At 51.3% G+C, this 115,343-nt stretch carries 104 protein-coding genes, 5 pseudogenes and 1 riboswitch (1 of these 110 cut by a window edge); of the genes and pseudogenes, 94 read left to right on the top strand and 15 right to left on the bottom strand.

All coding sequences use genetic code 11. The features are described 5' to 3' along the window. Positions 1-89: 89 nt before the first annotated feature. The 6 genes and pseudogenes from KE531_05540 (at position 90) to KE531_05515 (ending at position 6,530) form a co-directional block, all read left to right on the top strand. A complete protein-coding gene (locus KE531_05540) occupies positions 90-590 on the top strand; it encodes a PcfB family protein (GenBank protein ID MBR9953087.1) in 501 nt (166 codons plus the stop codon). A 2-nt stretch (positions 591-592) separates the two neighbouring features. Next, a pseudogene (locus tag KE531_05535) lies at positions 593-2,185 on the top strand (type IV secretory system conjugative DNA transfer family protein). Positions 2,186-2,286: 101 nt separating this feature from the next. Further along, positions 2,287-2,679 carry a TnpV protein gene (locus KE531_05530; GenBank protein MBR9953086.1) on the top strand — a complete coding sequence of 131 codons (393 nt, stop codon included), beginning with the start codon at positions 2,287-2,289 and terminating at the stop codon, positions 2,677-2,679. Position 2,680: 1 nt separating this feature from the next. Beyond that, entirely contained in the window at positions 2,681-2,965 is a 285-nt protein-coding gene (locus KE531_05525; protein MBR9953085.1) for a hypothetical protein, read from the top strand. 213 nt (positions 2,966-3,178) lie between these two features. Beyond that, positions 3,179-3,379 carry a helix-turn-helix domain-containing protein gene (locus tag KE531_05520; GenBank protein MBR9953084.1) on the top strand — a complete coding sequence of 67 codons (201 nt, stop codon included), beginning with the start codon at positions 3,179-3,181 and terminating at the stop codon, positions 3,377-3,379. Then, the gene (locus KE531_05515; GenBank protein ID MBR9953083.1) at positions 3,372-6,530 is read left to right on the top strand and encodes an N-6 DNA methylase; all 3,159 of its coding nucleotides are present in this window, start codon (positions 3,372-3,374) and stop codon (positions 6,528-6,530) included. The genes KE531_05520 and KE531_05515 overlap by 8 nt, the downstream gene beginning before the upstream one ends. Before the next feature lie 39 nt (positions 6,531-6,569). On the opposite strand, the gene KE531_05510 is transcribed toward KE531_05515, so the two are convergent. After that, positions 6,570-7,418 carry a helix-turn-helix transcriptional regulator gene (locus KE531_05510; protein MBR9953082.1) on the bottom strand — a complete coding sequence of 283 codons (849 nt, stop codon included), beginning with the start codon at positions 7,416-7,418 and terminating at the stop codon, positions 6,570-6,572. A gap of 331 nt (positions 7,419-7,749) precedes the next feature. On the opposite strand from KE531_05510, the gene KE531_05505 reads away from it, so the two are divergent. From KE531_05505 to KE531_05470, 8 genes and pseudogenes are all read left to right on the top strand, one after another. After that, a complete protein-coding gene (locus tag KE531_05505) occupies positions 7,750-8,043 on the top strand; it encodes a hypothetical protein (protein MBR9953081.1) in 294 nt (97 codons plus the stop codon). Next, a complete protein-coding gene (locus KE531_05500; GenBank protein MBR9953080.1) occupies positions 8,027-8,332 on the top strand; it encodes a molecular chaperone in 306 nt (101 codons plus the stop codon). Before KE531_05505 ends, KE531_05500 begins: the two co-directional genes overlap by 17 nt. Before the next feature lie 410 nt (positions 8,333-8,742). Continuing rightward, on the top strand, positions 8,743-9,969 hold the full coding sequence (locus KE531_05495; protein MBR9953079.1) for a serine/arginine repetitive matrix protein 2: 1,227 nt from the start codon (positions 8,743-8,745) through the stop codon (positions 9,967-9,969). A 112-nt stretch (positions 9,970-10,081) separates the two neighbouring features. After that, positions 10,082-11,411, top strand: a pseudogene (locus KE531_05490) (virulence-associated protein E). A gap of 266 nt (positions 11,412-11,677) precedes the next feature. After that, positions 11,678-11,842, top strand: coding sequence for a hypothetical protein (locus KE531_05485; protein MBR9953078.1), 165 nt, complete (start codon positions 11,678-11,680; stop codon positions 11,840-11,842). 75 nt (positions 11,843-11,917) lie between these two features. After that, a complete protein-coding gene (locus KE531_05480; GenBank protein MBR9953077.1) occupies positions 11,918-13,561 on the top strand; it encodes a recombinase family protein in 1,644 nt (547 codons plus the stop codon). Positions 13,562-13,575: 14 nt separating this feature from the next. Further along, on the top strand, positions 13,576-13,761 hold the full coding sequence (locus KE531_05475; GenBank protein ID MBR9953076.1) for a hypothetical protein: 186 nt from the start codon (positions 13,576-13,578) through the stop codon (positions 13,759-13,761). A 109-nt stretch (positions 13,762-13,870) separates the two neighbouring features. After that, positions 13,871-14,116 (top strand): annotated as a pseudogene (locus KE531_05470) (type IV secretory system conjugative DNA transfer family protein). Between the two features lie 146 nt (positions 14,117-14,262). Here KE531_05470 and KE531_05465 read toward each other — a convergent pair. Beyond that, entirely contained in the window at positions 14,263-15,471 is a 1,209-nt protein-coding gene (locus KE531_05465) for an IS110-like element ISEnfa110 family transposase (GenBank protein MBR9953075.1), read from the bottom strand. Positions 15,472-15,942: 471 nt separating this feature from the next. Between KE531_05465 and KE531_05460 the strand changes: the two genes are divergently transcribed. From KE531_05460 to KE531_05410, 11 genes are all read left to right on the top strand, one after another. After that, complete coding sequence (locus KE531_05460) at positions 15,943-16,083, top strand: hypothetical protein (protein MBR9953074.1); 141 nt, start codon at positions 15,943-15,945, stop codon at positions 16,081-16,083. A gap of 640 nt (positions 16,084-16,723) precedes the next feature. Further along, positions 16,724-18,643 carry a tetracycline resistance ribosomal protection protein Tet(W) gene (gene tet(W), locus KE531_05455; protein ID MBR9953073.1) on the top strand — a complete coding sequence of 640 codons (1,920 nt, stop codon included), beginning with the start codon at positions 16,724-16,726 and terminating at the stop codon, positions 18,641-18,643. Positions 18,644-18,693: 50 nt separating this feature from the next. Next, a complete protein-coding gene (locus KE531_05450) occupies positions 18,694-19,461 on the top strand; it encodes a class I SAM-dependent methyltransferase (protein ID MBR9953072.1) in 768 nt (255 codons plus the stop codon). 171 nt (positions 19,462-19,632) lie between these two features. Next, the gene (locus KE531_05445) at positions 19,633-20,055 is read left to right on the top strand and encodes a sigma-70 family RNA polymerase sigma factor (protein MBR9953071.1); all 423 of its coding nucleotides are present in this window, start codon (positions 19,633-19,635) and stop codon (positions 20,053-20,055) included. After that, complete coding sequence (locus KE531_05440; protein MBR9953070.1) at positions 20,048-20,260, top strand: helix-turn-helix domain-containing protein; 213 nt, start codon at positions 20,048-20,050, stop codon at positions 20,258-20,260. The genes KE531_05445 and KE531_05440 overlap by 8 nt, the downstream gene beginning before the upstream one ends. A 497-nt stretch (positions 20,261-20,757) precedes the next feature. Continuing rightward, the gene (gene mobC, locus KE531_05435; protein ID MBR9953069.1) at positions 20,758-21,156 is read left to right on the top strand and encodes a plasmid mobilization relaxosome protein MobC; all 399 of its coding nucleotides are present in this window, start codon (positions 20,758-20,760) and stop codon (positions 21,154-21,156) included. Then, on the top strand, positions 21,128-22,753 hold the full coding sequence (locus KE531_05430; protein MBR9953068.1) for a relaxase/mobilization nuclease domain-containing protein: 1,626 nt from the start codon (positions 21,128-21,130) through the stop codon (positions 22,751-22,753). The genes mobC (KE531_05435) and KE531_05430 overlap by 29 nt, the downstream gene beginning before the upstream one ends. Beyond that, a complete protein-coding gene (locus KE531_05425) occupies positions 22,743-23,129 on the top strand; it encodes a cysteine-rich VLP domain-containing protein (protein ID MBR9953067.1) in 387 nt (128 codons plus the stop codon). Before KE531_05430 ends, KE531_05425 begins: the two co-directional genes overlap by 11 nt. 72 nt (positions 23,130-23,201) lie before the next feature. Further along, on the top strand, positions 23,202-23,996 hold the full coding sequence (locus KE531_05420; GenBank protein MBR9953066.1) for a replication initiator protein A: 795 nt from the start codon (positions 23,202-23,204) through the stop codon (positions 23,994-23,996). Continuing rightward, complete coding sequence (locus KE531_05415; GenBank protein MBR9953065.1) at positions 23,993-24,835, top strand: ATP-binding protein; 843 nt, start codon at positions 23,993-23,995, stop codon at positions 24,833-24,835. Before KE531_05420 ends, KE531_05415 begins: the two co-directional genes overlap by 4 nt. A 14-nt stretch (positions 24,836-24,849) precedes the next feature. Next, positions 24,850-25,044, top strand: coding sequence for a transposon-encoded TnpW family protein (locus KE531_05410; GenBank protein MBR9953064.1), 195 nt, complete (start codon positions 24,850-24,852; stop codon positions 25,042-25,044). 64 nt (positions 25,045-25,108) lie between these two features. On the opposite strand, the gene KE531_05405 is transcribed toward KE531_05410, so the two are convergent. Beyond that, positions 25,109-25,309: a hypothetical protein gene (locus KE531_05405; protein ID MBR9953063.1), complete on the bottom strand. Its 201-nt coding sequence runs from the start codon at positions 25,307-25,309 to the stop codon at positions 25,109-25,111. A gap of 225 nt (positions 25,310-25,534) precedes the next feature. Between KE531_05405 and KE531_05400 the strand changes: the two genes are divergently transcribed. From KE531_05400 to KE531_05315, 18 genes and pseudogenes are all read left to right on the top strand, one after another. Next, a complete protein-coding gene (locus KE531_05400; protein MBR9953062.1) occupies positions 25,535-27,151 on the top strand; it encodes a recombinase family protein in 1,617 nt (538 codons plus the stop codon). Positions 27,152-27,172: 21 nt separating this feature from the next. Further along, positions 27,173-27,337, top strand: a pseudogene (locus KE531_05395) (hypothetical protein). 83 nt (positions 27,338-27,420) lie between these two features. Further along, positions 27,421-28,290 (top strand): hypothetical protein, encoded by an 870-nt coding sequence (locus KE531_05390; GenBank protein MBR9953061.1) that lies wholly within the window; start codon positions 27,421-27,423, stop codon positions 28,288-28,290. Positions 28,291-28,310: 20 nt separating this feature from the next. Continuing rightward, a complete protein-coding gene (locus tag KE531_05385; protein ID MBR9953060.1) occupies positions 28,311-28,733 on the top strand; it encodes a PrgI family protein in 423 nt (140 codons plus the stop codon). 10 nt (positions 28,734-28,743) lie between these two features. Then, entirely contained in the window at positions 28,744-31,125 is a 2,382-nt protein-coding gene (locus KE531_05380) for an ATP-binding protein (protein MBR9953059.1), read from the top strand. A 2-nt stretch (positions 31,126-31,127) separates the two neighbouring features. Continuing rightward, the gene (locus tag KE531_05375; GenBank protein MBR9953058.1) at positions 31,128-31,496 is read left to right on the top strand and encodes a DUF3851 family protein; all 369 of its coding nucleotides are present in this window, start codon (positions 31,128-31,130) and stop codon (positions 31,494-31,496) included. Continuing rightward, positions 31,489-33,225 carry a CHAP domain-containing protein gene (locus KE531_05370; GenBank protein ID MBR9953057.1) on the top strand — a complete coding sequence of 579 codons (1,737 nt, stop codon included), beginning with the start codon at positions 31,489-31,491 and terminating at the stop codon, positions 33,223-33,225. The genes KE531_05375 and KE531_05370 overlap by 8 nt, the downstream gene beginning before the upstream one ends. 30 nt (positions 33,226-33,255) lie before the next feature. Further along, positions 33,256-33,513 carry a DUF4315 family protein gene (locus tag KE531_05365; GenBank protein MBR9953056.1) on the top strand — a complete coding sequence of 86 codons (258 nt, stop codon included), beginning with the start codon at positions 33,256-33,258 and terminating at the stop codon, positions 33,511-33,513. Further along, positions 33,503-34,276: a DUF4366 domain-containing protein gene (locus KE531_05360; protein MBR9953055.1), complete on the top strand. Its 774-nt coding sequence runs from the start codon at positions 33,503-33,505 to the stop codon at positions 34,274-34,276. Before KE531_05365 ends, KE531_05360 begins: the two co-directional genes overlap by 11 nt. Before the next feature lie 195 nt (positions 34,277-34,471). Continuing rightward, the gene (locus KE531_05355; protein ID MBR9953054.1) at positions 34,472-36,571 is read left to right on the top strand and encodes a DNA topoisomerase 3; all 2,100 of its coding nucleotides are present in this window, start codon (positions 34,472-34,474) and stop codon (positions 36,569-36,571) included. Then, complete coding sequence (locus tag KE531_05350; GenBank protein MBR9953053.1) at positions 36,568-36,849, top strand: immunoglobulin; 282 nt, start codon at positions 36,568-36,570, stop codon at positions 36,847-36,849. Before KE531_05355 ends, KE531_05350 begins: the two co-directional genes overlap by 4 nt. Positions 36,850-36,851: 2 nt before the next feature. Then, positions 36,852-40,073, top strand: a complete 3,222-nt coding sequence (locus KE531_05345; protein ID MBR9953052.1) for a DUF4316 domain-containing protein — start codon at positions 36,852-36,854, stop codon at positions 40,071-40,073. Position 40,074: 1 nt separating this feature from the next. Then, entirely contained in the window at positions 40,075-40,290 is a 216-nt protein-coding gene (locus KE531_05340; protein ID MBR9953051.1) for a transposon-transfer assisting family protein, read from the top strand. 79 nt (positions 40,291-40,369) lie between these two features. Next, complete coding sequence (locus KE531_05335; protein MBR9953050.1) at positions 40,370-49,540, top strand: DEAD/DEAH box helicase family protein; 9,171 nt, start codon at positions 40,370-40,372, stop codon at positions 49,538-49,540. A gap of 1 nt (position 49,541) precedes the next feature. Then, the gene (locus tag KE531_05330) at positions 49,542-50,348 is read left to right on the top strand and encodes a DUF3849 domain-containing protein (GenBank protein ID MBR9953049.1); all 807 of its coding nucleotides are present in this window, start codon (positions 49,542-49,544) and stop codon (positions 50,346-50,348) included. Continuing rightward, positions 50,345-50,689, top strand: coding sequence for a plasmid mobilization relaxosome protein MobC (gene mobC, locus KE531_05325; protein MBR9953048.1), 345 nt, complete (start codon positions 50,345-50,347; stop codon positions 50,687-50,689). Before KE531_05330 ends, mobC (KE531_05325) begins: the two co-directional genes overlap by 4 nt. A 152-nt stretch (positions 50,690-50,841) precedes the next feature. Beyond that, positions 50,842-51,147, top strand: coding sequence for a hypothetical protein (locus tag KE531_05320; protein ID MBR9953047.1), 306 nt, complete (start codon positions 50,842-50,844; stop codon positions 51,145-51,147). After that, positions 51,144-51,455 carry a succinate dehydrogenase gene (locus KE531_05315; GenBank protein ID MBR9953046.1) on the top strand — a complete coding sequence of 104 codons (312 nt, stop codon included), beginning with the start codon at positions 51,144-51,146 and terminating at the stop codon, positions 51,453-51,455. The genes KE531_05320 and KE531_05315 overlap by 4 nt, the downstream gene beginning before the upstream one ends. Positions 51,456-51,488: 33 nt before the next feature. Here the strand turns inward: KE531_05315 and KE531_05310 are convergent, their stop codons facing one another. Beyond that, entirely contained in the window at positions 51,489-51,728 is a 240-nt protein-coding gene (locus tag KE531_05310; GenBank protein ID MBR9953045.1) for a helix-turn-helix transcriptional regulator, read from the bottom strand. Between the two features lie 120 nt (positions 51,729-51,848). Here KE531_05310 and KE531_05305 point away from each other — a divergent pair, with 120 nt between their 5' ends. From KE531_05305 to KE531_05280, 6 genes are all read left to right on the top strand, one after another. Continuing rightward, positions 51,849-52,286, top strand: a complete 438-nt coding sequence (locus tag KE531_05305; GenBank protein MBR9953044.1) for a hypothetical protein — start codon at positions 51,849-51,851, stop codon at positions 52,284-52,286. A 136-nt stretch (positions 52,287-52,422) separates the two neighbouring features. Further along, positions 52,423-53,016: a type IV toxin-antitoxin system AbiEi family antitoxin domain-containing protein gene (locus KE531_05300; GenBank protein ID MBR9953043.1), complete on the top strand. Its 594-nt coding sequence runs from the start codon at positions 52,423-52,425 to the stop codon at positions 53,014-53,016. Further along, positions 53,013-53,867 (top strand): nucleotidyl transferase AbiEii/AbiGii toxin family protein, encoded by an 855-nt coding sequence (locus KE531_05295; protein ID MBR9953042.1) that lies wholly within the window; start codon positions 53,013-53,015, stop codon positions 53,865-53,867. The genes KE531_05300 and KE531_05295 overlap by 4 nt, the downstream gene beginning before the upstream one ends. Beyond that, positions 53,864-54,196: a hypothetical protein gene (locus tag KE531_05290; GenBank protein ID MBR9953041.1), complete on the top strand. Its 333-nt coding sequence runs from the start codon at positions 53,864-53,866 to the stop codon at positions 54,194-54,196. The genes KE531_05295 and KE531_05290 overlap by 4 nt, the downstream gene beginning before the upstream one ends. Positions 54,197-54,251: 55 nt before the next feature. After that, positions 54,252-55,667 carry a relaxase/mobilization nuclease domain-containing protein gene (locus KE531_05285; protein ID MBR9953040.1) on the top strand — a complete coding sequence of 472 codons (1,416 nt, stop codon included), beginning with the start codon at positions 54,252-54,254 and terminating at the stop codon, positions 55,665-55,667. Between the two features lie 284 nt (positions 55,668-55,951). Beyond that, entirely contained in the window at positions 55,952-56,248 is a 297-nt protein-coding gene (locus tag KE531_05280) for a hypothetical protein (GenBank protein ID MBR9953039.1), read from the top strand. Between the two features lie 80 nt (positions 56,249-56,328). Here the strand turns inward: KE531_05280 and KE531_05275 are convergent, their stop codons facing one another. After that, the gene (locus tag KE531_05275; GenBank protein MBR9953038.1) at positions 56,329-56,682 is read right to left on the bottom strand and encodes a helix-turn-helix domain-containing protein; all 354 of its coding nucleotides are present in this window, start codon (positions 56,680-56,682) and stop codon (positions 56,329-56,331) included. 36 nt (positions 56,683-56,718) lie between these two features. Here KE531_05275 and KE531_05270 point away from each other — a divergent pair, with 36 nt between their 5' ends. The 16 genes and pseudogenes from KE531_05270 to KE531_05195 all read left to right on the top strand — a co-directional run bounded on the left by KE531_05270 (position 56,719) and on the right by KE531_05195 (position 74,150). Next, positions 56,719-57,045 (top strand): DNA-binding protein, encoded by a 327-nt coding sequence (locus tag KE531_05270; GenBank protein MBR9953037.1) that lies wholly within the window; start codon positions 56,719-56,721, stop codon positions 57,043-57,045. Continuing rightward, positions 57,035-57,649 (top strand): helix-turn-helix transcriptional regulator, encoded by a 615-nt coding sequence (locus KE531_05265; protein MBR9953036.1) that lies wholly within the window; start codon positions 57,035-57,037, stop codon positions 57,647-57,649. Before KE531_05270 ends, KE531_05265 begins: the two co-directional genes overlap by 11 nt. A gap of 180 nt (positions 57,650-57,829) precedes the next feature. Further along, positions 57,830-58,747 carry an ATP-binding cassette domain-containing protein gene (locus KE531_05260; protein MBR9953035.1) on the top strand — a complete coding sequence of 306 codons (918 nt, stop codon included), beginning with the start codon at positions 57,830-57,832 and terminating at the stop codon, positions 58,745-58,747. Continuing rightward, positions 58,740-59,489: an ABC transporter permease gene (locus KE531_05255; GenBank protein MBR9953034.1), complete on the top strand. Its 750-nt coding sequence runs from the start codon at positions 58,740-58,742 to the stop codon at positions 59,487-59,489. Before KE531_05260 ends, KE531_05255 begins: the two co-directional genes overlap by 8 nt. After that, positions 59,489-60,316: an undecaprenyl-diphosphate phosphatase gene (locus tag KE531_05250; protein ID MBR9953033.1), complete on the top strand. Its 828-nt coding sequence runs from the start codon at positions 59,489-59,491 to the stop codon at positions 60,314-60,316. The genes KE531_05255 and KE531_05250 overlap by 1 nt, the downstream gene beginning before the upstream one ends. A 167-nt stretch (positions 60,317-60,483) precedes the next feature. Then, on the top strand, positions 60,484-60,960 hold the full coding sequence (locus KE531_05245; protein MBR9953032.1) for an RNA polymerase subunit sigma-70: 477 nt from the start codon (positions 60,484-60,486) through the stop codon (positions 60,958-60,960). 57 nt (positions 60,961-61,017) lie between these two features. Beyond that, positions 61,018-62,055, top strand: a complete 1,038-nt coding sequence (locus tag KE531_05240) for an IS1595-like element ISSag10 family transposase (protein ID MBR9953031.1) — start codon at positions 61,018-61,020, stop codon at positions 62,053-62,055. Positions 62,056-62,078: 23 nt separating this feature from the next. Then, positions 62,079-62,573, top strand: a complete 495-nt coding sequence (gene lnu(C), locus KE531_05235) for a lincosamide nucleotidyltransferase Lnu(C) (protein ID MBR9953030.1) — start codon at positions 62,079-62,081, stop codon at positions 62,571-62,573. A gap of 590 nt (positions 62,574-63,163) precedes the next feature. Next, positions 63,164-63,394, top strand: a complete 231-nt coding sequence (locus KE531_05230) for a DNA-binding protein (protein MBR9953029.1) — start codon at positions 63,164-63,166, stop codon at positions 63,392-63,394. Between the two features lie 84 nt (positions 63,395-63,478). Then, a complete protein-coding gene (locus tag KE531_05225) occupies positions 63,479-64,690 on the top strand; it encodes a tyrosine-type recombinase/integrase (GenBank protein ID MBR9953028.1) in 1,212 nt (403 codons plus the stop codon). 145 nt (positions 64,691-64,835) lie between these two features. Then, positions 64,836-66,047, top strand: a complete 1,212-nt coding sequence (locus KE531_05220) for a site-specific integrase (GenBank protein ID MBR9953027.1) — start codon at positions 64,836-64,838, stop codon at positions 66,045-66,047. A gap of 348 nt (positions 66,048-66,395) precedes the next feature. Next, positions 66,396-67,384: pseudogene (locus KE531_05215) on the top strand (DUF1016 family protein). Between the two features lie 384 nt (positions 67,385-67,768). Next, complete coding sequence (locus KE531_05210) at positions 67,769-68,308, top strand: hypothetical protein (protein ID MBR9953026.1); 540 nt, start codon at positions 67,769-67,771, stop codon at positions 68,306-68,308. Then, positions 68,305-71,235 carry a hypothetical protein gene (locus tag KE531_05205; GenBank protein ID MBR9953025.1) on the top strand — a complete coding sequence of 977 codons (2,931 nt, stop codon included), beginning with the start codon at positions 68,305-68,307 and terminating at the stop codon, positions 71,233-71,235. Before KE531_05210 ends, KE531_05205 begins: the two co-directional genes overlap by 4 nt. Before the next feature lie 409 nt (positions 71,236-71,644). Further along, positions 71,645-72,868 carry a tyrosine--tRNA ligase gene (locus tag KE531_05200; GenBank protein MBR9953024.1) on the top strand — a complete coding sequence of 408 codons (1,224 nt, stop codon included), beginning with the start codon at positions 71,645-71,647 and terminating at the stop codon, positions 72,866-72,868. 25 nt (positions 72,869-72,893) lie between these two features. Next, complete coding sequence (locus KE531_05195) at positions 72,894-74,150, top strand: amidohydrolase (GenBank protein MBR9953023.1); 1,257 nt, start codon at positions 72,894-72,896, stop codon at positions 74,148-74,150. A gap of 59 nt (positions 74,151-74,209) precedes the next feature. Here the strand turns inward: KE531_05195 and KE531_05190 are convergent, their stop codons facing one another. Genes KE531_05190 through KE531_05180 form a run of 3 tightly spaced genes read right to left on the bottom strand, consistent with a single transcriptional unit; the run spans position 74,210 to position 78,128 of the window. Further along, the gene (locus KE531_05190; GenBank protein MBR9953022.1) at positions 74,210-75,949 is read right to left on the bottom strand and encodes an ABC transporter ATP-binding protein; all 1,740 of its coding nucleotides are present in this window, start codon (positions 75,947-75,949) and stop codon (positions 74,210-74,212) included. Continuing rightward, positions 75,946-77,679 carry an ABC transporter ATP-binding protein gene (locus KE531_05185; GenBank protein ID MBR9953021.1) on the bottom strand — a complete coding sequence of 578 codons (1,734 nt, stop codon included), beginning with the start codon at positions 77,677-77,679 and terminating at the stop codon, positions 75,946-75,948. The genes KE531_05190 and KE531_05185 overlap by 4 nt, the downstream gene beginning before the upstream one ends. After that, positions 77,676-78,128 carry a winged helix-turn-helix transcriptional regulator gene (locus KE531_05180; GenBank protein ID MBR9953020.1) on the bottom strand — a complete coding sequence of 151 codons (453 nt, stop codon included), beginning with the start codon at positions 78,126-78,128 and terminating at the stop codon, positions 77,676-77,678. The genes KE531_05185 and KE531_05180 overlap by 4 nt, the downstream gene beginning before the upstream one ends. A gap of 288 nt (positions 78,129-78,416) precedes the next feature. Between KE531_05180 and KE531_05175 the strand changes: the two genes are divergently transcribed. Next, positions 78,417-79,013 (top strand): TetR/AcrR family transcriptional regulator, encoded by a 597-nt coding sequence (locus KE531_05175; GenBank protein MBR9953019.1) that lies wholly within the window; start codon positions 78,417-78,419, stop codon positions 79,011-79,013. Further along, positions 79,010-80,380: an MATE family efflux transporter gene (locus KE531_05170; protein MBR9953018.1), complete on the top strand. Its 1,371-nt coding sequence runs from the start codon at positions 79,010-79,012 to the stop codon at positions 80,378-80,380. Before KE531_05175 ends, KE531_05170 begins: the two co-directional genes overlap by 4 nt. Before the next feature lie 45 nt (positions 80,381-80,425). Here KE531_05170 and KE531_05165 read toward each other — a convergent pair whose 3' ends face one another. The 3 genes from KE531_05165 to KE531_05155 all read right to left on the bottom strand — a co-directional run bounded on the left by KE531_05165 (position 80,426) and on the right by KE531_05155 (position 82,915). Continuing rightward, positions 80,426-81,115 (bottom strand): GntR family transcriptional regulator, encoded by a 690-nt coding sequence (locus KE531_05165; GenBank protein MBR9953017.1) that lies wholly within the window; start codon positions 81,113-81,115, stop codon positions 80,426-80,428. 135 nt (positions 81,116-81,250) lie between these two features. Beyond that, positions 81,251-82,087, bottom strand: a complete 837-nt coding sequence (locus KE531_05160; GenBank protein MBR9953016.1) for a carbon-nitrogen hydrolase family protein — start codon at positions 82,085-82,087, stop codon at positions 81,251-81,253. An 81-nt stretch (positions 82,088-82,168) separates the two neighbouring features. Next, entirely contained in the window at positions 82,169-82,915 is a 747-nt protein-coding gene (locus KE531_05155; GenBank protein MBR9953015.1) for a creatininase family protein, read from the bottom strand. 210 nt (positions 82,916-83,125) lie between these two features. Here KE531_05155 and KE531_05150 point away from each other — a divergent pair, with 210 nt between their 5' ends. From KE531_05150 to KE531_05110, 9 genes are all read left to right on the top strand, one after another. Then, positions 83,126-83,788 carry an RraA family protein gene (locus tag KE531_05150; GenBank protein ID MBR9953014.1) on the top strand — a complete coding sequence of 221 codons (663 nt, stop codon included), beginning with the start codon at positions 83,126-83,128 and terminating at the stop codon, positions 83,786-83,788. 35 nt (positions 83,789-83,823) lie between these two features. Continuing rightward, positions 83,824-85,377, top strand: coding sequence for an ABC transporter substrate-binding protein (locus tag KE531_05145; GenBank protein ID MBR9953013.1), 1,554 nt, complete (start codon positions 83,824-83,826; stop codon positions 85,375-85,377). 77 nt (positions 85,378-85,454) lie between these two features. Beyond that, positions 85,455-86,435: an ABC transporter permease gene (locus KE531_05140; protein ID MBR9953012.1), complete on the top strand. Its 981-nt coding sequence runs from the start codon at positions 85,455-85,457 to the stop codon at positions 86,433-86,435. Then, entirely contained in the window at positions 86,428-87,327 is a 900-nt protein-coding gene (locus KE531_05135) for an ABC transporter permease (protein ID MBR9953011.1), read from the top strand. Before KE531_05140 ends, KE531_05135 begins: the two co-directional genes overlap by 8 nt. A 14-nt stretch (positions 87,328-87,341) precedes the next feature. Beyond that, positions 87,342-88,310 (top strand): ABC transporter ATP-binding protein, encoded by a 969-nt coding sequence (locus KE531_05130; protein ID MBR9953010.1) that lies wholly within the window; start codon positions 87,342-87,344, stop codon positions 88,308-88,310. Between the two features lie 71 nt (positions 88,311-88,381). Continuing rightward, entirely contained in the window at positions 88,382-89,290 is a 909-nt protein-coding gene (locus tag KE531_05125) for an ATP-binding cassette domain-containing protein (protein MBR9953009.1), read from the top strand. A 12-nt stretch (positions 89,291-89,302) separates the two neighbouring features. Then, positions 89,303-90,718, top strand: coding sequence for an aminomethyl-transferring glycine dehydrogenase subunit GcvPA (gene gcvPA, locus KE531_05120; protein ID MBR9953008.1), 1,416 nt, complete (start codon positions 89,303-89,305; stop codon positions 90,716-90,718). Continuing rightward, complete coding sequence (gcvPB, locus tag KE531_05115) at positions 90,715-92,289, top strand: aminomethyl-transferring glycine dehydrogenase subunit GcvPB (GenBank protein ID MBR9953007.1); 1,575 nt, start codon at positions 90,715-90,717, stop codon at positions 92,287-92,289. The genes gcvPA and gcvPB overlap by 4 nt, the downstream gene beginning before the upstream one ends. A 99-nt stretch (positions 92,290-92,388) precedes the next feature. Next, positions 92,389-92,907, top strand: coding sequence for a flavodoxin family protein (locus KE531_05110; GenBank protein ID MBR9953006.1), 519 nt, complete (start codon positions 92,389-92,391; stop codon positions 92,905-92,907). A 35-nt stretch (positions 92,908-92,942) separates the two neighbouring features. Here the strand turns inward: KE531_05110 and KE531_05105 are convergent, their stop codons facing one another. Continuing rightward, positions 92,943-93,470, bottom strand: coding sequence for a hypothetical protein (locus tag KE531_05105; GenBank protein MBR9953005.1), 528 nt, complete (start codon positions 93,468-93,470; stop codon positions 92,943-92,945). Positions 93,471-93,803: 333 nt separating this feature from the next. On the opposite strand from KE531_05105, the gene KE531_05100 reads away from it, so the two are divergent. The 15 genes from KE531_05100 to KE531_05030 all read left to right on the top strand — a co-directional run bounded on the left by KE531_05100 (position 93,804) and on the right by KE531_05030 (position 108,990). Beyond that, a complete protein-coding gene (locus KE531_05100) occupies positions 93,804-95,009 on the top strand; it encodes a CoA transferase (GenBank protein MBR9953004.1) in 1,206 nt (401 codons plus the stop codon). Positions 95,010-95,027: 18 nt separating this feature from the next. Further along, positions 95,028-96,242, top strand: a complete 1,215-nt coding sequence (locus KE531_05095; GenBank protein ID MBR9953003.1) for a CoA transferase — start codon at positions 95,028-95,030, stop codon at positions 96,240-96,242. Between the two features lie 56 nt (positions 96,243-96,298). Next, a complete protein-coding gene (locus KE531_05090; GenBank protein MBR9953002.1) occupies positions 96,299-97,540 on the top strand; it encodes a MaoC family dehydratase N-terminal domain-containing protein in 1,242 nt (413 codons plus the stop codon). Between the two features lie 20 nt (positions 97,541-97,560). Then, the gene (locus KE531_05085; GenBank protein MBR9953001.1) at positions 97,561-98,778 is read left to right on the top strand and encodes a CoA transferase; all 1,218 of its coding nucleotides are present in this window, start codon (positions 97,561-97,563) and stop codon (positions 98,776-98,778) included. Positions 98,779-98,812: 34 nt separating this feature from the next. Further along, complete coding sequence (locus KE531_05080) at positions 98,813-99,742, top strand: FAD-dependent oxidoreductase (GenBank protein MBR9953000.1); 930 nt, start codon at positions 98,813-98,815, stop codon at positions 99,740-99,742. Positions 99,743-99,854: 112 nt separating this feature from the next. After that, a complete protein-coding gene (locus KE531_05075; GenBank protein ID MBR9952999.1) occupies positions 99,855-100,169 on the top strand; it encodes a hypothetical protein in 315 nt (104 codons plus the stop codon). Positions 100,170-100,187: 18 nt separating this feature from the next. Beyond that, positions 100,188-101,630, top strand: a complete 1,443-nt coding sequence (locus tag KE531_05070) for a hypothetical protein (GenBank protein MBR9952998.1) — start codon at positions 100,188-100,190, stop codon at positions 101,628-101,630. Positions 101,631-101,654: 24 nt separating this feature from the next. Continuing rightward, complete coding sequence (locus KE531_05065; GenBank protein ID MBR9952997.1) at positions 101,655-102,998, top strand: hypothetical protein; 1,344 nt, start codon at positions 101,655-101,657, stop codon at positions 102,996-102,998. Positions 102,999-103,281: 283 nt separating this feature from the next. Beyond that, on the top strand, positions 103,282-103,896 hold the full coding sequence (locus tag KE531_05060; GenBank protein ID MBR9952996.1) for a nitroreductase family protein: 615 nt from the start codon (positions 103,282-103,284) through the stop codon (positions 103,894-103,896). Beyond that, the gene (locus KE531_05055) at positions 103,887-105,257 is read left to right on the top strand and encodes an MmgE/PrpD family protein (protein ID MBR9952995.1); all 1,371 of its coding nucleotides are present in this window, start codon (positions 103,887-103,889) and stop codon (positions 105,255-105,257) included. The genes KE531_05060 and KE531_05055 overlap by 10 nt, the downstream gene beginning before the upstream one ends. A 159-nt stretch (positions 105,258-105,416) precedes the next feature. Then, on the top strand, positions 105,417-106,241 hold the full coding sequence (locus tag KE531_05050; protein MBR9952994.1) for an Rpn family recombination-promoting nuclease/putative transposase: 825 nt from the start codon (positions 105,417-105,419) through the stop codon (positions 106,239-106,241). Positions 106,242-106,308: 67 nt separating this feature from the next. After that, positions 106,309-106,521: a hypothetical protein gene (locus KE531_05045; GenBank protein ID MBR9952993.1), complete on the top strand. Its 213-nt coding sequence runs from the start codon at positions 106,309-106,311 to the stop codon at positions 106,519-106,521. Positions 106,522-106,837: 316 nt separating this feature from the next. Then, on the top strand, positions 106,838-107,656 hold the full coding sequence (locus KE531_05040; GenBank protein MBR9952992.1) for an Rpn family recombination-promoting nuclease/putative transposase: 819 nt from the start codon (positions 106,838-106,840) through the stop codon (positions 107,654-107,656). 68 nt (positions 107,657-107,724) lie between these two features. Beyond that, positions 107,725-107,901 carry a hypothetical protein gene (locus tag KE531_05035; GenBank protein MBR9952991.1) on the top strand — a complete coding sequence of 59 codons (177 nt, stop codon included), beginning with the start codon at positions 107,725-107,727 and terminating at the stop codon, positions 107,899-107,901. Between the two features lie 257 nt (positions 107,902-108,158). After that, positions 108,159-108,260: riboswitch (TPP riboswitch) on the top strand. A gap of 58 nt (positions 108,261-108,318) precedes the next feature. Next, positions 108,319-108,990 (top strand): energy-coupled thiamine transporter ThiT, encoded by a 672-nt coding sequence (locus KE531_05030; GenBank protein ID MBR9952990.1) that lies wholly within the window; start codon positions 108,319-108,321, stop codon positions 108,988-108,990. Between the two features lie 127 nt (positions 108,991-109,117). Here the strand turns inward: KE531_05030 and KE531_05025 are convergent, their stop codons facing one another. The 3 genes from KE531_05025 to KE531_05015 all read right to left on the bottom strand — a co-directional run bounded on the left by KE531_05025 (position 109,118) and on the right by KE531_05015 (position 111,960). After that, positions 109,118-109,378: a hypothetical protein gene (locus KE531_05025; GenBank protein ID MBR9952989.1), complete on the bottom strand. Its 261-nt coding sequence runs from the start codon at positions 109,376-109,378 to the stop codon at positions 109,118-109,120. Between the two features lie 21 nt (positions 109,379-109,399). Continuing rightward, the gene (locus KE531_05020; protein MBR9952988.1) at positions 109,400-110,374 is read right to left on the bottom strand and encodes a Gfo/Idh/MocA family oxidoreductase; all 975 of its coding nucleotides are present in this window, start codon (positions 110,372-110,374) and stop codon (positions 109,400-109,402) included. Positions 110,375-110,469: 95 nt separating this feature from the next. Continuing rightward, a complete protein-coding gene (locus KE531_05015) occupies positions 110,470-111,960 on the bottom strand; it encodes a M81 family metallopeptidase (GenBank protein MBR9952987.1) in 1,491 nt (496 codons plus the stop codon). A gap of 270 nt (positions 111,961-112,230) precedes the next feature. On the opposite strand from KE531_05015, the gene KE531_05010 reads away from it, so the two are divergent. From KE531_05010 to KE531_05000, 3 genes are all read left to right on the top strand, one after another. After that, on the top strand, positions 112,231-113,889 hold the full coding sequence (locus tag KE531_05010; protein MBR9952986.1) for a peptide ABC transporter substrate-binding protein: 1,659 nt from the start codon (positions 112,231-112,233) through the stop codon (positions 113,887-113,889). 75 nt (positions 113,890-113,964) lie between these two features. Then, positions 113,965-114,885 (top strand): ABC transporter permease, encoded by a 921-nt coding sequence (locus KE531_05005; GenBank protein ID MBR9952985.1) that lies wholly within the window; start codon positions 113,965-113,967, stop codon positions 114,883-114,885. Between the two features lie 18 nt (positions 114,886-114,903). Next, positions 114,904-115,343, top strand: the 5' portion of a protein-coding gene (locus KE531_05000; GenBank protein ID MBR9952984.1) for an ABC transporter permease subunit. 478 nt of this gene lie beyond the right edge of the window; 440 of the gene's 918 nt are visible here — the first part of the coding sequence; it begins with the start codon at positions 114,904-114,906; its stop codon lies beyond the right edge, outside the window.

Genomic DNA, 115,343 nt, shown 5'->3' with positions numbered 1-115,343 from the left:
ATGATGAAATACCTGCTGCGGCGGCTGGTGGTCCCGCCTTAGTATCAAGCGCCACCCCTGCAAAATCCGTGGAAAGGAGGCGATGACCTATGCAGGAGGAAGTGGAAAACAGGACTTTGACGCTGGTAGTCAGCGGAACAAAGTTTACCGGGCGGCTGTTTAAGGCCGCCATCACCAAGTACCTTGCCCACCGCAAGGAAAAGAAGCTGCAAAAGCAGAAAAGCCGGGATACCCCCGTGATTCCCCACGGCAAACAGACGGTGAAGCAGCTGATCGGCCAGAATCAGGGCGTTTCCAACATCGAGATCACCGACCCCTCCATCAAGGAGTTTGAAAAGATCGCCCGGAAATACGGCGTTGACTATGCGGTGAAGAAGGACCGCAGCAGCTCCCCGCCCAAGTACCTGATCTTTTTCAAAGGCCGCGATGCGGATGCCCTGACCGCTGCCTTTACCGAGTACACCGGCAAGAAGGTCAGAAAGGCGCAGAAAACAGAGCGTCCGTCCGTGCTGGCAAAGCTGAGCCAGTTCAAAGAGCTGGTGAAACACGCCGTTGTGGACCGGAACAAGCGGAAGGAGCTGGAACGATGAAGATGAAAAAGCAACTTGACATCAAAAAGCTCCTTTTGCTGAATATGCCCTATATCCTGATGGGGCTGTTCGCAACCAACTTCGGTGAAGGATGGCGGATGGCCGTGGGTGCGGACGCTTCGGCAAAAATGCTTTCGTTCTTCTCCACGCTGCCGGTGGCGCTGGCCAGCTGGTGGCCCAGCCTGCACCCTTTGGACCTGCTGGTGGGGCTGTGCTGCGGCGCTGGCCTGCGATTGGCCGTGTATCTCAAAAGCAAGAACGCCAAGAAGTACCGGCACGGTATGGAGTATGGCAGCGCCCGCTGGGGCACCCATGAGGACATCGCACCCTACATCGACCCGGTGTTCCAGAACAATGTGATTCTGACTAAAACCGAGAGCCTGACCATGAACAGCCGCCCCAAGGACCCCAAGACCGCCAGAAACAAAAATGTGCTGGTGATCGGTGGCTCCGGTTCCGGCAAGACCCGCTTCTGGCTGAAACCGAACCTGATGCAGATGCACAGCTCCTATGTGGTGACAGACCCAAAAGGCACCATCCTGGTGGAGTGCGGCAAAATGCTTCAGCGCGGCACACCCAAGCTGGGCAAGGACGGCAAGCCCATGAAGGATAAGCACGGCAAGGACATCTATGAGCCTTATCGGATCAAAGTCCTCAATACCATCAACTTCAAGAAGTCCATGCACTATAATCCCTTTGCCTACATCCACTCCGAAAAGGACATCTTGAAACTGGTCACGACGCTGATCGCCAACACCAAGGGCGAGGGCAAGGCCGGGGACGATTTTTGGGTTAAGGCCGAGACGCTTTTGTACTGCGCCCTCATTGGGTATATCCACTACGAGGCCCCGGTGGAGGAACAGAATTTCTCCACCCTCATCGAGTTCATCAACGCGATGGAGGTCCGGGAGGATGACGAGGAGTTCAAGAACCCCGTGGACCTGATGTTTGACGCGCTGGAGGCAGAGAAGCCCAACCACTTCGCCGTCCGTCAGTACAAAAAGTACAAGCTGGCTGCGGGCAAAACCGCAAAATCCATCCTGATTTCCTGCGGTGCGCGCCTTGCCGTGTTCGACATCGCGGAGCTGCGGGAGGTCACGGCCTACGACGAGCTGGAGCTGGATACCCTGGGAGACCGGAAAACCGCCTTGTTCTTGATTATGAGCGACACGGACGATAGCTTTAACTTCCTGATCTCCATGTGCTACACCCAGCTGTTCAATCTGCTCTGCGAAAAAGCGGACGATGTGTACGGCGGGCGGCTGCCGGTCCATGTGCGGTGCCTCATTGACGAGGCCGCCAATATTGGACAGATCCCTCGGCTGGAAAAGCTGGTTGCCACCATCCGAAGCCGTGAGATTTCCGCCTGCCTGGTGCTGCAAGCACAGTCCCAGCTCAAAGCTATCTACAAGGACAACGCCGATACCATCATCGGCAACATGGATACCTCCATCTTCCTGGGCGGCAAAGAGCCGACAACCCTCAAGGAGCTGGCCGCCGTGCTGGGCAAGGAGACCATCGACACCTACAACACCGGCGAGAGCCGGGGCCGCGAGACATCCCATTCTCTTAACTACCAAAAGCTCGGCAAAGATATGCCATACTTGTTGATGAAGAGTTCAGCTGCCTTGAATTTGACATGAACAGGGATACGATCAGCTGGATTCGGAGAAAAATCGAATACAGGAGGTCGCTTATGGAACACTTACCGAAGAAAACCAGTGAAAACGGCATCGGCTATACGCTGGTCGGTGATTATTACATCCCAGACTTACAGCTGCCGGAGGAAAACCGCCCCATTGGGATTTGGGGCCGTATGCACAAAGCCTATCTGGAGCAGTGCCATCCAGCCCAGTATAATGACCTGATCTTGACTGGCAAACTCTGGACATATCTGAGCGATTTGAACGAGCAGGCACAGAACCGGTTGGATTGTATCATTGCCCATATGAAAGAAGTTGAGGGAATCACAGAGGAATTGAAAGTCCAAGATCAGATGGCATGGGTCGGAGCCATGAACAGCATCCGAAACCGTGCGGAGGAAATTGTCAGTCACGAACTGATCTATAATACAAAAGAGGTGCTGTGAGATGGTGTTAGATGACTTATATTGTGGTAATATCTACCCCGCAGAACAGGTAGTTCCCCATGAAAAAGAATACCGCAAGCTACATAGGCACACTGGAGAGCTGCTTACCGAGTTAGAGGAAAAGCTTTCTAAAGAGCAGATGGAGCTGGTCAACCAGTTTCACACCCATGTGATCGATGTTCACTGTATGGAGTTGGAAGCACAATTTCAATACGGTTTTTCCTTAGGAATGATGCTTATGAAAGAAGTGTATGAGTTACTCAAACACCACCATAATAGTGATTAGTATTTTAACAATATACTCAAAATAAAAATGTCAATGGTTTATCCCGTCTATTAATCTTCAAAAATAAAGAATTTTTGGACAATCGAAAACATAGATTGTCCAATTAAATCCTTTATTGTCCATTTGAGTTTGATAAATTCGCAAAATTTCCCCCAAACATATTGCACCCCATAAAAAATAATGATATACTTGACAAAATGGGGTGAATGTGTTATGGCAGACGAACTATTTACAGTTGCTCAAGCGGCTGAATATTTGAAAGTATGCGATAAAACGGTACGGCGAATGATTGCCTCTAAGGAACTTGTTGCTTCCAAAGTTGGAAGTCGAAGCTGGCGCATCCGTAAAGATGACATAGATGCCTATCTAAACGCCACCAGTACGGGGCAGGAAGGAGCAGATACCATTGAGTGAAGAACTGATTCAGCGTAATTTGATAGAAGCTCCTGAAAAAATGGGCGATTGGAATTTCTACAATATTGGCGCTACTACATTAAAAGCTCTTAAAGGAGCGAAGATTATTCCCGATAAAGACTATGAGGCATATGAGGGAAAAAAGCCGGATGCCTTGATTGTTAAAAAGCCAATTATTATCGCAGCTATCGAGTATAAGACCCCTCAGGAGTTGCGAACCGAAAAGCAGATTGCTAAAGCTATTGCACAAGAAATTGGGACAGCTCAGATATTGCAGGCAAAAGTTTACATTGTTACTGACGGCAAGAAAACTTTTTGGATTAACCCCGCTACCGGTCAAGAAATTCTACAGGAAGATGGTAGCCGCATTACATTAAATTTTGACAAGAGTAGCACAGAGTGTATTACCCTCATCAATAAGATTCGAGCCTCTATTAATGCTACCAATAATCAAATCAAGGCTGCTGCGTCTGTTGATCCTCTGCCTCTGGCCGAAAAAGTATGGCAAGATTTATGGGCTGTTTCAGGAGCTACGCCTGAAAATTGTTTGTACACCTTTGTTGAGATTTTCATCTTCAAATACCTCAGCGATTTAGGTGTTTTGAAGGGAATGTATTCATTCTATGATTTGCTGGGAAAATACTCTGGCAATAATGAGAATGAGGTGCTTGAATATTATGCTTCCACGGTACGAGTAAAGATTAAAGCTCTTTTCCCTGGCAACCCGAAGGATAAAACTACCATTATCAATGGAACAATTTTTGTATCCAAAGATGACAAGGCTGTTTCTGGATATGCGACTGTTTTCCACAAAATTCTTAAGCGTTTTAATGATTTTGGGACTTTAGAGAACATAGACTATGACTTCAAAAGCAAGCTGTTTGAAACATTCTTGAAAGAATCAATCAGTAAGAAAAATTGGGGTCAATACTTTACACCCTTGAAGGTAGTTCGAGCTATTGTCAATATGATAGACATCGCTCCGGGTATGAAGATTTGCGATCCGGCGTGTGGCGTCGGAAAATTCTTGCTTGAACCGATTCTTCACGATTTGCACCGATTCTATAAAGTGGAGGATGGAGAGCTAAAGCCCCAAATTACGCTGAGTGGTTTTGACAAAGGATTTGATAAGGACGAACAAAAAACAATCATTCTTGCTAAAGCAAATATGCTGATTTATATGTCTGGTTTGCTCCGAGAGCATCCAGAAATGACAGATAAATTTGCTAAACTTTTTAACGACACATTTTTGCTTCAGACCAACTCGATTCTTGGAACCTTGGCAAAGCCTGTCCATGATCAGTATGATCTGATTTTAACGAATCCGCCTTATGTTATGAGCGGAAGTAGTAATTTGAAGGAAGAGATTTCCAAGGATGATACACTCAAGAAATACTTTTCTGTAAGCGCAATGGGTATCGAAGGTTTGTTCATGGAATGGATTATTCGTGCCCTCAAACCAAATGGAAAAGCGTTTATTGTCGTGCCTGATGGTATTATGAACCGCAGTAACGACAAAAAGCTCCGTGACTTTATATTGGAGCAGTGTGAAATTGATGCTGTCATCTCTCTTCCGTTAAACACTTTCTTCACAACTAACAAAAAAACTTACATTCTTGCTCTGACAAAAAAAGCACCTGTTATGGTGGATGGTGTGCCTACGCTTCAGCGCCAAACCTCCCCAGTATTTACCTATTTGTGTTCGGAAATCGGAGAAACTCGTGATGTGTACCGTTTTGACATCGATCAAAATGATTTGCAGGTTGCATCTGATCTTTTTAATATGTTCAAGGGTGCGAAAACGAGCTTTGCCAACACATTGAACATGATTGGTGATAAGAGATGCAAAATTTCGAGCATTGATGACTTTTACAACGGAACTCATTGGTGCGTGGAACGATGGTGGAATCACGAAGAACGGCAGGCTCTTGGTATCGAGGAAGAATCCAAGATAATCGGAGTAAATGACTTTAGAGTTTTACTTGCTGATACGATTAACACATTGTCTGAACTTGATGAACCATTGGCTGAAGTTGAAAAAAAAAACGATGAGGACCTTCAGTTTTTAGAAATTCCCATTACCCAGGTGTTTGATATTGTTCGTGGCGACGGAAAATATACTCGAAGCTATGTACATGAACACACTGGTGAGTATCCATTATATTCTGGCAACACATTTGGACCATTTGCGCAGATCGATTCCTATGATTATAATGTTCCGGCATTGACATGGGCAATAGATGGTTTAGCGGGCTACATGATGATTCACAGATCACCTTTTTCCGCAACCAACCACCGTGGAATACTCCTGCTGAAAGACACAAATATAGACCTGGAGTACGCAAAATATACCTTGGAACCTATTTTTAGAGAGCTTAAAAAAGGGCGGCAAGGCGATAATGGAGAGAATGAGTACACATCGCTACCACCATTTATGATTCAATCTGTAAAATTTGCTGTTCCGGTAGACCATAACGGAGAGCCTTGGCTTGAAAAGCAAAAAGAAATCGCCGCAGGTTATGTAACTTTGGAACAAACCAAAGAAACTGTTGTTGAACAAATTGCAAATCTCTCACAGGTTTCTATTGTGCCGAATTGTGACGAATATGCGATTGAATATTTGCCTTTGAGTGAGCTATTTGACACTATTAAAGGAAAGTCAAAGTACACCAAAAAGTACGGGAACCTACACTCAGGCCCCTATCCTGTCTACTCGGCATCAAGTCAAGGGACACTGACCCATTTAGATACCTACGATTATGATGGTCGTTATATGACATGGTCAACAAATGGATTTGCAGGTACGATTCTTATTCTGGATGGTAAATTTTCTATTAACGGAGATCGTGGAATCTTGGTTCCTAAAAACGGGCGTCAAGATTTGGACTTCGATTATATGAAATTTACATTGGAACCCATATTCCGGGAGCTGGCTAAAGGTCGAAAAGGCGATAACGGAGAAGATGAATTTACGAAACTATATCCTTCGATGTTAAACGACATTATGGTACCAATTCCCGTCGACGGTGAAGGAAATATTAGCCTTTCACTTCAAAAGGAGATTGCCCAGAAGTTTATATCAGTACAAAATAGTCAGAAGGAAATCATTGAAAAATTGGATGCACTAATATCCAAGAAAATTTCCATTTAATCAAAAGGAAGCGCTCATTTTATTTTGAGCGCTTCCTTTTTACTTGCGCTTTTTCTTCTTTGTCCCATGGTATGCCTGTGGCCGGGCCTTTCCCCTCATATTGTTGGGATTTTTAAGCAGTTTAGACAGGCTCAGTATCCGCATAAACGCTGAGAAATCCTCGGAAGCAATCTTGTCAAATGGAATTTGCATCTGGTCGCAAAACTCATGAATCACCCGTTCCTCATTACTGCCCAGCTGCATGGCACGGTCAAACTTTTCCTTGACCTCTGTGAAAGTCGGCTGCGAATCAGCGGTGGTACGGTCGGTGACATGAGCCTGACGAATATCCTGAACGATACTGTCCAGATCATCATGGATCGTGTGGCTGAAAAAATCACTCTCCTGTACCTGGCCGAGCTCCAGCGTGCGGACATAAAGGTCGTTATCCCCCGGCGCATGACTGCGGATCACTTCCTGCCGGGTGGCCTCCAGCACCAGATTCATCTGGGCAATTCGCATATCGGCGATCCGATCAACGAAAATCTCAATATCCGTCATCAGTCGCTGGAAGTTCTCATGTGTGGCAATCTCACACAGCAGCCGGTTGTTGATTTTTCCGCTGCTCAATAATGTAACCATATCATCACTCAAATGCAGGGCCTGAAGCTCTGTGTTTGGGTGATTTTTATTTTCCGACAACCCCATCAGGTAATCGGTGGACACCCCATAAAATTCCGCCAGCGTAGCGATGGCAAAGGGACTGATGTCCTTATAGTCGTCGCTCTCATATTTGCTGAGAGCAGATTTGGAAAGCCCTGTCTGCTCGGCCAGCTGCTCCAGGGTTAGGTGCTTATCCACCACCCGCAAATCCTTTAATCGTTCCGGGATAGACAGTTTTGTGTGCATCCACAATCCCCCTCTCATTAGGAAAATCCTTCCGTTTATCATCATTATACCATGATTCCATAAGCGTGGAAATATGCTGATTTCAAGCCATTTTCCATCGTTTTGGACATACGGGAGAGAGCCTGTTTTTTCGGTAAAATGAGTTTTGTCAGGAGACATAGAACCTTGAAAACTGAATGACCGGCTGCAAGGGGTATGACCTTTGGGGAAGTGACGCCATGACAGGAGCGCATCAAGAAGGACAATACGCCGGGGAAAATCCGGGCAGGAGCGATTGCAGGCAAACCGGCAACTAACACATGGAAAATAAACTTTTAGGAGGTTGATTTTTATGAAGTTGAGTATCCGGGAAAAGAAAGTACTGTACGACTTTGCCTGTCCCAACCACCACAACACGGTGACACGGCTGAAATGGCTGACCGCCTTAACCGTTGACCCTCAGGCCAAACATCGGATGCTGGAGCTGGCCCGGAAGATGGAAACGGAGATGGAAGAAAGCTGGTACACCGGCTTTTATCATCAGCTCCGTACGGAGATGGACGAGTATTACCGTGCCAAGCGCCGCCTGCGTTTGGCAAAGGAAAACACCGACTATGAGGAGGATCTGTATGACGAAGCTGTCTAAGTATGAGAAAGAAACCATCATCAACTGGAACGAGGCGGAGGACACCGCCAGTATCTACACCTTCAACGCCGATCTGAAGCGCAGGCTGGCCGAGTTCAGCCGCAAGTATCCCCAGCTGTGCCGGTTGGAGCGCAGCACCACTGAGGGCAGTGTGACCTATGTGATGGACAAGTCCCGCCTGTCCATCCGTCTGGTACCGCCGTACAGTGAGGAGAGGTTGGCGGCTGCCAGAGAATACGCCAAACAGCACGGATTTCAGGTCTTGCGGACGGACAAGAAGAGCGTCTGAAACCGGGTCAATTTACAGGAAAATAGCGGGTCTGCACCCGGTATTTTGCGGTGAATTGGTAACGGGATACCCCTGCATCACCCTGCCGGGAAATGCGACAAAAGGAGCATTCAGAGCCGGAGGAGCTGACAGAAACCGTACAAGTGTTGGAAGTCAAGGAGTACAGAGGGCGGCAAGCCCTTTGTGCTGGGTACAGGGGCGCAGCGCCCTGTTGGGGTCAAGGGGCAAAGCCCATTGGCGGGTTGAGGGCAGCCGCCCCATCGGGTCAAGGGTGAAACGCCTTGCCCAGGGAGAGTTGATGCCTTGCGTCAACTCGTACTGGGTATTACCTGACGCAGAAATCCGCAGGTTTAGCGGCTTCGCCGCTGCTCCCCTTCGGGAAAAATCAACGGAGAATGGAGGGATGAAAATTGAAACTGACACGGCACAACGGACGCTCCGGCAAGCATGGCACCTATAATCCCCGGCACAATGACCGCCGGTTTGATGTGGAAAACAGCGAACACATTGATACCCAGCGAGCTAAGAAAAATGTGTACTGGGACTGCTACCGTGGCTTCACTACCCCGGAACTTCGGGAGAACCCGGAACAGCCAGATTTCAGCTTTGAAGAAATTGAGCGGATGTATTACTACGAGCATTACTCCGACCATGTAGATGCCCAGAATGCCCGAAACGAGAAAACCCGGCACACTGAGCGCAACCGCACGGTAGAAGATCTTTTGAAAAACAACAAGACCTGCCCAGAGGAAAGCATTTACCAGATCGGCACCATGGAAGAATCCGTTCCAGCGGGTACTCTGGCACTCATTGTCAGCGAATTTTACGAGGAGTTTGAACGGCGCTTTGGTTCCCATATCCACATTCTGGACTGGGCGCTGCATCTGGATGAGGGTACGCCTCACATCCACGAGCGCCATGTGTTTGACTGCAAAAACCGGTATGGGGAGTTGTGCCCCCAGCAGGAAAAGGCGCTGGAGGAACTGGGCTTTGAATTGCCTGATCCGAGTAAGCCCAAGGGCAAACACAACAATCGAAAACAAACCTTTGATGCAGTATGCCGCACGCTGCTCTTTGACATCAGCCGCAAACATGGGGTGCATTTGGAGCAGGAGCCGTCCTATGGTGGGCGGGCGTATCTGGAGAAACAGGACTATATCCTGATGAAGCAAAAGGAGCAGTTGGCCGCCCAGGAACAGAAGCTGGAGGAGCTGACCCTGAAAATCGAGGATGTGGAAACACTGGTGGAGGAAGTTTCGGATATTGCCTATGACAAGGCGGTGGAGGTTGTCACCGATGCTGTCCGGCTGGAAACCCATAAGGAGGATATCCGGCTGGTGGAGGAAACGAAAAACTGGGTACTCTCGCCGGAACGGAAAGCGCCGCAAAAAGAGCGTGAGTATGCCGCTGCCCGGCTGGATGGAGTGATCTCCAAAATCAAAAATGCCATGCAGTCTGCGCTGACAAAAATCCAGAAGAAGCTGATGCAGCCGGAGGTCAAGCAGGCTGGTAAACAGCAGATTCAGGAAAAGGCCAAGGAATCCATTCTTGCTTTCCTGAAAAAAGCCAAGCAGGATAGCGCACAGAGAGAATACAACCGGAAAAAGCAGCGGGAAAAACAGGATATAGAGCTTTAAGGCATCTGATTTTGCGAACAAATCAGATGCTTTTCTCTTGAGGAGGTGAGAAACATTGAACAGCGAATCTCAGAGTTTAGTGCCTGCAACCCAGCAGGACGAAAGTGAGGAATTGACCGTTGATGAAGTGCAGGAAAGCCTTTCCACGACGGAAAAAGGACAACCGGCTAACACCATTGGAAATTGCCGCACGGTGTTTTGCCAAGATCCGCTTTTGCGGGGCGCAATCCGGCTGAATCTGCTGACCGACCGTGTTGATATTGTGCGGGATCTGGGCTGGCGCAGAAGTACCAGCGCCCTGACTGATACCGATGTCAAGTATCTGCTCCTTTACTTTGAGCAGAACTACGGTTTGACCAGTGAAAAGAAGCTGATGGCGGCGCTCTCCATCGTGGCAAACGAAAACTGCTATCACCCCATTCAGGATGTGCTGAACAGTCTGGTGTGGGACGGCAAGCCCCGGATAAGCTCCTGTCTGCATCACTTTCTGGGGGCAGATGAGAGCAACTATGTGGAAGAAATGCTCAAACACTTCCTGCTGGGAGCCATCCGCCGGGTGTTCCATCCAGGTTCCAAATATGAGGAGCTGCTCTGTCTGGTGGGCGGCCAGGGAGCCGGAAAGTCTACCTTCTTTCGCTTCCTGGCTATACAGGATGAGTGGTTCTCCGATGACCTGAAAAAGCTGGATGATGACAAGGTGTTTGCCAAGCTGCAAGGCCACTGGATCATCGAGATGTCGGAGATGCTGGCCACCAGTAACGCCAAGAGCATCGAGGAGATCCGCTCCTTTATCAGCCGCCAAAAGGAAACCTATCGCACACCCTATGAATCCCAGCCCAAAGACCGTCTGCGGCAGTGTGTGTTCGGCGGTTCCTCCAACACGCTGGACTTCTTACCCCTTGATCGAGCCGGAAACCGGCGGTTCCTACCAGTGATGATTTACCCGGAGAAAGCGGAGGTTCACATTCTGGAGGATGAAGCTGTTTCCAGGGAATATCTGTTGCAGGTGTGGGCGGAGGCTATGACCATTTACCGCAGCGGCGAGTATTCCATGAAATTTTCAAAGGAGATTCAAAAGCAGTTGGTGGAAGTCCAGAAGGACTTCATGCCGGAGGATACCGAAGCCGGGCAAATTCAGGGCTTCCTGGAACACTACACCGGCAATGTGGTTTGCTCCAAGCAGCTGTTCAAGGAAGCGTTGGGACACGCCTTTGAGGAGCCGAAGCGTTGGCAGCTGCACAATATCAACGAGATCATGAACACGGTGGTGATTGGCTGGAAGCCCTTTTTCTAACCCCCGGATGTTTGCTGGATATGGGCGGCAGCGTGGCTGGGAACGAGAAATTTCCGGCAACGAAGTGCCCGACAACGAAGATGGATTTGTGGAGCTGAGCGAGGAAGAAGTCCGCCAGCTGGAGCTGCCAAAGGAGTGGATTGCCTGATTTATAGGGCTTGTTGCCCGGTTGGTTGTCGGCTGGTTGCTAACTTTGTTGCCGGAAAAATGGAGATGTGGATACGGTAAATGCCCATAAAGCAAGGCTTTTTGGTTGGTATCTGTTCTCTGACAACGAAAGCAACGAGATTTCGCAAGAAAATTTGAAAAGTAAGAAACGATAGCCGGACGATAGGTTACAGGTTTTTCGGGGTTTGTTGCCGGACTTCGTTGCCGTTTCCTTTGTCTGGCCTTTCTGATCTATGGAGGTAGCCTATGGAGAAAAACCAAAAGCAAGAAAACAAGCAGAGTAAAAAAGTAAAGTTTATCGTGGTACGGGAGTTTTCAGGTGATAAAACCATGCGGGAAGCCTTTGAACAGCTCATTGAACGGCAAACCTGCGAACACTTTGAAGAATGGCTGGAACGCAAGGCAAGCTGAGGGAATTGATTGAAGTAAAAACAGGGACATGATATAATATACATATCGTGTCCCTGTTCATAGAAGGAGATTGCTATGAGCAGGAAAAAACAAGTCAATCAGAAAATCACAGCCCTCTATTGCCGTATTTCTCTGGACGATGGCGGCGATAACGAGAGTATGAGTATCAGCAATCAAAAACTTATGCTCAAGGAATTTGCCGAGAAAAACGGGATGTTCCAGTATGAGTATTATGTGGACGATGGTTACACAGGGCGTAATTTCAATCGTCCCGCTTTTCAGCGTATGATTGCCGATATTGAGGCCGGTAAAATTGGTTGTGTCATCACAAAAGATCTGTCCAGACTGGGAAGAAATTATATCGAAGCTGGAAGCTATATTGAAATCTTCTTCCCCAAACACAATGTCCGTTATATCGCCATTACCGATGGTGTGGACAGTTTGACCCGTCAGGAAATGGACATCACGCCGTTCAAGAATATCCTGAATGATATGTATAGCCGGGATATTTCCAAGAAAGTGCTGGCGGGGCGTATGACCCGTTCCCGACAGGGAAAGTTCTGTGGTGGACAGCCTCCCCTGGGGCTGATGCGTGACCCGGAGGATCGGGGACATTTGATCCTTGACCCGGAAACAGCACCGGTGATTCGCAAAATCTATGACCTGGCACTGGATGGCTGGGGTTGTATGCGGATTGCCAAGCAGTTGATGGAGGACAAGGTTCCCATCACCAGAGTAAAAGGAAATACAGCCTGCGATGTCAACTACTATGCGTGGGGCGGCGCAAGAATTAGCCATATCCTGCGTAACCCCTTTTATAAGGGCGCTCATCTGGTTTGCAGGACGCACCAGAAAGGGATTCGCTCCAACACCTATAACATCATTCCCCGTGAGGACTGGGAAATCATTGAGGGTTGTCATGAGGCGATTGTGACACCGGAGGAATGGGAACAGGTACAGGCAATCGTGGATCGCAGGCCCCCTATTATGAAAGGAAATGCTTGCCCCTTCTACAACTTGTTCCACGGCATTATCTACTGCGCCACCTGTGGGAAATCCATGCAGGTGCGGTATGAAAAGGTCGGCAGAACTGGCAAAAACCGCTTTACCGGCGAGATGCGGGAACCGATTGATAAGGCGTATTATATTTGTCAGACCTACAACCGGCTGGGCAAAAACGCCTGCACCAGCCATAAAATCGAAGCCAGGGATTTGTATAATCTCGTCCTGAAGGATATTCAGGAACTGGCAGCGATGGCGCTCAAAGATGCAGATGCCTTTTATCAGCGGTTGAGCAGCCGGATGGAGCGCCGATATATGGCGGATGCTTCCGAGATGCAGAAAGAGCGTGAGCGCCTGGAAGCCAGAAACCGGCAAATTGACGATATGTTTCTGAGCCTTTATACCGATAAGGCCAAAGGCGTGATCTCTGAGCAGCGGTTTGTGAAGTTGACCGCCGCCATGGAGCAGGAACAGGAAGAAAATCAGCGTTGTTTGCAGGAACTGATGCGAATGCTTCAGCAGTCTGACGCTCAGGAAAGTGAAGTCCGTACCTTTATCCGGGAGATTCGGCAGTATGCCACTATCCAAGAACTGGATGAAACGGTTCTGAACCGCCTGATCAGCCGTATTCTGGTGGGCGAGGTCAAGAAGGTTGATGGTCAGAAAGTTCAGGAGGTCAGGATCGTTTATAACTTTGTTGGCGAAATATTTATGTGAAGAAAGGGATTTTTATGAAAACAGATATTTCTACTATTAAAGAACTTGAAAGGCTGTTTCAGGAATACGAGCAAGAGGTGCTGACAGCCCAAAATAGTGGATATTTACAGCCTAATACCACACGCACATATTTGCTTCATTCCGGAAACTTCGTAAAGTGGTGTAAGGACGAATTTGAGCCGGGTGCCAAAAACAAGTAAGCTCCCCCATTTAAGCTAAACAACAAACTGAACGGTTTCGTTCCAACCCTTCTCTTAACCGAGAAGGGTTATTTTTTTGCCCATTCTTGAATTCATCACTTGACATTGTGGTAAAGAGCTTATGAGCCAGGATGAACTGGCCGTCATGGACGGCGGCAAGTGTATCCTCCAGCTGCGCGGTGTGCGGCCTTTCCTCTCGGACAAGTACGACATCACCAAGCACCCCAATTACCCGTACACCGCCGACGCGGACCCCAAGAACGCCTTTGACATCGAGGCGTTCCTGTCCACCCGGCTCAAGCTCAAGCCCAACGAGGTCTACGATGTGTATGAAGTAGACGCAGAGGGCGTGTAAATCTGTTCCGCTGTGAAAGACCTGCTAATAAAAGTCAAGTAGAAATTTCAGATTTTTAGGGAGGCGAAAAAATGCAATACAAAATCAAGCCGCTGAGCATCTCAAAATTAAAACGGCGGCCAGCCAGATGGTATAGAGTGTAAAAATCAGTCGTGCTCCAGGGATTCCAAGTAGGCTTTCACAGAAGCGTAGTAGATGCGCAGGAACTTGTTGGCAGAGGCCATCATGTAGACACGATATGGCTTGCCTTCAGAGCGTTTCTTGTCCATGAACTGGTACACCGGCTCGTCTATTGGAGCACATTGCAGGATGACGCTCATCACCAGAAAGAGCGTCCTGCGCAGTGAGGCAGATCCTCGCTTGGAAATGCTACGGCTACGGACATCTATTTGACCGGATTGGTAGGGCGGGGCGTCAATACCCGCAAAGGCAACCAACGCTTTTTTGGAATGAAAACGGCGTACATCGCCAATTTCAGCCAGGAGTTGAGGGCCGAGGGTTGGGCCAACACCAAACATCCCCATCACTACAGGATACTCCGGCAGAGAAGCTGCCAGGGATTGCATCTCCTGTTTGAGAGCAGCTAACGCGGAAGAAGTTGTCTGGAGTTGAGAAATGGCCTGTTCTACCAAAAGTTTTGCCGTATCCGTTTTCGGTATGACACCGAAGTGTCTGCAAGCAGAGGCATAAATATCCAGCGCCTTATCCTCGCTGAAATTGTAGCCGTGCTTTCTGCACCACTTCTGGTATTGGGTAGTAAAGGCCTTCTCAGACCGGCCACAAACGCACTCGCAATGCCAAAAAGTAGCGACAAAGTCCACCCACTTCTCGCTGCCATCGGCGCGGGGCGGACTGGTAAACAAGCGATTTGCGTCTGGGAAGGTGGTGTCCAGCAGGGAGATCAGGTTATTCTTCAGCATGGTCTGAACTTTGGAATACTGTTGGTACTGCCGGTAGCAGATTTTCAGCATGAGTCGGGTATCCTCCTCCGGGATATATCTCGGCAATGTGAGCCAGTGGTCAAGACCGTAGTTGGCCAGCTTTACGGCATCCTTTTTGTCGGTTTTGGCCCGTCTTAAACTGTTGTTTCCGTAGTCATGCACCAGCATTGCATTGACTACCGAGACATAAAGGCCCGCGTCGTGGAGCAGCCAGGCCACCGGAGCATGGTAATTACCCGTGGATTCCATCACCACACGGGTCTCGCCGTCCAGGCTTTTGAGCAGTCCTGCCAGCTCGCTCAGTTCATTGGCGGTGTGACGTACTTCAAAGGGTGAAACCACTACCTCTCCGAAGGGCCGCATGACTGCAATCATGCTCTTACCCTTGGAAACATCGATGCCAACGCAGTTCATTCACATTCCTCCAATACAAAGAATCTGCAACCGGAATCCATCTTTTCTCGCTGCCGATTCAATCTATTGTGTGACACGAACTCTCCGACATCCGGTGGTTCAACCTGCTTAAATCGAACGCTGCAACGAGAGGATGGCTAACAGTCTTTCACACGGACATACAAGCCCAAGGAGTGATTGGTCAGCCAGTTGCTCCTCTCATTGTAGCTTAGGCACGAGATGGAGGGAAAGCCGGACTGGCTGTCCGGCTTTCCTGTCCAAATTTATTGTAATAGGAGTGATCTTATCTACCCGCCTCAACCGCCCCGGATGGGGCCATCGGCGTACAAAGCGGACAATCACCAAAAAATAATGAAAAAAGGAGGACAGCCGGAATCAGGCCCCGGAAACCGGGTGCCGATTGTTCCGGCTTTTGTATGCCTATGAATGACTAAATCAAACTTTTCAAATGATTCCGGCTAACTATAATTTATGGCATTTTTCAATCAGGCTATCACCGTTCTTCAGACCCTCGTTATCGCTCTGGGCGCTGGTCTCGGCATCTGGGGTGTCATCAACCTGCTGGAAGGTTACGGCAACGACAACCCCGGTGCGAATGCTCATGTACGGTAAGGAAGCAAGCAACCGAAAACAAGAGATAGACCGCCAGCACTACACTATTCCGAACCAAAGACCAAAAGATAAGCATTGTGGGAAAATCTAAACTTTTGGATTTTCCTACAATGCCAACTACGGCGGAATCCCTCCCACTCCTTATATCTTTCTGTATACATTGAATTTGTATTTAGTAAAATGCAGACAACACCACGGATCGGCTTTTGGTTGGACAATTCCAACCAAACACCACAGCAGACAGCAGAAAACATTCTGAACGCTAGGAAGCCGGTATGATTGTTACATATAAGGGGAAGAAAAATTTCTTTTAGGTACTTGCTTTCCTAAAACTGATGTGATACAATGATTTAATCCAGAAAAGGAGTAAAAAATATGCGGCAAGGTATTCTTAAATAAAACTATAATCAAATAGTGGGAACAAAGGATTATGATAGCTCCTTTTGTAGGGGCTTAGTTTTTTGTACCCAATTTAAGAATACTTTTGCCTTATCAATTTTGACATATCCCCAAAAACAGCAATCACAAACAGGTGTATGCTGTATATGTGTATGTCCGCAACTTATAATCCCCAGTGGTAAAAGTATTTTACTGCTGGGGATTTTTATGCCCTTTGGGGCTGTAAAGGGAGGACAATCACATGAAAATAATCAATATTGGAATTCTTGCCCATGTAGACGCTGGAAAGACGACCTTGACGGAGAGCCTGCTATATGCCAGCGGAGCCATTTCAGAACCGGGGAGCGTCGAAAAAGGGACAACGAGGACGGACACCATGTTTTTGGAGCGGCAGCGTGGGATTACCATTCAAGCGGCAGTCACTTCCTTCCAGTGGCACAGATGTAAAGTTAACATTGTGGATACGCCCGGCCACATGGATTTTTTGGCGGAGGTGTACCGCTCTTTGGCTGTTTTAGATGGGGCCATCTTGGTGATCTCCGCTAAAGATGGCGTGCAGGCCCAGACCCGTATTCTGTTCCATGCCCTGCGGAAAATGAACATTCCCACCGTTATCTTTATCAACAAGATCGACCAGGCTGGCGTTGATTTGCAGAGCGTGGTTCAGTCTGTTCGGGATAAGCTCTCCGCCGATATTATCATCAAGCAGACGGTGTCGCTGTCCCCGGAAATAGTCCTGGAGGAAAATACCGACATAGAAGCATGGGATGCGGTCATCGAAAATAACGATGAATTATTGGAAAAGTATATCGCAGGAGAACCAATCAGCCGGGAAAAACTTGCGCGGGAGGAACAGCAGCGGGTTCAAGACGCCTCCCTGTTCCCAGTCTATCATGGCAGCGCCAAAAATGGCCTTGGCATTCAACCGTTGATGGATGCGGTGACAGGGCTGTTCCAACCGATTGGGGAACAGGGGGGCGCCGCCCTATGCGGCAGCGTTTTCAAGGTTGAGTACACCGATTGCGGCCAGCGGCGTGTCTATCTACGGTTATACAGCGGAACGCTGCGCCTGCGGGATACGGTGGCCCTGGCCGGGAGAGAAAAGCTGAAAATCACAGAGATGCGTATTCCATCCAAAGGGGAAATTGTTCGGACAGACACCGCTTATCAGGGTGAAATTGTTATCCTTCCCAGCGACAGCGTGAGGTTAAACGATGTATTAGGGGACCAAACCCGGCTCCCTCGTAAAAGGTGGCGCGAGGACCCCCTCCCCATGCTGCGGACGACGATTGCGCCGAAAACGGCAGCGCAAAGAGAACGGCTGCTGGACGCTCTTACGCAACTTGCGGATACTGACCCGCTTTTGCGTTGCGAAGTGGATTCCATCACCCATGAGATCATTCTTTCTTTTTTGGGCCGGGTGCAGTTGGAGGTTGTTTCCGCTTTGCTGTCGGAAAAATACAAGCTTGAAACAGTGGTAAAGGAACCCTCCGTCATTTATATGGAGCGGCCGCTCAAAGCAGCCAGCCACACCATCCATATCGAGGTGCCGCCCAACCCGTTTTGGGCATCCATAGGACTGTCTGTTACACCACTCTCGCTTGGCTCCGGTGTACAATACGAGAGCCGGGTTTCGCTGGGATACTTGAACCAGAGTTTTCAAAACGCTGTCAGGGATGGTATCCGTTACGGGCTGGAGCAGGGCTTGTTCGGCTGGAACGTAACGGACTGTAAGATTTGCTTTGAATACGGGCTTTATTACAGTCCGGTCAGCACGCCGGCGGACTTCCGCTCATTGGCCCCGATTGTATTGGAACAGGCATTGAAGGAATCGGGGACGCAGCTGCTGGAACCTTATCTCTCCTTCATCCTCTATGCGCCCCAGGAATACCTTTCCAGGGCTTATCATGATGCACCGAAATACTGTGCCACCATCGAAACGGCCCAGGTAAAAAAGGATGAAGTTGTCTTTACTGGCGAGATTCCCGCCCGCTGTATACAGGCATACCGTACTGATCTGGCCTTTTACACCAACGGGCGGAGCGTATGCCTTACAGAGCTGAAAGGATATCAGGCCGCTGTCGGTCAGCCGGTCATCCAGCCCCGCCGTCCAAACAGCCGCCTGGACAAGGTGCGCCATATGTTTCAGAAGGTAATGTAAAGATACATAATCGTCAAGACGGCAACAATCAGAAGTTATGGAGGGTAACAATGGAATATAGTAAGGAAGATTTAATGGAAGCAAAAAAGCAAATTTGGGGAGTGGGAGAGAACATGGGAACAGAGGAAAGTAAAAAAATCTGGGAGGAGAACGCACAATTTTGGGATAATGCAATGGGTGACGAATCTAATGAATTTCACAGAGAGGTAGTGCGTCCCAAAGTAACGGAACTTCTATCTCCTAATCCTGCGGATTACATTTTGGATATTGCGTGTGGCAATGGAAATTATTCTTCGTATCTTGCACAAAGAGGCGCTTCGGTTGTCGCTTTTGATTACAGCAAAAAAATGATAGAATTGGCTAAAAGACGGCAATCACAATATGCAAAACAAATTGAATTTTGTGTGGCGGATGCGACCGATAGAAAAAGTATATTAGAATTAAAAAGAAATCGAGCCTTTACGAAAGCAGTTTCTAATATGGCAATTATGGATATTACGGATATTGAACCACTTCTTATGGCTGTTTATGAACTGTTGCAGGAAAGCGGAATTTTTGTCTTTGCAACGCAACACCCTTGTTTTGTCACGTTGACTGAAAAATATATGACACCGCACAGTTACTATGATATAGCGATTGAAGGGCAACCGAAAGAGCAGATTTATTATCATCGTTCCATACAAGATATTTTTAACCTTTGTTTTAGAGCTGGATTTGTCATTGATGGATTTTATGAAGAATGTTTTAAAACCAACAAAGAAATTCCTATGGTAATGATAGTAAGGCTTAAGAAGGTAAAACGTGATAGCTTAAAATAAATTCAAGTTTGTCGGGTAAATAGCAAACCCAGCCGAGCCAGTCAACGGTCAAGATGAACGGCGCATATGCGCAGCCGTTGACAGCCCCGCCCGCCTTTGCTGGTAGGCAATCAAGGGGCGACAGCAAGAAGTGCCACCGCCCCGCACTATTATTCAGAAAGGGGAATTTCCATGACCGACCAGATAGCCTATCAAGAATATATCCAGCGCAGGTACAACGCCTTTTGCAAGACTGTTATCCGCTGTGCCGCCTTGGACAAGATTTTGAAGCTTAAACGGCAATGGGAACGGCAAGTTTCCCTTGACTATCTGATGAACGAGAAGTTTGTCCAGTTTGCCGCGTCGGAGCCGGACGAGGAATACCCATTTACCGTCTGCGGTCAGACCGTCCTGCTCTGCAACGCCGCCCTTGCCGACGCGATCTCTGTTTTGCCGGAGCAGACGCGGGAAGAAATCCTGCGCTATTACTTTCTGCGCCAGCCGCAGCGCGTGATCGGCGCGTGTATTGGCCGGTCACGCAGCACAGCGGGGCGGCATATCCAGCTTGCCTTGCAGCGGCTACGCGAAGAAATGGGGGTGAGCCGGTATGAGTAGACTTCTCCCCTATGAAACAATCCTCAAAGCCCGTGAGGGCGACCCAGAAGCCGTGAACGCTGTCCTGCTCCACTACGCCGGATATATCCGCTATTTCTCAAAAGTGAACGGGCAGGTCAACGCCGAGGTGGAGGACTATGTAAAGCAGCGGTTAATTGACTGTCAATTCAAGTTCCGGCTTGACGAACCACCGGACAAGTCATAAAAACTGAATACCAGCCGCCACCGACGCGGCCAGCGAAAGCAGTAAGTCTTGAAAAAGATTTACTGCTTTTTTTGTTGTCCGGCTCCGCTCCCGGCCATTTTGCCCCCTGCCGGTTGTAGTAGTAAGCGAGGAGGGAATTTTTCTGCCCTGGTGTTTGGCATTTGGAGCATTTACCCGTAGTAGAGGGCAAAGAGAAAGGATTTCTCCAACACCGGGTAGAAACCACTGCGTCCGGTGTCATTTTAGCGAAAGCGGGCAGGAATGCCCTTTACAGGATTAGTAGTAGCAGAAAAAGAGAAACAAACTTTTGTGGTTGCAGTTTTCCAAAAAAGTGGCGGACGGAAGTGAGAGAAAGTTTGCAGTCACGGAGAGCAAGTTTCTACCACGGTGCCAAAATCCGCAATTCTGCAGTTTTGCCCCTCGCGGGAAACTTGTTGGGGAGTGCCTTCCCCAAACCCTGCTCATGCGCCCTTACGGGCGAGAAAGGAGGTCACACCATGCGAAAGAAATACAACACGCCCCACCGCAGCCGCGTTGTGAAAACCCGGCTGTCCGAAGATGAGTATGCCGACTTCACAGCGCGGCTTGCGCCCTATGGTATCAGCCAGTCCGAATTTCTCCGGCAGGCGATACGGCGGGCGACCATACGCCCGGTTGTCCATGTGTCGTCGGTCAATGACGAGTTGCTTTCCGCTGTCGGGAAGCTGACAGCCGAGTACGGCAGGATCGGCGGCAACCTCAATCAGATTGCCCGGTATCTGAACGAATACGGCGTACCCTACAACACCCTTTCCGGCGAGGTACGCGCCGCCATATCCGACCTTGCCGTCCTCAAGTATGAAGTCCTCAAGAAAGTAGGTGACGCGGTTGGCAACACTCAAGCATATCAACTCTAAAAACGCCGACTACGGAGCCGCCGAGCAATATCTTCTCTTTGAGCATGACGAGTTTACCATGAAGCCCGTCCTTGATGAAACCGGCAGGCTTATCCCCCGCGAGGACTACCGGCTGTCCACGCTGAACTGCGACGGGGAGGATTTTGCCGTTGCGTGTATGCGGGCCAATCTCCGCTATCAGAAAAACCAGCGGCGGGAAGATGTGAAAAGCCACCACTACATCATCAGCTTTGACCCGCGGGACGGGCCGGACAACGGCCTGACCGTAGACCGGGCGCAGGCGTTGGGGGAACAATTCTGTAAAGAGCATTTTCCCGGCCACCAGGCCCTTGTCTGCACCCACCCGGACGGGCATAACCACAGCGGCAACATTCATGTGCATATCGTCATAAACAGCCTGCGGATTGAGGAAGTGCCGTTCCTGCCCTACATGGACAGGCCGGCCGATACGAAAGTCGGCTGCAAGCACCGATGTACCGACGCTGCCCTGCGCTACTTCAAATCCGAAGTCATGGAGATGTGCCACCGGGAGGGGCTTTATCAAATCGACCTCTTGAACGGCAGCAAGAACCGCGTCACCGACCGGGAGTATTGGGCGCAGAAAAAGGGACAGGCCGCGCTGGACAAGCAGAACGCCCCCATGATTGCCGATAGTATCACGCCCCGGCAGACCAAGTTTGAAACGAACAAGGAGAAGCTGCGGCAGACCCTACGGAAAGCCCTTGCCACCGCCGCCAGCTTTGACGAGTTTTCCTCTCTGTTGCTGCAGGAGGGTGTGACCGTCAAGGAGAGCCGGGGGCGGCTTTCCTACCTCACGCCGGACAGGACAAAGCCAATTACCGCCCGGAAGCTGGGCGACGATTTTGACCGCGCCGCTGTCTTTGCCGTTTTAGAGCAAAACGCCGCCAGAGCAGCCGAAGCGCCAGCCAGATCCCCCGATCCCCCACGCACCATAAAAGACCGCTTGCAGGTTGCCAGAGCCGAGATAGCCGCCCCGAAACAGGACGGAGTGCAGCGGCTTGTGGACATTGAGCAGAAAATGGCCGAGGGCAAAGGCCGGGGCTATGAACGCTGGGCGAAGATACACAATCTGAAGCAGGCCGCCAAAACGCTGTCCGTCTACCAGCAATACGGCTTTACTTCCCCGGAGCAGTTAGAAGCCGCCGTTGACACCGCCTATCAGAAAATGCGCCAGACCAGCGGCGAACTGAAAGCACTGGAAACGAAGCTGCAAGGGAAAAAGAAGTTGCAGCGGCAGGTGTTGGCCTACGCCCAGACCAAGGCCGCCCGCGACGGGCTGCGGGCACAGAAATCCGAGAAAGCCCGCGCCGCATACCGGCAGGCCCATGAGAGCGATTTTATCATAGCCGACGCAGCAGCCCGGTATTTCAAGGCGCATGGCATTACCAAGCTGCCCGCCCGGAAAGCGTTGCAGGCCGAGATCGAGCAGCTTATCTCCGAGAAAGACGGCCTGTATAACACCTATCACGAACAGAAACAGCGGTTCAAGGAGTTGCAGACCGTCAAGCGGAACATCGACCAGATTTTGCGCCGGGACGAGCCGCACCGCAGAAAGGAGCAGAGCCATGAGCGATAACCTGCCCCACATGGACTACCGCCAGCACCGGCGGGCGCGGCGGCTGGTACATGAGTGCTGTAACTACGATGAGGGGAACTGCCTGCTATTGGACGACGGGGAGCCTTGCGTGTGCGTCCAGAGCATTTCCTTTTCCCTCATGTGCCACTGGTTCCGTGTGGCTGTCCTGCCCCTTGACGGGGAGCTGGCCGCAGCCCTCTTGTGCCGGGGAAGCCGGAAACGGTGTGCCGTCTGCGGGGCGGCCTTTGTCCCCAAATCCAACCGGGGAAAATACTGCCCCGACTGCGCCGGGCGCATGAAGAAAATCAAAGCCGCCGAGAGAAAGCGGAAACAAAGGCAGAGATGTCACGCTTTAGAGCCTTTCAAACCCGCATAAATCAAGGCTTTTTTCGTGGGTGTCAAAGGGTACGCGATACATTTATCCTTTTCCCCCGGAAACGGCGTTTTAATGCGTGACAATACGCCAAAATCAACCCGAACACAGGGAGGTGATCCTATCGCTGATTATATCAGGGCAGACACGCGGCTGCCCGCCTATCTGCCGTATCCCCGTTTCCTGCTGAAAATGGAGATTTCACAGACCGCCAAGCTGCTGTATTCGCTGCTGTTAGACCGTTCCACCCTCTCCCAGAAAAACAAGTGGCTGGACGACGAGGGCAGGATTTATATTATCTATCCCATCGCGGAGATAGCAGAAATACTGGATAAAGGCAGCACCACCATCAAGGGGGCGCTTAATGAACTGGACACGGCGGGGCTGTTGGAACGGGAACGGGGCGGCTTCTCCGCACCGAACCGGCTTTATGTCAAAGTACCGCCAGTGCCACAGGTACAGTTTTCAGACCAACTGATGGCCGGAAGTCCGCCCCTCATAGAGCCGGAAAACCGTCCTACTGATGGTCAGAAAACCGACCTTATGATGGTCGGAAAACCGTCCCCTAACCAAACTACTATAAACAACCTTACAGAGAGCCAAACAAAGGGAGTGAGTGGGGGGCCGTCCGCGCCCTATGGCCGATATGGAAATATTTTTCTGTCACAGACCGAATACGACGAGTTGCAGGCAGAGTACCCTGACAGGCTGGAACGGTTCATCGAGGAAATGAGCCGCTACCTTGCCGCCAACGGGAAAAGCTACCAGAACTATGCCGCCGCCCTGCGGATATGGGCGGGGAACGACAAAAAGGAAGCCCCTAAAAAGGGCATACCAGACTACTCATGCAAGGAGGGCGAGAGTTTATGAAGAATGAAATCAACGCGGTTTTGGAGAATATGACGACCACCATCCCGGAGCCGGAGGACTACACCGGCGAGGACGGTTTACTGTACTGCGGCAAGTGCCGCAAGCCGAAAGAAGCCTATTTTGCGCCGGATAAGGCCGCTATCTTCGGGCGCGACCGCCACCCGGCAGAGTGCGACTGCCAGAGAACCGCCCGCGAGGAACGGGAAGCCGCCGAAAAGCGGCGCAGACACCTTGACACCGTGGAAGAACTGAAACGCCGGGGCTTTACCGACCCCACCATGCGGGACTGGACTTTCGAGAACGACAACGGCAGGAACCCGCAGACCGGGCTTGCCCGCCGGTATGTGGAGCATTGGGAAGATATGCGGACAGACAATATCGGCTGCCTGTTCTGGGGCGGCGTAGGCACCGGCAAAAGCTACCTTGCAGGCTGTATCGCAAACGCCCTCATGGAGAAAGAAATCCCCGTCCGCATGACGAACTTTGCTCTTATCCTCAATGACCTTGCCGCCAGCTTTGAGGGGCGCAACGAGTACATTTCCCGCCTTTGTCGTTATCCGCTGCTGATCCTTGACGACTTCGGCATGGAACGCGGGACGGAATACGGGCTGGAACAGGTGTTCAATGTGATTGACAGCCGTTACCGCAGCGGCAAGCCGCTGATCGTCACGACCAACCTTACGCTGGACGACCTGCACAACCCGGAGGACACCGCCCATTCCCGGATTTATGACCGCCTGCTTTCCATGTGCGTCCCGGTACGCTTTACCGGCGACAACTTCCGGCAGGAAACCGCCAAGCGGAAAATGGAGAGCATGAAGAAACTGATTACCGACTGAAAGGAGTATTGCCTATGGCAGATAACAAGCAGCACGACACCCGCACCACCCGCCGCCCTGACTGTGTGACGGAAATCCGCATGGGCAATTCCGTCCTTGTCGTGTCCGGCTATTTCAAGAAAGACACCACAACCACAGCCGCCGACAAAATGGCGCGGGTACTGGAAGCGGAAGCCGCTGCTACACAGGAGCCGACTTATCCGGCGTGAACCGGGGCATGGAAAAGCGGCCATGCCAGGGAGCATGACCGCTGGAACGAAAATCGGAAGTGCTTTAGCAATTCTTAATCTCATTCTCTATAAAATAATTTGCAATTTCAAAGGCTTTTATTCTTCTCTTTGCCAATGTGATTTGTGATTTATAACGCTCGGAATTATCCTTTGATTCAAATGTTTTTACTGTTTCTCTTAGCTTGTGCAGAGTTGAATCAATTTGCCTTTTGGCCGCGGTTAATTCATCTATTGTATACTTCATGTTTTCTCCTTTAACTTCTGATTTTTTTGTTAAATCAGAGTATACCACGGAGTTATGAACTTTTCTACTGCAAATATGGGACGACAACCCATACCATAAAAATCGGAAAATTGAAAAGCTGTAAAGAAGCAAATTTAACGCTTTTGCCGCTGTACAGCCCCCGCCGTTCCGTGGTACAATGAAACCACGGAATAGTGGGGCTGGCTGTCGGAAACGGAGGATTTTATGTTAAGACAAGCCACCCAAAACCTCATTACCGCCCTTTATCCGAGATTGTCCCACGAGGATGAATTGCAAGGCGAGAGTAATTCCATATCGAACCAAAAAAGGATACTCGAAACCTACGCAAAACAGAACGGCTTTACCAATCTGCGCTGGTACACCGACGACGGTTTTTCCGGCGCGAACTTCCAGCGGCCCGGATTTCAAGCCATGCTTGCGGACATTGAAGCCGGGAAAGTGGGTACGGTCATCGTCAAGGACATGAGCCGGTTAGGGCGAAACTACTTGCAGGTAGGGTTTTACACGGAAATGCTGTTCCCTCAAAAGGGTGTGCGTTTTATCGCTGTCAACGATAATGTGGACAGTGCCAGCGAGGGCATGGACAACGATTTTACCCCGCTGCGAAATCTGTTCAATGAATGGCTGGTGAGAGATACGAGCAAGAAAATCAAGGCAGTGAAAAAGTCAAAAGGCATGAGCGGCAAGCCTGTTACCAGCAAGCCGGTTTACGGCTATGTGATGGACGAGGACGAGAATTTTATTATAGACGAGGAAGCCGCCCCGGTGGTGCAGCAGATTTACCAGCTTTGCCTTGCCGGGAACGGCCCGACCAAGATTGCCCGTATGCTGACGGAGCAGCAAATCCCCACGCCGGGGACGCTGGAATATCAGCGGACAGGCAGCACCCGCCGTTATCACCCAGGCTATGAGTGCAAATGGGCGACCAACACCGTCGTTCATATCCTCGAAAACCGAGAGTACACCGGATGTCTGGTGAACTTCAAAACGGAAAAGCCTTCTTATAAGGTCAAGCACAGCATAGAGAACCCCGTCGAGAAGCAGGCCATTTTCGAGAACCACCATGAGCCGATCATCGACAAGGAAACATGGGAACGGGTGCAGGAGTTACGCAAACAGCGCAAACGCCCGAACCGCTACGATGAAGTGGGGCTGTTCTCCGGGATTTTGTTCTGCGCCGACTGCGGCCATGTGCTGTATCAGCAGCGGTATCAGAACAAAGACCGCAAACAGGACTGCTACATCTGCGGCAGCTACAAGAAGCGCACCCGCAACTGTACGGCGCACTTTATCCGCACCGATCTGTTGACCGCTGGTGTCCTGGCAAATCTCCGGCAAGTGACCGAATACGCAGCCAAGCATGAGAGCCGGTTTGTGAAACTACTTGTCCAGCAGAACGAGATCGGCGGCAAGCGAAAGACCGCCGCAGCCATCAAGCAGCTTGAACAGGCGCAGGAACGCATTTCTGAAATCAGCCGCATTATCAAGCGGCTGTATGAGGACAATGTAAACGGCAAAATCAGCGATGAGCGTTTCATGGAACTGTCGGCTGACTACGAAGCCGAGCAAGCGGAGCTGAAAAAGAGAGCCGCCGCCCTGCAAGCCGAACTGGACAAGTCACAGGCAGCTACCGTCAACGCCGAGAAATTTATGGGCATTGTCCGCAAGCACCTTGCCTTTGAAGAACTGACCCCCACTCTCTTGCGGGAAATGATCGAGAAAATTGTGGTGCATGAGTGCAGCTATGATGAGAACGGCACCCGCAGGCAGGACATTGAGATTTATTACAGCTTTGTCGGCAAGATTGACTTGCCCGAATAACCGCCCGACCTATCCGACACAATGGCCAAGTGTCGGATAGGAACGGCAAAATTTTTTGCACTTCTATTGCTTCTTTATCACACATAAGCAAAGTCCCAGGGCATGAAGCAGCTCATGGCTGGCGCTGGCGTCGCCGTGGTCGGCATGGTCCTCGTACCCCTGCTCTCCAGCCTGTTCACCGTCTGATCGCTCCCGTCGTTAAGCTGTCATAAGAAATCCTTGCCGCCCCTGCCCCCAAGCGGGGGCGGCTGAAAGGAGGTTGACACCGTATGGATTTCTTACTCGATGCCCTTACTGACTGGCTCAAGGAAATGTTGGTAGGCGGCATTATGAGCAACTTATCGGGGATGTTCGATAGCGTGAACCAGCAGGTCGCAGACATTGCGACACAGGTGGGCCAGACCCCTCAGGGCTGGAACGGGAGTATTTTCAGCATGATCCAAAATCTCTCCAACTCCATCATGGTGCCGATTGCTGGCGTGATCCTGGCTATCGTGATGACGCTGGAGCTGATTCAGATGATTACCGACAAGAACAACCTGCATGATGTGGACACCTGGATGATCTTCAAATGGGTGTTCAAATCTGCCGCTGCCATCCTCATCGTCTCAAACACCTGGAACATCGTGATGGGCGTGTTTGACGCAGCTCAAAGTGTGGTGGCGCAGGCGGCGGGCATCATCGGTTCCGACGCTTCCATCGACATCTCCTCTGTCATGACCGATATGGAGTCCCGGCTGATGGATATGGACCTGGGGCCGCTGTTCGGCCTGTGGTTCCAGTCGCTCTTTATCGGCATTACCATGTGGGCGCTTTACATTTGTATCTTTATCGTGATTTATGGCCGTATGATTGAGATTTACCTTGTGACCTCGGTGGCTCCCATCCCTATGGCCACCATGATGGGCAAGGAATGGGGCGGTATGGGCCAGAACTATCTGCGCTCGTTGATCGCCCTGGGCTTCCAGGCATTTCTCATCATCGTCTGTGTGGCGATCTACGCCGTGCTGGTGCAGAGTATTGCCACCGAATCCGACATCATTATGGCCATCTGGAGCTGCGTGGGCTATACGGTCCTGTTGTGCTTTACGCTCTTTAAGACCGGCAGCCTCGCAAAATCCGTTTTCAATGCACATTAACCAGGAAGGAGGTAATCCCTTTGGCTTATGTACCTGTACCCAAGGATCTTACGAAAGTCAAAACCAAGGTCGCGTTCAACTTAACCAAGAGGCAGCTTGTCTGCTTCGGCGGCGGTGCGCTGATCGGCGTACCGCTTTTCTTCCTGCTCCGGGGGCCTGTGGGAAACAGCGTGGCTGCCATGTGTATGATGCTGGTCATGCTGCCCTTCTTCATGCTGGCGATGTATGAAAAACACGGTCAGCCCCTGGAAAAGATCGTGGGCAATATCATCAAGGTGGCCGTCATCCGGCCCAAGGAGCGCCCGTATCAGACCAACAACTTCTATGCCGTTTTGGAACGGCAGGAAAAACTCGACAAGGAGGTGTATGACATTGTTCACGGTAATCAAAAGCTGGCTGCACCGGCTGTTCGGAAAAGACGAAAAGACCGCGCAGCCGGTTAATCAGAAAAAGATGAAAAAGCTGTCCCGCGCCGACAGAAAGCAGATCGAGGCTGCCATTGCCCGTGCCAATCGCACAGACAAAAAGAAAAAATCGGCTCAGGACAGTATCCCCTATGAACGGATGTGGCCGGACGGCATCTGCCGTGTGGCAGGCAGCCGCTACACAAAGACCATCCAATTCCAGGACATCAACTATCAGCTCTCGCAGAACGAGGACAAGACAGCGATCTTCGAGGGCTGGTGCGATTTCCTCAACTACTTCGACAGCTCCATTCAGTTCCAGCTGTCCTTTTTGAACCTGGCAGCCTCTGAGGAGACCTTTGCCCGCGCCATCAACATTCCTCTCCAGGGGGATGATTTTGACAGCATCCGGGTGGAGTACACCACCATGCTGCAAAACCAGCTGGCAAGAGGCAACAACGGTCTTATCAAGACCAAGTACCTGACTTTCGGCATCGACGCCGACAGCCTCAAGGCCGCCAAGCCCCGTCTGGAGCGCATTGAGACCGACATTCTCAACAACTTCAAACGCCTGGGCGTGGCCGCCGAGACCCTGGACGGCAAGGCGCGGCTGGCACAGCTTCACGGCATTTTCCACATGGATGAACAGGTGCCGTTCCGCTTTGAATGGGACTGGCTGGCTCCGTCCGGTCTGTCCACCAAGGATTTCATCGCGCCGTCCGGCTTCGAGTTCCGCACCGGCAAACAGTTCCGTATGGGTAAAAAATACGGGGCTGTTTCTTTTTTGCAGATCCTCGCCCCGGAGCTGAATGACCGGATGCTGGCGGATTTTCTGGATATGGAAAGCTCTCTGATCGTCAGCCTGCATATCCAGTCCGTAGATCAGATCAAGGCCATCAAGACGGTCAAGCGGAAAATCACCGACCTGGATAAATCCAAAATTGAGGAACAGAAAAAAGCCGTCCGCGCCGGATATGACATGGACATCATTCCCTCCGACCTTGCCACCTACGGTGCCGAGGCCAAGAAGCTCTTGCAGGATTTGCAGAGCCGAAACGAGCGAATGTTCCTTGTGACCTTCCTGGTGCTGAACACGGCGGACAATCCCCGGCAGCTGGGCAACAATGTGTTCCAGGCCAGTTCCATCGCACAGAAGTACAACTGCCAGCTGACAAGGCTTGACTTCCAGCAGGAAGAAGGGCTGATGTCTGCGCTGCCCTTGGGCCTCAATCAGATCGAGATTCAGCGGGGGCTGACCACCAGTTCCACGGCTATCTTTGTTCCGTTCACCACCCAGGAGCTTTTCCAGAACGGCAAAGAGGCGCTGTACTACGGTATCAACGCCCTGTCCAACAACCTCATCATGGTGGACCGCAAGCTGCTGAAAAACCCCAATGGACTGATTCTCGGCACCCCTGGTTCCGGCAAGTCCTTCAGCGCCAAGCGCGAGATCGCCAACTGTTTCCTGCTCACCAATGATGACATCATTATCTGCGACCCGGAGGCCGAGTACGCGCCCTTGGTGGAGCGCCTGCATGGGCAGGTCATCAAGATTTCGCCCACCAGCAGCAATTACATTAACCCTATGGATTTGAACCTGGACTACTCGGACGATGAAAGTCCGCTGTCTCTCAAGTCCGACTTCATCCTGTCTCTGTGCGAGCTGATCGTAGGCGGCAAAGAGGGCTTGCAGCCGGTTCAGAAAACCATCATTGACCGCTGTGTGCGGCTGGTGTATCAGGACTATCTCAATGACCCCCGCCCGGAGAATATGCCCATCCTGGAGGACCTCTACAACCTGCTGCGGGCGCAGGACGAGAAAGAGGCGCAGTACATCGCCACGGCGCTGGAAATCTATGTGACCGGCTCCCTCAATGTGTTTAACCATCAGAGCAATGTGGACATCAACAACCGTATCGTCTGCTACGACATCAAGGAGCTGGGCAAGCAGCTGAAAAAGATCGGTATGCTGGTGGTCCAGGACCAAGTGTGGAACCGCGTTACCATCAACCGTGCTGCCCACAAATCCACCCGTTACTACATCGACGAGATGCACCTGCTGCTGAAAGAGGAACAGACCGCCGCCTACACGGTGGAGATTTGGAAGCGGTTCAGAAAATGGGGCGGCATCCCCACCGGCATCACGCAGAATGTCAAAGACTTGCTTTCTTCCCGCGAGGTGGAGAACATCTTTGAGAACTCCGACTTCGTGTATATGCTCAACCAGGCGGGCGGGGACCGGCAGATTCTCGCCAAGCAGCTGGGCATTTCCCCTCACCAGCTTTCCTATGTGACCCACTCCAGCGAGGGCGAGGGCCTGCTGTTCTATGGCTCCACGATCCTGCCTTTCGTGGACCATTTCCCCAAGAACACCGAGCTGTACCGCATTATGACCACCAAACCCCAGGAACTGAAAAAGGAGGATGAATGACCATGAAACCCAACACCGAACTGAATACCATGATGTTTTTTGACGATGCCCTGGAGGGTGAGCGCACCCAGCTGCTCACCGAGCTGGCCGATGCCGTCAGCGAGACCCGCACGGCGGCGGATCAGGCTGCGGAGCTGAACGAGGACGGCGAAGCGGGCCTGCTGCGCCTGACGGAAATCTGGTGCGCCATGAACGGCGTCCCGGCCATCGTCATCTTCGAGGGCGGGCAGTCCGAGCTGCTGGCCAATGTGGTGGCGCAGATCTACGCCCATCTGCTTCAGCACCCCTCCCGTGACCCTGTGGGGCTGGCCGTCTATGTGGAGCTGCGCTACATGACGGCCTCCCTCATGTTGGGGGAATGGTTTGAATAAGGAACCGCGCCTGCGCTTTACGGACGAGGAACGGGCTGACCCGGCTCTGGAGAAGCCCATCCGTAAGGCGGACAAGGCCGCCGCCAAAGCAGACAAGGCGCAGGCCAAAATCCCCAAAAAGCAGGTCCGGCAAAAGACGGTGGACCCGGAGACCGGCAAAGTGACCACCAAGCTGGTGCTGGAGGACAAGAAGAAGCCGCCCTCCAAATTGTCCCATGCGGTGCGGGATACCCCCGCCAATGCCGCTCTGGGGAAGCTCCACAAGGAAATCCGGGAGACCGAACAGGACAATGTGGGCGTGGAGAGCGCCCACAAGTCCGAGGAGGCTGCCGAGACCGGCGTTAGGCTTGCACGGGAAGGCTACCGCAGCCACAAGTTGAAGCCCTACCGCAAGGCGGCCCAGGCCGAGCAGAAGCTGGAGAAGGCCAATGTGAACGCCTTGTATCAGAAGTCCCTGCGGGAAAATCCCCAGCTTGCCAGCAACCCCATCTCCCGCTGGCAGCAGAAACAGGCCATCAAAAAGGAATACGCTGCCGCCAAGCGCGCCGGTCAAGCTGTCGGGAACACCGCCAAGACTGCGGAGGCCACCGGCATGGCGGCCAAGGCGGTCAAGGAGAAAGCCCAGCAAGCGGGCGCGTTTGTCATGCGCCACAAAAAGGGCTTTTTGATTGCGGGTGCGATCTTCCTGCTGGTCTGTATGCTGCTCAACACCATGTCCTCCTGCTCCATGATGGCGCAGAGTATCGGTTCCGTGGTGTCCGGCACCACCTACCCGTCGGATGATCCTGAGCTGGTGGCGGTGGAGGCCGACTACGCTGCCAAAGAAACGGCGCTGCAAGCCGAGATCGACAACATCGAAAGCAGCCATCCGGGGTATGACGAGTACCGCTATGACCTGGATATGATCGGGCATGACCCCCATGAGCTGGCAGCCTACCTGTCCGCCGTGCTGCAAGGCTATACCCGGCAGAGCGCCCAGGCCGAGCTGGAGCGCGTGTTCGACGCACAGTATGAACTGACGCTTACCGAGGAAGTGGAGATACGATACCGCACCGAAACTTCCACGGACCCCGTGACCGGCGAGACGACCACCGAGGAAGTCCCGTATGAGTATTACATTCTGAATGTGAAGCTCACCAGCAAGCCCATATCTTCCGTGGCTTCGGAGCTGCTAACCCCGGAACAGCTGGAAATGTACCAGGTGTACCGGCAGACGCTGGGCAACAAGCCGCTGATCTTCGGCGGCGGCTCCCCGGATACGAGCAACTCCGAGGACCTGACCGGCGTGGTATTCGTCAACGGCACCCGCCCCGGCAATCAGGCCGTGGTGGACATAGCCAAAAGTCAGGTGGGCAATGTGGGCGGTCAGCCCTACTGGAGCTGGTACGGCTTCAATTCCCGTGTGGAATGGTGCGCCTGCTTCGTGTCCTGGTGCTACGGCCAGATGGGGCTGTCCGAGCCGCGCTTTGCCGCCTGCCAGTCCCAGGGTATTCCGTGGTTCCAGTCTCACGGACAATGGGGCGGGCGTGATTACGCCAATATCGCCCCCGGCGACGCCATCTTCTTTGACTGGGACCTGGATGGCAGCGCCGACCATGTGGGCCTTGTGGTCGGCACAGACGGCAGCCGGGTCTACACCGTGGAGGGCAATTCTGGCGACGCCTGCAAGATCAAGAGTTATTCCCTGTCCTACGAGTGCATCAAGGGCTACGGCCTGATGAACTGGTAAGGCCGATTTATGAGAAAAGGAGTGATTGAAATGGCTAAGAACAAAATCCAGCGCATTGACCAGGAGATTGCCAAGGTCCGCGAGAAGATCGCGGAGTACCAGGACAAGCTGAAAACCCTGGAGGCGCAGAAAACCGAGGCGGAGAACCTGGAAATCGTTCAGATGGTGCGCGCCCTGCGGCTGACCCCGGAGCAGCTGAACGCCATGCTCTCCGGTGGTACGGTCCCTGGCATGGCCGCTGCCTCCGCCAACTACAACGAACAGGAGGATACCGACCATGAAGAATAAGAAAATTTTCAAAACCCTTTCGGCCCTCTGCGCCGCCCTGGTGCTGATGATGGGCCTTTCCGTGACTGCCTTTGCCCAGGGAACGGAAGAACTTCCGGCGGAGGATGCCACCAACGACAGCAATGTGGTCGTGGAGGAAACCGAGGACAGTCCGGCCCTGACCCCGGATGGCAACGCCGCCCTGGTGGATGATTTCGGCGACAACAAGCAGCTCATCACCGTCACCACCAAGGCAGGCAACTACTTCTACATCCTCATTGACCGGGCCAACGAGGACAAGGAAACCGCTGTCCACTTCTTAAACCAGGTGGACGAGGCGGACCTGATGGCGCTGATGGAGGACGGTCAGACCACCCAGGAGCAGCCCGCCACCTGTACCTGTACGGAGAAATGTGTGGCCGGTGCGGTGAATACGGCCTGCCCGGTGTGTGCCACCAATATGAGCGCCTGCACGGGTAAGGAGCCGGAACCGGAGACCCCGGAAGAAACCCCGGAACCGGAAGAACCGGCGCAGAAACCCGCAGGACTGAATCCGGCCATTCTTTTGGCGGTGCTGGCTCTGATGGGTGGCGGCGGCGCTTTTGCCTACTTTAAGCTGGTAAAAAGCAGACCCAAGACCAAGGGCAACGACAATTTGGACGATTATGACTACGGCGAGGATGATACCGATCAGGAGGACGAGGACTCCTGGGAGACCGAGGAATCTGACGAGCCGGACGCTGACGGGGGCGGCGACGAGGAAAGCGAGGACAAGACGGTTTGACCCGCTTCACCGACAGCCCCTATGAACGCATGATGACACGCAGGCCGGAGGGCGGGAAGGAAACTTCCCGTCCTCCTACTTTATCTCCCGGCCACCCCTGTTATGGCTGCGGAAATTACCGTGACGGTCAGCCCTGCGTGGGATTCTGCCACCGGCAGCTGACCGCATGGCTGCGGGAAAGGAGGATGAAAAACCATGAAGCTGGTGATCGCTGAGAAACCGTCCGTTGCCCAAAGTCTGGCCGCCGTGATTGGGGCCACCGCCCGCAAGGACGGCTATCTGGAGGGCGGCGGCTGGCGGGTCAGCTGGTGTGTGGGCCATCTGGCTGGTCTGGCCGACGCCGACGCTTATAACCCGGACTACGCCAAGTGGCGCTATGACGATCTGCCCATTCTGCCGGAACCCTGGCAGATGGTGGTGAGCAAGGACAAGAAGAAACAGTTTGATGTGCTGAAGCAGCTGATGAACGCCCCGGATGTGACCGAAGTGGTAAACGCCTGCGACGCCGGACGCGAGGGGGAGCTGATCTTCCGCAGCGTCTATGAGCTGGCGGGCTGCCAGAAGCCCATGAAGCGGCTCTGGATTTCCTCAATGGAGGATTCCGCCATCCGGGAGGGCTTTGCAAACCTGCGCCCCGGTGCAGACTATGACGGCCTGCGGGATGCGGCCCTCTGCCGCGCCAAAGCGGACTGGCTGGTGGGTATCAATGCCACCCGGCTGTTTTCCGTGCTGTACCACCGGACCCTCAACATCGGACGTGTCATGTCCCCGACGCTGGCCCTCATTGTCCAGCGAGAAGCCGAGATCGACACCTTCAAGCCGGTGCCATTCTACACGGTCACACTGGAGCTGCCCGGTTTCACCGTTTCCGGGGAGCGCATGGCAGACAAGGCTGCCGCCCAACAGCTGAAAACGGCCTGCCAAGGTGCGGCTGCCACAGTGAAAAAAGTGGGGCGCAAAAACAAATCCGAGAAGCCGCCCGCCCTCTATGACCTGACCACCCTCCAACGGGACGCCAACCGGCTGCTGGGGTTCACCGCCCAGCAAACCCTGGACTACCTGCAAAATTTGTATGAAAAGAAGCTCTGTACCTACCCTCGGACGGACAGCCGCTATCTGACTTCGGATATGGCGGCGAGTCTACCGGAGCTGGTCCAGCTCACTGCCGGGGCGATGCCCTTTTCCAATGGCATGGAGATTGCCTGCAATGCCGCCCAGATTGTCAACGACAAGAAAGTGACCGACCATCATGCAGTGATCCCTACCCGCAACCTCCAGGGCGCGGACCTGTCCGGCCTGCCGGTGGGCGAAAAGGCGGTGCTGGAGTTGGTGGCTCTGCGCCTGCTGTGCGCCGTGGCCCAGCCCTATACCTTTGCGGAAACCGCCGTTGTTGTCGAGTGCGCCGGAGCGGAGTTTACTGCCAAAGGCCGCACAGTGAAAAATTACGGCTGGCGGGCGCTGGACGCTGCCTATCGCGCAGGGCTGAAGAATGTGGAGCAGGACAAAGAACCCGAGGACAAGGCTCTGCCTGAGCTGTCTGAAGGTCAGACGCTGCCCCTTTCTGGTGCTACCGTCAAGGAGGGCAAGACCACCCCGCCCAAGCACTTCACCGAAGATACGCTACTCTCCGCAATGGAGACTGCCGGGAAGGACGATATGCCGGAGGATGCCGAGCGCAAGGGCCTGGGGACCCCGGCCACCCGCGCCGGGATTCTGGAAAAGCTGGTTTCCACCGGCTTTTTGGAGCGCAAAAAGAGCAAGAAAACCGTGCAGCTCATGCCATCCCATGACGCGGTATCCCTTATCACCGTGTTGCCGGAGCAGCTGCAATCGCCCCTTCTGACTGCTGAGTGGGAGTACCGGCTGGGTGAGATCGAGCGTGGCGAGCTGGCCCCGGAGGATTTCATGGCTGGGATTAGTGCCATGCTCAAAGAACTTGTGGGAACCTATCAAGCTATCAAGGGAACGGAGTATTTGTTCAGCCCTTCCCACGAAGTGGTGGGCAAATGCCCCCGCTGTGGCGGAGAGGTTGCAGAAATGCAAAAAGGCTTCTTCTGTCAGACAGAATCTTGCAAATTTGCAATTTGGAAAAACAACAAGTGGTGGGAGATGAAGCACAAGCAACCTACCAAAGCCATCGTAACGGCACTGCTCAAAGATGGCCGCGCTCATGTGAGGGGCTTGTACTCCGAGAAAACCGGCAAGACCTACGATGCCACTGTGGTGTTGGCGGATGATGGGCAGTACGCCAACTTCAAGCTGGAGTTTGACCAGCAGAAAGGTGGCAAACGATGAAGCTCTCACGCTATGAACAGGAAACCATCATCCTCTACAACCAGGCCGAAGCCACCGCCGAGGTCTATACCCATGACCCCCGGCTGCTGGAGAAGCTGCGGCGACTGGCAGAGAAATACCCGGACCAGATTGTGAAAAAGGACCGCCAGACCTTTCTCGTTCCCAAACGCTGTGTGTCCGTCCGGGAACCTTACAGCGCCGAGCGCCGTAAGGCAGCCAGTGAACTGGCCAAGGCTGCCGGATACAGGCCGCCCACCCCCAAGAAAGGCAATGAGTAAGCATGGCTGAAAGTGTCTTTGAGGCTGTCAAGCAGTCCATCACCGTCCGAGAAGCAGCGCAGATGTACGGAATCGAGGTCAACCGGAGCGGCATGGCCTGTTGTCCCTTCCACGATGACAAAAATCCCAGCATGAAGCTGAACGAGGAATATTTTTATTGCTTTGGCTGCGGAGCCACCGGCGATGTGATTGACTTCACAGCGAGGCTCTACAATCTGTCCCCCAAAGAGGCCGCCGAGAAGCTGGCCCAGGATTTTGGCCTGGCTTATGACAGTCAGGCCCCTCCCCGGCGACGCCATGTCCGCCAGAAATCCGAGGCGCAGAAATTCAAGGAGGACCGAGACCATGCCTTTCGTGTCCTGGCCGACTACTTTCATTTGCTCCGCAAGTGGGAAACGGACTACACACCCAAAACACCGGAGGAAAATCCACATCCCCGATTCATGGAGGCAATCCAGAAAAAGGACTATGTGGGCTATCTGCTGGATTTTTTTCTGGAGAACAGCCCGGAGGAGCAAAAGCTGTGGATTGCCGAACATCAATCAGAAATAGCCAAATTGGAAAGGAGAGTGAAATTCATGGCTGATAAGACCACCAATCGAGAACGGTTACAAGAGATCACAGCGGGCATTGAACAGGGTATCAAGGAACTGTTTGAGAGCGAGAAGTATATGCGCTATCTGTCCGTCATGTCCAAGTTCCACCGCTACTCCGTCAACAACACCATGCTCATCTATATGCAGCGCCCGGACGCCACCCTGGTGGCCGGGTTCAACAAGTGGAAAAATCAGTTTGAGCGCCATGTGAAAAAGGGTGAGCATGGTATCACCATCATTGCCCCCACGCCCTACAAAAAGAAGATCGAGGAAATGAAGCGCGACCCGGATACTCATGCACCCATCCTGGACGCGGATGGCAAGGCGGTCATGGAGGAAAAAGAAATTGAAATCCCCATGTTCCGTCCGGTGAAGGTGTTCGATGTGAGCCAGACGGACGGAAAGCCCCTGCCAGAGCTGGCCTCCAGCCTGTCCGGGACGGTGCCGCACTATGAGGCTTTCATGGAAGCTCTGCGCCGCTCGGCTCCGGTTCCCATCGAGTTTGAGCCGATGGCCGAGAACATGGACGGCTATTTCTCCTCTGACCAGCAGCGGATCGCCATCCGGGAAGGCATGAGCGAGGTGCAGACTGTTTCCGCCGCTGTCCATGAGACCGCGCACAGTAAGCTCCACGACCCCAAAAAGTACGAAGCGGAGCCGACCTGGAAGATCGTGATGGTGAGCGAGGGCGGCACCAAGCATGACTTCCGTCTGGACTTCGCCACCGAAGCAGAGGCGGAACAGGCCGCCGCCGAGGAAGGCTGGCGCTATGTGGACGAGAATCGGTTTGAGTGGCGGTTGGAAGTGGAGGAAGATCTGACGGCGGTGAAACAGGCCGCCAAGAACCGCAACACCGAGGAAGTGGAGGCCGAGAGCATTTCTTATGCGGTTTGCCAGTATTTCGGCATCCAGACCGGCGAGAACAGTTTTGGCTACATCGCTTCCTGGTCGAAGGACAAGGAGCTGAAGGAGCTGCGGGCCAGTCTGGAGACCATCAACAAGACTTCCTGCGAGCTGATTAACGACATCGAGCGCAACTACAAGGAAATCTGCAAGGAGCGCGGCATTGACCTGACTGCCGCCACGGAACCGCAGCAGGACTCTATCGAGCAGCTGGCAGCAGACATCGACCAGTTCACTTTCGATTATGACCCTTATGAGTATCGGAACAATGCAGATAGCCGTGAGGACGCACTGCACGAACTGACTGCCACACTCCGAAGCGGAGATGCCAGCGGTGTACGCGAATGGCTCCAGAATATCGTGAACGAGGATGAACCGGATGAAACCACCCAAAAAGCTGCCGAGCTTATGGGACGCTTGGATCAGCTGGTGCCGATGACTGAACCGGAACAGCTGACCGAGCCGGAAAATACCGAAAGTGTCCAGCCCAGCGCCGAGTACCGGGAGGCCCTGTTGGTGCTGGATGATACCAGCTACCTTCATGTTCAGCCCTGCGACACCGGCTGGGACTACACGCTCTACGATGTGGCAACCATGAAGCAGATGGACGGCGGCCAGTTGGACGGGCCGGATATGGGCCGTTCCACAGCGGTTAGCCATATCTGCGAGGACCTGGGGATGGGCGGCAAGTCCATCAAGTATGCGCCGCTGTCCATGATCGAGACTTTGCAGGAGGCGGCTTACCACCAGATGCAGGAACAGGTCAGCCAGCAGACCACAGAAGCTGCCGCCACCCAGCTGCCGGATGCCCAGGAGCAGGCGTTGGACGAGTATCCCATGCCGGACCCGGCACTGACTCAGGATGATCTGGAGAAATGCGGCTACCTGGACGGTGACCTTCTGCCCCTCTCCAAAGAGCGAGCCTATGAGCTGATGGAGCGAGACCTGACCGTTTATATCGTCCAGGAGGGTGAAAACCCGGAAATGGCCTTTGACACTGCCGACCTGGACGCCCATGACGGTATCTTTGCTGTGTCCCGCGAGGAATGGGAGCAAAGCCCGGACTTTCACGAAAAAGTTTTGGAACGACAGGATCGGCAGTTGGAACGGGAACAGGCGTTTCTTTCCCATGAGGGAAATTGTTTTGCTATTTATCAGGTGAGCAAGGATGACCCGCAGAATGTGCGTTTTATGAATCTGGATTGGCTGCAATCGCACAATCTGTCCGTAGAGCGGAGTAACTATGACCTTATCTATACCGCCCCTCTGGACGGTTCCGGCAGCACTATGGAGCAGCTGGAAAGGCTGTATGAGCAGTTCAATCTGCAAAAGCCGGTGGATTTTCACAGCCCGTCTATGAGCGTCAGTGACATCGTTGCCATCAAGCAGAATGGTCAGGTATCCTGTCATTACTGCGACAGTGTTGGTTTCACCCAGGTGCAAGGTTTCTTGCCGGAAAATTCGCTGAGAAATGCGGAAATGACGGTGGAAGATGATTACGGCATGATCGACGGTATCATCAATAACGGCCCAAAGGAGCCGACAGTGGCCCAGCTGGAACAACAGGCCCGCAGTGGTCAGCCCATTTCTCTTATGGACTTGGCAGCAGCCGTCCATCGAGAGGAACGGGAAAAGAAAAAGTCCGTAATGGAGCAGCTGAAAAGCCAGCCCAAGACGGAACACAAAAAGACAGCGCAAAAAAAGAGCGCGGAAAGGGAGCTTTGATATGAACAACTTCACCTTTGAGGAAACGAACCTTCTTTGCATCTACAACACCGGCAGCCGCACCGGGCTGATCGACGCTCTGACGGAGATGCGCGGTGAGCTTTCGCCGGAGGAAGCCGAGCTGCGGGAACTGACGGACAGCGCCCTGGGTAAACTCCAAGCTATGAACGACACCGAGTTTGCCGAACTGGAGCTGTACCCAGATTTCGACGAGTAAAAAACACACATAAAGACCTGATGGGACGGCCTGATATGCCGTCCCATTTCTATTCAACATGAAGGGAGGACAGAAAACCATGCCATCCAAAGCTGAATTTTACCGGCAGATGGCCGAACAGGTATCGACCCAGCTTGTAGGCAGCTGGAAGGAGTGGACGGCTTTTCTCACCACCGCCGCCCGCCTTTATAAATACCCATTCCACGAGCAAATGATGATTTACGCCCAGCGCCCGGATGCCACCGCCTGCGCCGAGTATGACCTGTGGAATGAAAAAATGGGACGGTATGTGCGCCGTGGCTCCAAGGGTATTGCCCTGGTGGACGATTCCGGCGACAAGCTTCGCCTGCGCTATGTGTTCGATATTTCCGATACCGGCACCCGTGAACATTCCCGTACACCCTGGTTGTGGCAGCTGGAAGAACAGCACATTGGGCCTGTGTCGGCCATGCTGGAGCAAAACTACGGCGTTGCCGGTGACAATCTCGCCCAGCAGCTCACGGATGTAGCCGGAAAGCTGGCGAGTGAGTATTGGGACGATCATCAGAGAGATTTCCGCTATATCGTTGACGGTTCGTTCCTGGCGGAGTACGATGATTACAACATCGAAGTCCAATTTAAGTCCGCCGCCACCGTCAGTATCGCCTATGCCCTGATGTCTCGCTGTGGGCTGGATACGGAACAATATTTCCAGCATGAGGACTTCATGCCGATTTTCGATTTCAATACCCCGGCCACGGTTGGGGCGTTGGGCGCGGCGGTCAGCCAGATTAACCAGCAGGTTTTGCGGCAGATCGGCGTCACCATCCAGATCTATGAGCGCGAGCAACTCGCGGAAAGGAGCGTTACACATGGAGAACAGCCTGACTTACACGATGAACGGAGATTATCAGATTCCCGACCTGAAGCTGACCGAACAGCCGGAGAAGCCCCTGGGCAAGTACGGCAGGATGCGGAAAGCGTACCTGAAGGAACACCGGCCCCTGATTTACAATCAGCTGCTGCTGACCGAGAAGCTGTACCCGCACCTCATCGAGATCGACGAGACAGCGCAGAGCCGTCTGGAGCAGATGATGCCCCAGCTGGCGAAAGACGCGGGCGCGACGGAGCAGCTGAAAGCCAGCGACCCGATGCGCTGGGTGGGCCTGATGAACACCTGCAAAGCACAGGCCGAGGAGATTCTGATGGCGGAGCTTATTCACAGCTGAGTTTCTTCCTCTCCGAAGCAGAACAAATCAGAATCATAGATGAAGCAGAGAATGTGAAAACATCCTCTGCTTTTTCTTTTGCCCAGGCTGACATCGACCATGTGCTGCGGCTGGGCGGCAACACCTATCGCCAGAGAGAGCGCATTGTCGCGGCCTTTGAGGAGCAGAAGTCCACCACCGAGATCGCAGACACCCTGAAAACCCTGTACCATGGCGGCAACGGGATTGGCAGCATCACTGCATGGTATGCCGAGGATGGAATCCATCTTTCCCACGGCAAAACTGCCCGTTACGATAAGTCCGCCCAGGTCATTTCCTGGGAGAGTGCCGCTGAGCGTATCGGCCAGCTTTTGCAGGACGGCCAGTTTGCCACCAATGTGGAGCTGGCTGAGGCTGCGGGCTATGAACGCTCCCTCCTCGCGGAAAAGTTCTGGAATCTGTACCACGATTTCAGCGAGGAAGCCAGAGAAGCTGGGTATCTGCCCATCCTTTCCAACAATCCGGGGCGCGGTTTCCCGGAGGAATCTGCATGGCTCACCGAACAGCTGAAAAGCCCGGAGTTTCGCCAGAACCTTGCGGAAGAATATGCTGCCTTCTGGACGGCCTACCAGCAGGATCGGGATTTGCTGCGCTTCCACTACCATAAACCCAAAGAAATTTGGGAGAACCTGCAAGATCTGTCCTTGCCTCGCACCACCTTTACCTCTCAGTTGACGGAAGTACCTTCGGTCAAGCAGTTTATCTCTGAGGACGAGATCGACGCCGCCATGACCAGAGGCAGCGGATTTGAGGGCGGTAAGGGCCGAGTTTTCACCTTTTTCCAGGAACCCCATACGGATAAGGAAAAGGTGGATTTTCTCAAACATAAGTATGGTATTGGCGGTCACTCCCATGCCCTGTCCGGTGCAATGAAAAGCGATGAAAGCCACGACGGAAAAGGTCTGCACTACAAAAAAGACGGCTGCCCGGATGTGCATTTCACCTGGGAGAAAGTCGCCAAACGGATTACCGACCTGATCCAGAAGGGACGCTATCTCACAGAACAGGAACAGGCGGAGTATGACAAAATCCAGGCAGAAAAGGCCCTGGCGGAAGAAGATGCCCTGCAAGCCCAGCAGCCGGACCCGGCTGTGTGGGAATACAACGGCGTCAAGGAGCGCCACCCGGATGATATAATCCTCTACCAAATGGGGGATTTTTTTGAGCTGTACGGTGAGGACGCCAAAACTGCTGCTGCGGAACTGGACCTCAATCTCACGACCCGCGCTATCCCCGGCGGTGGCCGTGTGGAAATGTGCGGCTTTCCGGCAAACCGGCTGGAGCAGGTTGTGGAACAGCTGCGGGATAAGCATGATGTGACCATTTCCGCTGTCCCGAAGGGCGGCAGGGAGCGGCAGGAGTATTCCATGCCCTCTATCGACCATGAGGCGGAACAGCACATCAATGCCCAGGAAGCGGAGTTTGGCGCAGACGGGACCAGAGTATTTCAGGAGACCGAAGCAGCCGCAGCCCCTACGATTCGAGAACTGCATGAGCAATACAAGCCCATTGTACTTGCCGCTGTTATGGAAGATGTGCCATATCGCAATGCCTGCGGTCACAGTGACCATGAGAACGCCGTGATCGAGGGCAATGCCGCTATTCGCCGTGCTGTCCTGGGATCTGGCAACATGGAGCTGCTCCGCCTCTATTCCGACACACCGGAGTTCCGCCAGCGCCTTCATCGAGAAATCATCGACGAGACCTATCCCAAGCTCCATGAGCTGCTGCACCCTCTCACGGACAATGACATCGACAAGGCTATCCAGGACTGGAACGGCAAAATCGAAAGTAAACACGCCGTTGTCCGTTACATGGAGAAACATGGGCGGGAAAAAGATACCGCTGCATGGCTGGCCCATGAGTTTGACGGCGGCGATGGCAAAACCCCGTTTTCGGTTCGCCCGGAAAGCCCCGAAGGAACGGTGCTGCCCTGGCCCAAGGTACAGCGCCGGATCGCTCAGCTTATCAAGGAGGACCGGTTCTACACCGAAGCGGAACAGGACCGGTTCGACAACATCGACCCCATCGCCATTCGGGAGGCTTTGGCCGAGCGCGGCATTGTGAATGGTGAACTGGTGGATGAGGAAAAACTGGATAATGACCCATTCATCCAGCGTGTTATGGCGGATGTGGAGGCCATATCCAGAGAGAGCGTCCCGGCAGATGAGCCGGAACAGCCTTCTCCCCATAATTTGCGTGTTCTGGTTTCAGATGAGGAATACGCTGCGGCTCGTGGCACACTCCGGGAGCGAACCTCCTACGATCCAGCGGTTCCTCCTTACAATGTGGGTGATATTGTCTATCTGGATGACCGGCCCCATCAGATCACAGAGCTGCGGGATGACACGGTGCAGCTGCTGCCCACCGGCATGAGCTATCCCATCTACCGGGCTGAGAGCCGGGAACGGTTTGAGCAGCTTTTGCGGGAGGATAACCGCAACGACTTCTATACCGAATTCCTGCCTGCAAATCTGGATACGGTGGACCAGGACCTTCGGGATGTGCTGGCCCATGGCCTGATTGGTGAGGCGGACAAGGCGGAGCTTTCCGAGCTTCTTCGCAACGGCAAGAGTAACCAGGAGGTAGCCTTGTGGCTGAGCCGGGCCTATCCCAACATCGTGGAAACGATGGAGCTGGAGACCGGCGAGACCGCCGATTACCGCACGATGCCGGAAGGTATCGAGCTGGAAGTGCTGGATGCAGATGAAAAGCGTCTGGCCATGCTGTTCTTCCAGTGGAGCGAGGTTGCGCCTTTGCTGCGCGGGATGTATGCCCGTCAGTTGGACGGTTTTGAGCAGGAACGCCCCGAACCGGCTGCCGAAACCCCGGCCTTCCAAGCCGAGACTGTGGCTGTCTATCCGGGCGATAAGAACAATCTGCCCTATGATGTGGTTGTTCAGACCCTGCGAACCAATGAGCCGGAGCCGCCCACGCCTGCTGTCGAGCCGGAAAAGACTCTGGATGAGGTACTGGACGAACACCCCGTTTCCATTCAGGTAAACGGCGAGTGGCAGACCTTCCCCAATGTCAAAGCTGCCGAGGAAGCCTCTTATGAGGAATACAAGGCCAATCTGCGTCGCACCGCCGAGAATTTCCGTATCACTGACGATCACCTGGGCGAAGGCGGTCCCAAGGCTAAGTTCCAGGCCAATGTCGAGGCAATCAAGCTGCTGAAATACCTGGAGGAAACCACCGAGCAGGCAACGCCGGAACAGCAGAAAATCCTTTCCCGGTATGTGGGCTGGGGCGGCCTTGCCGATGCCTTTGACCCCGACAAGGAAAGCTGGAGCAAGGAATATGCCCAGCTGAAGGAACTGCTGACCCCGGAGGAATACGCTGCTGCCAGAGGTTCCACCCTCAACGCGCACTACACCAGCCCTACGGTCATCAAAGCGATTTACGAGGCTGTGGGCCGCATGGGATTTGAGACCGGCAACATCCTGGAGCCGTCCTGTGGTGTAGGCAATTTCTTCGGTATGCTGCCGGAGGAAATGCGAAACAGCCGTCTTTACGGCGTGGAGCTGGATTCCATCAGCGGGCGTATTGCCCAGCAGCTCTACCCCAAGGCCGACATCACCGTGGCAGGGTTTGAGACCACCGACAGGCGGGATTTCTACGATCTGGCGGTGGGTAATGTACCGTTTGGCCAGTATCAGGTTCGGGATAAAGCCTATGACAAGCTGAATTTCAGCATTCACAACTACTTTTTCGCCAAGGCTCTGGATCAGGTTCGTCCCGGTGGCGTGGTGGCCTTTGTCACCAGCCGCTACACGATGGACGCCAAGGATTCCACCGTGCGCCGGTATCTTGCTCAGCGCGCCGAACTGCTGGGGGCCATCCGTCTGCCCAATGACGCTTTCAAAAAGAACGCAGGTGCCGAGGTCGTTTCGGACATCATCTTCCTGCAAAAGCGTGACCGTCCGTTGGACATCGTGCCGGAGTGGACGCAGACCGGGCAGACCGAGGACGGCTTTGCCATCAACCGCTATTTCCTGGACCACCCGGAAATGGTGCTGGGCCGACAGGAACCGGAAAGCACCGCCCACGGCATGGACTACACCGTGAACCCCATCGAGGGGCTGGAGCTTGCCGATCAGCTGCATGATGCCGTGAAGTACATTCGCGGCACCTACCAGGAGGCCGAGCTGCCGGAGCTGGGCGAGGGCGAAGCCATCGACACTTCTATCCCTGCTGACCCCAATGTGAAAAATTACTCCTACACCGTTGTGGACGGCGATGTGTATTACCGTGAAAACAGCTGTATGGTACGGCCTGACCTGAATGCCACCGCCGAAGCCCGTGTGAAAGGACTGGTGGGTCTGCGAGAATGTGTCCAGCAGCTCATTGATCTGCAAATGGACGCCGCCACACCGGACAGCGCCATCCAGGACAAACAGGCCGAACTGAACCGGCTCTATGACAGCTTCTCTGCAAAATATGGTCTTATCAATGACCGGGCGAACCGGCTGGCCTTTGCTGATGATTCCAGCTACTATCTGCTCTGCGCGCTGGAAGTCATTGACGAGGACGGCAAGCTGGAGCGCAAGGCGGATATGTTCACCAAGCGCACCATCAAGCCCCACAAGGCGGTGGACACTGTGGATACCGCAAGTGAAGCTCTGGCCGTATCAATTTCCGAAAAAGCCTTTGTCGATATGGCGTATATGGCGGAGTTGACCGGCAAGACCGGCGACGAACTGGCCGCCGAGCTAAAAGGCGTGATCTTCCGTGTACCTGGGCAGTTGGAGAAAGACGGCACTCCCCATTATGTAACAGCCGACGAATACCTGTCCGGCAATGTGCGGCGCAAGCTGCGTCAGGCACAGCGGGCCGCACAGCAGGACCCTTCCTTTGCAGTCAATGTGGAGGCCCTTACCGCTGCCCAGCCCAAAGACCTGGATGCGTCGGAGATTGAGGTGCGCCTGGGCGCTACCTGGATCGACAAAGAGTACATCCAGCAGTTTATGTATGAGACCTTCGACACGCCGTTTTATCTCCAGCGCAATATCGAGGTCAACTATTCTTCTTTCACCGCTGAGTGGCAGATCACCGGCAAAAGCTCTGTAAGCCAGAACAATGTGGCAGCCTATACCACCTACGGAACCAGCCGTGCCAATGCCTACAAGATTCTGGAGGACAGCCTGAACCTGCGGGATGTCCGTATCTACGACACCATAGAGGATGCAGACGGCAAAGAGCGCCGGGTGTTGAATGCCAAAGAGACCACCCTGGCCGCCCAAAAGCAGCAAGCGATCCGGGACGCTTTCAAAGACTGGATTTGGAAAGACCCGGACCGCCGCCAAGCTCTGGTCCGCCAGTACAATGAGGAAATGAACTCCACCCGTCCCCGTGAATACGACGGCGGACACATTACTTTCGGTGGTATGAACCCGGCCATCACCTTGCGGGAACACCAGAAAAACGCTATCGCTCATGTGCTGTACGGCGGCAATACGCTGCTGGCACACGAGGTAGGCGCTGGCAAAACCTTTGAAATGGTGGCTGCCGCCATGGAGAGTAAGCGCCTGGGCTTGTGTCAGAAATCCCTCTTTGTGGTGCCGAACCATCTGACCGAACAATGGGCGTCGGAGTTTCTGCGGCTCTATCCTTCCGCCAACATTCTTGTCACCACCAAAAAGGACTTTGAGACCCACAACCGCAAGAAGTTCTGCGCCCGCATTGCCACCGGCGATTATGACGCCATCATCATGGGACACAGCCAGTTTGAGAAAATCCCCATCAGCCGAGAGCGTCAGGAACGGCTCCTTCAGGAGCAGATCGACGAGATCACCGAGGGCATTGCCGAGGTGAAGTACAGCGGCGGTGAGCGTTTCACGGTCAAGCAGTTGGAACGCACCAAGAAGTCCCTGGAAGCCCGGCTGGAGAAATTGCAGGCCGAGAGCCGCAAGGACGATGTGGTAACATTCGAGCAGTTGGGTGTGGACCGCCTGTTCGTCGATGAGGCGCATAACTATAAAAACCTGTTTTTATACACCAAGATGCGGAATGTGGCAGGTCTCTCCACAAGCGATGCCCAAAAGTCCAGCGATATGTTTGCAAAGTGTCGCTATATGGATGAACTGACCGGAAACCGTGGTGTGATTTTCGCCACTGGCACCCCCGTATCGAACAGCATGACCGAACTTTACACCATGCAGCGGTATCTCCAGTATGACCGCCTGCAAGAGCTGAACATGACCCACTTCGACTGCTGGGCCAGCCGCTTCGGAGAAACCGTCACGGCGCTGGAGCTGGCACCGGAAGGCACCGGCTACCGGGCAAGAACGAGATTCAGCAAGTTTTTCAACCTCCCGGAGCTGATGAACTTGTTCCGTGAAGTTGCCGACATCAAAACCGCCGATCAGCTGAACTTGCCCACCCCGGAGGTGGAATACCACAACATCGTGGCCCAGCCTACTGAACACCAAAAAGAGATGGTGCAGGTTCTCTCCGAGCGCGCCTCCAGGGTACACAGCGGCAGCGTTGACCCCTCAGAGGACAATATGCTCAAGATTACCGGCGATGGCCGCAAGCTGGGTCTGGACCAGCGTATCATCAACCAGCTGCTGCCGGATGAACCCGGCACCAAGGTCAATCAGTGTGTGGGTAATATCATGCAGATCTGGCGGGACGGCGAGGCTGACAAGCTGACCCAGCTGGTATTCTGCGACATTTCCACGCCCCAGGCAGCCCCCTCCAAAAAGGCAGCCAAACAGCTGGATAATCCCACACTTCATGCGCTGGAACAGGCTGTGCCGTTGGATGAGCCTGAGCCTGCCTTTACCATCTATGAGGACATCCGCCAGAAGCTCATCGCCCAGGGAATGCCCGCCGAGCAGATTGCTTTTATCCACGAAGCCAAGACCGAGGTGCAGAAGAAAGAACTGTTTTCCAAGGTTCGCACTGGGCAGGTGCGCGTCCTGCTGGGCAGCACCTCCAAAATGGGCGCTGGCACCAATGTGCAGGACCGGCTTGTGGCGCTCCATGACCTGGATTGTCCGTGGCGTCCGGGAGACCTTGCCCAGCGCAAGGGCCGTATCGAGCGCCAGGGCAACCAGAATCCGCTGGTCCATGTGTACCGCTATGTTACCGAGGGAACTTTCGATGCCTACCTGTGGCAGACGGTGGAGAACAAACAGAAATTCATTTCGCAAATCATGACCAGCAAAAGCCCGGTCCGCTCCTGCGATGATGTGGACGAAACGGCGCTGTCCTTTGCCGAGATCAAGGCCCTGTGCGCCGGAGACCCCCGTATCAAGGAGCGCATGGATTTGGATGTGGAGGTTGCGCGTCTGAAGCTGATGAAAGCTGACCATCAGAGCAAGCAGTACCGCCTGGAGGATCAGTTGCTCAAATACTTCCCCCAGGAAATCGAAACTAACAAGGGGTTTATTAAAGGCTTTGAAGCGGATCTGGAGACCCTGGCCGCCCATCCTCACCCGGAGGATGGCTTTGCTGGAATGGAGATCCGGGGCGATGTGCTGACTGACAAAGAAAACGCCGGTGCAGCCTTGCTAGACGCCTGTAAGGAGGTCAAAGGCTCCGAACCGGTGCAGATCGGCAGCTATCGGGGCTTTACTATGTCCGTGGAGTTTTCCGCTTGGAAACAGGAATATACGCTCCTGTTGAAAGGCCAGATGACCCACCGGGCAAGCCTCGGCACAGACCCGCGCGGAAACCTCACCCGTATCGACAATGCACTGGCTCAAATGCCTCAGCGTTTGGAAGCCGTGAAAAACCAGCTGGACAACCTTTACCAACAGCAGGCCGCAGCCAAAGAGGAAATCGGAAAGCCGTTTCCCTTTGAGGATGATCTGCGAGTCAAGTCCGCCCGTCTGGTGGAACTGGACACGCTGCTGAACATTGACGGCAAGGGCCATGCCCAGCCGGAAACTGTGGTTGCCAAGAGCGCACGGCCTTCGGTGCTGGACAGCTTGAAGCGCCCGGTGCCACCCCGTAGCCCTGAAAAGAAACCGAAACAACATGAGGAGGTGCGATAACATGAATACCAACGATCTGAATACGGCCCTTTATGAGAAGATGGCCGCTGAACAGGACAAATACCGGGACTGGCTGAAAAGCCAGCCCCCGGAGGAAATCCTGCACCATACCTATGAGTACACCGTCCGGGAGGACATTGTGATGGCGATGGAGGACTTGGAGCTGACCGATGCCCAGGCCCAGGCGCTTTTGGATTCGCCTACACCGCTGGCCGATGTGTACCGTCACTTTGAGAAGCTGGAGACCGGCTACATGGATGTGATCCGGGACAGCATTGAAAACCGAGCGGATGATGTGTGTAAGGTTTTGGAAGAACAGCGGTCCATCCCTCTCTATCTCCATTCTGCCGCCTATGCGTCCCAGCATGGGGAGATGGCACAATATAACCGCTCTTATCAGGCAAACTTTGACTGTAAAGAGGCCATTGAACACGCCATCAGCGCCCACTATGCGGATAACCGACTGGATACGGAGTCTGCGGTTAAGGCGGTGCTGGAAAAGTTCGGGTCGGAACGAGTACAGTTCATCCTTGCCAACACCATCCAGCATAAGGACAGCGACGGTCGCGTTTCCCGTGACAACAAAGCCTGGGCAAAGACCATTCCCATGCCGGAGGACAGCGGCACTTCGCGCCACTGTGCTTATCTGGTTGTGGATGAGGTCAATCTTGGTCTGACCGATCTGTTTACACGGCAGGCACGAAAAACGCTTCAGGAACCGGAGAAAGGCTCTGTCTTGCAAAAGCTCAAACAGGAGCCTACCACCCACAAGCCTGCTTTATCGAAGAAACAGGAGCCGGAACGATGAGCGCCAAAAAGCGTAAACGGGATGTGCCGGTCCTGTTTTGGGTTTCCGATGCGGAGATGGAAGCGATCCAGCAGAAAATGGCACAGTTCGGAACAAAAAACCTGAGCGCCTATCTGCGGAAGATGGCTGTGGACGGCTATGTGGTACAGCTGGACTTGCCGGAGCTGAAGGAACTGGTATCCCTGTTGCGCCGAAGCAGCAATAACCTGAACCAGCTCACCCGACGGGTACATGAAACGGGGCGGATTTATGATGCTGACCTGGAGGATATAGCCCAACGGCAGGAGCAGTTATGGGAGGGCGTGAAAGAAATCCTAACCCAGCTTTCCAGGCTTTCGTAACAGGGATATATGCCCCAACTGCGGAGGGAGGAACGGCGTTCTTTTCGCCGCGCCTTCCTCCGTTTTTTCTTTTGCCCATATCCTTGTCTTTTTGAAATGTTGGAAGGATAATATGGGTAGAAAACAGATTGCCGCAAAGGAGTTGAGAATAGATGAAAACCTTTGAGAAGGTGTTGGAGATTTTTCGTGAGTATTTGGACTGTGATCTAGAGGAAGAAGTCCTCCCTTGTCGAGAAGGTTATCTCCGCGTCACATGGAATGGAGATTCCCGCTACTGTGTGGATGGACTTCTCAGCCGGACACCGGACGAACTATTCGAGGTGCTGTTATCTGATTATCGCAGCTATGAGGAACTGCGGCTAACCAAAGGATGCCGAGAAGTGACGGAAGAAGATGAAAGACAGGCAGAAATTCTCTGTCAGAGCTTTCGGGAACGATGGAAGGAGGAAGAAAAATGAGGGCGATCTGGTTCATTCTGAAACTGCCGTTGAAGATTTTAATGGCTCCGGTGATTCTGTCGCTGACCCTGTTCGTCTGGATTTGTGTGGGGATTGTCTATGTCTCCGGTTTGGTGCTGGGGCTTATCAGCATGGTGGTTGCCCTGCTGGGTGTGGCAGTTCTGATTACTTACTCCTTGCAAAACGGCATTATCCTGCTGGTGATAGCATTTCTCATTAGTCCCTATGGTTTGCCAATGGCTGCAATCTGGCTACTGGGCAAGGTACAGGACTTGAAGTTTATCATTCAAGATTTGGTTTATGGATAATATGAAAACCTCCGACGAATTTCGTCGGAGGTTTTATGGTTCTAGGTTATCTTCTTGAAAAAGCGGCGATGCAAAAAAGGTATCTATCCCAATCCCCATTCCTTGGCACATCTCATGAATGATCCGTAGCTTAACCGAATCATACGAGCAGTTGATGACATTTCCAATCGTAGACTTGGGAACACCGCTTTTCATATACAGTTGATATTGTGTCATTTTTCTTTCATCTAGTAATTCTAACAGACGTTTGCTTACCGCCTCGTTTAGCTTCATTCTATACACCGCCCCTGTGACTGTACTATATTTAGTATATGGGCAGTTTTGCTAAAATTGGTCCCTGTACCTGTACTAATAGAGCTATTTGCAGTATGATGGTAATAGGGGTGCCATCGTATGAACGTAACTTTTTGTGGCCATTCGCAAATCACAAAGGCAGACAATATTGCGAATTGGCTTCGCAATGTAACACAAGACCTAATTGAGCAAGGAGCAACAACTTTTTATCTTGGAGGATATGGAGAGTTCGACAGTTTAGCAGCGTCTATTTTACGGGAACAAAAGAAAAAGTATCCGCAAATCGAGCTGGTTCTTGTATTGGCATATTTGAACACTGGCCGGGATGTTTCTGGCTATGACAGTACCGTGTATCCACCGCTGGAAAACGTACCGCGCCGTTTTTCGATTTCTCATAGAAATCGCTGGATGGTAGAGTCCGCCGATGTAGTGGTGGCCTATGTTCTCCATGATTGGGGCGGAGCAGCCACAACGTTACGGTGTGCCAAACAGAAAAAGAAGCAGATTATTTCATATCGTGATGAAATGGGCAGCTGAGGTTGTCTATTTTGCTGCCACTTCATATTTCCAAAACTGTTGAACGTTAAGCTGTCGGTAAAATTATGCCGAATTTTCATCACTTTACTTTTGAACTAATATTGCTTATAATATTAGTGTGAAAGGAAGTGGTACGGTGGGACAATTTGAACAGCTGGATCAGCTGCTGGAAACACAGGATGGGATGCTGCGAACAGCTCAAGTAGTATCTGCTGGTATTTCTAAGCCTGTTTTTTATGATTATGTGCACTCACGGGAATTGGAGCGGGTCGCGCATGGAATTTATCTTTCCAAGGATGCCTGGGTCGATGCCATGTACTTACTTCATCTGCGGGTCGAACAGGCAGTGTTTTCCCATGAGACAGCTTTATTTTTTCACGATCTGACAGACCGCGAGCCGCTGGAATATACGGTCACAGTCAAGACCGGATATAATCCCTCCAAGCTGAAAGCAGAGGGCGTACAGGTATTCACCATTAAGGCGGAACTGCATGGGGTGGGCCTGACAACGGCTCAGACACCATTTGGGCATACAGTTCCTGTCTATGACCTGGAGCGCACCATCTGCGACCTGCTCCGCAGCAGGAACAACATGGAGATGCAGACTTTTCAAGGGGCATTAAAGATGTATGCCAGAAGAAAAGACAAAGACCTGCGGACATTGATGCGGTATGCCGGTATGTTCCGGGTAGAAAAAATTCTGCGGCAGTATTTGGAGGTGCTTTTATGATAAAAACAGCAAGGCAGTTGAAGGATCTGATCCGCAATCTTTCCAGAAAAAAATCTGCGGACGCCCAGCTCTTGATGCGGAACTACATGATGGAGCGTTTTCTGGAGCGTATCTCCCTTTCTGAATATCGTGACAAATTTATTCTGAAAGGCGGTATGCTGGTAGCGGCTATGGTTGGTCTGGATGCCCGTTCCACGATGGATTTGGACGCTACTGTAAAAGGAGCCAATGTCAATGTGGAGGACATAGAGAATTTGATTTCCGCTATTGTGAGTGTCCCGCTTGATGATGGCGTCAAATTCCAGCTGAAAAGTATTTCGGAGATTATGGATGAGGCGGAATATCCGGGGATTCGCGTAAATATGACTACAACCTTTGACGGTGTGGTGACGCCTTTGAAGATTGACATTTCCACAGGGGATGCCATTACCCCCAGGGAGATCCGCTACTCTTTCAAGCTGATGCTGGAAGATCGCTCCATTGATATTTGGGCGTACAATCTGGAAACGGTTCTGGCCGAAAAGCTGGAAACGATCATTACCAGAACTACCACCAACACCCGCATGAGAGATTTCTATGACATTTATATTCTGGAACAGCTGCATGGGAATACATTGGACCCTCAGATTCTCCATGATGCGCTGCGGGCCACTGCTCACAAACGCGGGACAGAACGACATCTTGCAGAAGCTGCCGAAGTTTTTGAGGAAGTGGAGAACAGCTCGGTTATGCAGAAACTTTGGGAATCGTACCGCAAAAAATTTTCCTATGCGGCAGATCTGGAGTGGAACATCATCATGGGGGCGGTGCGCAGTTTATACGCTCTCAGTGAAAAGGAATCGAGCCTATGAAGAAGCACGGCCATTATTGTAAAGTCTGCGGAGAATATAAGGCTAATGAAAAATTTTCCGGCAAAGGTCATGCGGCGCACGTCTGTAAATCCTGTGCTTCTTTGCCGCCGGAGAAGCAAGCGGAGCAAATGACAATAAACCGCTTGCTGAATCTCCCATGGAGATTATCAAAGGAGCAGATTTCCTGGCTGAAGAACCGAATGAAAGATAAGCGCCGGGAAGTTCGTGCGCTGGCAAAAGAACAATACGAGATGAGGTTTCCTCCGAAGCGGTTAGAGGACATCGAGGACAATTTTGATTTTCTCGATGAGGACGATTTAATAGAATAACAAAAGCGGTCTGCACCATGCAGGCCGTTTCTTTTTTGGAAAGGAGGTCTCCCTTATGGCAACCACACGCATCATGCCGCTGCATATCGGCAAGGGTCGGACTGAGAGCCGTGCCATCAGCGATATTATTGACTATGTGGCAAATCCCCAAAAGACCGACAACGGAAAATTGATTACCAGCTATGGATGTGACAGCCGCACTGCTGATGCAGAGTTTCTGTTGGCAAAGCGGCAGTATATTGCCGCCACCGGACGAGTGCGCGGTACAGATGATGTGATCGCCTACCATGTGCGCCAGTCGTTCAGGCCCGGAGAGATCACACCGGAGGAAGCCAACCGGCTGGGCATAGAATTTGCCAGGCGGTTCACCAAAGGCAATCATTCCTTTGTGGTCTGCACCCACATCGACAAATCGCATATTCATAATCACATCATCTGGTCGGCGGTCAATATGGATTGTGACCGGAAGTTCCGTAACTTTTGGGGAAGCACCAGAGCTGTTCGACGTTTAAGTGACACCATTTGTATCGAGAACGGACTATCCATTGTGGAGAACCCCAAGCCCCACGGAAAAAGCTACAACAAGTGGCTGGGCGAACAAGCCAAGCCCTCCCATCGGGAACAGCTACGGGTGATGATTGACCGGGCGCTGGAGCAAAAGCCAGCAGACTTTGACACACTTCTGCAACTGCTTTCCGAGATGGGCTGCGAGGTATCTCGGCGCGGGAAAGCAATCCGCCTTAAAGCTCCCGGCTGGAAGAATGTAGCCCGTATGGATGACAAGCTGGGAGCCGGGTACAGCGAAACAGAAATCCGTGCGGTGCTGGCTGGAGAAAAGCAGCACACGCCCCGCAAGAAATCCACCGTGCAGCCGGAGCCACCCAAGGTCAATTTGCTGGTGGATATTCAGGCAAAATTGCAGGCCGGGAAAGGTGCTGGATATGCACGCTGGGCCAAGGTTTTTAACTTAAAACAGATGGCGCAGACCGTGAATTTTCTTACCGAACATCACCTACTGGACTATACAGAGCTGGAAGAAAAAGCGGTGGCGGCTACCGCCCATCACAATGAGCTGTCAGCGCAGATTAAGGCGACGGAGAAACGCATGGCAGAGATCGCCGTCCTGCGTACCCATATCGTTAATTATGCCAAGACCCGCGAGACCTATGTTGCCTATCGCAAGGCCGGTTATTCCCGAAAATTTCGGGAGGAACATGAGCAAGAAATTCTGCTCCATCAGGCGGCAAAAAATGCCTTTGATGAGATGGGAGTGAAGAAGCTGCCCAAGGTCAAAGACCTGCAATCTGAGTATGCCAAACTGCTGGAGGAAAAGAAGAAAACCTACGCCGAGTACCGGCGTTCCCGTGAGGAAATGCGGGAACTTTTGACGGCAAAGGCCAATGTGGATCGGCTGCTGAAAATGGATGAGGAACAGAAAAAAGAACAAGAAAAAGACCACGGCCAGCGGTAAGCCGGTCATGGTCATAAGCGTCCATCGGACGCGTAGCCGCAGAATGAAATTCTGCGTTCAAAGGGGCTTGGGGGCGCTGCCCTCAACAAGCAAAGCAGAGGGGGAAATCACGTCAGGATTTTTCCCTCTGTGGGCCGAGTGTATTAACACCGGCATTGCTTGCCACTTTTGTTCGCAAACAATATCCGTATCCTTTACACGATGATTTACTTTTATTATCATAGTCGTAATAAGTATATAAACTACTTACATATAAGCACCTAAAATATGAAAGGGCTGATAAAATGATGACCTTTGAAAAGGTTTTAGAAGTATTCAACGATTACCTAAATAAAGATAGTGTTTTGGAGGTGGTGAACACTAAGCGAGGATACACCGTTATGATTTGGGATGAAAAAGATGAGCAATGGTTTGGTGTGGAACATTGCAAAGCCCCCGAGCTTTTACGGGATGCCTTACTTGATGGCTATCGTGATTTTTTAGAGCAACAACTTACTCATAACCGCAGGAGTTTAACCGAAACAGAAATCTTAGATATTCAAAACCGATGTGAACAGCTTTATGATTTGTGTGGAGAATAAAAAAATAACCTAAAAAGTGCGATAGCCTGTGTAGGTGTCGCACTTTTTTCAGTTGGCTTGGCTTACGAAAACAGCGTTAATTATTCCGCAGTTTCTCTTGCCTTTTTCAAGCCTTGAGCCGTAGCTTCCATCACGATAAGCTCCTTTTCTTCCATATCATTCAACAGTACATCAACTTGTTTGCGGCGATTGTTGTCGCCATCTTCATTGCATGGAAAAAAGAACTGGTCTACAGAGATGTCAAGCAAGGTAGTAATGAGATAAAATTTGTTAAGCCTTGGGTGCTGCCCCCTGTTCTCTATATACATAATAGAGCGTGGCGTAAGGTCTACCAGTTGGGCAAGATATTCCTGTGTCCACCCTTTTGCTTCCCGAGCTTTTTTTATCGCTATACCTAACGGCTTAAAATCAAGTTTTCTTTCATCTTGGTACATTTTAATATCATCCTATATCATTGTACATTTCGGGTGATGATATTTGAACGAAGTATGATTTTATGTTTAGTAGTGTATAATTTCGTATTAGTGGAGAGAAACTTGCTATTATTCGTCATTCCGTATATAATAATTATATACTCTTTGCGAAAGGAAGTTGATATTATGAATTACATTTCTGTGAAAGCCGCTTCTGAAAAATGGGGCATATCGGAAAGACGGATACAAAAATTATGTGAGGAAAATCGCATTGACGGAACTGAAAAATTTGGTCGTGCATGGATGATACCAAAAGATGCAGAAAAACCCGTTGATGGACGTATGAAAACAAGGAACAAACAGGAGGAGAATCATGGAATTTAATGAAAAGCTACAACAGCTTAGGACTGGAAAGAACTTAACGCAGGAACAACTTGCGGAGCAATTATATGTATCAAGAACAGCCATTTCAAAATGGGAAAGCGGCAAGGGTTACCCTAACATTGAGTCGCTCAAGTGTATTTCTAAATTCTTTTCTGTGACCATAGATGAACTGCTATCGGGCGAAGAACTGATTACACTTGCCGAAACTGAAAATCGTTCCAACTTGAAAAAAATTTACAGTTTCATTTATGGAATATTAGATATGATGGCGGTTACTTTTATACTTTTGCCGTTGTATGGTAACCTTGTTGACGGATATATTTATTCTGTCAATCTACTTTCATTTACAGACACTACCCCAATATATCTTGCAATCTATTGGATTGTTTTTATTGTTTTGATTGCACTTGGGATAGCGAAACTGATGTGTGTTTGTTTTGAAAAGGAATCATGGAGCAACATAATCACAAAATGCTCTCTCGTGCTGAGTACGCTTTTTATCTGCTTCTTCGCTGCGGCAAGACAACCCTATGTAACCGCCCTTATGTTTCTGCTATTTGTTGCTAAAATATTTGTCTGGATAAAGCAAACCCAAACAAAGTAAAATGCCATAAACCCTTTAAAATAGGCTCTGACACGATAAGTGTCGGAGCTTTTTTCGTGCTGACATCTATTGTGTCGGCATTGTGACGGTAGATTTCTTGGCTTCTATGCAATACTCGTGGATAATAAGATTGTGGTCAGCGAAAACAAGAACAGCAACCCACGGAAAGGAGAATCAAATATGGATTATATCATTGAAACAGAAAATCTTACGAAGCGATACGGAACAGCCACCGTTGTCGATAAGGTAAATCTTCATGTGCCAAAGGGCAAAATTTATGGTTTGCTCGGCAGAAACGGAGCAGGCAAAACCACAGCAATGAAAATGATGTTGCAGCTTGCTTTCCCAACGGAGGGAACGGTACGCTTGTTTGGCACAAACTATAAGGAAAATATCCATACCCTTTATAGCAAAGTAGGCTCTATTATCGAAACACCGGGATTTTACAGTAATTTAACAGGGTATGAGAATTTGCAAATTCTCGCTAAACTGCGAGGGGGAGTATCTAAAAGTGGAGTAGAAAAAGCTCTTGAAGTTGTGGGGCTGCATAAGGAGAAAAGAAAAGTCTTTTCCGATTATTCCCTCGGAATGAAGCAACGGCTTGGTATTGCCGCCGCCATTATGCACGAGCCGGAGCTTTTAATACTTGACGAACCGATTAACGGACTTGACCCCATTGGAATAGTTGAAATACGCTCATTTTTATCTGAACTTAGTCACAATCATGGCATTACCATTTTTATCTCAAGCCATGTTTTAAGCGAGATTGAACAGATAGCAGATATTATCGGCGTTATGCACGAGGGGCATTTAGTAGAGGAAGTGAATATATCCGAGCTTCACAAAAGGAATCGAAAATACATTCAATTTGATTTATCTGACAGTGAGATAGCCGGAAAGATTTTAGAAAACCACTACCACATGACGGATTTTACAGTGCAGGACGGTACGGTGAGAATTTATGACTTTAGCCAAAGTGTTGGAGAAATCAATCGAGAATTTGCACGAAATGGACTGCTCGTGACAAGGATAAATGATAGTGAGGAAAACTTAGAGGACTACTTTTCTAAACTGATTGGAGGTGGCGGTATTGCTTAATCTTATTTCTTGTGAATTATTAAAACTAAAGCGTTCAAAAATGGTGCTAATTAGTGTGGCAGGGGTATTATCTACCCCACTTTTGATGTTAATAGAAGCCTTGCAAACACATTTTGATAAGCCGGAGATTATCTTTACCTTGTCTGACATATACAGCGACAGTGTACTGTATATCATGCTGCTGGTAAACATTATGATATATGTGGCAATTGCAGCTTACTTGTTTAGCAGAGAGTACACAGAAAGCACCCTCAAAACCATATTGCCCATACCCATTTCAAGGACAAAACTATTAATTGGAAAATTTTGCACCCTGCTTCTTTGGATTGTTATGCTAACCCTTGTAACATGGGCAGGTATATTTATCGTTTGTGGGCTATATGACGCTGTCTTTACATTGGAGGGATATAGCTTACTAGTGGCAATAGTATGGCTCCCCAAGTTTTTGTTTGGCAGTATCCTGATGTTTTTAACAGTTTCTCCTTTTGTGTTTGTTGCTATGAAAACAAAAGGATTTGTCGCCCCGATGATTGGCTCTGCCGTGATTGTCATGGGAAGTGCCGCACTTTCAAATCAAGAATGGGGAGCGTTGTATCCGTGGACAGCCACCTATTTCTTGGTGCAGGGTAAACTTCAGAGTACCGGCTATCCTACACTGCTGTCTGTATCTATTATTATTCTTGTATCAGCAGTTGGTTTTCTTATGACCTTTCATCATTTTAAAAAGGAGGATTTGAAATAATGGTACTTGATTTTATAGAAATTTTAAAAGTTATTTTTCTTGGAATTGTTGAGGGTATTACTGAGTGGCTACCTATCAGCAGCACAGGACATATGATTCTTGTGGACGAATTTATCACACTTAATATGAGCGAAGCATTTAAAGAAATGTTTTTTGTTGTTATTCAACTTGGAGCTATACTCGCAGTGGTTGTAATGTTTTGGAACAAGATGTTTCCCTTTCAATTTAAGAACAAAGCACAGTCAATTGTTAAAAAGGATACTTTCTCGTTGTGGTTCAAGGTTGCGGTAGCTTGTGTACCGTCAGCTATTATGGGGATTCTATTTGATGATTATTTGGATGCTTACCTCCAAACCCCCATTGTGATTTCAATCATGTTAATCTTTTATGGTTTGTTATTCATTCTCATAGAAAATTGGAATAAAAAGCGTACTCCTACTACTATGGCACTTTCTGACATCAGCTATAAAACAGCAATCTTGATAGGGGCATTTCAAGTGTTATCACTTATACCCGGCACATCACGGTCGGGAGCAACGATTATAGGTGCTTTACTCATAGGAGTTTCACGAGTGGCAGCAGCAGAGTTTACTTTTTTCCTCGCAGTACCTACTATGCTTGGAGCAAGTGCTTTTAAGCTGTTAAAATTCGGGTTTGAATTTACAAGTGCAGAACTGCTCGCTCTTGTTCTCGGTATGGCTGTGGCATTTGCGGTATCTGTCTTAGTAATTAAATTCCTAATGAACTTTATCAAAAAACATGATTTTAAGGTGTTTGGTTGGTATCGAATTGTGCTTGGTATACTTGTTGTACTTATAAAATCTTAATAATGCGTTTTCTTTGTGCGCGAATAAAAATGCCAGTTGGTCCTTAAGATCAGCTGGCATTTTTGTTTCTGGGGATGGAAAACAACCCAGAGATTCTCGTTGTCGATCTCCTCCTGATTTTAGTTTGCATGGTGAATTTTGCAAATTGAATCTACAGGAGGTTAATAATGGGATTTAATTATGGATATGAGAAAAAGAAGTTTGATAGTAGATGGAAGCGTTTAGAAGTTGAGTATTGTGATGCAGGGATGAGCGAAGAACAGATTGCTGCCATGAAAGAATATGACTGGGCATGGTTTTGCAGTCAAAGGGTTTTTCAAAACCATACGCAACCAATACCTTGTGAACAATATGATGAAGTATGTGGTCAATCACAGCTGTTCCGAAAGTTTGCATCGTTATCTTATCAATGGGATGTTGATAAGATTGATCAAACGCGATATGGATGGTTGGCTTCGGTGGAAAACGAACAACTACTGTTGAGATTGAAGAAGCTGTCGAAGAAAGATTTGGAGCTATTGACATTACTTTTTGTGGATGGTTATCGTCAAATTGATGTAGCACGTCTTTGGCATTGTTCCAGAAGTGCTGTTGCACAAAGATTTAAAAAAATGGCTCTGTCACAACAAATGGTTGATTTTTGACGAGAAATAGCGTATAATAATAGTAAGAAACAGTACCACCGAAGGAGGTAATTGGATATGCCTACTATCAAAGACGCATTAGATATTATCGGTAAGTTGACTGTCGCAGAGCAGGAAAGCCTTAAAACAATGCTTTTAAGTCCTGCCTTTGTAAAGTCTTTGAATATTGAAGATTTCGTAGCAAAGGAACGCTTTGCAAATGGTCGTGTATGCCCTCTTTGTGGCTGTATCCATGTGGTTCGCAATGGTCATCGTAAAGATGGCACACAGCGATATGTATGTAAGGATTGTGGCAAGTCCTTCGTGATTGCTACGAACTCCATTGTGTCTGGTACAAGAAAAGACTTGTCCGTGTGGGAGCAGTACATTGATTGTATGATGAATGGCTTATCCATTCGTAAGACTGCTGTTGCTTGTGGGATTCACAGAAACACCGCATTCCTTTGGAGACACAAGATTTTGGATGCACTTCAGAATATGGCAGACGATGTTACCCTTGACGGCATTATTGAGGCTGACGAAACTTTTTTCGCCATCTCGTACAAGGGCAATCATAGCAAGAGTAAGACATTTGCTATGCCACGCAAGGCTCATAAGCGTGGTCATTCTACACATATCAGAGGCTTGTCCCAAGAAAAGGTATGTGTTCCTTGTGCGGTTAATAGGAATGGCTTGTCTATCTCCAAGATTACGAATACTGGTAGAGTTTCTACAAGAGATTTACATCATATTTATGATGGTAGGATTAAGACCAATTCCACTCTTGTTACGGACAAGATGAACTCCTATGTGAGATTTACAAATGCCAATAGCATTGACCTTGTGCAGTTAAAGACTGGCAAAGCCAAGAAAGGCATTTATAATATCCAACATATCAATAGCTACCATAGCCAGCTAAAGAGGTTTATGCGTGGCTTTAACGGTGTTTCTACCAAGTATCTGAACAACTATCTTGTGTGGAATAACCTTGTAAATTACGCCAAAGAAAGCGACATGGAGAAAAGGAACATCTTCTTAACTTTCGTTTTGGCAACATTGAAAACTGCTAAATGCAGAGATTTATCAAACAGACCAGCAGTTCCTCTGGTCGCCTAATTAGAATTTGTGGAGATGATAAGATGGTCAATATAACAGATGTAAAACAGATTCTTCAATTTGCAATAGATGCGGAGATTAAAGTCTTTCTTGATGGTGGCTGGGGTGTAGATGCTCTTCTTGGATATCAGTCAAGAGCCCATAATGATATTGACATTTTTGTAGAAAAGAACGATTATCAGAACTTTATAGAAATAATGAAAGCTAATGGCTTTTATGAGATTAAGATGGAATATACAACATTGAACCATACTGTATGGGAAGATTTGAAAAACAGAATTATTGATTTGCATTGTTTTGAATATACGGACGAAGGTGAAATTCTTTATGATGGGGATTGTTTTCCGGTAGAAACTTTTTCGGGTAAAGGAAGAATTGAGGAAATAGAGGTTTCCTGTATTGAACCATATAGTCAAGTAATGTTCCATCTGGGATACGAGTTTGATGAAAATGATGCACATGATGTGAAGTTATTGTGTGAGACACTTCATATCGAAATTCCAAATGAGTATAGATAACTGCAAATAACAGTTTATAGGGGAGTTCTGATACTCCCCTATAAAAATGGCTATTTATCAACTGTTTGTTGTGACATAGCCAAAAAAATAAAAAAATTTTTGAATAACACTTAACAAATGAAGCGTATCAGTGCCTACCCATTGAGGGAAGAACATTCTCCCAATGTGGAGCTTGACAATTTCATAGACGGCATTTCCGGTACATAACCTATGTACGAGCGAATCAGGCACGCCGCGAAGATGGACAGCCCCAGGAGGTGATGAATAGGACTGTTCCGAGCGATCCACGTCAGCCTGATACCCGAAAGTGGCATTTCAGGGCGCGATGACTGCATAGGGGTTAAAGATACTTCCTCACGGCCTCCTAAAGACTTGGGGGGAACTCTGCGGCGCACGAGTAAAACGACGCTGTGGAGTTATGACAGCCGCGCCAGCGGAGACCGGAATGTCCCCATCGCCAGGGGTGCGTGGCAAATGTGGCGAGTAAATTTTTCAAAGTCAGATACCATGCGCTGGCAGCTTCGGTTGCCAGCGCATTCATGTGATTTTGAAAGCAACAACCACATCTTTGACAGAAAGGGGGACCACCTATGGAAAAATTGATTTCGCGGAAAGAGGCTGCCAAATTACTGGGGATTAGCATTGCCACTTTGGATGCAGCTCGAAACAGTGGGCTAATTTCCTATGTTCAGTATGTGCAAAATGGTTGCGTGTACTTTACAGATGCTGGCCTTCAGGAGTATATCGCAAAATGCACCCATCGTGCAAAGCCAGTGGAAAAAAGCGCTACATACCGCAAGCTGCGAAGTGTCCGAGCTTGAGCTGTTCCGTATCCTTGCTGGAACCTAATATGTCTGATAAAACAAAGGTACAGCGCTGGACATTATTCTTAGGAGGTGACGGAATTGGCAAAAAGAAAAAGGGCAATTCCTCAATATGGTACGGTCGTGCTTAACGGCATTGAATATTATAGAACCAGAGTCGAAGATTCGGATGGAAACAGAGTGGCGCTTTATGCAAAGACGCCCGAAAAGCTTTATGACAAGGAACTGGAGGCGTTAGAGCAGATTGACAGTACTACGTTTCGTCGAAGATCGCCTACGGTTGCTGAGTACTGTGAGAAGTGGCTGCTGATGCAGTCCGTCCATGTTCGGGCCACCACCTTGACAGATTATACCTCTAAGGTGCGGCGGCACATTATTGGAGGGCTGGGAGACAAGAGAATGGCTGATGTATCCCTGGATGACATCCAACTTGCCCTCGTACCTGTTTCCAAGAAGTCGGCTTCGGTTTATAAGTCTGTGGTGATTCTCTGCAAGTCCATTTTCCGGGCGGCCAAGGAGAGCCATGTGATTGACGAGGACCCGACCATATACCTGGATGCAAAGGGAGGAGTTCCCCAGGAAGAAAGACAGGCATTGACGGATGAACAGGTTGAGCGGCTTTTGGACACGATCCGGGATTTGCCGCCCTATGTATTTGTGATGATCGGTTTATATGCCGGTCTGCGCCGGGAAGAAATCCTGGCGCTGCAATGGGATTCTGTGTATCTGGATGCAGAGGCTCCGTACTTAACGGTACGGCGGGCATGGCACACAGAACATAACAGGCCGGTCATTCTTACCGAGCTAAAGACCAAAGCGGCACAAAGAAACATTCCTCTCCCGGTCTGTCTGGTTGAATGTCTGAAAGATGCAAAGAAAAAATCCACTTCGGATTATGTGATTGCCAATCGGGACGGTGATCCGCTATCCTATACACAGTTTAAGCGGCTGTGGCAGTATATTGTGACGCGGACTGCAAAGCCGAGAATGGCCAGAAAACTTGTGGACGGAAAGTATGTAAAATATATGCTTTACCCGAAACTTGGAGAAAAAGCCAGGAATAACGGCCATGTGGTATATAGCCTGGATTTTGAAGTGACACCGCATCAGCTGCGGCACACCTACATCACCAATCTGATTCATTCTTCGGTGGACCCCAAAACGGTACAATATTTGGCGGGCCATGAAAGCAGCAAAATCACGATGGACATTTACGCAAAGGTCAAATACAACAGGCCGGATGATCTTGTCAAAGCAATGGGCTGTGCCTTTGACTTATGGGACGCTGTGTAAGTTCCGAACAATTCAGAAAATGAAGTAAGAGCGAGACAAGGATGTCTCGCTCTTAGTTTTTCCTTGGCCGTATCTTTGATTCAATTTGAAATCTCTGATAAAAAGGAGGTGTAGATACATCACCACGCGAGAAAGGAAATTAATTATGGCAAAGAAGAAAAAAAACATACCTCAATATGGAACCGTCACACGAAAGGGTGTCCTGTATTACAGAACCCGGATTCTGGACGCAGACGGCAAGCAGGTGAGCTTGTATGGGACTACCTGCGAGGAACTGTACGATAAAGAGCAGGAGGCGAGACGCCAGGTAGCGGAGATCATCTTCCACCGGGAGCATCCTACTGTGGCCGAGTATTGTGAGAAGTGGCTGTTGATGCAATCCGCAAAAGTGTCGCCGGCTACACTGAAGGGCTACGCCTCCAATATGAAGAACTACATTATCAAGCCTTTGGGAGATATGTATATGGAGGAAGTAACAGCGGATGATATTCGTCTGGCGCTGATCCCATTGTCCAATAAGTCCGAGAGCCTGCACAATACGGTGAATATGCTCCTCAAGTGCATTTTTTACTCGGCAGAGCGGAGCCAGTTGCTGGAATACAATCCGTGTGAGGGGATTTCGGCAAAAGGAGGGAAACCGACCCAAAAGAAAGATTCGCTGACAGACCAGCAGGTGGAAGTGCTGCTGGAAACCGTCAAAGGACTTCCGCCGTATCTGTTTACCATGATCGGCTTATATGCCGGTCTGCGCCGAGAAGAAGCTCTCGCCTTGCAATGGGATTGTGTGTTCCTCGATGCACCCACTCCATATATCTCTGTGCGGCGCGCATGGCGATCAGAGCATAACAGACCGGTTATCTCTACAACGCTTAAGACGAAAGCAGCAAGAAGGGATATTCCCATTCCCAAATGCCTTGTGAATTGTCTGCGGGAAGCCAAGGCTGCCTCCAAATCGGAATATGTGATTGCCGATAGTGAGGGACAGCCCTTGTCATATTCGCAGTTCAAACGTGTCTGGCAGTACATCGTTGTTCGGTCTACCAAGGAGCGTACCTATTATAAGTATGTGAACGGACAGAGCATCAAGTACACTGTTCAGCCGAGTCTGGGAGGACATCAGAAAAACAATCCCAACATTGTGTATAGCCTGGACTTCGATGTGACACCGCACCTGCTGCGGCATACCTACATCACCAATCTTCTGTATGCAGGTGTTGACCCCAAGACGGTCCAGTACCTTGCCGGACATGAGAACAGCAAGACAACTATGGACATCTATGCAAGAGTAAAGTATAATAAACCAGAACAGCTATTCGATGTAGTAAATTCTGCATTTCATCAAGCTGTCCCCTCGTAAAAGTGGCCTGTTTTTTGGTTAAGGAATAGGACAACCGAGGGGCCGAGGCTCAAAAAAGCCCGGAATATCAAGGAAAATCATCGCTCAGACGATTGAAGTACGGTCTCAAGGCCGCGCGTCGCGCTCCGCAGTTCAGCAAGAGATAATCTGCTGGCAGGATCTGTCAAAATGGTTCAAAGACCTCGGAAAATCAAGATTTTCCGGGGTCTTTTTTTACCCCAAAAGGTTCATCTGGTTAAAGCGTGGGAGAAACTGCAAAATCGCAGCTTCTCCCACTTTACTTTTAGACTAATATTGCATTTAATATTAGTGCGAGAGGAAGTGAGATCATGGGACAAATAGGAATAGCTGGAGAGTGCAAGAAAAAATGTGGCGCGGCAGGTCAATGCCCAGCGGCTGACTATTTACTGGAATATTGGCCGTATCATTGTAGAATATGAGCAGCAAAATTAAATCCGTGCGGAATATGGAAAACAGACCTTAAAGGAACTTTCCAGAGAACTGACGCGGGAATTTGGCAAAGGCTTTTCGGTTTCAAATATCCAGTTTATGAGACGCTTTTATCAGAGCTATCCAATTCAACAGACAGCGTCTGTTAAATTGTCATGGTCGCACTACTGCGAGCTTTTGAGCCTTTCCGATGACAGCAAGCGCAGCTTTTATGAGAAGGAATCTGTCAATTCCGGCTGGTCGGTTCGGGAACTGAAACGGCAGATCGACAGCTCCCTTTATGAACGCCTGCTGCTATCCAGCGGAGATGCCAACAAGGAAAAGGTATTATCTCTGGCGCAAAAAGGGATTGAGATCAACCAGCCAGCTGACAGTATCCGTGATCCCTATGTCTTTGAGTTTTTGGTGTGCCGGAAAATAAGCCCATGCAGGAAAGCGATTTGGAAAAAGCGCTTGTCCTGCAAATTGAGAAGTTTTTGCTGGAGCTGAGACGCGGCTTTATGTTTGTCGGGACCCAGCAGCGTGTGACACTGAACAATACCCACTACTATGTGGACATGGTGTTTTACAACAAAATTCTCCGCGCCTATGTGCTGATCGAGCTGAAAACGAAAAAACTGACGCCGGAGGCTTCTGGTCAGCTCAATATGTACTTAAATTACTATGCGGCGGAGGTAAACGACCCGGACGATAACCCGCCGATTGGGATTATCCTCTGCACGGAAAAGACAGTAACGGAAATGAATGACAAAGAATTGATTGGAAAGATACATTCGTCGGTCTGCCGCCAATGCCAGCGGCGCGGTTATGCGGCCCCGGTGGATGTGCTGATGGATGTTGGCGTTCTTCCAAAACAGAAATATGAGGACTGGCGGCTCGGAAATTGAAAGATGATATGCGACCCACTTTGTAGACAGTAAGCGGATTGCGGCCTTAAAAACACAACAGAATATTGAAAATTCAGATTGACCGAATGAATAAAACAGAATCAATCAAACTGCCAAGCGCCCGGTAAGTATTACTGGGTGTTTTTCGATTTGCACAGGCCCGGCAAGCAGCATCATTCTTGCTTTGTATCCTTGTCTTACGGCTGTCATGTGGGGTTGACCAAAGCACATTGATAGATGTATAATTATTCCAATTATAAATGCGGTTTGCTGATATCGAGGGAGCAGTAAATGGACTTTTCCAGCAAGCCCAGGCGGAAGAAATGCCCTTTTTCTCAGGTGTGCAGCCCTTCCGGATAAAAATGAAAAAAGAGGAGAATAGCAATGAAAAAGCAAAAATCGAAACGAAAAATTCTGGCACTGCTTTTCTGCCTGTTGCTGGCCGTTTCCTGTACGGCCTGCGGCGGAAAAAACAAAGAAGAAGCCAAAGCTGCCTGCGATGATTTTTTCCAGGCATACAGCTCCGGCGACGGTCAGGCGCTGGCAGATTCCATGGGAGGTCTGGCGGCCCCCGTTCCCTTTACGGATATCCAGAGCGGGATGGCAAAAAATCTGCAATTTGAGACGAAAACAGTAAAAAGCGATGGCGATACGATGGTCGTATCCTCTGTCATTACGGCCGTTGATCTTCAAAAAGTGCTGGAGGGACTGCCGGAAACCATAGACAGCGTGGAATCCGCCAAAGAAGCCCTGACTGCCGCCCTGAACGCGGAGGACGTTCCCACAAAGATGTTCGAGGTGGACGTGAACCTGGTGCTGGAAGACGAAAAATGGGTGGTAGAGATGACGCCGGAGCTGGCTGACGCGCTGTTAGGCGGATACTACTCGATTTTGGAGGAAGCGGCGAAGGAGGTGGCTCCATGAAACGGATAAAACGCGCCGCGGCGTTTCTGCTTGCTACGGCAATGATGGCTTTGCAGTTCGTATCTCCTGCTTTTGCCGGGGAAACTGCTGGCGGTAAAGAGGAACCGGAAGCTCTCGTGGGGGAACTCTGCGTTTACACCGAGGATCGGGGCCAACGCAAGGTAGACGCGATGTTATATGATGAAACCATGATTCTGGTGTCGCCCCAGACGGCCGCGAACCTGGCCGGCGCAGAGCTCGTGGATGCGGGAAACGGGAAATTCGAGTTCTGGCGGGATCATTATGTTGTACAGGTGGACACGAAGACGAAGGAAATTGACATCGGCATTTACACCCAGGGGGAAACCGTCGGCAGACTCTATAAGAATGAGATATTCACTTTGCGGGAGGTTCAGACCGCACAATTTGCCAAAGGGAAAGTAACCGTGATCCCTCTGGAACAGATGCTTTACCTTTTAAATGCCCAGTGGGTCTGCGAGGAGGACTGCGTGTATGTCTATAACCCGCCGGAAACGCTCTGGAACGTGGTGGGCGATTTCTGGGAGATGGATGATGTGCTCCCCTCCCCGGCAGAAATCCTGGGGGATACGGTATTCAAAAAATGGGGCAATTCCTTTAAATATGGCCTGCTGGCTTTTGCTGATGAGGTGAAGCCGGAATATCTGATTCCCATTGTCGGGGACGACTACTGGAGCCTGGAGAAAATGAAGGAAGCCCTGCTGACGCTGGCTGTTCCCTGTGAAAATATCATGGGCGGCCTGCGGGAGGAAGCCCAGAAAGACAGCAGTAAATATATCAGCGACATCGCAGGAATGGTGGACGACATTTCTACCTTGAGTGACGGGACAGCTTCGGTGGTGGAAAAGCTCACAAAATCCGTCACGGCCTGGTCGGATGTAAAGATCCCGGACAACATTTCCCAGGCGTTCACGGCTGCCGGTTTTGCAGCAGACATGGCTAAGGCCATTGCCGCGGCCGGACGGTATGAAAACTGGGGGGAAAGCTATCGGGATCAGTTGGAATATCTGTCCAAGATGGAGAACGATCAGTATGCGGAATATTGTAAGGATCTGAATAAAGTGGCCGGTTCCCTTTTTAAGGAATACGGGGACTATACGGGGAATGTTGTGAAGGAAAGTTTGAAAGCCATTGCTTCCCTTGGGGCTGACATTTATCTGGGAAAGACCCCGGTGGGGCTGGTGTTCTCTGCCTATGATCTGGCCCACACCTTTGTGGAGGCATATATCCCGGCGGCGAAAACTGCCCAGCAGGCCGGGGATAATGTGTCTGCCGCCATGCGGTTAAGCGATCTGTCTGTTTTGATGCGGGCGCAGTATGGGGATGAAATTGTCCGTGTTGCCAAAAAAGGAACTCTTGACAGCATCGAAGACGTGGCCCAGCTGCGGTTCATCGGCTCTCTGATGGCGGAAGCCTCTGCCCACAGCTATGATTCCCTCTACTCTGCCTGGAAAAACATGTATCTCGCCGGGCATTCGGATGCGAGTGAGGAGGAAATCCGCCAGAATGCCGGGGAATCCCTTTCCATGGATGAGCTGGCCGGAAAGCTGATAAAAAACCAGACCTGTATAACACGGTTTGAGGAAACCACCCAGTACGATCCGAGCCTGCTTCTTTACGGGAACATGAGCAATTTATACAGCGATACCGCCGGGGCGCACAGGGAAGAGATCCCGCCGGAATATGTCCATCCCGTCATCGAGGCAGAAAACAATGGAGGAAATGTGGTTCGTTATCTGGGAAATCTTTATTACTGGAAATATAATGCGGAAAGCTTTTCTTCCACCGGAACCTTCGCCTACTATACGCATATGCAGGCGAACAACCAACTGATTTGCCGTCATGAAGACGGCAGTGAGGATGTCCTTTTGAGTGCCAGGGGATACGGGCCGATTTTCATTGCAGGAGAACGGATTTATCTGAAGGAAGACGGTGCAAATCTGTTTTCCGTGAACCTGGACGGAGGAGACCGGGTAGAACATGGTTTCTTTGAACCATGGGCGGCAGATGTCAAAAACGGTACGCTGATCGGCCGGAAAAGCTATGCGGAAGGGGGCGGAGTGGCCGTTCTCAAGGCAGATCATACGCTGGAAACCATAACAGATACAGGTTATAACTTCCTTGGAGCCATTGATGGGTACTGCTATTACACGGAGGCTGAGTACAAAGAGACATCGAAGTTTACGCTGTTTCGGGTCACCATAGACGGAAGCCAGGTGGAAACCCTGGACAGTGTGACAGTGGGTGCGGGAGAAGCGATGGGGCTGGAGGTCTGCCAGCTTATGAAAAAAGGAGATACGATCTATTACTCCTACGGCTTTTATGCCGGAACCGGCGGCTTTTTCCAAAAAGGCGGCATCAACAGCATTGATGTGAGTGGGACGAATCGCCAGGTATGTGTTCCATACGGAGATTTAGGAGCTGAGGAATTTTTGGTGGTGGAGAGCGGAGAGGAAACCAGCCTTTACTACATCGGAACCGAGGATGGAATGGGGTCGTATGTGGGCTTCTGGGATGATTACCCCTATAAGGTATGTCATGTCATGACCAGGAAAGACGGGGAGGACACCTGGACGACAGCACAAAGCGATGCCAGCCTCAGCAGACCTGGTTCCTTCATCTGCGTGGGCGGAGAAATCCTGCGGTATAATGAGGAACTGATGAGCTACCAGACACTCATACCAAAAAGCGCGGGATTTGGATTCCTGGATAGTCCGCAGGGATCGGAAGATAAAATTGCGCTGATTTCCGAGTTGGATATCATTGGGGATGATTTGTTCTTTACGGTGGAATGGAGTATCCGCACGGAGGAAAACTTTGGCTGGCGTCCCGTCTACCAGCGCGAGCGGTCGGCATTCTATACCATGAAGATCGGGGAATCGGAGCCGGTGGAACTGTATGGGTATTAGAAGTACATATGCTTTTTCTCATAAAGCCTTGACAAAAAAAACAAAGCCCCATATAATGAGGGCTATAACAAAATGACAGAAACAAGCGGTGAAGAGAAGAAGTAGCGGTTTTTGCCCCTGGACAGAAAGCAGCCGGACGATGAGAGGCGCGCAGGGAGATTCTTTGTGAATACATCTCGGAGCTTCGCACCGAAAGGAGATTCCCGGTAGGCTGCGACGGAAGCGGCACACGTTACCGTGCCGGGGGCCGGAAAGCCCCATAAGCCGGACGGCGGGAGCCTTCCGGGAACATTAGGTGGTACCACGAGAGCATGCCTCGTCCTTTTGATAAGGACGGGGCATTTTTATTCCATAGGAAAACCCGGCTTCACGCGCCGCCGCACCGCTTACAGGCAAAGGAGAGAATACAATGGGAGTTTATGAGGAACTTCAGGCCAGAGGGCTCATCGCCCAGGTCACAAACGAAGAAGAAATCAGAAAAATGGTAAATGAGGGGAAAGCTGTCTTCTACATCGGCTTTGACCCGACGGCAGACAGCCTTCACGTAGGGCATTTCATGGCACTCTGCCTGATGAAGCGCCTTCAGATGGCAGGCAACAAGCCCATCGCTTTAATCGGCGGCGGCACCGGCATGGTTGGAGACCCGTCCGGAAGAAGCGACATGCGCCAGATGATGACCGTGGAGACCATCCAGCATAACTGCGACTGCTTCAAAAAGCAGATGAGCCGGTTCATCGACTTCTCCGAGGGAAAAGCCCTGATGGTAAACAATGCCGAGTGGCTCTTAGACCTCAATTATGTGGAATTTCTGCGTGAGATCGGCCCCCACTTCTCCGTAAACAGGATGCTGGCAGCCGAGTGCTATAAGCAGAGAATGGAAAAAGGCTTAAGCTTTTTGGAGTTCAACTACATGCTGATGCAGAGCTATGACTTCTATGAGCTGTTCCAGAGATACGGCTGCAACATGCAGTTCGGCGGCGACGACCAGTGGAGCAACATGCTCGGCGGCACGGAGTTAATCCGCAGAAAGCTTGGGAAAGATGCCCATGCCATGACGATCACCCTGCTTTTAAATTCCGAGGGAAAGAAGATGGGAAAAACCCAGTCCGGCGCCGTATGGCTGGATCCCAACAAGACGAGCCCCTTCGAGTTCTACCAGTACTGGAGAAACGTGGACGATGCCGATGTCATCAAGTGCATGCGTCTTCTCACGTTCCTGCCGCTTGAGCAGATCGACGAAATGGCGAAGTGGGAAGGCAGCCAGTTAAACCAGGCCAAGGAGATCCTGGCATACGAGCTGACAAACCTGGTTCACGGCGAGGAAGAGGCGAAGAAGGCCCAGGAGAGCGCAAGGGCGCTGTTTGCCGGCGGAAACGCGGCAGAAATGCCGGAAGCCGTCCTTTCGGATGACGATTTTACGGACGGTTCCATTGACATTTTATCCATCCTTCAGAAATCAGGCCTTTCCGCATCCCGCTCCGAGGCGAGAAGAAACGTGGAACAGGGCGGTGTTTCCGTGGACGGCGAGCCGGTGAAGGACATCAAGGCCGCCTACACGAAAGAGCAGCTTTCGGACGGCGGAATCGTCGTAAAGCGCGGCAAGAAGAACTTCCGCCGTGTTTCCGTAAAGTAAAGGCCGTTCGGAAAGGAGAGGAAACATGGAGCCGATCAGGGAAGCGAAAAAATATTTTGACTATACAGTCTCTGCACGCCGCCGCCTTCATGAAAATCCCGAAGTGGCGGGAGAAGAGTTTGAGACGCTGAAATTTATCTGCAAAGAGCTGGATTCCATGGGAATCGAGTATGTGCAGATCCCGGACGGCGGCATCATCGGCCAGATCCACGGAGGCAAGCCGGGAAAGACCGTGCTTCTGCGGGCTGATATTGATGCACTCCCGATTCCGGAAAATCCGAAAAACCTGTGCAGGGACAAAATCTGTGTATCCAAAAACGACGGTGTGTCCCATGCCTGCGGCCATGACGCCCATACGGCCATGCTGCTTACGGAGGCGAAAATCCTGAATGAGCATAAAGACGAGTTGAACGGCAGCGTGATTCTCTGCTTCGAGCAGGGAGAGGAAGGCGGCGGCCAGGTCAGAAACCTTTTAAAATATGTGGTGGAGACAGCGAAGCTTCCGGTGGACACCTGCTTTGCGACCCATGTGAAGTGGGATGTGAAGGCAGGGCAGATTTCCGCAGAGCCGGGGGCAGTCCTCTCCGGGGCATACGGCATCAATGTCCGCCTCAGGGGGCTGACCGGCCACGGTTCCAGGCCGGATCTGGCTCACAGCGTGCTGGACTGCTTCCATGCCATCTACACAAATATGAACATGCTGCGGATGAAGTATGTGAGCCCCTATGATGTGCTGACGTTTTCCATCGGCACCGTCCAGTGCGGGACAAAGATGAACATTATCCCGGACGAGCTAGTGTTCGCCGGGAGTGTCCGCACCTTCAATGTAGAAGGGGCCGGCGCGCCGTTTATGAAGGAGTTTGTGGAGATTTTGGAGCATGAGACGAAGCTTCACCACTGTACTTACGAGATCATCCGCATGCCGAAGCCGCTGTTTGAATGCGACAACAATGCCGTGTGCAGCCAGATCGCCAAAAATGCGGTGAAGAAGTACCTTGGCGAGGATGCGCTGACGGCAGCGACGCCGTGGATGGCTTCCGAGAGCATGAACATGTACTTAAAGCTCTGGCCCGGCGTCATCACCTTTACCGGAATCCAGAATGACGAGCTCGGTTCCGGCGCGAACCACCATACGGCTGAGTTTGACTTGGACGAGCAGGGCATGATTTCCGGCGTGGCCGCGGCACTTGGCTATGTGAAAGATTTTTTGGATTATAACGGGGAAATTCCTTTTAAGAAGTATGAGAACTCTTTGCAGGATCTTGTGGAGAGGAATCTGTAAGAACAGAATATGACAGGCCGGCAGGTATGGCTCCTGCCGGCCTGTTTTTACAGCCGCCGCTAACGGTACTGTGCCTGGTGCATTTCGTAATAAAATCCCTTCTGTTTCATCAGCTCCTCATGATTTCCGCGCTCCACCACGTTTCCGTCCCGCACCACCAGGATGCAGTCGGCGTTCCGGATGGTGGAAAGCCGGTGAGCCACGACGAAGCAGGTTTTGTCAGCCATGAGGCTCCGCATGGCAGCCTGGATCTGATGTTCCGTCCTGGTGTCCACGTTGGAAGTGGCCTCGTCTAAAATCAGCATCGGCGAGTGCATGAGCAGCGCCCTTGCGATGGTGAGAAGCTGCTTCTGGCCCTTGGAAATGTTGGTGCCGTCGTCGATTAACAGCGTGTCATAGCCCTGGGGCAGGCTTTCAATATAGGTGTGGATATGGGCGGCCTTTGCGGCTGCGATGACTTCCTCGCGGGTGGCTTCCGGGCGGCCGTAGGCGATGTTTTCATAGATCGTCCCGTAGAACAGCCAGGTATCCTGGAGCACCATGGAGTAAGCCAGCCGCAGGCTTTTTCGTGTGATATCCGTGACATTTTTCCCGTCCACGCGGATTGTCCCGCTGTCAATGTCGTAAAACCGCATCAGAAGGTTGATGAAGGTGGTCTTCCCGGCGCCGGTGGGGCCGACGATGGCGATTAAGCTGCCTTTGGGCGCTTCCATGCTGAAGTCTTTTAAAATGACACGGTCTTTCTCATATCCGAAGTTCACGTGAGAGAGGCTGACGTTTCCGTCCACCCGCTCCAGATCTCTGGCCTGGGGCAGATCGGCCGGTTCCGGCGCCTCGTCTAAAATGCGGAAGACGCGCTCGGCCGCAGCCAGGGAGGACTGGAGCTCCCCGTAGATTTCTGCCAGCTCCCGGATGGGACCGGTGAACTTCCTGGAATAGAGGACGAAGGACGAAATCCCGCCGATGTCGATTTGCCGCCGCAGATACAGGATCGCGCCGAAGATGGAGATCAAAGCCAGCGCCAGGTTGTTGATGGCGTTGGTTCCGGGGCCGATGATGGTGGCATAGTAATCCGTCTCATAATAGCAGTCCACAAGCTTTTTGTTCTGGACGGCCATTTCACCGATGACCCGCTCCTCCTGGGTGTAGGCGCGGAGGGTTTTCTGGCCGGAAATCATCTCCTCCACGTAGCCGTTCAGCTCCCCGGCGGCCCTTGACCTTGCGCGGAACATGGGCTGCACCATCCGCGTCAGGTACGTGGCCAGCACGAGGGCTAACGGGATCGTGACAGCGAAAATCAGAACCAGCTTGGGACTGATGCGGATCATCATGATTAAGGAGCCGACGATGGTGACGGTACTGGAGAGCACCTGCACCACGTCGTTGGATAAAGAGGCGTTGATGGTGTCGATGTCGTAGGAGATCCTGCTCAGAATATCTCCGGTCGTATTGTTGTCAAAGTAGCTGACCGGCAGCACGGCAAGATGGTTGAACACGTCTCTTCGCAGTGTATAGACGATTTTCCGCGACAGCGTAATCATGGACACGTTGACGACGTAGCTCATTAACGAACTGGCCGCATAAAAGAACAGCATCAGCACGCAGTAGCGGAAGATTAACGGCATGTTCATATTGCCTTCGGCGCCTTCGCTTATGAGGTTGATGGCGTTGCCGGAAAGCCTCGGGCCGGCCAAAGCCAGCACGTTCGATAAGAAGGACAAAAACAGCACGAAGAAAAGCTGCTTTTTGTGGCGCATCAGATAGCCGAGAATCCGGATCATGGTTCCTTTCCGTTTCATGCCGCATCACCTCCCATCTGGATTTCGCTGATTTCTCTGTAAGCCTCGCAGGTTTTCATGAGCTCCTCGTGAGTGCCGAGCCCCAAAGGCATGCCGTCCTCCAGCACGAGGATTTTGTCACAGTGCATGATGGAGCTGATTCGTTGGGCAATGATGATTGTGGTAGTGCCGGAAAAGGTCTCTGCCAGGTCGTTTCGGAACCTGGCGTCGGTCTTATAGTCCAGGGCACTGGAGGAGTCATCGAGAATCAGGAATTCCGGGTGCCCGGCCAGGGCCCTGGCAATGAGGACTCTCTGCTTCTGGCCGCCGCTTAGGTTGGCGCCCTTTGCCGCGACGGGAAGGCCGTATCCGCCGGCTTCCGCGATGAAATCGGCGGCCTGGGCAATGCGGACGGCCTCGTCGATGTTTTCAGTTTTCAGGCTCCGTCCCATGTCAATGTTCTGGAGCAGGGTTTCCTTAAACAAAACATCGTTCTGGAAGACGACGCCGAATTTTTCCCGCAGCTCCTTTAGCGGGAAGGAACGGATGTCCCTGCCGTTTATGCGGATCTGGCCTTCGTCGATGTCGTAGAGCCTGAGAAGAAGCTGTGCCAGGGTGCTTTTCCCGGCGCCGGTGGGCCCGATGATACCGAGAGACTGGCCGGGCTTTAAAGAAAAGCTGATGTCACTCAGGTTTTTCACCCGTTTATTATAAGAAAAGCTCACATGGTCGAATTCCACATGGGGGACTTCGCCGCCGGCTGTTTCGGCCGCTTTTTCTTCGGCTGTCTCTGCCTGAATCGCCATGTCTGCCGGCGTCGTCAAAACTTCCTCGATGCGGCCGGCGCTGGCAACCGCCTTGGAATACATGGTAATCAGGCGGGAGACCGACATGACGGCGTTTAAAATGATGGTAAAATACGTAAGGAAAGCCACGATGGCACCCGGCTTCATGTGCCCGGAGGCCACTCGGAAGGCGCCGACGGCCACAACCAGGACGAGGCCTGTGTTTAAAAGCAGGTTGATGATGGGGCTCGTGACCGCCATAGTCGTGTTGGCCTTCGTCTCGTCGGCGTTTAGCTGGGAATTGACCGTCTCGAAACGGTGAATTTCATGGTCGGTGCGGCTTAAGGCCTTGATGACCCGGATGCCGGTGGCATTTTCGCGGACGACACGGATCATGTTGTCAGCAGAAAGCTGCGCCTTCGTAAACATGGGCACGCTTTTTTTGCTGACATAGACGACAACCACCGTCATAAACGGGATCAGCATGCAGAGAATCCCGGAAAGGACAGGGTCGATGACCATGGTGACGACGATGCCGCCAATTAAAAGGATCGGGGCGCGGACGCCCATGCGCTGAATCATGTTGAGCATCCGGTGGAGGTTGTAGGTGTCTGTCGTCATGCGCGTCACCAGGGACGGGATCGTAAAGGAATCCACCTGGGAGCTGGAGAGATAGGAAATCTTATGGAACAGGTCATAGCGAAGGGCTTCGATGGTGTCGCGGGAAACAGCGGCGGCCACGCGGTTGGCCCACACATTGAAAATCAGTACCAGGGCGGCGCAGAGGATCATCGCAAGCCCCCATTTCACCACGAGGAAGATGTCATTTTTCGGCGTCACCTCGTCGATGATGTAGGAAAGGATGTACGGGATCAGGAGGTCGACGATGGTACCGGAAAATTTGATGAGGAAACCGAAAACCATGGTCGGGATATGCGGTTTTACATATTGAAGAAAGTGTTTCATGCCTGGCCTTCCTCCTGTCCTTTTTTCAGTTCCCTGGCTTTTTCCACCATCTGAGCAAGAAGGCGGTCGAAAAGCGCAAGTTCATCGGCGGGAATGTCGGCCGTCAGCCGGTCAAAGAAGCTTTCGGAAAGTTCACGGCTCATGTCATGGATTTCCTTCGCGGCAGGAAGCGCAATGACATTTTTCTGGCGGGCGTCGTTTTCATCCTCTTTCCGGATTAAGTAGCCCATCCGCTCCAGCTTCTGAAGGATTCTGGAGATCATGGCCTTGTCGACGCTTAAGTCCTCGGCGAGATGGCGCTGGCTCACTTCGCCGTGAAAGCCAATATGCCGTAAGAGTTTTAACTCGGCCGGCGTCAGCTCCGGATGGCGCATCTGGGCCATGGCGTATTTCTGCGAAAGGCGGTAGAGGCGCCGGATGTTGCGGTTGATGGATATGGAAGTTTCCATGGAAGAAAAGCCCCCTTTTTTCGGATATAATCGTTGATAAGTCAATTATATCGGAGGGATGTTGATATGTCAACAAAAAGAAAAAGTGAAAGGAGAATCAGATATAGCCGCAATTCCGCCAGTTTACATCCCTCAAACTCTATGCTAAAATAAAGAAAACAAATCTTATCCAAAAGCGGCATACGGCATCCGATATCGCCGGAATGCTGCTTTTTTATGCTTGACACACGAAGAAGATGTGTTTAAAATAAAAACTAACAATGTTAGCCAAATGGAGAAGGAGTACATATGAAGGGGAAAGGACTGACAATGGAAGTGATCGTCGGCGCAGCGTCGGAGCTGGTCGAGGAGAAGGGGTACAACAATTTTTCCGTGAGGGAACTGGCGCAGCGCCTCCATGTGAAGGCGGCGTCGCTCTATAACCATGTGAGCAGCGTAGCGGATATCAACAGGGCTGTGGGCGTCCATGCATCTAACAAGCTAAACGATGCCCTGGAAAAGGCGTGTGCCGGAAAGACGCGGGACGAGGCGCTCCTTTCCCTGGCTCACGAATACCGTCGCTTTGTAAAGGAAAACTATGAGCTCTACCGGGCCATTATCGGGCTTCCGGCCATCGACCAGGATGAGAGTTTGATCCAGGTGGGCCGCGACAGCCTGGCAGTAATCGCAAAGGTGGTAAGGCGGTACGAGATTCCGGGAGAGGCATCGGTACATTTTTCCAGGTGCTTCCGGGCGGCGCTCCATGGGTATGCGACTTTTGAGATGGCCGGCTATTTTACCGGCAGCAAGCTTCGCGCCGATGACAGCTTTGATTTTATGGTAAAGGGCTATGTGGACTGGGCAAATGCACTTGCAGAGACGGACAGCGGGGAGGAAAAACATTGAAGCAGGGACTTAATGAGAGGGAAAAACGGATATTCCGGGAAATGCCGGAGCTTCAGGCCGTCCTGACCCTGGCCGTACCGACGGTCCTAAGCCAGATTATTTCCGTTATTTACAACCTGGCGGACACCTACTACATTGGCCAGACAAAGAATCCGGACATGGTAGCGGCCGCTTCCATCTGCATGACGCTCATGCTGCTTATGACCGGCATGGCGAACCTGTTCGGCATCGGCGGCTCCAGCCTGATTGCCAGGTGCCTCGGGGAGCAAAAATTTGAGAAGGCGCGGCATGTCAGTGCTTTTTCCGTCTGGGCCGGATTCCTGTTTGCCGCTTTCTATTCGGTGATTCTTCTTCTGTTCCATCCATTTATCCTGCGTCTTCTCGGCGCCGGGGACGGGACATTTTCCTACTGCCGTTCCTACATGTTCTGGACATGCGTCATCGGCGGCATTCCCACGGTCATGAACCCGCTTTTAGCCCACCTGGTGCGGTCGGAGGGCGCCTCAAAGGAGGCCAGCATCGGCGTGTCCCTGGGCGGCGTCATAAACATGATCCTGGATCCGGTTTTCATGTTCGTGCTTCTGCCGGACGGGTACGAGGTCATGGGTGCGGCCATGGCAACCATGGTTTCCAACTGCATCGCTGCGATCTATTTTATCGTCTATATCCTTCGGCACAGGGCAAGTTCCGTCCTGACATTAAGCCCGAGGGAATTTTCCGTGCAGGAAAGCATCCCTGCGGATGTTGTGAGCATTGGGCTTCCGTCGTTTCTCATGACAGCCCTTTCCAGTGCATCCAATGCAGTCGTCAACAACCTGATTTCCGAGGCCAGCTCGGCGGCCGTGGCCGGCATGGGCATTGCAAAGAAAATCAACATGCTGTCATTCCGCGTTTCCACCGGCGTGACCCAGGGAGCCCTGCCGCTCATTGCCTACAACCATTCGGCAGGGAATTATACACGCATGAAGCGCTCCATCGCCGGGGCGGCCAAAATCACCGTCGGCTTTGCCGCGTTCTGCATGTGCGTTTCCATGCTCTTCGGCGGCGGGCTCGTGAAGCTGTTCATCGACGATGCGGCCACGGTGGAATTCGGGCAGAATTTCATCCATATTATCAGCCTTGCCATGCCGTTGGCGGCAGCCACCATGACGATGATGATGTTTTTCCAGGCCAGCGCCAAAAAGGCCCAGGCCACAGCCCTGTCCATGATGCGGAAAGGGATTCTCGACATCCCGCTCATGTTTCTGTTTAACAGCGTCTGGCCAGTCTACGGTGTTGCATGTGCGACGCCGGTGGCGGAAATCATAGGATGTGCGGTGGCGCTTGTTCTGGTGTGGCGGTATATGAGGACGCTGAAGGGGGAGTAGAGGTGGTTTGAATGAGAGAGTCAGAATAGGCAGAGATATCGAAGCCTAATCTAACAGATCGACAATCTGACTCTGGCGCACGTCAAGCGAGCCAAAATATTCAGGAAATCTTTCTTTTAATTCCTTCTCACGTGCAATATTGGGATCAAGATGTGCTTCCAGCATTTTTTGCAGCTGGCTGCAGTTTCCATCTTCAATACACGTTAAAATCTGCTTATGTTCGTTTAAGGTATCTTCCATGACATCGCTGAAAACGGAAAGATCCAGCATACGATAGCGTGTCTGATGGGAACGGCAAAGTTTATCCCAGATAACAGGATAACCGGCGCAGTCAAACAGGCGTCTGTGAAATTCGCCGTCAGTCTTTAAATATTCTACAATGTTTTTATTTTGAATGGCAAGTGATAAAGCGAGCATGTTTTCTGCAAATTGTGTTTGAAGGCGTTCCTTTCTTTCACATAAACCTGATAGAATTTTTTTTTCCAAAATATGACGCATTACCGCGAGTTGACGGACATACTCCACGTCAATTTTTGAAACATATGTTCCTCTTTGGGGATATACCTGTACCAGCATTTCATTTGCAAGCAAAATAAGAGCCTCACGTACTGGCGTTCGGCTTACGTGCAGCTCTTCGATCAGAAGGGATTCTTTTATCATTTGTCCGGGATAGAATTCGAGAGTTATAATTTTCGTTTTCAGAATACCATATACATCAATACCTCTTACCGCCATGATTACCAGAATCCCTTCTTAATTTTCTTATAATCTTACAACACTGTTTCTCTCAATGTCAAGCATAAATATACTAATATATTTGACATATATGCATGATTTCTCACAGAAGACGCTGAGAAGCAGCAGGAGAAATTAGTCATTCTTTTTTAAGGTATAGACATTTTCCCTTCTGTTTTGGAGCGTGTACAGCTGATTTCTTGCTTTTTCCAAATATGCAAAATCAATCATGGCAGTTGTAACTCCCGGTTCTTCCCCGGCCATTGCAATAACACGGCCCCACGGATCAACAATCATGGAATGTCCATACATATGGGCTGTCGGTTTGTTTCCGCACTGGCCGCAGGCGATCATATAGCAGCCGTTTTCGATGGCTCGTGCACGGATCAACGGCTCCCAGTGATCCTTTCCGGTCATCATAAGGAAAGCTGCCGGCAGACATAAAATATCAGCGCCTTCCAATGCCTGGAGACGAAAGACTTCGGGGAAACGAATATCATAGCAAATGGAAAGTCCAAGTTTTCCGTAATCTCCGGCATCGCATACAACAATTTCACTGCCGGAACGCTTCCGGTCAGATTCTCTGTAAGAACCTGCGCCTTCCACATCGACATCAAAGGTATGAATTTTTCTGTATTTTGCGGCTAACTGTCCCTCGGGGCTGATGACCATCGTTGTGTTGTACGTCTTGACGGAATCGCCCGGAATTCTTTCTGTAATACTTCCACCATGAATCCAAATTCCATACTCTTTTGCCAGATCTGAGAGCATAGAAAAACATGTCCCCCCTGGAATATCCTCAGCAAAGTCAATCGGAGTTGGCCCCTGGTAGGTCCATACTTCCGGAAGAACCAGCAGCTTTGCTCCCCGCTCTGCGCCTTCCCGAATCCATTTTTCGGCCGACTGCAGATTCTCTTCATAATTATCTCTTGGATCCAACTGTACCACACCGACAATAAAATTCTTTTTCATCGTTATATACCTCCTCTTTTCATAAGTATGACATTGGAAAAGCCAGATGTCAAAAGGAATTTCCGACTCGCTTTCTGGACTTTAACAGTCAAATTCCTGCTGCATATATGAAACAATTCGTTCAACGCACTTATTTACCAACTCTTCGCCTTTCTGGGCGTTTCCTACGGTAGCATCTCCCAAAAGTGCCCGCGGAGCCGTTAGATGAAACGGAACATATGTAATAATATCAGAGTCTCTTGTGAAGCCCTCTCTGGCAGGCTCTGCCTTATCGGCCTGTTCCATTTCCACATAATCTGGGTACAGGTATAAAAGTACAGATGTGCCGCATTCGCTTGCATGCCCATGGGCCATCCATCCGGAATTTTCGAGAATCCCGATGCCTTTTGCCTGGGTAAAGCGCCACCAGTCAATCTGTGCGCATTTAATGCCGTACTGATCCTGCATGGAGCGGGCTGTGTGGCCGATCAGCGGAACATTGCCGGCATGTCCATTGATAATCATGAAATTCTTAAATCCCCATTTGACGAGAGATTCCATAATATCATGAAAAAATGCTGTCCAGGTTTCAGGCTTAATACAGATTGTTCCCGGAAAGCCACCCAATGAATAGGATTCCCCTACTTCAACGGAAGGACCGATCAGGGCATTTACCTTTTCTGCCACAAGCTCCGATATTTTTTGGGCAACTAAAATATCGGAACCCATTGGCAGATGCGGTCCATAGCCTTCCGTGGCGCCGACAGGAATGATAACGGTATCACAGCCTTTCTTTCTCTCGGCGAATTCTGAGGTGCTCATCAGTTTGATCCAATTGGTCTCCTTCATTTCTTCGTCTCCTTTCAACTTTCTTGTGCATTTTATATGAAGATTTTATAAAATTCTGCCTCTTTTTGTCATGTTTTCAAAAAAACAGTTGTCAGCTGTAAAAAAATATAGTATTATATTAATATACTAATATATTACTTGGCAGGAACAAAACTGTCAATCCCAAATTAGAAATCAAATGCAAAAACTTATGAAAGGGGCTGTACAATTATGGAATTAACAGATACTTTAAAAGAACGTTTCTTATCGGTGGATCCGGCGACAGTCGGGCATTATATCAATGGGGGATTTATGCGGCCCGAGATGAAGCCGATTCGTCGGGATGACAAGAGAATGATTGGCCCGGCCTATACGGTTCGTATTTCCGGACGCGATTCCTGTGCACTGTATTATGGGATCAAGCATGCACCAAAGGGCTCTGTCATCGTGATTGACCGCTGCGGAGATCAAACCTTTGCATGCTGCGGAGAGATGGTGGCAACCTATGCTCAGGGACAGGGAATGGCCGGAATTGTGATTGACGGCCCGGCGACGGATTCACGTGCGATTGAAAAATTGGAGATTCCTGTTTTCTGCACCGGGATATCTTCTGTTACGACAATGATTTACGGAGCTACGGGAGAAGTTCAGATCCCGATTGTATGCTGTGGCGCACATGTGAATCCAGGCGATCTTGTCTTTGGTGATGCGGATGGGGTCGTAGTTCTTCCTTCAGATGGTTATGAAGAGGCACTGAAGAAAGCAGAAGAATCTGTTGCGCGTGAAGTTTCCTTGAGAAAACGCTTTTTGGAGGGAGGTGACCCGCTTTGGAATGTGGACCGTCTGTTTTCAGTTGGCCTTACAGACACGATTGCAGACCTTAAAAAGTTATAGCATGTAAAACGTTTATGAATCAGGAGGCGTATGAAATGAAAAAAAGAAAAATAGCACGCATCTTATCGACGGCGCTTGCCATTTCCATAATTGCAGCAATGGCTGCGGGCTGCGGACAGAACAGTGACCCAGGTTCCGGAGGTACAGGAGAGAATGTTTCCGGAGGAGAAGGTTCTTATAAGGACACGATCACGATTGCACATTGGGAGGAACCGACAACTTTGGATCCGCAGGCACAGGGGAAGATGTCCTGTGGCGCCGTATCAACGCAGATATATGATACACTTGTTACCCTGGATGAGAACAGCCAGCCGGTTCCATGTCTCGCAGAAAGCTGGGAACAGATTGATGATACGACGTTTCGCTTCCATCTGCGGGATGGCGTTAAATTCCATAATGGTGATACGTTAACGGCTGAAGATGTGCGATATACTATCGAACGGGCCTGCACCAATCCGGGAAGTTCGTCTACCTTTATTACGTTTGACCCGGAAAACACCAAGGTCATCGACGATCTGACCGTTGAAATCAAGCTGAAATCTCCGGATGCATCCATTTATGATACCTTAAACGGACAGAGAGGCGCGATTGTCAGTAAACGTGCCATAGAAGAAATGGGAGAGGATGCTTTCGGACATGCCCCGGTAGGAACTGGCCCGTATAAACTGGAAGAGTGGGTAACAGGAACAGAGCTCCATTTGACAGCCAATGAGGATTACTGGGGAGAAGCGCCGAAAACTCCGAACCTTGTCTATAAAATTATTACGGAATCTGCCAATCGTGTTATTGAAATGGAGACAGGAAACGCGGATATTTGTCTGAACGTGCTGGCCAGCGAAGTGCCGAGACTTCAGGAAGCAGAGGGAATCCGCGTAGAAATGGAGCCAGGATATCAGTACACGACCATTACGTTTAATATGCAGGATCCGGTTTTATCTGATGTTCGTTTAAGACAGGCATTGGCATATGCCATTGACAGAGAAGCCATTGTCGATGCAGTTTACGGAGATACGGCAACGGTGGCTGACAGCATCATGCCTACGACGATTCTGGGAGCGAAAACCTATGATCCGAATATGTATGATGTAGATGCTGCAAAGCAGCTGATTGCAGAGGCCGGATATGCAGATGGGGTGACTCTTAACTTTGTTGTCCAGCCGCTGGAAGAGATGCAGCGTTTAACAGAAGCCGTTCAGAATATGTGGAAGCAGATTGGCGTTGAGACAAACGTAAGTACAGCCGAAGTGGCGGCTTATCTGGCACAGGGAAATACGCTTCAGGTCGGCATCCGAAACGGAAGCGCGTCTGACCCGGCAAGTACGCTGATTATTTATGATTCTGCGTTTGGTGACCGGTTGAATTCCAATAATGCAGACCTTGATAAAATGCTTGCTGACGCAAAGGCTATTTATAATACGGAAGAGCGCGCGGAAGCTTATTACGATATCTGTGACTATTTGTGGGAAGAAAAGTGGACCATTCCGCTGGCATTTAAAAATACCATCTATGCCGTATCAGACAAAGTAGAGGGATTTGAATTTGATCGAATGAATTACCTGAAAATGGAAAATATTCAAGTTCTTGAATAGACTGAATGCTCTCGAAAAGCTGCATCCGAACATAAAGTTCGGGTGCAGCACCTCATCAGAAGAAAGGGGTTGCAAATTTGCTGCGCTTTATAGGAAAACGAATTCTTATGATGATTCCTGTTCTGATTGGCGTTACCTTGATTATCTTTACCATGATGTATCTGACGCCAGGTGATGCGGCGGATATGCTGTTAGGAGACAGCGCCACCATTGAACAGAAGGAACAGCTGCGGGAAGAATTGAAACTAAACGACCCATATCTGGTTCAATATTTTAATTACATGAAAGGGGTGCTTCATGGAGATCTGGGAACCTCTTATTCTACTAAACGCCCTGTTACAGAGGAGCTTTTAGACAGGTTCCCCACGACGATTAAGTTAGCTGGGGCTGGGGTGTTGCTGTCCCTGATTTTTGGCGTCTCCATGGGAATCATTTCGGCAACAAAACAGTATTCCATTTTTGATAATCTTGCAACGACGTTTTCTCTTTTGGGTGTTTCCATACCCAACTTCTGGCTCGCGTTGATGTTAATCATTATCTTTGCTGTTAATTGGAAAATTCTTCCGCCTTCAGGGCTTTCCAGTCCCCTTCATTGGATCTTGCCGGTCATTTCACTGGGAATGAACTCTACTGCGACGATTATGAGAATGACCCGCTCCAGCATGCTGGAGGTTGTCAGGCAGGATTACATCCGAACTGCCCGGGCAAAAGGACAGAATGAGACTCTAGTGATACTGCGTCATGCACTGCCAAATGCATTGATTCCCATCATAACAGTTGCAGGACTTCAGTTTGGCCGTCTCATGGGCGGCGCTGTCATGGCGGAAACGGTTTTTTCAATCGCAGGGATTGGAAAACTGATGGTCGATGCCATTAAACTTCAGAATTTCCCCATTGTACAGGGCGGCGTTTTACTGATTGCGTTTTCTACGTCTATTGTGAATTTACTGATTGACATTCTTTATGCGTTCGTAGATCCAAGAATTCGTTCTCAGTACATTCGCCCTAAAAAGGACAAACAGGCGGCAGTGAAAGGAGGGGCTTCCAGTAATGGCTAATCAATCTGATACAAAGACCTTCGGTCAGGAGACGCAGGTTGTCTTTAAAAAGCAAAGCCAGTTCCGGGAGATCATGGGACGCTTTGCAAAGAACAGACTGGCGATAGCCAGCCTTATCATTATCTTTCTGCTGATTATCCTCGCTGTTTTTGCGGAACAGATTGCCCCGTATGGGCCGGACGATCAGGATTTGTCTCGCCGGTTTACTTATCCGTGCTCGGAGTTCCTCCTGGGCACAGACGACTATGGACGTGATATTTTAAGCCGTTTGATCTATGGAGCAAGATACTCGCTTTCTGTCGGGCTGATTTCCGTATCGTTTTCCTGCCTGTTCGGAGTGATTTTGGGGTGCATTGCAGGATTTTACGGCCAGGTGGCTGACAATATCATTATGCGGCTCGTGGATATTGTGCTGGCTATCCCGAATATTCTTCTTGCACTTTCGATAGCATCCGCGCTCGGGCCGGGCCTTGGAAACCTGATTGTAGCTGTGGGAATCGGTGCGGTTCCCGGATATGCAAGAATTGTCAGAGCATCTATTTTGTCGGTAAAACAGATGGAGTATATTGAAGCAGCGCGTTCCATAGGCGCCAGCGATTTCCGCCTTATTACGAGGCACATTCTTCCGAACTGTCTGGCTCCGATTATCGTCCAGGCAACCATGAGCATTGCGGTTGCAATTTTATCTGCGGCATCTTTAAGTTTTCTTGGACTTGGAATCACGCCTCCCACACCGGAATGGGGTTCCATGCTTTCTGCCGGTCGCGCGTATATTCGTGATTTCTGGCCGGTCGTCACCTTTCCGGGTATGATGATAATGATAACTGTATTTGCGTTTAACATTCTCGGAGACGGACTTCGTGATGCTCTTGATCCGAAACTGAAGATTTAAGGAGGGATATGAAAATGTCAGAACCTATTTTGGAAGTCAGAAATCTAACCGTTGAATATACCTCCGGAAAATCCATTGTCCAAGCCGTCAACAATCTGAGCTTTACCCTCGAAAAAGGCGAAGCTCTGGGACTGGTGGGAGAAACCGGGGCGGGAAAGACCACGACGGCACTTTCGATCATGCAGCTCATTACTTCTCCACCCGGCAGGATTAAAAGCGGAGAAATAATTTTTGAAGGAAAAGATCTGACAAAGCTGCCGCAAAGCGAGCTCAGAAAGCTGCGCGGTGAAAAAATATCCATGATTTTCCAGGATCCTATGACCGCCCTGAATCCGGTAATCACGGTGGGGGATCAAATCAGCGAGGTGATCCGGCTTCATGAAAAAACCACCAAGCTGGAAGCTGCGGCAAAGGCAAAGGAAATGCTGGAAATGGTTGGAATTCCGGGCGAGCGTTATTCGGAGTATCCGCATCAATTTTCCGGCGGCATGAAGCAGAGAGTCATTATTGCGATTGCATTGGCCCGCAGCCCTTCTCTTTTGATCGCAGATGAGCCTACAACAGCCTTGGACGTTACAATTCAGGCGCAGGTTCTTGAGATGATTGACCGCATTATCCGGGAGCTAAAGACAACGCTGATTCTCATTACGCATGACTTGGGTGTCGTGGCAGATATCTGTGACAAGGCGGCAATCATGTATGCCGGAGAAATTGTTGAATATGGTACACTGGATCATATTTATAATCACACGCTCCACCCATACAGCATTGGACTCTTTAATTCCATCCCTAATTTTGACGAGGATGTTCACCGCCTAAAACCAATCAAAGGCCTTATGCCGGACCCCACCAATCTTCCCATAGGATGCAGCTTCAGCCTGCGCTGCCCGGATTGCTGTGAGAGCTGCCGTCATAAAAAGTTTGAATTGACAGAGGTTACTCCGGGACACTTTGTCCGCTGCATCAAATACGCTGAAACTTAGAGGAGGTGCGGATTTTGGCTACTATTTTGGAAGCAAAGCATTTAAAAAAATACTTCAAAACACCGAAGGGCATGCTCCATGCCGTTGACGATGTCAGCTTTTCCATTGAAGCGGGGAAAACGCTCGGAGTCGTAGGGGAGTCGGGATGCGGAAAGTCCACTCTCGGTCGTGTCCTGATTCATCTTCTTGAGAGAACAGACGGCCAGATCATTTTTGAAGGAAAAGATATCAGCGATTTGAAGAAATCAGAGCTGAACGAAATTCGCAAAGACATGCAGATGATCTTTCAGGATCCATTTGCGTCATTAAATCCAAGACAATCGGTCAGTGAAATCATTGCGGAACCGCTTCAGATTTATCACCGGGCGCAGTCAAAGCAGGATCTTGAAAAACAGGTTTTGGAACTGATGGATACGGTCGGACTGGCCAGAAGGCTGGCAAATTCCTATCCCCATGAGCTTGATGGCGGCAGACGCCAGAGGATCGGTGTTGCACGGGCGCTTGCACTGAATCCTAAATTCATTGTATGCGATGAGCCGGTATCGGCACTTGATGTTTCCATTCAGGCACAGATCCTGAATCTGATGCAGGATTTGCAGGAGGAGAGAAATCTTACCTATCTGTTTATCACACATAATCTGTCGGTAGTAAAGCATATTTCCGATGAGATTCTTGTTATGTACCTGGGGAAAATGGTAGAGTTTGCCAGTGATAAGGATATTTTCATGAATCGTCTGCATCCCTATACCAAAGCTCTTCTGGCAGCCGTACCGCTTCCTGTGTATGGAACACAAAAGAAAAAACGGCAGCTTTTAAGCGGGGAGCTTTCTTCGCCAATCAATCCCAGGCCAGGCTGCCGCTTTGCAAAACGCTGCCCGTATGCAAAGGAGATCTGTTCTCAAAAGGAGCCGGAACTGGAAGAAATTATGCCAAGACACTTTGTGGCCTGCCATTTCGTCAGAGAGATCAACGGACTATAAGGGGGGATTCTTATGGGTAATCAGCAGGCATATCCCTATATGCCCAACAGTGCGCCGGCAAACAAGCAGCAGATGCTGGACGCCCTTGGCATCTCTGAAATAAAAGAATTATACCAGGACATCATACCGGAAGAACTGCTGCTTCATAGGCCGCTTCAACTGCCGGAACCGATTCGGGATGAGTACACATTGTCGCGCCATATGGAAAAACTGCTGGAACAAAATATTTCCTGCGGGAAAAACAGCAGTTTTCTGGGGGCTGGCTGCTATCGGCATCTGGTTCCGGCTGTCTGCGATGAGATTGCCGGACGTGCGGAATTTCTGACGGCGTACTGTGGAGACACGTATTCCGATCATGGGAAAATGCAGGCAATTTTTGAATACCAGAGCATGATGGGAGAATTGTTAAATCTCGATGTAGTCAGCTATACCACTTATGATGCCGGACAGGCTATATGCTCTGCACTCAGAATGGCCTTAAGAATTGGGGCATCACAGGGCAGGGTGGATTTGCTGCTGCCTTCTACAACGAACCCGGAGATCCTTTCCCAGGCGCGCGAATACTGTAAAAGCAGCGGAAATATCCGCCTGATAGGGTGCAATCCCAAAACAGGCCGCATGGATAAACACGAACTGAAAACCATGCTTTCGGATAAAACCGCAGCCGTGTTTCTGGAAAATCCGTCTTATCTTGGTTTTTTTGAAGAAGAAGCGGAAGAAATAGGAGAACTTGCTCATGGCTCTGGTGCTGTTTTTATCGTATGCCCGGAGATTATATCCCTTGGTATTTTAAAAAGCCCGGCTGATTACGGGGCGGATATTGTATGCGGCGATATCCAGCCTTTGGGCATCGGTATGCATTATGGAGGCGGCTGTGCCGGCTTTCTTGCCGTCCGTGATGATCCGAAATATATAAATGAAATTCCCACATATCTGTACGGGATTGCGAAGACGGAGCATGAGAACGAGTTTGGATGGGGGCGGGCTCTGAATGAACGGTGTTCCCATGGCAGCAGGGAACGTGCCAAGGAGTATTTTGGAACGGCTTCTGGCTTGTGGGCCATTGTTGCAGGCGTTTATCTTGGCTTAATGGGGCCGCAGGGAATGAAGGAATTGGGCGAGCAGATCATGAGAAAGACGGATTATGCGATCCGAATCTTATCGAGGATTCAAGGAATCAGCGTGAATCCGCTGGGCGGTCATCCGTTTCAGGAGTTTATTATCAACTATGATTCCACGGGAAAGACTGTGGAAGAGATTCATAAGTTCCTTCTGGAACATGGAGTATTTGGCGGTAAGGATCTTTCTTCTGATTTTCCCTGGTTGGGGCAAAGCGCCCTTTTTTGTATCAGCGAGCTGACAAGCAGGCAGGAGATACAGCGTCTTTATGAGCTTTTAAAACAGGCGGCAGAGGGGGGAAACGTATGAAGCAGAGAAAATTCCATGAGGCCAGATGGCAGGAACCGATTATCATGGAGATGGGAAGCCCGGGAGAGCGAGGAATACTTCTTCCAGAGATGGATGAAGAGATCGTGGAACAGTCCGAAGAAATATCGGAACTCCTTCCGAACACTTTAAAGCGGGAAGATGAACCAAAGCTTCCTGAGCTTTCACAGCCGCAGCTTTACAGGCACTATCTTCGGCTTTCTCAGGAAACCATGGGCGCTGCATTTGATATTGACATCGGTCTGGGAACATGTACGATGAAGTACAATCCGGTCATCCATGAAAAATTTGCAGGAAGCCCTCAAATCCGGGATCTTCATCCCTGCCAGCCGGAATCCACAGTACAGGGGATTCTGGAAATTATGTACCTCACGGAAACATATTTGAAAGAAATTTCCGGTATGGACGCTTTTTGCCTGTTTCCAGGGGGCGGCAGCCAGGCAATTTTTTCCAATGTTCTTGTCATGCGTGCATACCATCAGAAAGTACATCCGGGAGAGCAGAGGGACGAGGTCATTACCACGATTCTGTCCCATCCGGGCAATCCCGGAGCTGCATCTACTGCTGGGTATAAGGTTATTACCCTAATGCCTGGTAAAGACGGACTGCCGGATCTGGAGGCACTGAAAGCTGCTGTCTCTCCCAGAACCGCAGGTTTGATGATTACTAACCCGGAGGATACCGGATTATATAATCCCAATATACGTGAAATTGTGGATGCGGTACATTCTGTTGGCGGTCTGTGTATCTATGATCAGGCCAACCTGAATGGTCTGTTTGGAATTACGAGAGCCCGGGAAGCTGGATTCGATATGTGCCATTACAACCTTCACAAATCTTTCTCTTCTCCGCATGGATGCCAGGGGCCTGCCTGCGGGGCACAGGGAGTCGTCAGCAAACTTGAGCCGTTTCTTCCATCGCCGGCGATCCGCTTTGACGGAGAAAAATACTGTTTCGATTATAACCGGCCAGACAGCATCGGAAAGCTCAGAAAGTTTTTTGGGAATCCATCCGTGGTGCTGCGCGCCTATGCATATATCAGGACATTGGGGGCCGAAGGATTAAAAGATGTAGCGGAACTTTCCATTCTCAACAATAACTATCTTTTATCCAGACTTTCCGATGTGAAGGGCTTGTCCTTGCCATGGGCAGAAGGAGTCAGGCGTGTGGATCAGTCGCGCTTAAGCTGGGAAAAACTGACGGCTGATACCGGGGTGACAACGGAGGACATTGACCGCCGCGTGGTTGATTATGGGCTCCAAAGCTATTTTTCCAGTCATCATCCCCAGATTATTCCGGAGCCGTTTACGCCGGAACCATGTGAAACGTATTCAAAAGCGGATATAGATGAATTTGCAGATATTTTCCATATGATATCGGAAGAGGCGTACAGCAATCCCGAACTGGTGAAAACGGCCCCGCATCATGCAGCCCTTTCCTCACAAATACGGGAAGAATATCTCCATAATCCGCATCTTCTGGCGACTACCTGGAGAGCATATCAACGTCATGAGAAGGAGAATGCGGCTGCCACCCATACCTCCCACCTATAACAAACCATACCAACGAAGTATTTGCCCTCCCCTCCCCCTTAAGCTATACTGAAAGCAGAAAAACCCAAAAACATCCACACAGATCGGAGGGCAAATACAATGAAAATTTTAGTCTTAAACGGAAGCCCGCGTCCCAGCGGAAACACAGCATTCCTGGTTGATGCATTTAAAAAAGGCGCCGAAGAAAAAGGCCACCAGGTGACGGTCGTTCCCGTCTGTCAGAAGAAAATCGCCGGCTGTCTTGCCTGCGAATACTGCCATACGAAGGGGAACGGGAGCTGCATCCAGAAAGATGACATGAGCGAGGTCTATCCCCTTTTGGAGGAAGCCGAGATGATCGTCCTGGCGTCTCCGGTTTACTACCACAGCTTTACGGGACAGCTTCAGTGCGCCATAAACCGCATTTACGCGCTGGATAAGCCGAAGAACCTGAAAAAAGCCGCGCTGATTCTAAGCTCCGGAAGCGATGAGGTGTACGGCGGGGCCATTTACGAATACCAGAATTCCTTCCTGGATTATCTGAAGTTAGAGGACATGGGAATTGTCACTGCCTTCGGCGATCAGAACAAATCACCGGAAAAAGAACAGGAAATGTACCAGCTTGGAAAGAGCCTGTAAAAACTGGGGCTGCGCGGCGTCCAAACCGTGCAGCCCTAACGCTTAAGGAAACGTGTATTTAACCCCTCGCCGACACAGGTAACGATATCATGATGATTGAAACCAATGATCCAGCGAAACTTTTTTGAGACAAGATAATAATCGGGCCAGCCCGTATTCAGAAAAGCCGTTTGATTCAGCAGTTCAAGCACTTTTACCAATTCAGGAACATGACTTTCAAAAATCCAGAAACATTCCCCGTCATGTAAGTCCCCGCCCCTGTCAATCAAGAAATAAACCATCCCGTCCTCTGATATGATCCGAGGCAAATCATAGAACCATGTCGAATACGAAACGGAATAACACCCCAGAAAATGCTTCATGCTTTTAGGGCTATAACCATTCGTGTTGGCCCAGTGCAGGCCGTTTTTCCATGTCTTTGTTTTATCTGCATACTTCTCTGCAATCGTCTGATAAATTTTTTCCCATTGGTTCCCGCTCACTTTATGAAAACGATCCTTTGAGACAACGCATTGTTTCACGATTTCATTCTCGAACCAGAATATCCTGCATGATTTCTTCATAATTCCACCCCAAACATATTCTATCATGTCCGCTGCGCGGCCATGAGTCTCCGGCGGATTTTAGCGCCCGGCTTTTTGCGGTGAACGCAAAAACCGGCATGCGCAGATAGAATAACCGCTTTGCGCTTATTCTATCACATTCCCCGGCATTTGCCATGAAAAATCCCCAAGAAGAAAGCACCAAAAATAAGCAAAACATATCTTGACAAACTAACGATGTTAGCTATATAATCAAGCTAACATCGTTAGTTTATAAAAATCATCATCTCACACCACAGATGTATTACCAGCCGCAGCCAGAAACCGGCAGTTTTTGAAAGGAGTTGAGCGAGAATGGCAGCAGGACCGTTGAGCGGGCTTAAAGTCGTGGAATACTGTGAATTTGTTTCCGGGCCTTTTTGCACCAAGATGCTTGCCGACCTCGGAGCCGAGGTAATTAAAATTGAAAGACCGGAAGGTGACGAAGCGCGAAGAAGAGGGCCGTATCTTCACGACGACCCGAACCCCGAGCTTTCCGGACTGTTTTTGTACCACAACACCAACAAAAAAGGCGTGACCTTGAACCTGGAATCGGAAAAAGGCCGCGAAATCTTTAAAGAACTTATTAAGGAAGCCGACGTCCTGGTGGAGGACACGCGCCCCGGCACCATGGAGGGCTACGGTCTGGATTATTCCGTCTTAAAGGAATTAAACCCGTCCTTAATCATGGCTTCCATCACGCCGTTCGGGCAGACAGGCCCCTACCGCGATTATAAATCCTATTATCTGAATACATACCATGCAAGCGGCGCCGGCTACGTGCTTCCGGCGGCATCGCCCAACGCAGACAGAGAGCCCATCAAGGGCGGCGGCTATGTGGGCGAGAGCGACATCGGCGTCTATGCGGCCACGGGAATCATGGGCGCGGTTTACTGGAGAGAGTGCGGCGGCACCGGCCAGTACATCGATATTTCCAGACAGGAAGCCCTGATGTGCTTGGAGCGCATGAACATCGTCCGTTACTACATGATCGGAAAAAGCCCGTCCCGCGTCGGCGTAAACCGTGTCCGCGATACGTTGGTACAGTGTAAAGACGGCGGCTACATCATCATTGTCCTCTACCCGGAAAAGCAGTGGCAGGGCATCATGGAGGCCCTGGGTTACCCGGAGTGGAGCAAAGAGGAAATTTTCAGCACCCAGAAACTCCGTGATACCCATTTTGATGAGGTGAAAAAGCATCTGCGGGAGGAGGCCTTAAAGTACGATACCGAGGAGCTGTTCTTTAAGATCCAGAAGGCCGGGACAGCGTGCGCACCCATCTGTTCGGCCGAGCAGGTTTATAACTCCCCGCAGACGAAGGCCAGGGAATTTTTCGAGGAAATCGACCATCCGGCGGCCGGAAAGCTCATGTATCCGGGACTTCCCTATAAGCTTTCCACCATGACTCCCAAAGACAATTTCGGCGCCCCGCTCCTTGGGCAGGACAACGAAGAAATTTACGGCGCCCTCGGCTACGCGAAGGAAGACATCGTGCGGCTTAAGGAAGCCGGAGTCATCTAAGAGAAGGAGGAAGAGCAGATGTTCAAAGATGCTTTAAAGGGAATCCGAATTGCCGATTTTAGCTGGGTCTGGGCCGGCCCCTATGCCACCTCCCTCCTTTCCTACATGGGAGCCGAGGTCATAAAAATTGAAAGCCACGGAAGAATCGACCAGACGAGAAAGGGCTCCATCATGAACGGAGACAACTTCAGCGGATACGATTCCTCCCCGACCTTCAACAACGCCAATCTCAACAAGCAGGGTGTTACCGTCGACATCACAAAGCCGGAAGGCGCTGCCCTGGCAAAGAAAATCGTGGAAAAATGCGACGTGGTGGTTGCCAACATGCGCCCGGGGAAAATGGCAAAGCTTGGGCTTGGCTACGAAGATTTAAAGGCCGTAAAGCCGGATATTATCATGTTGGAGTCCTCCGGCTTCGGAGCAACCGGCCCCTATAAGGGCTTTGCCGGCTTCGCGCCGATTTTCGCCTCTTTCGGCGGCCTGGCGTACTTAACCGGCTACGAGGACGGAACGCCCAACGTCATGAGCGGCGTCCAGGACATGCGTGCAGGAACGATCTCCGCCTTCATCCTGATTGCGGCGCTGCTTCACAAAAAGAAAACAGGCGAGGGCCAGTACATCGACCTTTCCTCTTCGGAGTGTTTAAGCGTCTTAGTTGGCCCGGAGTTAATGGAATACACCATGAACGGCCGCTCCCCGTTCCGCCACGGAAACGAGGATGCCATCATGGCGCCCCACAACTGCTACCGCACAAAGGGCGACGACAAATGGGTCAGCATCGCGGTTGCCACGGACGAAGAGTGGAAGGCGCTCTGTAATGTCATGGAAAATCCTGACTGGGCCATGGACGAAAAGTACGGCGACGCGTACAGCAGATGGCAGAACCGGAAGGAACTGGACGCCCACATGTCCGAGTGGACGAAGGATTACACCCATTACGAGGTCATGAAAATGCTTCAGGAGGCAGGCGTCGCGGCCATGCCGTCCTTCAGTGCGGAAGAGATTTTAACGGATGCCCACACGAAGGACAGGGAGCTGTTTACGACGGTCAACTACCCGGCCCTCGGCGACCAGACGGTCATGAAGCCGGCGTGGAGATTTTCCGAGACACCGGCAAGAATCCGAAAGGCCGGCCCGCTTCTCGGCGAGGACAACGACGACGTGTTCGGGAACCTGCTTGGCATGCCGAAAGAGGAAATCGAACGGCTTAAGGAAGCCGAGGTTATCTGGTAAATATAGAAAAGTTTATATCACATAGAAAAAATTATACGCGAAAGGAGCTTTCAAACATGGCAGCAGTTTATGACGAGAGATATGACTGGGATCATTTATCGGACGAAGACTGGAACAAACGCCTGGACGAAAAGGTGGAAGAGTTCAACAAGGGGCGCGGGGAGGTCGTGCTCCCGCCGCCGTCCTTTGCCATCATGGACGACGAGTACGTCAGAGGCATCAACTATAAATATGTAACCGAGGATTTAATCCGCCACTTTGCCGACGCCATCGGCGATCCGAGCCCGTTCTGGAGAGATCCCACCTACATTCAGAGCACCCGCTGGGGCGGTTTCATCGCACCGCCGCTTTTCGAGACCAGCATCGCCTTCGGTTCTTCCTTCGGCGGACGCCTCCGTGTCCCGGGCATTGCCCGTCTGGCAGGCGGCAGCAAGCACATTTACAAGCAGCCGATCCGCCCCGGCGACAGTTTCACCATCTACGACAAGTACGAGGGCTTTGTAGAGAAGCAGGTAAAGGACAAACCGTACCGCATGTTTATCGAGAGCGCGCCGCGCTATTACATCAACCAGAGGGATGAGGTGGCCGCCATCGAGGTACATAGAAATATTTATATGGCGACGCCGCCGGGAAAACGCGGAAAGAAGAAAGAAGCCAAGATGTACCAGGATAAAGTAAGAAAGCCGTACAGTGACGAGATGATCGACATGATCCATGCCGCCTACGACGACCAGCTTGCGGGAAAGAACCGCCGCGGCGCCAAGATCCGTTACTGGGAGGACGTCGTGGAAGGCGAGGAAATCCCGACCGTCATCAAGGGGCCGGTGGACGTATCCGACGCCTGCGCCCGAACCATGGTGAGCTGCTATCCGTACGCATACGCCATCAAGTGGGCCGTCATGAGAAACCATCTTCAGGCGCATCCGAGAGATCCGGAGACCAATGAATATATTTTACGCCGTGACTGGCACTACACCGACCATGCGGCCCATATCTTCGGCTATCCGTATGCAAATTCCGCCGGGGCACAGAACGAGATGATGCTTGTCCATGCCGTAACCGACTGGATGGGCGACGACGGCTTCGTAAAATCCGTGGATTCCCAGGACAGAAGAATGGTATTCTTCGGTGATATGACGTATGTCAAAGGCAAAGTTGCAAAGAAATACGTGGACGAGGACGGCGACCATGTGGTTTTAATCAACGTCTGGGGCGAGAACCAGGACGGCGTCCTGCACACGAAATCCGATTATGTCGTGAAACTGGTTTCCAGAGAAGCTTACGACAAGAGACTTTAATTTAACGGAGGTTGGTTTCCATGGGAAAGCAGGCGCTAAAAGGCATCCGGATCGCGGACTTTAGCTGGATCTGGGCGGGGCCTTATGCAGGCACGCTGTTATCCTTTCTGGGGGCGGAGGTCATAAAAATTGAAAGCCGCGTCCGGATTGACCAGACGAGAAAAGGCACGATGATGGATACGGACAATTTTGACGGCCTCAATTATTCCCCCACCTTCAACAATGCAAATTTAAACAAGCTCGGTGTCTCCCTCGACATCAAAACGGCCGAGGGGGCAGAGCTTGCGAAAAAGATCGTGAGCCAGTGTGACGTGGTGATTGCCAACATGCGGCCGGGGAAGATGGAAAAGCTGGGGCTCGGCTATGAGGATTTTAAGAAGGTGAAGCCGGACATCATCATGGTGGAGTCCTCCGGCTTCGGCTCCACGGGGCCTTATAAGAGCTTTGCCGGGTTTGCGCCGATTTTCGCTTCCTTCGGCGGCCTGGCGTACTTAACCGGCTATGAGGACGGCGAGCCCAACGTCATGAGCGGCGTTCAGGATATGCGGGTCGGGACGCTGACGGCCTTTACGCTTCTTGCGGCCCTTTACCATAAGAAAAAGACGGGTGAGGGCCAGTACATTGACATTTCCTCGTCAGAGTGCATGAGCTCCCTCATCGGGCCGGAGCTCATGGATTTTACCATGAACGGCCGCTCGAAGAAGCGGTGCGGGAACGACGATGAAATCATGGCGCCACACGGCGTCTACCGCTGCAAGGGAGACGACAAATGGATCAGCATCGCCGTGAAAACCGATGCGGAGTGGGCGGCGCTTGTAAATGCCATGGGAAACCCGGCCTGGGCTCTTGATGGGGAAAAGTATGGAAATGCATATAGCCGGTGGAAAAACAGGAGAGAGCTGGACGGGCATATGGAAGCCTGGACGAAGGAGTTTTCCCACTATGAGCTGATGGAACGGCTCCAGAAGGACGGAGTCGCCGCCATGCCGTCCTTTGATGCGGAAGAAATCCTTACGGATCCCCACACAAAGGCCAGGGAGCTTTTCGTCCCGGTGGAACATCCGCGGCTTGGCGAGCAGATCGTCATGGGGCCGGCCTGGAAGTTTTCTGAGACACCGGCCGGCGTTTTTAAGGCGGGGCCCAACATCGGCGAGGACAATTTTAAGGTGTTCGGAGGACTTCTCGGGATGAAAGAGAAAGAAATCCGGCAGTTGATAGAAAAAAAGGTCATTTACTGACGGGCATATGCCCCTGTATTTGGGAGGTTTGGTTATGTTTACAGATTACGACGTGATTATTATCGGTTCCGGCTGCGCCGGGCTGGCTGCCGGCATCTACACGAGCCGCAGCGGGTTTGAGACGATGATTATTGAAAAAGGCGGAATGGGCGGCGAGATGATGAACCGCCAGCTTATCGAAAACTATCCTGGCTTCGGCGAGGGCGTCATGGGGCCGGATCTGGCGTCTGCCATGCTGGAACAGGCCGGAAACGCCGGCGCCGAGGTGGAGTCCGGAGAGGTGACGGCCATCCAGGACAAGGGAAATTATAAGATTGTAAAGACCACAGACGGTTCCTACACCTGCAAGGGCGTGATTGCAGCCTCCGGTTCCCATCCGCGGCTTTTAAATATCCCGGGCGAGGCAGAGCTTTCCGGGAAAGGCGTATTTTACTGCGAAACCTGCGACGGCCCCTTATGCGAGGGCAAGCCGGTCGTCGTGGCAGGCGCCGGGGACAGCGGCCTGACGGCGGCCCTGTACCTTGTGAAGCTTGGCTGCAAGGTGACGATTGTGGAATTCATGGAGAAACCGAAAGCGTCCCAGGTGCTTTTAGACCGCGCCGAGGAAAATCCGGACATCGAGCTGATCGTCAACACGGAGATCAAAGAGATCCTGGGCGACGGCGAGTGGGTGAACGGCGTGAAGGTCTGCGACCGGGAAAGCGGCGAGGAGCGCGTCCTTGACGTACAGGGCATCTATGTCCGCGTGGGGATGCTGCCGAACACTTCCTATTTAAAAGGCACCATCGAGCTGACGCCGGCAGGACAGATTCCGGTGGGCGCAGACATGGGAACGGAGATGCCTGGCCTTTATGCGGCCGGCGACATCCGCCAGAATTCCCCGGCACAGATGGCGACGGCCGTGGGCGACGGCGTGACGGCAGCCATGAGCCTTGGGCGGTATTTAAACACGCTGGAAGACTGATATTTTTTGAGTGAAGAAGCCGGCGGCCGGTGAGATTGCCGGCCGGCATGGCTTTTTTCCGATATGGTTCCATATGACGGTTAGTCTAAACAAACCAAAAGGAGGAGAAAGAATGAGCAGCACAAATCAGTACGATGTGGTGTGGCCAAGCGGGAAAAGCACCGTACAGGGCATGAAGCTTGCAAAGCGGTTAAAGTCCCTGGAGGGGAAAGTGGTTGCAGAGCTCTGGGACTGGGTGTTCAAGGGCGACATCATGTTCGAGGCGTTTGAAGCGGAGCTTCCGAAGCGGTTTCCGGGCATCAAGCTCATAAGCTGGAGGGAGTTCGGGGAAATCCACGGCGCCAACGAGCGTCAGGTTCTCGCGGAACTGCCGCAGAAATTAAAGGACTTCGGCGTGGACGCCGTCATCTGCGGGGTCGGCTGCTGAGGGAGCTGTATCGCCGCCGTGACGCGTGCAAGTATTCTTGTTGAAAAGCTGGGAATTCCCACCGTAACGCTCTGCTGTGATGGATTTAAGATGGCAGGCAGCTTTACGGCCAAGGGCGAGGGATATCCGAACCTGCCCTACGCGACCCATCCGGGCCACGTCAACACAACGGAGAACGAGAAGGTCTACCAGAATGCCGTCGACGTCATGCTCGATCAGGTGATTAAGGGCCTGACCGTCCAGCCGGCCGACGCAAAGAAGAAAAAAGAGCCTGGCCTGCGGGATATTATTTTCTCCGGCACCTACGAGGAAGTCAACGAATATTTCCTGGAAAAGGAATGGAGCGAGGGACTTCCGATTGTGCCGCCGACCCTGGAAAAGGTGGACGAATTCTTAAAATATACCGACCGGAAGCCGGAAGAGGTGCTCGGCATTGTAAAGCCGGAGAACCGCGAGGCTACGGTCTGGAGCGTGGCGGTAAACGGCGTCATGAGCGGGTGCCGTCCCGAGTACATGCCGGTGCTGTTAGCCGTCGCCGAGGCTCTCTGCGACCCGTATTTCGCACAGGAAAACCTGGGACATACGCCGGCCACCGAGGTCATGATTATCATAAGCGGAAAGCTTGTAAAGGATTTAAACTTTAACTGCACCCAGGGCGCCTTAAGACCGGGCTTCCAGGCCAACACCAGCATCGGCCGCTTCTGGCGCATGTATCTGCGGAACGTCTGCGGCTTCCTGCCCCATAAGACGGACAAAGGCTGCTACGGCGACAACTTCCGCATCGTCCTGGCAGAAAACGACGACTATCTGGAGTCCATCGGCTGGCAGCCGTACCGCGTCGACCGCGGCTTTGCGAAGGAGGACAGCGTGATTACCGTCATGACCTGTACCGAGAGGACGCAGGCCATCGAGGTGGGCTGGCCGACGGCAGAGGGCATCCTGACGGCCATCGAAAAGCGTATGGCAGACAACCACATGTTCATCCAGTTCTTCTTCCGCGGCCAGCACGTGATGCCGCTCGTGGTTCTGACACCGACTATCGTGGACTCTCTCATCAAAGAGGGATACACGAAGGAGATGGTAAAGGAACACTTTGCCAGAAATGCGAAGTTCCGTCTCTGGAACTTAAGCAACCGCCTTGCGGAGCGGTTCCAGACAGGCGTCATGCAGGGCAACTGGCCGGAGTTTATCGGAACCGCCGAGGAGTACGGCGACTTTAAGGTCAACGAAAACGGCGAGCTGGAATTCTACGACGAGAACGGGAACCTGACGGATAAAGGCGAGAACCGCTTCATCCAGATGGTAGCCGATCCCAATGATTTCCAGCTGATCATCAGCGGCGACCCGGCAAGGGATCATGTCATCATCGGCGCCCAGAACGGCTTCATGGGCTGGCCGACCAGCAAGAAGATCGAGCTGCCGGCAAACTGGGATGAACTCCTGGAGAACGCTAAAAAATAAGGGAAGATGTGGGGGATACAGCTTATGAATGATTCAGCAGTTTTGGTGCTTTGTCTCATTGCAATCGTGATTTCTATCGGTATCTGCTTTAAGACCGGGATCAACATGGGCCTGATCGCCATGGCCTTTGCGTTCTTAATCGGATGCCTTGGCATGGGGGCTTCGGCTTCCTCCGTGTTCGGCTACTGGCCGGACAGCCTGATTTTCTTTCTTCTGGCATCGGCCATGTTCTACGGCTTTGCCAGGGAAAACGGGACGCTTACGCTTCTCGGAAGCAAGATGCTTTATAAGTTCCGCAAAACCATCGAGGCACTGCCCTTTGCCTTCGCCTTTATTGCCTTTGTGCTCGGCCTTTTAGGCGCCGGCCCCGGTACCATCGTGCTTTTGGCGCCTCTGGGCTACGCCGTCTGCGCGCAGGTGGGCATCGACCCGCTTCTCATGGTTTTCGCCATCGACACCGGCTACAACTGCGGCACCCAGAACCCGTGGACGGGCACCGGCGTCGTCCTCTACGGCCTCGTGGAGGAGAGCGGCGTGGCCGCCGACATGGCGATTCAGACGTATCTGTTAAGCTATGCCACGTTTATTATCAATAAGATTTTATTCCTGGTGCTGTTTTACGTGGTTTATAAGCTGATCCGCGGAAAGAAAACAGCCGGAGGAACAGCGAAGAACCTGGATATCCTGGATAAAAAGCCGGAGGCCTTTTCACCGGTGCAGAAGAAGACGCTGACGTTGATTTTCGTGTCCTTCTTCCTCTTGGTGATTCCCAACGTGATCGACACGCTGGCGCCCATTGACAATCCGTTCTTTCAGAACCTGGTGAAGCTCTGCAAGCCGCAGGCCATCCTGATAATCTTCGCCCTGATTGCCAGCATCATGAACCTGGCCAGCACGAAGAAGGTTCTTCAGAAGCTTCCCATGGGAACGGTGTTTACCATTGCCGGTGTGTGCTTCTTGATGGAGCTTGCCAAAAAGGCCGGCCTTTTGGATGCCGTTGTGGCGCTGTTTGAAGGCGGAAACATCCCGACCTTCTTAATTGCACCGGTATTCTGTCTGGTGGCGGCGTTCTTAAGCATCTTTGCCAGTGGAACGAGCGTGGTGCTTCCGCTTCTGTTCCCGATGGTGCCGGCCCTTTCGGCAGCTACCGGCGTCAATGTGGTGGCCCTCTACGCAGCGGCCCAGATCGGCGCCCTTGCAACGCCGATTTCTCCGTTCTCCACGGCAGGCGCCCAGTTTGTAGGCCTTGCGCCGGATGACGAGCTGAGCCAGAAGCTGGTAAAGGAGCAGTTTATCCTTGCCATTATCATGATGATTGCCACCTCGATAGCGGCAGTGTTCGGGCTCTGCAATCTTTTTAAGATATGATTTAACAGTTCAGCCATGCAGACACATATGACAAAATGCTGCGTGGGAGCTTGCTCACAGAGCAGCATTTTGTCGTATGTGGATATAGGGCGGACGCCCGACATGAATAATTTGACGGCCAATGGCGTTCCTCACCTTCTTGAACGTCCGTTCAAGAAGTATCCCTCGCTTCGCTCGGTCAATTATGAATGGTATGGCTGAACTGTTACGCTTTTGTTTTGCGGCGATCCGGGGCGGAGAAGTCTGTCCCGGATTGCTTTCTTATGAAAGGGGAATTGTGTGTATGAATGAAACCATAAAAACCATCCTTTCCAGACGCAGTATCCGCGCCTATGAGCCGCGCCGGATAAGCGATAAGGAGCTCGAAACGCTTTTGGAATGTGCCCTCTATGCGCCCACCGGCGGCAATCTCCAGAACAGCCGCTTCCTTGTAATCCAGTCGCCTGCGCTTATGGAAGAATTAAACCAGGTGATCCGGGACGAGCTTTCCTCCCGGGAAATCGTGGAGGGCGAGATGATGGCAAAAGGCATCCGACGGGCGAGGCAGGAAGGCTACCATTTTATTTTCCATGCGCCGACGCTCATCACGGCCGTCGCGCCGAAAAACCACTCCAACAGCATGGCAAACTGCTGCATGGGGCTGGAAAACATCCTGATAGCGGCGGAGTCCCTGGGGCTTGGCGCCTGCTTCAGCAACCAGCCCCACTGGCTCACGGACGTACCGGTGGTGCGGGAGATTTTCGGGAGGCTTGGACTCAGAGAAGAGGAAGACATTTTCGGCAGTGTTTCCGTCGGGTATCCGGCCATGAGGCCCCAGAAGGCCGCGGCGAGGAAGGAGGGACGGATTTGTCTGGATCGGGACGTTTTAAAGGAGGTGCAGGAAAAGCCATGTATATAACAGAAAAATTTGCCGATTTTATTGCGGATATTAAGTATGAAGATTTGCCGGCGGACATTGTTTCGCTCACAAAGGAGCGGATTTTAGACTCCATCGGGGCGATTCTGGCTGGCGCTGGAAACTGGGCGTACAGAGAGCCGTTCCTTACAGCGTGCAGGGAAATGGGAACCGGGGACTGTGCCGCCTTTACGACGGGCGATGAGAAATTCCCCGCGGCCCGGGCGGCGATGATTGACGCCACCTTCGGCCACGCGGTAGAGCTGGACGACGGCCATAAATTCGCCGGTGCCCATGCTGGAACCGTCGTCGTGCCAGTGGCGTTCACCATCGCAAAGCAGAAGGGGCTTTCTGGGAAAGACATCATCCCTGCCGTGGTGGCCGGCTACGACATCGTCTACCGGATTGCGGCCGCCATGGCCCCGGCCCAGATCGACAAGGGCTTTCATCCCACCAGCAACGACGACACCCTGGGGGCGGCTGCGGCTGCCGGAAAGCTTTTGGGGCTTAATAAAGAACAGCTTGCCAATGCCCTGGGGCTTGCGGGGCTTTATGCGTCGGGCCTCATGGAAGCGACGGTGACAGGCCAGCTTTCCAAATGCGTCATGGTGGGAAATGCCGCGTATAACGGCATGGAAGCCGTGTACCTGGCAAAGCAGGGCATGGAGGGCACGGTCAGCGTCTTCGAGGGAAAGGACGGATTTTTTAAGGCGAAATCCGAGAACGTGGATCTTGGGGCAGTCTGTGACGGGCTTGGGGAAACATACCTGATTACCGACACATACAGCAAGATGTACCCCACCTGCCGCCATGCACAGCCGGCCATTGAGAGCGTTTTAAATCTCATGGAAGAATACCATTTTGAGCCGGAGGACGTGGATCATGTCTGGGTCGGGACACACGAGGTGGCGTGCACGCTGACAGGGAAAATCAAGGCGCCGAAGGACTCCGGCGAGGCGAAATTCAGCTCCGCCTACGGCATCGCCATTGCCCTCTATGAAAAAGGCTTCGGCGTCTGCCACCTGAATCCGGACTATACGAACAATCCGAAATACTTAAAGATGGCTGAAAAGGTGACGGTGGAGCAGGATCCGTCAGTACAGGCCGTCTATCCGAAAAAGCGCGGAGCAAAGGTAAAGGTCTATTTAAAGGACGGCCGTGTCCTCGAGACGGAGGTCTACGACCTCAAGGGCTCGCCGGGAAATCCTGTGGGCTTTGAGGAAATCAAGAATAAATTTGTTGCAAACGTGAAGAATCTGATGTCCGAAGCGGATTTGAACCGGCTGATAGAACTGGTGATGAATCTGGAAAAGCTGGAGTCGGTGGAGGAGATCATGGGGATCCTGGAAAAGGAGATTTGCTAAGGCAAATGTGAACCAGGCGGCCGGAGAGTTTTAACATCTGCGACCGCCTTTGATGTGCGGGAGAAGCTCTGTTTCCATTGCCTTTTGCCGCCGCGTCTGCTATACTTTTCTTACGGGCAGAGCCTGTTTCGCCTTCCATAATGAAAGGCGGAAATTGCGATGAGAAAAAAGTTTGAGGAGCTGGAATTTAAGGACGGGTTTCTGTTTGCGGCAGCCATGGCAGACGAAGAACTTTGCCGGATGGTACTGGAGCGGATTTTAGAGATCCCTATCCGTGCAGTGCGGGTACAGAGTGAGAATACGTTTCTGTTTAACTCGGATTACCGCGGGATCCGGCTGGACGTGTTTGCCGACGACGGGGCCGGGACGGTCTTTGATGTGGAGATGCAGACGGTGAACCGCGGGAATCTTCCGAAGCGGAGCAGGCTTTATCAGGCCCATATGGATGTAGGGGCATTAAAGCCGGGAGACAGCTTCGACGCGCTGCCGGAGAGCTTTATCATATTCCTCTGTACCTTCGATCCCTTCGGAGAGGGCCGGTTCCGCTACACGTTCCGTGCCCAGTGCTTAGAGAGCGGCGGGAGCCTGGAAGACGGCGCCTGCCGGGTGTTTTTAAACACAGCCGGAGCGAGAGAGGACGAGGTGCCGCCGGAGCTGGTGCAGTTTCTCCGCTACGTGGGAGACGGAAACGGCGCCGGGAATTTCCCGGACGACCCGCTGATTTCCAGAATCCAGGAGCGAATCGCAGGGCTTAAGAAAAGCCGCAGAATGGAGGAGCGTTATATGCTGTTTGCGGAAATGCTTGGAGAAGAGCGGAAGGAAGGGAAAAGAGAAGGGAAGATGCTGGGAGAAAAGCGCATTTTGGAGCTCTTGGAAAAGATGGAAGAAGCCGGCCTGTCCCCGGATATCTCGAGGCTTAAAAGAGAACCGGGGTATCTGGAGGAAATGTTGGAGAAATTCCATCTGTCTGACTTTGATCAGTAAGGCGGATTCCCAAAATCCAAAAGAGAATCGCAGGGTTAAGAAAAGCCGCAGAATGGAGGAGCGTTATATGCTGTTTGCGGAAATGCTTGGAGAAGAGCGGAAGGAAGGGAAAAGAGAAGGCAGAGAGGAAGGAAAAAAGCTGGGAGAAAACCGAATCCTGGAGCTCTTGGAAAAGATGGAAGAAGCCGGCCTGTCCCCGGATATTTCGAGGCTTAAAAGAGAACCGGGGTATCTGGAGAAAATGTTGGAGAAATTCCATCTGTCTGACTTCGACCAGTAAGGCGGATTCCCAAAATCCGGTCATAACAAAAGAGAAAACAGGGAGAGCCGTCCGATAGGCCTCTCCCTGTCAAAAGAATTCTGTATAATCTAAAAAACAAATCAAGCTGTTTATTCTAAAACAAATCTTGAAACAAATCAACCAAAAACCAAAACAGGAGGGCGCAGGCTGTCTGCCCGGATTTCCTGCCTGCCTTTTGACAAGAAAGATTGCATTCCACATACGGATAAATCCATTTCCATTGCCTTTTGCCGCCGCGTCTGCTATACTTTTCTTACGGGCAGAGCCTGTCCGCCTTCCATGAGGAAAGGCGGAAATTGCGATGAGAAAAAAGTTTGAGGAGCTGGAATTTAAAGACGGGTTTCTGTTTGCGGCAGCCATGGCGGACGAAGAACTTTGCCGGATGGTATTGGAGCGGATTTTAGAGATCCCTATCCGTGCAGTGCGGGTGCAGAGTGAGAATACGTTTCTGTTTAACTCGGATTACCGCGGGATCCGGCTGGACGTGTTTGCCGACGACGGGGCCGGGACGGTCTTTGATGTGGAGATGCAGACGGTGAACCGCGGGAATCTTCCGAAGCGGAGCAGACTTTATCAGGCCCATATGGATGTGGGGGCATTAAAGCCGGGAGACAGCTTTGACGCGCTGCCGGAGAGCTTTATCATATTCCTCTGTACCTTCGATCCCTTCGGAGAGGGCCGGTTCCGCTACACGTTCCGTGCCCAGTGCTTAGAGAGCGGCGGGAGCCTGGAAGACGGCGCCTGCCGGGTGTTTTTAAACACAGCTGGGGCGAGAGAGGACGAGGTGCCGCCGGAGCTGGTGCAGTTTCTCCGCTACGTGGGAGACGGAAACGGCGCCGGGAACTTCCCGGACGACCCGCTGATTTCCAGAATACAGGAGCGAATCGCAGGGCTTAAGAAGAGCCGCAGAATGGAGGAGCGTTATATGCTGTTTGCGGAAATGCTTGGAGAAGAGCGGAAGGAAGGGAAAAAGCTGGGAGAAAAGCGGATTCTGGAGCTCTTGGAAAAGATGGAAGAAGCCGGCCTGTCCCCGGATATCCCGAGGCTCAAAAGAGAACCGGAATATCTGGAGGAAATGCTGGAGAAATTCCATCTGTCTGATTTCGACCAGTAAGGCGGATTCCTAAAATCCAAAGGCGAATCGCAGGGCTTAAGAAAAGCCGCAGAATGGAGGAGCGTTATATGCTGTTTGCGGAGATGCTTGGTGAAGAGAGGAAGCTGGGAGAAAAGCGGATTCTGGAGCTCTTGGAAAAGATGGAAGAAGCCGGCTTGTCCCCGGATATTTCGAGGCTCAAAAGGGAGCCGGAATATCTGGAGAAAATGCTGGAGAAATTCCATCTGTCTGATTTCGACCAGTAAGGCGGATTCCCAAAATCCGGCCATAACAAAAGAGAAAACAGGGAGGGCCGTCCGATAGGCCTCTCCCTGTCAAAATAATTCTGTATGATCTAAAAAACAAATCAAGCTGTTTATTCTAAAACAAATCTTGAAACAAATCAACCAAAAACCAAAACAGGAGGGCGCAGGCTGTCTGCCCGGATTTCCTGCCTGTATGCCTTGCCCAAAACCAGTTGACTTTTCCCGTATCCGACGCTATACTACAAATACCAACAGAATACGAAAGCTAGGGGTGCAACAAAGCTGAGAATGGCCATGGGCCAAAACCCTCATTACTTGAACCGGGCAATACCGGCGTAAGGAAGCGACCGTCAGAATTTCGTTCTGACTTTTCAGCATGGAACCCCTCTTTTGTGCCGAACAAAGGAGGTATTTTTTATGTTCAGTTTTCTTGTAACAGAAGACGGCGGCCTGACCGGAGCCGGCTACGTGGTATTTATCCTCGCAGGAATCCTGTTTCTCATTGGGGCAGCCGTACTTGCCCGAAAGAGCGGAGAAAAGAGCCGCCGTACCATGGCGGCAAAAGAGCTGGTTTACTGCGCGGCCGCCATTGCCCTGGCGTTTTTAACGTCGTACATCCGCGTGATGAAGATGCCCTGGGGTGGCTCCGTGACGCTTTGCAGCATGCTGTTCATCTGCCTGATCGGCTACTGGTACGGCGTAAGGACCGGCGTCATGGCCGGCCTGGCTTACGGAATCCTTCAGTTTTTGCAGGAGCCCTATGTGCTGTCGGCGTTTCAGGTTTGCTGCGACTACGTGCTCGCCTTCGCGGCCCTGGGGCTTGCCGGCCTGTTTTCCAAGTCGAAAAACGGCCTTTTGAAGGGTTATCTCTTCGGCGCCTTTATGCGCGGCGTTTTCCACGCCATCGGCGGCTACCTCTACTGGATGGAATACATGCCGGACAATTTCCCGAAACAGCTTACCGCTGTATATCCGATCCTTTATAATTATGCATATGTCGGACTGGAAGCCGTTATCACGGCGGTGATCCTCTGCCTGCCGGCGGTGAAAAAGGCCATGGAGCAGGTAAAGCGCTCAGCCCTGTCTTAGGGAAAATATAATTATAATAAATAGGATACCTCCAAAGCGGGCAGAATCAATATAAAAAACGGCTGCTTTGGAGGAACCCCTGTGAGAGGGCTTCTGATAAAATCCTAACTCCGCACCAAACTAAGGTTTAATCTCCGAACTTTTTATGACATTTGGGACATTCTTTGGGAAAAGGCCGGTAGCCGGAAAGAGAATGTCCGCAGTAAGGACACCTCACCGTGACAAAATGACATACAATGCCGGAGACGATGACAAGTAAGCCTATCAACAGCCATAAATTCAGCCGATATCCCTGTGCTGTCACTGCTCCGGCCACTGCAAGGAGTGCCCCTATTCCCATTACAATCCAGGAGATTACTAAATTTTTCTTTGGATTTCTCTTTTTCATATATGTTCTCCCCATCAAATTTTAAAACCGCACCATCTCTCCCGTCACAAGCGATTTCTCAATGGCTTCCATAATCTCCAAAACGGCGGCAACATCTTCATTCGTCACAAGCGCCGTCTCCGTTCCCATTCTCACGCATTCAGCAAAATATTCCACTTCTCTTTGGTATGGATTATACTTTGGAACATCAAGAATCCGCGGGGGCATCCCTTTTTCATAAAACGTGATCTGTCCGGTATGGTTGGAATATTCCGCCGAGGCCTTCGTCCCGTTGATGCGTACCGTAGTCGTAAACGGGAAGGCGCCGGTCATATCCATAAATCCCTCGGCTGCCGCCGGCACGCCGCCTGGAAACCGAAGCAGGGTGGAGACATTGTTCCAGCAGCCGCTCGTTTCCCTAGCGCCCACGGCGCAGACCGATTCCGGCCGTCCGAATAGACTGTATAAATAGTCGATATCATGAATATGAAGGTCGAACAGGCCGCCGCCGGACTTTTCCGGATCCCTGTGCCAGACGGCCCAGTCGGGGTGGGCGGAGAGGCGGTTTAAGTACACGTGTGTCACGGCGCCGAAGGCATGTTCCCGGATCATCTCTGCGAGCACCGCATACTCCGGCCAGAACCGCACCACCTGCATGACCATGAGCCGCAGCCCAAGGCGCTCTGCCTGGCCGGACAGCCGCCTGGCCGTCTCAGCCCGGAGGGCAAAGGGCTTTTCGCACATCACATGGACACGGTGGGAAAAGGCGCGCTCCACGATTTCTTCGTGGGTAAAGGTCGGCGTGCAGACGATGACGGCGTCCAGGTTCTCTTTTTCATACATCTCATCGGAATCCGTATAATAAGGTACGCAAAAATCGCGGGCCATCTGCCGCCCTTTTTCCGTATCCCGGCCGCAAACGGCCGCCAGGACGACGGTATCCGAAAGCTTTAAGGCCCCGGCATACGTCCGTCCGATGGAGCCGGGGCCGATGATGGCTGTCCGAAACTGCTTCATAGCGAATCCTCCCATATACGGCAAGGCGGCCCCGCAAAGCGCGGAAGCCGCCTGTCACCGCCGTGATACGGCGCACATGTGCGCCGAAGCGAATACTATTTCAGATTTGCCTTTGCGTCAAAGGGGAAGTTGTCGTCCAACGGGAACAGCGGTCTCGGCACCTTCTCGTAGTGCAGAGTCTTTAAGTCTTCATTGGTGCTTCCCTTTGTGAGAACCAGGATGGCGCGCTTTGCATAAGCCTCATGCTCGTCGCCGAGATATCCCAGCTTGCAGACCACAATGGCAGCATCCTCCGGCTTCATGCCCATGGCGAGGAATACCTGCGGCCCGGCATAGCCGATGTGCTGTTCGGCAATGATGAAATCAATGTTGTGGGTGGAGAAGATGGCGGCAGCGCCCTGGTTTCTTCCATGAAGCTCCAGGTTCTCCACATAATTCTTCACAACGCCTGTGGCCGTGATCGGAGAAGAGGTCTTCGTATCATATTTGGCACCGAAGGTCAGGGTGATCTCCTGTCCAACCTTGCCCTCGCAGGCTTTGCATGCCTCCGGATCATAGAAGCCGCCGTAGAGCACCGGCTTGTCCAGGGCTGCAATGCGCGGATCTGCAATCAGCATGGAAGCGAACTCCGTCACATCGGAGGAGGAGCCTGCCGTCGGGTTGTCGCCGGAATCGGAGAAATACACCGGCATCACGCCGTTTCCGATGGATTCCATAGCGGCGTCGATGGCCTCTTTTTCATGGAGAGCCTCAGTCTGGAAGCAGAAATCATCCTTCTTGGACCAGATGAACTCAGCCAGGCGGACAGCCTCGGCGTCTGCCTGCTCCTTGCTCTCTGCGACGACATGGACGGCCACAGAGCTGTCCTCGTTGTCAGCCCAGGGGAAGCCCATAAGATAGGAAGCAGCCATGATGCCCGGCTTCTTTTCGGTTTCTCTGAGCTCCTTAATCAGGGTAATCATCGGCTCCACGGTGGTGGAGGACTGTTCGCCGGCAATGAGGATCGGCACGCGCACCCATGCGGAATGAGCCTTCACGCCGTCCTCTAAGACATGGATCGTCATCTTGGCCGCATGCTCGCCGGTCTCGTAGCAGTCGGTATGGGGGGCACATTTGTAACCGACAAAGCCGTCACAGTTGTTGTGCATCCTGTCGGTCATGGTGGTGTGCATATCTAAGGAAGCGAAGATCGGGATATTCGGGAAAAGGGCACGAAGCTCCTCTAACAGATAGCCCTCAGCCTCTCCCTGCTTTTTGATACGCATGGAGCCGTGAAGGGAGAGCGTGATGGCGTCAAAGGGCTTCTTTGCGTTCTCTCTCTTGGCGATTTCGATGATTTCGCGCTTGATGCCCTGGTAAAAATCGTAATCCACCTCGCCGTTGGGCACAGCCCGGCAGGAAACGCCGGGAACTACCTCATAACCGGCCTCCATCAGGGTTTTCACCACGCCGGTGAGGGAGTCGTTGGGGCGGAAATTATCAAAAAATTCCTGCTCGCGGATGACATTGAATTCCTTTTCCCCGGCTACGATGGGATTGAAGGAATTGGATTCATGATGCATTGCTGCAACAAAAACTCGTTTCATTTTGAACCTCTCTTTCCAAATTAAAAGATGTACTGTGTCTCCTATTCTACTACCGGAACGGACCTTTGTAAACTGCTTTTCCCGGCAGAGAGACGGAAAAAAGAAAATGTGAAAAGTGCACAAAAAACAAAAACGAATTTGTGAATAGTGACAAAAGGGAAAATGCAATTTGATAACACTTGTGCACTATTGCAAAATGAGCTATAATGTAAATACCATTTTGGTATAAAACACGGAAAATAAGTAATAGGAAAGGGAGGATTTACTAAAATGAGAAAATTCATATCTCTTGCGCTGGCCGGCGCAATGGTATTCAGCCTTACCGCATGCGGCGGCGGCAATACGGAGACGACGGCAGCGGCAGCAGCAGACACGACTGCGGCAGCGGAGACTACAACCGCAGACGCAGCGGCTGTTGAGGAATCCAAGGAGGCTAAGAAAGCCGAATCCACAGCAAAGGCTCCTGACAACGACCTTGTAGTCGCTGTACAGCAGGACACCACGTCCATGGACCCGCACGTTGGAAGCAACGGTGCATCCAACCAGGTTCTGAACGAAATGTATGAGACACTGTTAACCTTTGATGAGAACACCAACGTCATCCCGCTTCTTGCAAAAGAGTGGTCTGTTTCTGAAGACGGACGTTCCTACACCTTCATTCTGAATGAGGGCATCACCTTCCATGACGGCGAGCCCTTCAACGCAGAATCTGTAAAAGCCGTTTATGACCGCGGTATCAACGACCCGACCTTATCCCTTTACAGAAACGTAAAGGACTGGGAGAGCGTAACGGTTGACAGCGAATACCAGGCAACCATTACATTAAAAGAGCCGAACAACACCTTCATCAACAAGATTACCCAGGTTCGTATTGCTTCTCCGAAGTCCATGGAACTTGGCACGGACTGGTACACAACACATTCCGCAGGAACCGGCCCCTATGTCTTCTCCGAGCGTGTTGACGGCGGCTACACCAAGATGGTTCGCAACGAGAACTACTGGCAGGAAGGCCCGAAGGTTGATTCCTTAACCTTCCAGGTTGTTCCGGAGGATGCAGCCCGTATCGCAATGCTTCAGACAGGCGAGGCTGACGTTATCAGCCCGGTTCCGGTAACGGACGTTTCCATTATTGAAAACGACCCGTCCATCATCATCGACGTTGAGCCGGCAACTACATACAGATATGTAACCCTGAATACGGAATGGGCGCTTCCGGACGGAAGAAAGCCGTTTGCGGACAAGAGAGTCCGTCAGGCCTGCAACTATGCATTCGACAGCGAAGCATACGCAAAGGTCGTATTCAACGGCTACGCAAAGGCCCCGACCTCGATCTTCTCTGACTCCATCCTGTACTACGCAGAGCAGACTCCTTACACGGCTGACGTGGAGAAGGCAAAAGAGCTCATGAAAGAAGCAGGATTTGAGGATGGCTTCGATGTAGAGATCATCGTAGACAACACCACGATTGAGCAGAAAGGTGCTACGTTCGTACAGCAGCAGCTTTCCCAGATCGGAATCAACGTGAAGCTCCTTCCGAACGAGTCCACTGCAAACGCAGAGAAGACAAGCGCTCCGCTTGAGGATACCACCGTTCAGATGTGGTATGTAAACTGGTCTTCCGGTTCCTACGAGGCTGACGGTTCCATGAGAAACATTCTTCATGGCGAGAAGTTCCCGCCGGAGGGCTACAACACGGCATTCTGGAACAACGAAGAATTCAATCAGCTCCTTGACGATGCACTGCTGATGTCCGACCAGGATGAGATCGCGGAAACATATGCAAAGGCTCAGGCTATTGCATGGGAAGAGTGCCCGTGGATCTTCCTTGGCAACGACAACACCCTGAATGCATATAAGACCTATGTAAACGGCCTTATCTACAAACCGGGCGGAGTTATGGTATTCAGAACCATCGGCTTAGACCAGTAATATATTTAGTTCTCTAAATATTTTTAAGAAAAGGAGTAGTTTTTAACTACTCCTTTTCCAACAAGGAGGTATTAAATGGGGCGTTATATAGCTAGGCGGTTATTAGAATCCATTCCGCTGATGTTGATTATTTCCATCTTTGTGTTTATGTTTATTCATCTGCTTCCGGGCGACCCGGCAAGAACGCTCGCCGGCGTAGAGGCATCGCTTGAAGAGGTGGAGGCGATCCGGGAAGAATTCGGATTAAACGATCCGCTGCTTGTACAGTATTTTAACTATATGAAGGATCTGTTTACAGGCGATATGGGACGTTCCTTAAAGTCCAACCTGCCGGTTACGGACCTGATCTGGTCGAGATTCGTGTACACCATCCAGCTTGTGTTTGCGGGTCTTATATGGGCGCCTGTTCTGGGTATCTTCATCGGAGTTATGTGTGCGATTAAGAGGGGGAAAGTTTTCGACCTTTTCGGCATGCTGCTTGCAATCTGCGGCCTTTCCGCACCAGGCTTCTGTCTTGGCCTTGTGGGAATCCAGTTTTTCTCTGTTAAACTGGGCTGGTTCCCTTCCGCAGGCCTTGATTCCTGGAAGAGCCTGGTTCTTCCGTCCCTTGTCATGGGTACCGGTATCATGGCGACCCTCGCCAGATATTCCCGTTCATCCATGCTTGAGACACTGAGAGAAGATTATGTCCGCACGGCGAGGGCAAAAGGACAGAAAGAGTCCATCGTTATGTTCCGCCATGCGTTTAAAAACTCCCTTATTCAGGTCGTGACAATTCTCGGCTTACAGATCGGCGGACTTCTGTCCGGTTCCGTTATCACGGAGAATATTTTCTCCATCCCGGGTATGGGGCGTCTCTTGACGGACTCCATCTCGTTCCGTGATTATCCGACTATTCAGGGGCTTTTGATGATTTTCGCCCTTCAGTACGTCCTGATTAACCTGATCGTCGACGTATTATACGGCGTAATCAATCCGAAGATCCGTTTCGACTAATAGTAAGAGGAGGATATTATGCCAAATACACAGAATGAACAGGTGAACACCAATGCCTCTTTTGAGGAAAATTATATCGACGAGAACGTCGCCGTAAAAACCAATAAAACAAAAGAGTTCATTAAAAAATTCCTGAAGCGGAAAACTGCCGTCGCAGCTTTTATCGTTATGTGCTTCCTGCTCCTGATTGCGATTGTCGGGCCGCAGTTAGCGCCGTATGCGCCGAATGCGTATGATTATAACAACATCCTTGCAGGGCCAAGCGCAGCCCATCCCTTCGGTACGGATCAGTTCGGACAGGACATCTTCAGCCGTATCCTTGCAGGCGCGCCGTTAACCCTTGGCGTATCGTTATCATCCGTTATCGTGGGCGCTGCCATCGGTACCGTGCTTGGCCTTCTGGCCGGCTACTACGGCGGATGGATCGAGATGCTTGTTATGCGCGGGGCTGACGTACT

This window comes from Eubacteriaceae bacterium Marseille-Q4139, from assembly GCA_018223415.1.
GTDB lineage: Bacteria > Bacillota > Clostridia > Lachnospirales > Lachnospiraceae > CABSIM01.
The sequence above is the reverse complement of the archived record's forward strand: the minus strand, read 5'-3'. Positions and strand labels throughout refer to the sequence as shown.

Excerpts from the sequence above, each read along its gene's own strand:
- KE531_05540 (MBR9953087.1), top strand. The coding sequence starts at position 90 with ATGCAGGAGGAAGTGGAAAACAGGACTTTGACGCTGGTAGTCAGCGGA.
- KE531_05530 (MBR9953086.1), top strand. The coding sequence starts at position 2,287 with ATGGAACACTTACCGAAGAAAACCAGTGAAAACGGCATCGGCTATACG.
- KE531_05525 (MBR9953085.1), top strand. The coding sequence starts at position 2,681 with ATGGTGTTAGATGACTTATATTGTGGTAATATCTACCCCGCAGAACAG.
- KE531_05520 (MBR9953084.1), top strand. The coding sequence starts at position 3,179 with ATGGCAGACGAACTATTTACAGTTGCTCAAGCGGCTGAATATTTGAAA.
- KE531_05510 (MBR9953082.1), bottom strand. The coding sequence starts at position 7,418 with ATGCACACAAAACTGTCTATCCCGGAACGATTAAAGGATTTGCGGGTG.
- KE531_05505 (MBR9953081.1), top strand. The coding sequence starts at position 7,750 with ATGAAGTTGAGTATCCGGGAAAAGAAAGTACTGTACGACTTTGCCTGT.
- KE531_05500 (MBR9953080.1), top strand. The coding sequence starts at position 8,027 with ATGACGAAGCTGTCTAAGTATGAGAAAGAAACCATCATCAACTGGAAC.
- KE531_05485 (MBR9953078.1), top strand. The coding sequence starts at position 11,678 with ATGGAGAAAAACCAAAAGCAAGAAAACAAGCAGAGTAAAAAAGTAAAG.
- KE531_05480 (MBR9953077.1), top strand. The coding sequence starts at position 11,918 with ATGAGCAGGAAAAAACAAGTCAATCAGAAAATCACAGCCCTCTATTGC.
- KE531_05475 (MBR9953076.1), top strand. The coding sequence starts at position 13,576 with ATGAAAACAGATATTTCTACTATTAAAGAACTTGAAAGGCTGTTTCAG.
- KE531_05465 (MBR9953075.1), bottom strand. The coding sequence starts at position 15,471 with ATGAACTGCGTTGGCATCGATGTTTCCAAGGGTAAGAGCATGATTGCA.
- KE531_05460 (MBR9953074.1), top strand. The coding sequence starts at position 15,943 with ATGGCATTTTTCAATCAGGCTATCACCGTTCTTCAGACCCTCGTTATC.
- KE531_05450 (MBR9953072.1), top strand. The coding sequence starts at position 18,694 with ATGGAATATAGTAAGGAAGATTTAATGGAAGCAAAAAAGCAAATTTGG.
- KE531_05445 (MBR9953071.1), top strand. The coding sequence starts at position 19,633 with ATGACCGACCAGATAGCCTATCAAGAATATATCCAGCGCAGGTACAAC.
- KE531_05440 (MBR9953070.1), top strand. The coding sequence starts at position 20,048 with ATGAGTAGACTTCTCCCCTATGAAACAATCCTCAAAGCCCGTGAGGGC.
- mobC (MBR9953069.1), top strand. The coding sequence starts at position 20,758 with ATGCGAAAGAAATACAACACGCCCCACCGCAGCCGCGTTGTGAAAACC.
- KE531_05425 (MBR9953067.1), top strand. The coding sequence starts at position 22,743 with ATGAGCGATAACCTGCCCCACATGGACTACCGCCAGCACCGGCGGGCG.
- KE531_05420 (MBR9953066.1), top strand. The coding sequence starts at position 23,202 with ATGCGTGACAATACGCCAAAATCAACCCGAACACAGGGAGGTGATCCT.
- KE531_05415 (MBR9953065.1), top strand. The coding sequence starts at position 23,993 with ATGAAGAATGAAATCAACGCGGTTTTGGAGAATATGACGACCACCATC.
- KE531_05410 (MBR9953064.1), top strand. The coding sequence starts at position 24,850 with ATGGCAGATAACAAGCAGCACGACACCCGCACCACCCGCCGCCCTGAC.
- KE531_05405 (MBR9953063.1), bottom strand. The coding sequence starts at position 25,309 with ATGAAGTATACAATAGATGAATTAACCGCGGCCAAAAGGCAAATTGAT.
- KE531_05400 (MBR9953062.1), top strand. The coding sequence starts at position 25,535 with ATGTTAAGACAAGCCACCCAAAACCTCATTACCGCCCTTTATCCGAGA.
- KE531_05390 (MBR9953061.1), top strand. The coding sequence starts at position 27,421 with ATGGATTTCTTACTCGATGCCCTTACTGACTGGCTCAAGGAAATGTTG.
- KE531_05380 (MBR9953059.1), top strand. The coding sequence starts at position 28,744 with ATGAAAAAGCTGTCCCGCGCCGACAGAAAGCAGATCGAGGCTGCCATT.
- KE531_05375 (MBR9953058.1), top strand. The coding sequence starts at position 31,128 with ATGAAACCCAACACCGAACTGAATACCATGATGTTTTTTGACGATGCC.
- KE531_05365 (MBR9953056.1), top strand. The coding sequence starts at position 33,256 with ATGGCTAAGAACAAAATCCAGCGCATTGACCAGGAGATTGCCAAGGTC.
- KE531_05360 (MBR9953055.1), top strand. The coding sequence starts at position 33,503 with ATGAAGAATAAGAAAATTTTCAAAACCCTTTCGGCCCTCTGCGCCGCC.
- KE531_05355 (MBR9953054.1), top strand. The coding sequence starts at position 34,472 with ATGAAGCTGGTGATCGCTGAGAAACCGTCCGTTGCCCAAAGTCTGGCC.
- KE531_05350 (MBR9953053.1), top strand. The coding sequence starts at position 36,568 with ATGAAGCTCTCACGCTATGAACAGGAAACCATCATCCTCTACAACCAG.
- KE531_05345 (MBR9953052.1), top strand. The coding sequence starts at position 36,852 with ATGGCTGAAAGTGTCTTTGAGGCTGTCAAGCAGTCCATCACCGTCCGA.
- KE531_05340 (MBR9953051.1), top strand. The coding sequence starts at position 40,075 with ATGAACAACTTCACCTTTGAGGAAACGAACCTTCTTTGCATCTACAAC.
- KE531_05335 (MBR9953050.1), top strand. The coding sequence starts at position 40,370 with ATGCCATCCAAAGCTGAATTTTACCGGCAGATGGCCGAACAGGTATCG.
- KE531_05330 (MBR9953049.1), top strand. The coding sequence starts at position 49,542 with ATGAATACCAACGATCTGAATACGGCCCTTTATGAGAAGATGGCCGCT.
- mobC (MBR9953048.1), top strand. The coding sequence starts at position 50,345 with ATGAGCGCCAAAAAGCGTAAACGGGATGTGCCGGTCCTGTTTTGGGTT.
- KE531_05320 (MBR9953047.1), top strand. The coding sequence starts at position 50,842 with ATGAAAACCTTTGAGAAGGTGTTGGAGATTTTTCGTGAGTATTTGGAC.
- KE531_05315 (MBR9953046.1), top strand. The coding sequence starts at position 51,144 with ATGAGGGCGATCTGGTTCATTCTGAAACTGCCGTTGAAGATTTTAATG.
- KE531_05310 (MBR9953045.1), bottom strand. The coding sequence starts at position 51,728 with ATGAAGCTAAACGAGGCGGTAAGCAAACGTCTGTTAGAATTACTAGAT.
- KE531_05305 (MBR9953044.1), top strand. The coding sequence starts at position 51,849 with ATGAACGTAACTTTTTGTGGCCATTCGCAAATCACAAAGGCAGACAAT.
- KE531_05295 (MBR9953042.1), top strand. The coding sequence starts at position 53,013 with ATGATAAAAACAGCAAGGCAGTTGAAGGATCTGATCCGCAATCTTTCC.
- KE531_05290 (MBR9953041.1), top strand. The coding sequence starts at position 53,864 with ATGAAGAAGCACGGCCATTATTGTAAAGTCTGCGGAGAATATAAGGCT.
- KE531_05285 (MBR9953040.1), top strand. The coding sequence starts at position 54,252 with ATGGCAACCACACGCATCATGCCGCTGCATATCGGCAAGGGTCGGACT.
- KE531_05280 (MBR9953039.1), top strand. The coding sequence starts at position 55,952 with ATGATGACCTTTGAAAAGGTTTTAGAAGTATTCAACGATTACCTAAAT.
- KE531_05275 (MBR9953038.1), bottom strand. The coding sequence starts at position 56,682 with ATGTACCAAGATGAAAGAAAACTTGATTTTAAGCCGTTAGGTATAGCG.
- KE531_05270 (MBR9953037.1), top strand. The coding sequence starts at position 56,719 with ATGATATTTGAACGAAGTATGATTTTATGTTTAGTAGTGTATAATTTC.
- KE531_05265 (MBR9953036.1), top strand. The coding sequence starts at position 57,035 with ATGGAATTTAATGAAAAGCTACAACAGCTTAGGACTGGAAAGAACTTA.
- KE531_05260 (MBR9953035.1), top strand. The coding sequence starts at position 57,830 with ATGGATTATATCATTGAAACAGAAAATCTTACGAAGCGATACGGAACA.
- KE531_05250 (MBR9953033.1), top strand. The coding sequence starts at position 59,489 with ATGGTACTTGATTTTATAGAAATTTTAAAAGTTATTTTTCTTGGAATT.
- KE531_05245 (MBR9953032.1), top strand. The coding sequence starts at position 60,484 with ATGGGATTTAATTATGGATATGAGAAAAAGAAGTTTGATAGTAGATGG.
- KE531_05240 (MBR9953031.1), top strand. The coding sequence starts at position 61,018 with ATGCCTACTATCAAAGACGCATTAGATATTATCGGTAAGTTGACTGTC.
- KE531_05230 (MBR9953029.1), top strand. The coding sequence starts at position 63,164 with ATGGAAAAATTGATTTCGCGGAAAGAGGCTGCCAAATTACTGGGGATT.
- KE531_05220 (MBR9953027.1), top strand. The coding sequence starts at position 64,836 with ATGGCAAAGAAGAAAAAAAACATACCTCAATATGGAACCGTCACACGA.
- KE531_05210 (MBR9953026.1), top strand. The coding sequence starts at position 67,769 with ATGAAAAAGCAAAAATCGAAACGAAAAATTCTGGCACTGCTTTTCTGC.
- KE531_05205 (MBR9953025.1), top strand. The coding sequence starts at position 68,305 with ATGAAACGGATAAAACGCGCCGCGGCGTTTCTGCTTGCTACGGCAATG.
- KE531_05200 (MBR9953024.1), top strand. The coding sequence starts at position 71,645 with ATGGGAGTTTATGAGGAACTTCAGGCCAGAGGGCTCATCGCCCAGGTC.
- KE531_05195 (MBR9953023.1), top strand. The coding sequence starts at position 72,894 with ATGGAGCCGATCAGGGAAGCGAAAAAATATTTTGACTATACAGTCTCT.
- KE531_05190 (MBR9953022.1), bottom strand. The coding sequence starts at position 75,949 with ATGAAACGGAAAGGAACCATGATCCGGATTCTCGGCTATCTGATGCGC.
- KE531_05185 (MBR9953021.1), bottom strand. The coding sequence starts at position 77,679 with ATGAAACACTTTCTTCAATATGTAAAACCGCATATCCCGACCATGGTT.
- KE531_05180 (MBR9953020.1), bottom strand. The coding sequence starts at position 78,128 with ATGGAAACTTCCATATCCATCAACCGCAACATCCGGCGCCTCTACCGC.
- KE531_05175 (MBR9953019.1), top strand. The coding sequence starts at position 78,417 with ATGAAGGGGAAAGGACTGACAATGGAAGTGATCGTCGGCGCAGCGTCG.
- KE531_05165 (MBR9953017.1), bottom strand. The coding sequence starts at position 81,115 with ATGGCGGTAAGAGGTATTGATGTATATGGTATTCTGAAAACGAAAATT.
- KE531_05160 (MBR9953016.1), bottom strand. The coding sequence starts at position 82,087 with ATGAAAAAGAATTTTATTGTCGGTGTGGTACAGTTGGATCCAAGAGAT.
- KE531_05155 (MBR9953015.1), bottom strand. The coding sequence starts at position 82,915 with ATGAAGGAGACCAATTGGATCAAACTGATGAGCACCTCAGAATTCGCC.
- KE531_05150 (MBR9953014.1), top strand. The coding sequence starts at position 83,126 with ATGGAATTAACAGATACTTTAAAAGAACGTTTCTTATCGGTGGATCCG.
- KE531_05145 (MBR9953013.1), top strand. The coding sequence starts at position 83,824 with ATGAAAAAAAGAAAAATAGCACGCATCTTATCGACGGCGCTTGCCATT.
- KE531_05135 (MBR9953011.1), top strand. The coding sequence starts at position 86,428 with ATGGCTAATCAATCTGATACAAAGACCTTCGGTCAGGAGACGCAGGTT.
- KE531_05130 (MBR9953010.1), top strand. The coding sequence starts at position 87,342 with ATGTCAGAACCTATTTTGGAAGTCAGAAATCTAACCGTTGAATATACC.
- KE531_05125 (MBR9953009.1), top strand. The coding sequence starts at position 88,382 with ATGCTCCATGCCGTTGACGATGTCAGCTTTTCCATTGAAGCGGGGAAA.
- gcvPA (MBR9953008.1), top strand. The coding sequence starts at position 89,303 with ATGGGTAATCAGCAGGCATATCCCTATATGCCCAACAGTGCGCCGGCA.
- gcvPB (MBR9953007.1), top strand. The coding sequence starts at position 90,715 with ATGAAGCAGAGAAAATTCCATGAGGCCAGATGGCAGGAACCGATTATC.
- KE531_05110 (MBR9953006.1), top strand. The coding sequence starts at position 92,389 with ATGAAAATTTTAGTCTTAAACGGAAGCCCGCGTCCCAGCGGAAACACA.
- KE531_05105 (MBR9953005.1), bottom strand. The coding sequence starts at position 93,470 with ATGAAGAAATCATGCAGGATATTCTGGTTCGAGAATGAAATCGTGAAA.
- KE531_05100 (MBR9953004.1), top strand. The coding sequence starts at position 93,804 with ATGGCAGCAGGACCGTTGAGCGGGCTTAAAGTCGTGGAATACTGTGAA.
- KE531_05095 (MBR9953003.1), top strand. The coding sequence starts at position 95,028 with ATGTTCAAAGATGCTTTAAAGGGAATCCGAATTGCCGATTTTAGCTGG.
- KE531_05090 (MBR9953002.1), top strand. The coding sequence starts at position 96,299 with ATGGCAGCAGTTTATGACGAGAGATATGACTGGGATCATTTATCGGAC.
- KE531_05085 (MBR9953001.1), top strand. The coding sequence starts at position 97,561 with ATGGGAAAGCAGGCGCTAAAAGGCATCCGGATCGCGGACTTTAGCTGG.
- KE531_05080 (MBR9953000.1), top strand. The coding sequence starts at position 98,813 with ATGTTTACAGATTACGACGTGATTATTATCGGTTCCGGCTGCGCCGGG.
- KE531_05075 (MBR9952999.1), top strand. The coding sequence starts at position 99,855 with ATGAGCAGCACAAATCAGTACGATGTGGTGTGGCCAAGCGGGAAAAGC.
- KE531_05065 (MBR9952997.1), top strand. The coding sequence starts at position 101,655 with ATGAATGATTCAGCAGTTTTGGTGCTTTGTCTCATTGCAATCGTGATT.
- KE531_05060 (MBR9952996.1), top strand. The coding sequence starts at position 103,282 with ATGAATGAAACCATAAAAACCATCCTTTCCAGACGCAGTATCCGCGCC.
- KE531_05055 (MBR9952995.1), top strand. The coding sequence starts at position 103,887 with ATGTATATAACAGAAAAATTTGCCGATTTTATTGCGGATATTAAGTAT.
- KE531_05050 (MBR9952994.1), top strand. The coding sequence starts at position 105,417 with ATGAGAAAAAAGTTTGAGGAGCTGGAATTTAAGGACGGGTTTCTGTTT.
- KE531_05045 (MBR9952993.1), top strand. The coding sequence starts at position 106,309 with ATGCTGTTTGCGGAAATGCTTGGAGAAGAGCGGAAGGAAGGGAAAAGA.
- KE531_05035 (MBR9952991.1), top strand. The coding sequence starts at position 107,725 with ATGCTGTTTGCGGAGATGCTTGGTGAAGAGAGGAAGCTGGGAGAAAAG.
- KE531_05030 (MBR9952990.1), top strand. The coding sequence starts at position 108,319 with ATGTTCAGTTTTCTTGTAACAGAAGACGGCGGCCTGACCGGAGCCGGC.
- KE531_05025 (MBR9952989.1), bottom strand. The coding sequence starts at position 109,378 with ATGAAAAAGAGAAATCCAAAGAAAAATTTAGTAATCTCCTGGATTGTA.
- KE531_05020 (MBR9952988.1), bottom strand. The coding sequence starts at position 110,374 with ATGAAGCAGTTTCGGACAGCCATCATCGGCCCCGGCTCCATCGGACGG.
- KE531_05015 (MBR9952987.1), bottom strand. The coding sequence starts at position 111,960 with ATGAAACGAGTTTTTGTTGCAGCAATGCATCATGAATCCAATTCCTTC.
- KE531_05010 (MBR9952986.1), top strand. The coding sequence starts at position 112,231 with ATGAGAAAATTCATATCTCTTGCGCTGGCCGGCGCAATGGTATTCAGC.
- KE531_05005 (MBR9952985.1), top strand. The coding sequence starts at position 113,965 with ATGGGGCGTTATATAGCTAGGCGGTTATTAGAATCCATTCCGCTGATG.